The 111744-nt window shown below is 69.0% G+C and carries 102 protein-coding genes and 1 tRNA gene (2 of these 103 running past the window's edge); 49 read left to right on the top strand and 54 right to left on the bottom strand.

Annotated features, from left to right (window positions below):
- The 8 genes in view from LXT13_RS24775 to dut are tightly spaced (at most 8 nt apart) and all read left to right on the top strand, a layout consistent with a single transcriptional unit that may run on beyond the window.
- Positions 1 to 75 carry the final stretch of an ABC transporter permease gene (locus LXT13_RS24775; protein WP_233374993.1) on the top strand. It extends 891 nt beyond the left edge of the window, so the window shows 75 of its 966 coding nt (coding positions 892-966); the start codon falls outside the window, past its left edge; its stop codon occupies positions 73 to 75.
- A gap of 1 nt (position 76) precedes the next feature.
- Positions 77 to 493, top strand: coding sequence for a cytidine deaminase (gene cdd / locus LXT13_RS24780; protein ID WP_233374994.1), 417 nt, complete (start codon positions 77 to 79; stop codon positions 491 to 493).
- A gap of 8 nt (positions 494 to 501) precedes the next feature.
- Positions 502 to 1338: a purine-nucleoside phosphorylase gene (locus tag LXT13_RS24785; RefSeq protein WP_233374995.1), complete on the top strand. Its 837-nt coding sequence runs from the start codon at positions 502 to 504 to the stop codon at positions 1336 to 1338.
- On the top strand, positions 1335 to 2099 hold the full coding sequence (deoC, locus tag LXT13_RS24790; RefSeq protein ID WP_233374996.1) for a deoxyribose-phosphate aldolase: 765 nt from the start codon (positions 1335 to 1337) through the stop codon (positions 2097 to 2099). Before LXT13_RS24785 ends, deoC begins: the two co-directional genes overlap by 4 nt.
- A 3-nt stretch (positions 2100 to 2102) precedes the next feature.
- Positions 2103 to 3416 carry a thymidine phosphorylase gene (gene deoA / locus LXT13_RS24795; RefSeq protein WP_233374997.1) on the top strand — a complete coding sequence of 438 codons (1314 nt, stop codon included), beginning with the start codon at positions 2103 to 2105 and terminating at the stop codon, positions 3414 to 3416.
- Positions 3416 to 4117 (top strand): tRNA (guanosine(46)-N7)-methyltransferase TrmB, encoded by a 702-nt coding sequence (trmB, locus tag LXT13_RS24800; protein WP_233374998.1) that lies wholly within the window; start codon positions 3416 to 3418, stop codon positions 4115 to 4117. Before deoA ends, trmB begins: the two co-directional genes overlap by 1 nt.
- Positions 4114 to 5316 carry a bifunctional phosphopantothenoylcysteine decarboxylase/phosphopantothenate--cysteine ligase CoaBC gene (gene coaBC / locus LXT13_RS24805; protein WP_233374999.1) on the top strand — a complete coding sequence of 401 codons (1203 nt, stop codon included), beginning with the start codon at positions 4114 to 4116 and terminating at the stop codon, positions 5314 to 5316. Before trmB ends, coaBC begins: the two co-directional genes overlap by 4 nt.
- Positions 5316 to 5765 carry a dUTP diphosphatase gene (gene dut / locus LXT13_RS24810; protein ID WP_233375000.1) on the top strand — a complete coding sequence of 150 codons (450 nt, stop codon included), beginning with the start codon at positions 5316 to 5318 and terminating at the stop codon, positions 5763 to 5765. The genes coaBC and dut overlap by 1 nt, the downstream gene beginning before the upstream one ends.
- Positions 5766 to 5801: 36 nt before the next feature.
- Here dut and LXT13_RS24815 read toward each other — a convergent pair whose 3' ends face one another.
- On the bottom strand, positions 5802 to 6323 hold the full coding sequence (locus LXT13_RS24815; RefSeq protein WP_233375001.1) for an FKBP-type peptidyl-prolyl cis-trans isomerase: 522 nt from the start codon (positions 6321 to 6323) through the stop codon (positions 5802 to 5804).
- Between the two features lie 31 nt (positions 6324 to 6354).
- Between LXT13_RS24815 and LXT13_RS24820 the strand changes: the two genes are divergently transcribed.
- Positions 6355 to 7470 carry a JmjC domain-containing protein gene (locus tag LXT13_RS24820; protein WP_233375002.1) on the top strand — a complete coding sequence of 372 codons (1116 nt, stop codon included), beginning with the start codon at positions 6355 to 6357 and terminating at the stop codon, positions 7468 to 7470.
- 137 nt (positions 7471 to 7607) lie between these two features.
- The gene (locus tag LXT13_RS24825; protein ID WP_233375003.1) at positions 7608 to 7961 is read left to right on the top strand and encodes a hypothetical protein; all 354 of its coding nucleotides are present in this window, start codon (positions 7608 to 7610) and stop codon (positions 7959 to 7961) included.
- Between the two features lie 493 nt (positions 7962 to 8454).
- On the opposite strand, the gene LXT13_RS24835 is transcribed toward LXT13_RS24825, so the two are convergent.
- Genes LXT13_RS24835 through LXT13_RS24860 form a run of 7 tightly spaced genes read right to left on the bottom strand, consistent with a single transcriptional unit; the run spans position 8455 to position 14655 of the window.
- Positions 8455 to 9234: an MBL fold metallo-hydrolase gene (locus LXT13_RS24835; RefSeq protein ID WP_233375005.1), complete on the bottom strand. Its 780-nt coding sequence runs from the start codon at positions 9232 to 9234 to the stop codon at positions 8455 to 8457.
- Positions 9235 to 9242: 8 nt separating this feature from the next.
- A complete protein-coding gene (bamC, locus tag LXT13_RS24840; protein ID WP_233375006.1) occupies positions 9243 to 10427 on the bottom strand; it encodes an outer membrane protein assembly factor BamC in 1185 nt (394 codons plus the stop codon).
- 53 nt (positions 10428 to 10480) lie between these two features.
- Positions 10481 to 11362 (bottom strand): 4-hydroxy-tetrahydrodipicolinate synthase, encoded by an 882-nt coding sequence (dapA, locus tag LXT13_RS24845; protein WP_233375007.1) that lies wholly within the window; start codon positions 11360 to 11362, stop codon positions 10481 to 10483.
- 30 nt (positions 11363 to 11392) lie between these two features.
- Positions 11393 to 11893: a class I SAM-dependent methyltransferase gene (locus tag LXT13_RS24850; RefSeq protein ID WP_233375008.1), complete on the bottom strand. Its 501-nt coding sequence runs from the start codon at positions 11891 to 11893 to the stop codon at positions 11393 to 11395.
- A complete protein-coding gene (locus LXT13_RS28550; RefSeq protein ID WP_255719713.1) occupies positions 11890 to 12015 on the bottom strand; it encodes a hypothetical protein in 126 nt (41 codons plus the stop codon). Before LXT13_RS28550 ends, LXT13_RS24850 begins: the two co-directional genes overlap by 4 nt.
- Positions 12012 to 13229 carry an MFS transporter gene (locus LXT13_RS24855; RefSeq protein WP_233375009.1) on the bottom strand — a complete coding sequence of 406 codons (1218 nt, stop codon included), beginning with the start codon at positions 13227 to 13229 and terminating at the stop codon, positions 12012 to 12014. The genes LXT13_RS28550 and LXT13_RS24855 overlap by 4 nt, the downstream gene beginning before the upstream one ends.
- Before the next feature lie 13 nt (positions 13230 to 13242).
- Positions 13243 to 14655, bottom strand: coding sequence for an amidohydrolase family protein (locus LXT13_RS24860; protein WP_233375010.1), 1413 nt, complete (start codon positions 14653 to 14655; stop codon positions 13243 to 13245).
- 66 nt (positions 14656 to 14721) lie between these two features.
- Here LXT13_RS24860 and LXT13_RS24865 point away from each other — a divergent pair, with 66 nt between their 5' ends.
- The 5 genes from LXT13_RS24865 (at position 14722) to LXT13_RS24885 (ending at position 21020) form a co-directional block, all read left to right on the top strand.
- Positions 14722 to 16716: a DNA topoisomerase IV subunit B gene (locus LXT13_RS24865; RefSeq protein ID WP_233375011.1), complete on the top strand. Its 1995-nt coding sequence runs from the start codon at positions 14722 to 14724 to the stop codon at positions 16714 to 16716.
- Positions 16717 to 16797: 81 nt separating this feature from the next.
- Entirely contained in the window at positions 16798 to 17325 is a 528-nt protein-coding gene (locus LXT13_RS24870) for a GNAT family N-acetyltransferase (protein ID WP_233375012.1), read from the top strand.
- Positions 17322 to 17978, top strand: a complete 657-nt coding sequence (locus LXT13_RS24875; RefSeq protein ID WP_233375013.1) for a lytic transglycosylase domain-containing protein — start codon at positions 17322 to 17324, stop codon at positions 17976 to 17978. The genes LXT13_RS24870 and LXT13_RS24875 overlap by 4 nt, the downstream gene beginning before the upstream one ends.
- The gene (gene parC, locus LXT13_RS24880) at positions 17975 to 20320 is read left to right on the top strand and encodes a DNA topoisomerase IV subunit A (protein ID WP_233375014.1); all 2346 of its coding nucleotides are present in this window, start codon (positions 17975 to 17977) and stop codon (positions 20318 to 20320) included. The genes LXT13_RS24875 and parC overlap by 4 nt, the downstream gene beginning before the upstream one ends.
- A 217-nt stretch (positions 20321 to 20537) precedes the next feature.
- Positions 20538 to 21020: an FxDxF family PEP-CTERM protein gene (locus LXT13_RS24885; RefSeq protein ID WP_233375015.1), complete on the top strand. Its 483-nt coding sequence runs from the start codon at positions 20538 to 20540 to the stop codon at positions 21018 to 21020.
- Positions 21021 to 21070: 50 nt separating this feature from the next.
- Here LXT13_RS24885 and LXT13_RS24890 read toward each other — a convergent pair whose 3' ends face one another.
- Genes LXT13_RS24890 through LXT13_RS24900 form a run of 3 tightly spaced genes read right to left on the bottom strand, consistent with a single transcriptional unit; the run spans position 21071 to position 23592 of the window.
- Positions 21071 to 21571 (bottom strand): outer membrane protein assembly factor BamE, encoded by a 501-nt coding sequence (locus LXT13_RS24890; protein WP_233375016.1) that lies wholly within the window; start codon positions 21569 to 21571, stop codon positions 21071 to 21073.
- 9 nt (positions 21572 to 21580) lie between these two features.
- Positions 21581 to 22621, bottom strand: a complete 1041-nt coding sequence (locus tag LXT13_RS24895) for a quinone-dependent dihydroorotate dehydrogenase (RefSeq protein ID WP_233375017.1) — start codon at positions 22619 to 22621, stop codon at positions 21581 to 21583.
- 14 nt (positions 22622 to 22635) lie between these two features.
- Positions 22636 to 23592 carry a LysR family transcriptional regulator gene (locus LXT13_RS24900; RefSeq protein ID WP_233375018.1) on the bottom strand — a complete coding sequence of 319 codons (957 nt, stop codon included), beginning with the start codon at positions 23590 to 23592 and terminating at the stop codon, positions 22636 to 22638.
- 173 nt (positions 23593 to 23765) lie between these two features.
- Between LXT13_RS24900 and LXT13_RS24905 the strand changes: the two genes are divergently transcribed.
- The 3 genes from LXT13_RS24905 to rpiA are packed head-to-tail and all read left to right on the top strand — an operon-like array spanning position 23766 to position 26461.
- Positions 23766 to 24626: a DMT family transporter gene (locus LXT13_RS24905; protein WP_233375019.1), complete on the top strand. Its 861-nt coding sequence runs from the start codon at positions 23766 to 23768 to the stop codon at positions 24624 to 24626.
- Positions 24627 to 24654: 28 nt separating this feature from the next.
- Positions 24655 to 25776, top strand: a complete 1122-nt coding sequence (locus tag LXT13_RS24910; RefSeq protein WP_233375020.1) for a 3-deoxy-7-phosphoheptulonate synthase — start codon at positions 24655 to 24657, stop codon at positions 25774 to 25776.
- A gap of 25 nt (positions 25777 to 25801) precedes the next feature.
- A complete protein-coding gene (gene rpiA, locus LXT13_RS24915; protein ID WP_233375021.1) occupies positions 25802 to 26461 on the top strand; it encodes a ribose-5-phosphate isomerase RpiA in 660 nt (219 codons plus the stop codon).
- 36 nt (positions 26462 to 26497) lie between these two features.
- On the opposite strand, the gene LXT13_RS24920 is transcribed toward rpiA, so the two are convergent.
- From LXT13_RS24920 to LXT13_RS24945, 6 genes are all read right to left on the bottom strand, one after another.
- Positions 26498 to 28297: a methyl-accepting chemotaxis protein gene (locus LXT13_RS24920; RefSeq protein ID WP_233375022.1), complete on the bottom strand. Its 1800-nt coding sequence runs from the start codon at positions 28295 to 28297 to the stop codon at positions 26498 to 26500.
- A 202-nt stretch (positions 28298 to 28499) separates the two neighbouring features.
- Complete coding sequence (locus LXT13_RS24925; RefSeq protein ID WP_419964707.1) at positions 28500 to 29813, bottom strand: methyl-accepting chemotaxis protein; 1314 nt, start codon at positions 29811 to 29813, stop codon at positions 28500 to 28502.
- A gap of 123 nt (positions 29814 to 29936) precedes the next feature.
- A complete protein-coding gene (gene mnmC, locus LXT13_RS24930) occupies positions 29937 to 31802 on the bottom strand; it encodes a bifunctional tRNA (5-methylaminomethyl-2-thiouridine)(34)-methyltransferase MnmC2/FAD-dependent 5-carboxymethylaminomethyl-2-thiouridine(34) oxidoreductase MnmC1 (RefSeq protein WP_233375023.1) in 1866 nt (621 codons plus the stop codon).
- A 27-nt stretch (positions 31803 to 31829) separates the two neighbouring features.
- Positions 31830 to 33200, bottom strand: a complete 1371-nt coding sequence (locus LXT13_RS24935) for an MBL fold metallo-hydrolase RNA specificity domain-containing protein (protein ID WP_233375024.1) — start codon at positions 33198 to 33200, stop codon at positions 31830 to 31832.
- A gap of 115 nt (positions 33201 to 33315) precedes the next feature.
- Positions 33316 to 37542, bottom strand: coding sequence for a DEAD/DEAH box helicase (locus LXT13_RS24940; RefSeq protein WP_233375025.1), 4227 nt, complete (start codon positions 37540 to 37542; stop codon positions 33316 to 33318).
- A 77-nt stretch (positions 37543 to 37619) separates the two neighbouring features.
- Positions 37620 to 39116, bottom strand: coding sequence for a DEAD/DEAH box helicase (locus LXT13_RS24945; protein ID WP_233375026.1), 1497 nt, complete (start codon positions 39114 to 39116; stop codon positions 37620 to 37622).
- Between the two features lie 247 nt (positions 39117 to 39363).
- Between LXT13_RS24945 and ettA the strand changes: the two genes are divergently transcribed.
- From ettA to LXT13_RS24965, 4 genes are all read left to right on the top strand, one after another.
- The gene (ettA, locus tag LXT13_RS24950) at positions 39364 to 41028 is read left to right on the top strand and encodes an energy-dependent translational throttle protein EttA (protein WP_233375027.1); all 1665 of its coding nucleotides are present in this window, start codon (positions 39364 to 39366) and stop codon (positions 41026 to 41028) included.
- 114 nt (positions 41029 to 41142) lie between these two features.
- A complete protein-coding gene (locus LXT13_RS24955; protein WP_233375028.1) occupies positions 41143 to 41634 on the top strand; it encodes a Spy/CpxP family protein refolding chaperone in 492 nt (163 codons plus the stop codon).
- A gap of 91 nt (positions 41635 to 41725) precedes the next feature.
- The gene (locus LXT13_RS24960; RefSeq protein ID WP_233375029.1) at positions 41726 to 42436 is read left to right on the top strand and encodes a response regulator; all 711 of its coding nucleotides are present in this window, start codon (positions 41726 to 41728) and stop codon (positions 42434 to 42436) included.
- Between the two features lie 106 nt (positions 42437 to 42542).
- Positions 42543 to 43913, top strand: coding sequence for a sensor histidine kinase (locus tag LXT13_RS24965; RefSeq protein WP_233375030.1), 1371 nt, complete (start codon positions 42543 to 42545; stop codon positions 43911 to 43913).
- A gap of 11 nt (positions 43914 to 43924) precedes the next feature.
- On the opposite strand, the gene LXT13_RS24970 is transcribed toward LXT13_RS24965, so the two are convergent.
- The 14 genes from LXT13_RS24970 to trpS all read right to left on the bottom strand — a co-directional run bounded on the left by LXT13_RS24970 (position 43925) and on the right by trpS (position 56743).
- Complete coding sequence (locus LXT13_RS24970) at positions 43925 to 44836, bottom strand: ACP S-malonyltransferase (RefSeq protein ID WP_233375031.1); 912 nt, start codon at positions 44834 to 44836, stop codon at positions 43925 to 43927.
- Positions 44836 to 45684, bottom strand: coding sequence for a triphosphoribosyl-dephospho-CoA synthase MdcB (gene mdcB, locus LXT13_RS24975; RefSeq protein WP_233375032.1), 849 nt, complete (start codon positions 45682 to 45684; stop codon positions 44836 to 44838). The genes LXT13_RS24970 and mdcB overlap by 1 nt, the downstream gene beginning before the upstream one ends.
- Positions 45681 to 46331: a malonate decarboxylase holo-[acyl-carrier-protein] synthase gene (mdcG, locus tag LXT13_RS24980; RefSeq protein ID WP_233375033.1), complete on the bottom strand. Its 651-nt coding sequence runs from the start codon at positions 46329 to 46331 to the stop codon at positions 45681 to 45683. The genes mdcB and mdcG overlap by 4 nt, the downstream gene beginning before the upstream one ends.
- A gap of 25 nt (positions 46332 to 46356) precedes the next feature.
- Positions 46357 to 47058, bottom strand: a complete 702-nt coding sequence (locus LXT13_RS24985; protein ID WP_233375034.1) for a biotin-independent malonate decarboxylase subunit gamma — start codon at positions 47056 to 47058, stop codon at positions 46357 to 46359.
- Complete coding sequence (locus LXT13_RS24990) at positions 47058 to 47918, bottom strand: biotin-independent malonate decarboxylase subunit beta (protein WP_233375035.1); 861 nt, start codon at positions 47916 to 47918, stop codon at positions 47058 to 47060. Before LXT13_RS24990 ends, LXT13_RS24985 begins: the two co-directional genes overlap by 1 nt.
- On the bottom strand, positions 47915 to 48229 hold the full coding sequence (gene mdcC, locus LXT13_RS24995; protein WP_419964708.1) for a malonate decarboxylase acyl carrier protein: 315 nt from the start codon (positions 48227 to 48229) through the stop codon (positions 47915 to 47917). Before mdcC ends, LXT13_RS24990 begins: the two co-directional genes overlap by 4 nt.
- An 11-nt stretch (positions 48230 to 48240) precedes the next feature.
- Positions 48241 to 49911 (bottom strand): malonate decarboxylase subunit alpha, encoded by a 1671-nt coding sequence (gene mdcA / locus LXT13_RS25000; protein WP_233375037.1) that lies wholly within the window; start codon positions 49909 to 49911, stop codon positions 48241 to 48243.
- Between the two features lie 11 nt (positions 49912 to 49922).
- Positions 49923 to 51284, bottom strand: coding sequence for a TRAP transporter large permease (locus tag LXT13_RS25005; protein ID WP_233375038.1), 1362 nt, complete (start codon positions 51282 to 51284; stop codon positions 49923 to 49925).
- Positions 51284 to 51853 (bottom strand): TRAP transporter small permease, encoded by a 570-nt coding sequence (locus LXT13_RS25010; RefSeq protein ID WP_233375039.1) that lies wholly within the window; start codon positions 51851 to 51853, stop codon positions 51284 to 51286. The genes LXT13_RS25005 and LXT13_RS25010 overlap by 1 nt, the downstream gene beginning before the upstream one ends.
- Positions 51854 to 51860: 7 nt before the next feature.
- Positions 51861 to 52880 (bottom strand): TRAP transporter substrate-binding protein DctP, encoded by a 1020-nt coding sequence (gene dctP / locus LXT13_RS25015; protein ID WP_233375040.1) that lies wholly within the window; start codon positions 52878 to 52880, stop codon positions 51861 to 51863.
- Between the two features lie 118 nt (positions 52881 to 52998).
- Positions 52999 to 53916, bottom strand: a complete 918-nt coding sequence (locus LXT13_RS25020; protein WP_233375041.1) for a LysR family transcriptional regulator — start codon at positions 53914 to 53916, stop codon at positions 52999 to 53001.
- Positions 53917 to 53940: 24 nt separating this feature from the next.
- Complete coding sequence (locus LXT13_RS25025; protein ID WP_233375042.1) at positions 53941 to 55284, bottom strand: MATE family efflux transporter; 1344 nt, start codon at positions 55282 to 55284, stop codon at positions 53941 to 53943.
- Positions 55281 to 55733, bottom strand: coding sequence for a DUF3717 domain-containing protein (locus LXT13_RS25030; RefSeq protein WP_233375043.1), 453 nt, complete (start codon positions 55731 to 55733; stop codon positions 55281 to 55283). The genes LXT13_RS25025 and LXT13_RS25030 overlap by 4 nt, the downstream gene beginning before the upstream one ends.
- Positions 55730 to 56743: a tryptophan--tRNA ligase gene (gene trpS, locus LXT13_RS25035; RefSeq protein WP_233375044.1), complete on the bottom strand. Its 1014-nt coding sequence runs from the start codon at positions 56741 to 56743 to the stop codon at positions 55730 to 55732. The genes LXT13_RS25030 and trpS overlap by 4 nt, the downstream gene beginning before the upstream one ends.
- A 72-nt stretch (positions 56744 to 56815) precedes the next feature.
- Between trpS and purN the strand changes: the two genes are divergently transcribed.
- Positions 56816 to 57448, top strand: a complete 633-nt coding sequence (gene purN / locus LXT13_RS25040; protein WP_233375045.1) for a phosphoribosylglycinamide formyltransferase — start codon at positions 56816 to 56818, stop codon at positions 57446 to 57448.
- Positions 57449 to 57485: 37 nt separating this feature from the next.
- Here purN and LXT13_RS25045 read toward each other — a convergent pair whose 3' ends face one another.
- A complete protein-coding gene (locus tag LXT13_RS25045) occupies positions 57486 to 58133 on the bottom strand; it encodes a DUF1345 domain-containing protein (protein WP_233375046.1) in 648 nt (215 codons plus the stop codon).
- A 31-nt stretch (positions 58134 to 58164) separates the two neighbouring features.
- Between LXT13_RS25045 and LXT13_RS25050 the strand changes: the two genes are divergently transcribed.
- The 3 genes from LXT13_RS25050 (at position 58165) to LXT13_RS25060 (ending at position 61368) form a co-directional block, all read left to right on the top strand.
- Entirely contained in the window at positions 58165 to 59427 is a 1263-nt protein-coding gene (locus LXT13_RS25050; RefSeq protein WP_233375047.1) for an RsmB/NOP family class I SAM-dependent RNA methyltransferase, read from the top strand.
- A gap of 134 nt (positions 59428 to 59561) precedes the next feature.
- Positions 59562 to 60773, top strand: coding sequence for a DesA family fatty acid desaturase (locus LXT13_RS25055; RefSeq protein WP_233375048.1), 1212 nt, complete (start codon positions 59562 to 59564; stop codon positions 60771 to 60773).
- 100 nt (positions 60774 to 60873) lie between these two features.
- Complete coding sequence (locus LXT13_RS25060) at positions 60874 to 61368, top strand: DUF3016 domain-containing protein (RefSeq protein ID WP_233375049.1); 495 nt, start codon at positions 60874 to 60876, stop codon at positions 61366 to 61368.
- A gap of 88 nt (positions 61369 to 61456) precedes the next feature.
- Here LXT13_RS25060 and rpmG read toward each other — a convergent pair whose 3' ends face one another.
- The 3 genes from rpmG to trxB form a co-directional block, all read right to left on the bottom strand.
- Positions 61457 to 61627: a 50S ribosomal protein L33 gene (rpmG, locus tag LXT13_RS25065; RefSeq protein WP_025564431.1), complete on the bottom strand. Its 171-nt coding sequence runs from the start codon at positions 61625 to 61627 to the stop codon at positions 61457 to 61459.
- A gap of 35 nt (positions 61628 to 61662) precedes the next feature.
- Positions 61663 to 61896 carry a 50S ribosomal protein L28 gene (rpmB, locus tag LXT13_RS25070; RefSeq protein WP_233375050.1) on the bottom strand — a complete coding sequence of 78 codons (234 nt, stop codon included), beginning with the start codon at positions 61894 to 61896 and terminating at the stop codon, positions 61663 to 61665.
- A gap of 162 nt (positions 61897 to 62058) precedes the next feature.
- Positions 62059 to 63018, bottom strand: coding sequence for a thioredoxin-disulfide reductase (gene trxB, locus LXT13_RS25075; protein WP_233375051.1), 960 nt, complete (start codon positions 63016 to 63018; stop codon positions 62059 to 62061).
- A 162-nt stretch (positions 63019 to 63180) separates the two neighbouring features.
- On the opposite strand from trxB, the gene LXT13_RS25080 reads away from it, so the two are divergent.
- The 6 genes from LXT13_RS25080 to LXT13_RS29035 are packed head-to-tail and all read left to right on the top strand — an operon-like array spanning position 63181 to position 69602.
- Complete coding sequence (locus LXT13_RS25080) at positions 63181 to 63849, top strand: Crp/Fnr family transcriptional regulator (RefSeq protein WP_233375052.1); 669 nt, start codon at positions 63181 to 63183, stop codon at positions 63847 to 63849.
- Between the two features lie 52 nt (positions 63850 to 63901).
- On the top strand, positions 63902 to 66283 hold the full coding sequence (locus tag LXT13_RS25085) for a DNA translocase FtsK (RefSeq protein WP_233375053.1): 2382 nt from the start codon (positions 63902 to 63904) through the stop codon (positions 66281 to 66283).
- Positions 66284 to 66293: 10 nt separating this feature from the next.
- Positions 66294 to 66899, top strand: coding sequence for an outer membrane lipoprotein periplasmic chaperone LolA (gene lolA / locus LXT13_RS25090; RefSeq protein WP_233375054.1), 606 nt, complete (start codon positions 66294 to 66296; stop codon positions 66897 to 66899).
- Positions 66900 to 66937: 38 nt separating this feature from the next.
- Entirely contained in the window at positions 66938 to 68245 is a 1308-nt protein-coding gene (locus LXT13_RS25095; protein WP_233375097.1) for a replication-associated recombination protein A, read from the top strand.
- Positions 68223 to 69143 carry an amino acid ABC transporter substrate-binding protein gene (locus LXT13_RS25100; RefSeq protein ID WP_233375055.1) on the top strand — a complete coding sequence of 307 codons (921 nt, stop codon included), beginning with the start codon at positions 68223 to 68225 and terminating at the stop codon, positions 69141 to 69143. The genes LXT13_RS25095 and LXT13_RS25100 overlap by 23 nt, the downstream gene beginning before the upstream one ends.
- A 51-nt stretch (positions 69144 to 69194) precedes the next feature.
- Positions 69195 to 69602 carry a DUF6368 family protein gene (locus tag LXT13_RS29035; RefSeq protein WP_419964709.1) on the top strand — a complete coding sequence of 136 codons (408 nt, stop codon included), beginning with the start codon at positions 69195 to 69197 and terminating at the stop codon, positions 69600 to 69602.
- Between the two features lie 28 nt (positions 69603 to 69630).
- Here the strand turns inward: LXT13_RS29035 and LXT13_RS25105 are convergent, their stop codons facing one another.
- Together LXT13_RS25105 and LXT13_RS25110 are read right to left on the bottom strand one after the other, a co-directional pair.
- Positions 69631 to 70971, bottom strand: coding sequence for a sigma-54-dependent transcriptional regulator (locus LXT13_RS25105; protein ID WP_233375056.1), 1341 nt, complete (start codon positions 70969 to 70971; stop codon positions 69631 to 69633).
- Positions 70964 to 72781 (bottom strand): sensor histidine kinase, encoded by a 1818-nt coding sequence (locus LXT13_RS25110; protein WP_233375057.1) that lies wholly within the window; start codon positions 72779 to 72781, stop codon positions 70964 to 70966. Before LXT13_RS25110 ends, LXT13_RS25105 begins: the two co-directional genes overlap by 8 nt.
- A 348-nt stretch (positions 72782 to 73129) precedes the next feature.
- On the opposite strand from LXT13_RS25110, the gene LXT13_RS25115 reads away from it, so the two are divergent.
- The 5 genes from LXT13_RS25115 (at position 73130) to LXT13_RS25135 (ending at position 78656) form a co-directional block, all read left to right on the top strand.
- Entirely contained in the window at positions 73130 to 74053 is a 924-nt protein-coding gene (locus LXT13_RS25115; protein ID WP_233375098.1) for a branched-chain amino acid ABC transporter permease, read from the top strand.
- Positions 74054 to 74065: 12 nt separating this feature from the next.
- On the top strand, positions 74066 to 75148 hold the full coding sequence (locus LXT13_RS25120; RefSeq protein WP_233375058.1) for a branched-chain amino acid ABC transporter permease: 1083 nt from the start codon (positions 74066 to 74068) through the stop codon (positions 75146 to 75148).
- 16 nt (positions 75149 to 75164) lie between these two features.
- Positions 75165 to 75950, top strand: coding sequence for an ABC transporter ATP-binding protein (locus LXT13_RS25125; protein ID WP_233375059.1), 786 nt, complete (start codon positions 75165 to 75167; stop codon positions 75948 to 75950).
- A 115-nt stretch (positions 75951 to 76065) separates the two neighbouring features.
- Positions 76066 to 76785 (top strand): ABC transporter ATP-binding protein, encoded by a 720-nt coding sequence (locus LXT13_RS25130; RefSeq protein WP_233375060.1) that lies wholly within the window; start codon positions 76066 to 76068, stop codon positions 76783 to 76785.
- A gap of 110 nt (positions 76786 to 76895) precedes the next feature.
- The gene (locus tag LXT13_RS25135) at positions 76896 to 78656 is read left to right on the top strand and encodes a hypothetical protein (protein ID WP_233375061.1); all 1761 of its coding nucleotides are present in this window, start codon (positions 76896 to 76898) and stop codon (positions 78654 to 78656) included.
- A 185-nt stretch (positions 78657 to 78841) separates the two neighbouring features.
- Here LXT13_RS25135 and LXT13_RS25140 read toward each other — a convergent pair whose 3' ends face one another.
- The 6 genes from LXT13_RS25140 to LXT13_RS25165 form a co-directional block, all read right to left on the bottom strand.
- Positions 78842 to 81169, bottom strand: coding sequence for an alkaline phosphatase D family protein (locus tag LXT13_RS25140; RefSeq protein ID WP_233375062.1), 2328 nt, complete (start codon positions 81167 to 81169; stop codon positions 78842 to 78844).
- Between the two features lie 12 nt (positions 81170 to 81181).
- Positions 81182 to 82666 (bottom strand): OmpP1/FadL family transporter, encoded by a 1485-nt coding sequence (locus LXT13_RS25145; RefSeq protein ID WP_233375063.1) that lies wholly within the window; start codon positions 82664 to 82666, stop codon positions 81182 to 81184.
- A gap of 142 nt (positions 82667 to 82808) precedes the next feature.
- On the bottom strand, positions 82809 to 83864 hold the full coding sequence (locus tag LXT13_RS25150; RefSeq protein ID WP_233375064.1) for a Leu/Phe/Val dehydrogenase: 1056 nt from the start codon (positions 83862 to 83864) through the stop codon (positions 82809 to 82811).
- A 118-nt stretch (positions 83865 to 83982) separates the two neighbouring features.
- Complete coding sequence (locus tag LXT13_RS25155) at positions 83983 to 84585, bottom strand: DUF6151 family protein (protein WP_233375065.1); 603 nt, start codon at positions 84583 to 84585, stop codon at positions 83983 to 83985.
- 51 nt (positions 84586 to 84636) lie between these two features.
- Positions 84637 to 85365: a 2OG-Fe dioxygenase family protein gene (locus LXT13_RS25160; RefSeq protein WP_233375066.1), complete on the bottom strand. Its 729-nt coding sequence runs from the start codon at positions 85363 to 85365 to the stop codon at positions 84637 to 84639.
- A 58-nt stretch (positions 85366 to 85423) separates the two neighbouring features.
- Entirely contained in the window at positions 85424 to 86446 is a 1023-nt protein-coding gene (locus tag LXT13_RS25165) for a CDP-6-deoxy-delta-3,4-glucoseen reductase (RefSeq protein ID WP_233375067.1), read from the bottom strand.
- Between the two features lie 70 nt (positions 86447 to 86516).
- Between LXT13_RS25165 and LXT13_RS25170 the strand changes: the two genes are divergently transcribed.
- Positions 86517 to 87377 carry an NAD-dependent epimerase/dehydratase family protein gene (locus LXT13_RS25170; protein ID WP_233375068.1) on the top strand — a complete coding sequence of 287 codons (861 nt, stop codon included), beginning with the start codon at positions 86517 to 86519 and terminating at the stop codon, positions 87375 to 87377.
- On the opposite strand, the gene LXT13_RS25175 is transcribed toward LXT13_RS25170, so the two are convergent.
- On the bottom strand, positions 87378 to 87956 hold the full coding sequence (locus LXT13_RS25175; RefSeq protein WP_233375069.1) for a rhomboid family intramembrane serine protease: 579 nt from the start codon (positions 87954 to 87956) through the stop codon (positions 87378 to 87380).
- Positions 87957 to 88044: 88 nt separating this feature from the next.
- A tRNA-Leu gene (locus LXT13_RS25180) sits at positions 88045 to 88129 on the bottom strand.
- Between the two features lie 90 nt (positions 88130 to 88219).
- On the opposite strand from LXT13_RS25180, the gene cysM reads away from it, so the two are divergent.
- Together cysM and LXT13_RS25190 are read left to right on the top strand one after the other, a co-directional pair.
- Positions 88220 to 89116 carry a cysteine synthase CysM gene (gene cysM, locus LXT13_RS25185; protein WP_233375070.1) on the top strand — a complete coding sequence of 299 codons (897 nt, stop codon included), beginning with the start codon at positions 88220 to 88222 and terminating at the stop codon, positions 89114 to 89116.
- Positions 89117 to 89133: 17 nt separating this feature from the next.
- Positions 89134 to 89361 carry a sulfurtransferase TusA family protein gene (locus LXT13_RS25190; protein WP_233375071.1) on the top strand — a complete coding sequence of 76 codons (228 nt, stop codon included), beginning with the start codon at positions 89134 to 89136 and terminating at the stop codon, positions 89359 to 89361.
- A 63-nt stretch (positions 89362 to 89424) separates the two neighbouring features.
- Here the strand turns inward: LXT13_RS25190 and galU are convergent, their stop codons facing one another.
- Positions 89425 to 90318, bottom strand: coding sequence for a UTP--glucose-1-phosphate uridylyltransferase GalU (gene galU, locus LXT13_RS25195; RefSeq protein ID WP_233375072.1), 894 nt, complete (start codon positions 90316 to 90318; stop codon positions 89425 to 89427).
- An 84-nt stretch (positions 90319 to 90402) separates the two neighbouring features.
- Between galU and LXT13_RS25200 the strand changes: the two genes are divergently transcribed.
- Positions 90403 to 91347, top strand: coding sequence for an NAD(P)-dependent oxidoreductase (locus LXT13_RS25200; protein ID WP_233375073.1), 945 nt, complete (start codon positions 90403 to 90405; stop codon positions 91345 to 91347).
- Here LXT13_RS25200 and LXT13_RS25205 read toward each other — a convergent pair.
- Positions 91338 to 94154, bottom strand: a complete 2817-nt coding sequence (locus LXT13_RS25205; RefSeq protein ID WP_233375074.1) for a valine--tRNA ligase — start codon at positions 94152 to 94154, stop codon at positions 91338 to 91340. The genes LXT13_RS25200 and LXT13_RS25205 overlap by 10 nt on opposite strands.
- 189 nt (positions 94155 to 94343) lie before the next feature.
- Here LXT13_RS25205 and LXT13_RS25210 point away from each other — a divergent pair, with 189 nt between their 5' ends.
- The 4 genes from LXT13_RS25210 to LXT13_RS25225 are packed head-to-tail and all read left to right on the top strand — an operon-like array spanning position 94344 to position 96874.
- Positions 94344 to 94784 carry a Spy/CpxP family protein refolding chaperone gene (locus LXT13_RS25210; protein ID WP_233375075.1) on the top strand — a complete coding sequence of 147 codons (441 nt, stop codon included), beginning with the start codon at positions 94344 to 94346 and terminating at the stop codon, positions 94782 to 94784.
- Entirely contained in the window at positions 94784 to 95071 is a 288-nt protein-coding gene (locus LXT13_RS25215) for an ATP-binding protein (RefSeq protein WP_233375076.1), read from the top strand. Before LXT13_RS25210 ends, LXT13_RS25215 begins: the two co-directional genes overlap by 1 nt.
- A 7-nt stretch (positions 95072 to 95078) precedes the next feature.
- Positions 95079 to 95783, top strand: a complete 705-nt coding sequence (locus LXT13_RS25220) for a response regulator transcription factor (protein ID WP_233375077.1) — start codon at positions 95079 to 95081, stop codon at positions 95781 to 95783.
- Positions 95780 to 96874: a sensor histidine kinase gene (locus tag LXT13_RS25225; protein ID WP_233375078.1), complete on the top strand. Its 1095-nt coding sequence runs from the start codon at positions 95780 to 95782 to the stop codon at positions 96872 to 96874. The genes LXT13_RS25220 and LXT13_RS25225 overlap by 4 nt, the downstream gene beginning before the upstream one ends.
- Here LXT13_RS25225 and LXT13_RS25230 read toward each other — a convergent pair.
- Positions 96852 to 98345, bottom strand: a complete 1494-nt coding sequence (locus LXT13_RS25230) for an amidase (protein ID WP_233375079.1) — start codon at positions 98343 to 98345, stop codon at positions 96852 to 96854. The genes LXT13_RS25225 and LXT13_RS25230 overlap by 23 nt on opposite strands.
- Positions 98346 to 98434: 89 nt before the next feature.
- Positions 98435 to 99412 carry a GMP reductase gene (locus LXT13_RS25235; protein WP_233375080.1) on the bottom strand — a complete coding sequence of 326 codons (978 nt, stop codon included), beginning with the start codon at positions 99410 to 99412 and terminating at the stop codon, positions 98435 to 98437.
- 230 nt (positions 99413 to 99642) lie between these two features.
- Between LXT13_RS25235 and LXT13_RS25240 the strand changes: the two genes are divergently transcribed.
- Positions 99643 to 100776 (top strand): beta-ketoacyl-ACP synthase III, encoded by a 1134-nt coding sequence (locus tag LXT13_RS25240; RefSeq protein WP_233375081.1) that lies wholly within the window; start codon positions 99643 to 99645, stop codon positions 100774 to 100776.
- Here LXT13_RS25240 and LXT13_RS25245 read toward each other — a convergent pair whose 3' ends face one another.
- The 3 genes from LXT13_RS25245 to LXT13_RS25255 are packed head-to-tail and all read right to left on the bottom strand — an operon-like array spanning position 100777 to position 104152.
- On the bottom strand, positions 100777 to 102078 hold the full coding sequence (locus LXT13_RS25245) for a carbohydrate porin (RefSeq protein ID WP_233375082.1): 1302 nt from the start codon (positions 102076 to 102078) through the stop codon (positions 100777 to 100779).
- A complete protein-coding gene (locus tag LXT13_RS25250) occupies positions 102075 to 103490 on the bottom strand; it encodes a sensor histidine kinase (protein ID WP_233375083.1) in 1416 nt (471 codons plus the stop codon). The genes LXT13_RS25245 and LXT13_RS25250 overlap by 4 nt, the downstream gene beginning before the upstream one ends.
- The gene (locus LXT13_RS25255; protein WP_233375084.1) at positions 103487 to 104152 is read right to left on the bottom strand and encodes a response regulator transcription factor; all 666 of its coding nucleotides are present in this window, start codon (positions 104150 to 104152) and stop codon (positions 103487 to 103489) included. The genes LXT13_RS25250 and LXT13_RS25255 overlap by 4 nt, the downstream gene beginning before the upstream one ends.
- An 84-nt stretch (positions 104153 to 104236) precedes the next feature.
- Between LXT13_RS25255 and LXT13_RS25260 the strand changes: the two genes are divergently transcribed.
- From LXT13_RS25260 to LXT13_RS25270, 3 genes are read left to right on the top strand one after another with little or no spacing between them, the layout of a single operon-like run.
- Positions 104237 to 105496: a TolC family protein gene (locus LXT13_RS25260; protein WP_233375085.1), complete on the top strand. Its 1260-nt coding sequence runs from the start codon at positions 104237 to 104239 to the stop codon at positions 105494 to 105496.
- Positions 105493 to 106698 (top strand): efflux RND transporter periplasmic adaptor subunit, encoded by a 1206-nt coding sequence (locus LXT13_RS25265; protein ID WP_233375086.1) that lies wholly within the window; start codon positions 105493 to 105495, stop codon positions 106696 to 106698. Before LXT13_RS25260 ends, LXT13_RS25265 begins: the two co-directional genes overlap by 4 nt.
- Positions 106695 to 109769, top strand: a complete 3075-nt coding sequence (locus LXT13_RS25270; RefSeq protein ID WP_233375087.1) for an efflux RND transporter permease subunit — start codon at positions 106695 to 106697, stop codon at positions 109767 to 109769. The genes LXT13_RS25265 and LXT13_RS25270 overlap by 4 nt, the downstream gene beginning before the upstream one ends.
- A 66-nt stretch (positions 109770 to 109835) precedes the next feature.
- Here LXT13_RS25270 and LXT13_RS25275 read toward each other — a convergent pair whose 3' ends face one another.
- Positions 109836 to 111380, bottom strand: coding sequence for a methyl-accepting chemotaxis protein (locus LXT13_RS25275; protein WP_233375088.1), 1545 nt, complete (start codon positions 111378 to 111380; stop codon positions 109836 to 109838).
- Positions 111381 to 111393: 13 nt separating this feature from the next.
- Positions 111394 to 111744: the final stretch of a transporter gene (locus LXT13_RS25280; RefSeq protein ID WP_233375089.1), read on the bottom strand. Its footprint extends 444 nt past the window's final position; 351 of the gene's 795 nt are visible here — the last part of the coding sequence; the start codon falls outside the window, past its right edge; the stop codon is at positions 111394 to 111396.

The following is a 111744-nucleotide window of genomic DNA, read 5'->3' on the forward strand; positions in this document are numbered from 1 at the left end:
GTGCTGCTGGCGGGTTTCATTGGGTCGGCCGTCGCGCCCAAGGGCCTCGGCCGGCCCTACGTCAAGGAGCGCTGAAGTGGAACTGACCCAAGACCTGCTGGACCGTTTGCTCGCGGAGTCGCTGCGCGCCCGCGAGTTCTCGCATTCGCCGTACTCGAAGTACAAGGTCGGTGCCGCCATCCTCGACGAGCAGGGGCGCATCCACATCGGCGCCAACATCGAGAACGCGGCCTACCCGCAGGGCTGGTGCGCCGAGCCCTCGGCGCTGACGGCGATGATCATGGCCGGCGGCAAGCGGGCCGTCGCAGCGCTCGTCACCGGCCCGGGCCCGGACATCATCACGCCCTGCGGCGGTTGCCGCCAGAAGCTCCGGGAGTTCTCCGTCCCCGAGGAGCTTGTCATCATCGCGGGCGATCCTGGCGGCATCCGCCAACGCTGGACCCTGGCCGAGCTGCTGCCCCACAGCTTCGGGCCCAGCCATCTGAATTTCTGAGGTTTCCCATGATCGACAACAAGACCCTCGACGCCGCGATCACCGCCAGCGTCGACAAGCTGCAATCACTGTTCGGCGCCGCGCCGGAGGTCGCTGTCGTGCTCGGCTCCGGCTGGGCCGGCGCCGTCAGCCATGTGCAGGACGGCAAGAGCCTGGCGTACACCGAGCTGCCGGCCTTCCCGCAGCCCAAGGTCGAAGGCCATGTCAGCGAAATCGTCGTCGGCCGCATCGGCCCGCAGCGCGTCGTGTTCCTGCGTGGCCGCGCCCACACATACGAAAGCGGCGAGTGCACCGGCATGGCGGGCGCCATCCGCACGCTCAAGCGCTGGGGCGTGAAGCTGCTGCTGCAGACGAATGCGTCCGGCTCGCTGCGCGCCCACATGCCGCCCGGCAGCCTGATGCTGATCGCGGACCACATCAACGCGCCGCAGCGCAGCCCGCTCGTCGGCGAGCCGGGCAGCCAGCGCTTTGTCGACATGAGCACCGCATACGACGCCGAGCTGCGCCAGCATGCGCTGGCGCTGGCCAAGCGCGAGAACCTGATGCTGGGCGAGGGCGTCTACGTGTGGGCGCTGGGGCCGCAGTTCGAGACGCCGGCCGAGATCCGCATGTTCGCCGCCTGGGGCGCCGACGCGGTGGGCATGAGCACAGTGCCCGAGACCATCCTGGCCCGCCATGCCGGTCTTAAAGTCATGGGCATTGCGCTGATGACCAACATGGCCGCCGGCCTGTCAGCCGAGGCGCTGACGCACGACCTGACGCTGAAGCAGGCGCAGGCCTCGGGCGAGCGAGCCGCCGGCTTCCTGGCCGCGCTGGTGGCCAGCCTCCAGGACGTCGCGCTATGAGCGCTGCCACCCAGGCCGCCGCCCGCACGGCACTGGCCTGCCTGGACCTGACCAGCCTCAACGACGCCGACACGCCGGCTGACATCGACGCGCTGTGCCGCCGCGCGCGCACCGTGTTCGGCGACGTGGCCGCCGTCTGCGTGTGGCCCCGCTTCGTCGCGCAGGCGCGCGCCGCGCTGCCGGCGTCCGTGCGCGTCGCCGCCGTGGCGAACTTCCCCGACGGCGCGTTGGACCTGCCGCGCGCGCTGGCCGACATCGAAGCCATCGCGCATGCCGGCGGCGACGAGGTGGACGTGGTGCTGCCTTGGCGCGCGCTGCTGGCCGACCAGTCCACCGAGGTGGCCGAGTTCCTGTCGGAGGTGCGCTTTGCCAGCCGGCCCCTGACGCTGAAGGTCATCATCGAATCCGGCGAACTGCGCAGCGCCGACCGCATCGCGCAGGCCACGCGGCTGGCGCTGGCGGCCGGTGCTGACTTCGTCAAGACCAGCACCGGCAAGACCCCGACTGGCGCGACGCCCGCCGCTGCCGCCGTCATGCTCAAGGAAATCGCCGCCAGCGGCCTGTCGGCGGCCGGCTTCAAGGCCTCGGGCGGCGTGCGCACGGTGCTTGATGCCGCCGGCTACATCACCCAGACCCAGGCCGCGCTGGGCGCTGACGCGCTGAACCCGCAGCGCCTGCGCTTCGGCGCGAGCGGCCTGCTCGCCGACATCGAAGCCGTGCTCGGCGGCACAGCCGCCGCAGCAACCGACTCCGCTTACTGACCCATGCTTGCCCAAGAAATCATCCGCGCCAAGCGCGACGGCCACGCGCTCAACGAAGCGCAGATCCAGCATTTCGTCGACGGCCTGACGCACCACACCTGGAGCGAGGGGCAGGTCGCCGCCCTCGGTATGGCCGTCTTCCTGCGCGGCATGGGCCGCGACGAGGCCGTGCTGCTGACGCGGGCCATGATGAACTCCGGCCGCGTCATGCACTGGCCCGACATGCCCGGCCCCGTGCTCGACAAGCACAGCAGCGGCGGCGTGGGCGACAAGGTCAGCCTGATGCTGGCGCCCATGGTGGCGGCCTGCGGTGGCTACGTGCCGATGATTGCCGGCCGGGGCCTCGGTCACACCGGGGGCACCGTCGACAAGCTCGAAGCCATCCCCGGCTATACGACGACGCCCGACCCGGCGCGCTTCGACCAACTGGTGCGAACGCTGGGTTGCGCCATCATCGGCCAGACGGCCGACCTGGCGCCCGCCGACAAGCGCTTCTACGCGACGCGCGACGTGACGGCTACGGTGGAGAGCGTGCCGCTGATCACCGCCAGCATCCTGTCCAAGAAGCTCGCTGCCGGCCTGCAAGGCCTGGCGATGGACGTGAAGTGCGGCAACGGCGCCTTTGCGGCGACACCCGAGTTCGCGCGCGAGCTGGCCGAGAGCATCGTGTCGGTCGCCGGCGGCGCTGGGCTGAAGACGCGCGCCCTCATCACCGACATGAACCAGATCCTGGGCACCGATGTCGGTAACTCGCTGGAGATCTGGGAGACGGTGCGCTACCTGAAGGGCGACGGGCCGCGCGAGGCGCGGCTGCATGAGGTCACGCTGGCGCTGTGTGCCGAGATGCTGGTGCTGGGTGGCCTAGCGGTCGACGCCGCGCAGGCACGCGTGAAGCTGCAGGCGGCGCTGGACAGCGGCGCAGCGGCCGAGAAGTTCGCCCAGATGGTGGCGGCGCTGGGCGGCCCGGCCGACCTGCTGGAACGGCCGGGCAGCTACCTGCCGGCCGCGCCGGTCGTCACGCCCGTGCCCGCTCCGCGCGCCGGCGTGCTGACGGGCATGGCCACTCGCAACCTCGGCATCGTCATTGTCGAGCTGGGCGGCGGCCGCCGCCAGGCGGGCGATGCGATCGACATGCGCGTGGGCTTCTCGCAGGTGCAGCCGCTGGGCACGCGTTTCGCAGCCGGCGAGCCGCTGGCGCTGGTCCATGCGGCCGATGAAGCCGCCGCCGACCGCGCGGTCGCGTCGTACCTTGCTGCCTGCAGCTTCGGCGATGCGCCCGACGCGGCGACGCCGCTGGTCATGGCGGAGATCGGCTGATGAGCGACGAGGAGGTGAAGCCGGGCGAGCCGCCGCGCCGCGCGATCAAGAGCTTCGTCACCCGGGCCGGCCGCATGGGCACCGGCCAGATCAAGGCGCTGGCCGAGCTGGGCCCGCAATTCGTGCTGCCCTACAGGCCCGAGCGCATCGACCCGGCCCAGGTCTTCGGCCGCCAGGCAGCGCTGGTGCTGGAGATCGGCTTCGGCATGGGCGGCGCCACCGCCGAGATCGCTGCCACGCTACCCGACCACGACTTCATCGGCTGCGAGGTGCACGAACCCGGCGTCGGCGCGCTGCTCAAGCTCATCGGCGAACGCGGGCTGACGAACATCCGTATCGTCCAGCACGATGCCGTCGAGGTGCTGCGCGACATGCTGGGCGAGGGTGCGCTGGCCGGCGTGCACATCTTCTTTCCCGACCCCTGGCACAAGAAGCGCCACAACAAGCGGCGCCTCATCCAGCCGGACTTCGTCGCCCAGCTCGCCAAGCATCTCGCGCCCGGCGGCTACCTGCACTGCGCGACCGACTGGCAGCCGTATGCCGAGCAGATGCTGGAGGTGCTGTCCGCCGAGCCGGCACTGGCCAACACGGCCGAAGGCTATGCCGACAAGCCGGCCTACCGGCCGCTGACGAAGTTCGAGAATCGCGGCCTGAAACTGGGCCACGGTGTGTGGGACCTGGTGTTCAGGAAGCGCACATGACTTCTCCTCTGCATGGCAAGCACATCCTCCTCGCGATGACCGGTGGCATCGCCGGCTACAAGATTGCCGAGCTGACGCGGCTGTTCGCCAAGGGCGGTGCGACCGTGCAGGTCATGATGACCGAAGCAGCGGAAGCCTTCATCACCGCGGTGACGATGCAGGCGCTGTCCGGCCGTAGTGTCTACACCTCGCAGTGGGACGCCCGGCCGGCCAACAACATGGCCCACATCAACCTCAGCCGCGAGGCCGACCTGATGCTGGTCGCGCCGGCCAGCGCCGACACCATCGCCGCGTTGGCGCATGGCAGGGCAGACGACCTCGTCAGCCTCACCGCGCTCGCGCGCCGCGTCCATGAATGCCCGCTGCTGGTCGTGCCCGCGATGAACCGCGAGATGTGGGCGCACCCGGCCACGCAGCGCAATGTCGCCCAGATCCAGGCCGACGGTGCGACCGTCATCGGCCCCGCCAGCGGCGACCAGGCCTGTGGCGAGATCGGCGACGGCCGCATGCTGGAGCCGCAGCAGATCTTCGACGACGTCGAGGCCTTCCTCGCGCCCAAGCCCTTGCGCGGCAAGAAGCTGCTGATCACGGCCGGCCCGACCTTCGAACCCATCGACCCGGTGCGCGGCATCACCAACCACAGCAGCGGCAAGATGGGCTTTGCTATCGCCCGCGCGGCGCACGAGGCCGGCGCCGAGGTCACGCTGGTCGCCGGCCCGGTGCACCTGGCCACGCCGCGTGGCGTGCAGCGCATCGACGTGCAGAGCGCGCAGCAGATGTACGACGCCGTGCTGCCGCTGGCGGCCTACCAGCACGCCTTCATTGCCAGTGCCGCCGTCGCCGACTGGCGCCCCTCGCAGCCGCACGAGCACAAGCTGAAGAAGGCCGAAGGCGGCGCGACGGCGCCCACGCTCGCGATGACCGATAACCCCGACATCCTGGCTGCCGTCGCCAGGCTGCCGAAGCCGCCTTACTGCGTCGGTTTTGCCGCCGAGAGCGAGAAGCTTGCCGAGCACGCCGAGGCCAAGCGCCGCCGCAAGGGCATCCCGCTGATCGTCGCCAATCTCGGCCCGGCCACCTTCGGTCGCGACGACAACGCGCTGCTGCTCATCGACGAGCACGGTCAGCGTGAACTGCCACGTGCCGACAAGCTCACGCTGGCGCGCGAGCTGATTTCCGAACTTTCAAAACGTCTCTGATGCACGCCATCGATCTGCAAGTGCTCGACGCCCGCATGGCCGAGCAGATTCCCGCCTATGCGACACCCGGCAGCGCCGGCCTGGACCTGCGCGCCTGCCTGGACAAAGCGCTGACGCTGGCGCCCGGCCAGACGGCGCTGATCCCGACCGGCCTGGCCATCCACATCGCCGACCCGGGCCTGGCCGCGCTGATCCTGCCGCGCTCGGGCCTGGGCCACAAGCATGGCATCGTGCTGGGCAACCTCGTTGGTCTGATCGACAGCGACTACCAAGGCCAGCTGATGGTGAGTTGCTGGAATCGCGGCCAGACCGAATTCACGATCCAGCCCTTCGAGCGCATCGCGCAGCTGGTCATCGTGCCGGTCGTGCAGGCGGCGTTCCGGCGCGTAGACAGCTTCGACGCGTCGTCGCGCGGCGAAGGTGGTTTCGGGTCAACCGGCAAGGGCTGACGCAGCAACGGGCGCTTCGGGCGCCCGCGGTCCGGTTCAGTGCAGCGAGGCGTCTGGCGGCGCGCCAGTCTGCACCATGAAGATCGGTTCGCCGACCGAGCCGGCCTGCACCTCTTCTTCGGTCGCTGGCCGCACGTCCAGCAGCTTCAGGTGCATGCGCAGCCCGATGCCCGCGAGCGGATGGTTGCCGTCCAGCACGACGTGCTCCGGGTAGACCTCGGTCACCGTATAGACCGTATCCGCCGGCATTCCCTCGGTGACGGCGCCCTCGGGCAGACCCTCGAACTGCATGCCCGGCTCGACATCGGCAGGGAACAGCCCACGCGCCTCGAAGCAGACGAGGTTGGAGTCGTAGTCGCCAAAGGCTTCTTCCGGCTGCAGCGCCAGGTCGGTTTCGAAACCGACCTCCTGGCCTTCCAGCGCCGCCTCGACCTTGGCGAACAGGTCGTCCCCGCCGTGCAGGAATTCCATCGGCTCGGCCAGCTCATCGATGAGCTGGCCCTGGGCATCTTCGAGTCTCCAGCGCAGGGAGACGACACAGGGGCGGGTCACTTGCATCCGGACATTTTCGCATCGGCACAATGCCCGCATGCAGACCGATCTCCCGACCCCCATGCTCGGCGGCTTGAGCCCCGAGCAGTTCATGCGCCGCCACTGGCAGAAGAAACCCCTGCTAGTGCGCCAGGCCTTTCCCGAGGTGACGCCGCTGGCCCCGTTGAAGGAGCTGGCCGCGCTGGCCGCGCGCGACGATGTCGAAAGCCGCCTGATCACGGCGTTCGACGGCCGCTGGAAGCTGCGGCACGGCCCCGTCGCGCGCCTGCCCGCGATGAGCAAGCCGGGCTGGACGCTGCTGGTACAAGGGCTGGAGCAGCACGTCGGTGCGGCTCGCGAGCTGATGGACCGCTTCCGCTTCATACCGGACGCGCGGCTGGACGACCTGATGGTGTCCGTAGCCAGCGACGGCGGCGGCGTCGGGCCGCATTTCGACTCCTACGACGTCTTCCTGATCCAGCTCGCCGGCCGGCGCCGCTGGCGCATCGGCGCGCAGAAGGACGCAGTACTGCGCGACGACGTGCCGGTGAAGATCATCGCCAACTTCAAGCCCGAGCAGGAGTTCGTGCTGGAGCCGGGCGACATGCTCTACCTGCCGCCCGGCTGGGCACACGATGGCATCGCTGTTGGCGCGGGTTGCATGACGGGCTCTGTCGGCTTCCGCGTGCCACGCACGACCGGCCTGGCGGCCGAGTTGCTGTCGCGGCTGCTGGACGAGGACGACGACGCCGGCAAGCTCTACGCCGACCCGCGCCAGCCGGCGACTGCCGAGCCGGGCCGTGTCCCGGCAGGGCTGCTGGACTTTGCACGCCGCGCCGTCGAGGCGGCCTTGCAGCGCCCGCAGGCGCTGGAGCGCGCGCTAGGCGAGGCGCTCACGGAGCCGAAGCCGCAGGTCTGGTTCGAGGCCGGCGAGCCGTTGCCTGCCGGTCTGGGCGTGTCGCTCGACCGGCGCAGCCGCATGCTCTACGACGCGGCGCATGTGTTTCTCAATGGCGAGAGCTTCCGGGCCGGCGGGCGGGACGCGACGCTGATGCGGCGCCTTGCCGACCGGCGCGTGCTCGCGGCTGCGGACGTTTCGAGGCTGTCTGAAGGCGCGCGCGAGTTGCTGGACCAATGGGCCGAGGATGGCTGGCTGCAGCCGCTGATTCCGTGAACGCCCAGACGTTTGCCGGGCGCGCCGAATTCCAGCGGTTGGTTGCCGAGACGCTGGCTTGGTGTGCGGAGCAGGGCAGTCGCGAGTTGCACGCCTGGGACGCGAGCTTTGTCGATTGGCCGCTGTCCGATGCGAACGTGCTGTCCACGCTGACCGCCTGGGCGCGGCACGGTCGTCAACTGCACTTGCTGGCGCTGCAGTTCGACGACGTGGTGCGCCGTCATCCGCGTTTCGTGCGCTGGCGGCGCGACTTCGCGCATTGCGTGGCGGCACGTGCCGTCGAACCGGAGGTCAGGCTGGAGGCCGCGCCTGAAGCCTTGCTGCTGGCTGTCGGGGACGGCGCGACGTTGAGCCTGCGTTTGTTCGACCGCCATCTGTGGCGCGGCGAGCTGAGCCTTGACGCAGGTCAGCGCCTGCGTAACCTGGAATGGTTTGATGCCCTGACGCAACGTTCCAGCGAGTCATTTGCGCCCACGACTTTGGGACTCTGAGTACATGTGACAGAGCTGGCCCTATAATTAGTGGCTAGGCGAGGGAAGCGCTCGAGGTTTTCCGCGTCTTGTTGTTCGGGGTCGGCAGTCGGTGAAGCAAACATCGGTGCACGACCCCAAAGTTATGGTGTGCACCGTCGTTTAAACGTTTGAGGACAAGTATGAAAAAGTCGATCCTGTTGGCTTCCCTGCTGGCTGCCGTGGCTCTGAGCGCTTGCAGCAAGAAGGAAGAACCCAAGGTTGAGGCCCCCGTCGCTACGCCGGCCCCGGCTCCCGCCCCGGCCCCGGAAGCTTCGGCCGCCGCCAGCGCTGCTGACGTCGCCGCTTCGGCTGCCGCTGACGCCGCTGCCTCGGCCGCTTCGAAGTAATCACTTCGTCCCTGCGGAGAAAGCCGCCGCTGCGCAAGCAGCGACGGCTTTTTTCTTGTCTGTGCCGCCCATCGGGAGTTTGGGCGGTTGAATTACAAATCTTTGCCTTTGATTGGCCCGGTGAATCAACCCACCTGCAGCCAGTCGAAACCCAATCCCGGATCCGCCACGCGAATATCACCGGGCGAGCAGTCCAGGGCTTTTGACAGCGCTTCCCTTACAAGGGCCGGTGAGTTGTTCTTCTCGCTGAGGTGAGCGGCGACAACGATGCCCAGCGCGTCGTGCCGGCAGCGTGACAGCAGAGCGGCAGCGTCTTCGTTGCACAGATGGCCGTGCGTGCCGAGGATGCGTCGCTGCAGCATCGGCGGGTAAGGCCCGGCGCGCAGCATCGCAACGTCGTGGTTGCTCTCCAGCACCAGCGCATGGCAGCCCTGCAACGGCACGGCGACGCTGTCGGGCGCACAGCCCAGGTCGGTGACGATGCCCAGCTTCGCGCGGCCGTCGCTGACGGTCAGTTGAAGCGGTTCCTGAGCGTCGTGCGGCACGGCGAAAGGCTGCAGGGCGAGGTCGCCGAGTGCGATTTGCTCGCCGCTGCGAGCGGGCAGCAGCAGCGCGGTGTCGAAACCGTCCTTGGCGATCGCCCGCCAGGTCCCGCGGCTCGTGACGAGCCGGATGCGGTGACGCTGCGCGAACGACAGCGCACAGCCGACATGATCGCCGTGCTCGTGCGTGATGAAGAGGGCGTCGATGTCGGCCGGTGCGCAGCCGGCGCGGGCGAGCCGTCGGGTCAGTTCCCGTTCACTGAAGCCCGCGTCGACGAGGACGCGGGTCGTCGTGATGCCCTGGCTGGCCTCGACGAGCGTCGCATTGCCGCCGCTGCCGCTGCCAAGGCTGCAGAACCGCATCCGGCTCCTTACTTCAGGTCGTCCATCAGCAGGCTGAGGATGCGCTTGGCGTTGTCGTTCGTGACGGACTGACCGCGGTCATCCAGCACGCGCACCGTGGTCTTGTCGCCCTCGGCCTTGACCGAGACGCGGTAGCGCACAGGCGTGGAGCCCTTGGCGCCGAACAGGCGCTGGAAGAAGTTGGGTTCTTCCTCGCCGGCCTTCTCGGGGTCGGCATAGCGCAGGTAGAACAGGCCGGCCGCGCGGTCGCGGTCCTCGATCGTGAAGCCATGGCGGTCCAGCGACAGGCCCACGCGGCGCCAGGCGCGGTCGAAGCCGTCGTTGACGGTGAGGCTGTCTGGTACCTCGGTCAGCGCGCGGCGCGGGCGGGCCGCGTCGCCGGCGCTGGGCACCGGCACCGTCGTGGCGGCCGAGGCCGCAGGCGACTGTGCGACGACGGACTTGGCGGCCGTCTCCTGACCACCGAGCTTGAGCATCAGGCGCGACAGCATCTCGGCCTCCAGCGACGGATCGCTGGGGCGGGGCTGCCAGGCGGTCGAGTCACGGCTGGAGGTGGTGTAGACCTCCTGCATGCCGCGGTGGCTGATGAAGATGTCGGTGCCGCCGGCAGCGCCACGTTCGAGGCGCACGCGGTACATGTCGCGCTCGCCAGTGGAGTAGAGGCCGTCGAAGACCTTGCCGATCGTCGAGCGGATGAAGTCATGCGGCAGCTTGGCGCGGTTCTCGGCCCAGCTCGTCTCCATGATGCCGAGCTCCGGCTGATCCTTGACGACCTCCAGGCCGTTGTCGCGCCAGAAGTTGCGCAGTTGCGGCCAGAGTTGCTCGGCTGCCAGGCCCGTGTGCAGCCAGCGGTCGGTGCCGCTGCGCTCCAGGCGCACGTCGCCAGCGGCATTCGGGGCGACGCTGTTGGTGGCCAGCGTGGCGGTGGCGGGGCCGGTCGGGCGGGAGGCCGTCAGCGCGGAGGCGGTGATGGAACCGCCTTGCACTTGCGCGCGGCCATCCTTGGCGAGTTGGGTCAGGTCGGGCGGGACGTCGAGGCCGCCGGTTTGCTTGGCTTGGGTGCGGTAGTCGACCTTGTCGTTCGGAAAGACGCTGTCGAGGGCACTGCAGCCGGCGAGCGACAGGACAAAGGCCGTGCAGGCCAGGCGGGTCGCCGACTGGCGAAGCGGGCGAATCGTGGAAAGGGACGTCACGCTGGAAATCTCCGGGGAACAAAGGCGCCGGGCAGGGCCGGCGCAGCCGCGCATTAGAGCAGACCTGCCTCGACCATCGCCTGTCCGACGGCGGCCTGTCCGGCGGATGTCAGCGGCGTGATGGGCAGGCGCAGCGTGGCGCCGCAGCGACCCAGGCGCGACAGCGCCCACTTTGCCGGGCCGGGGCTCGGTTCGCAGAACAGCTGCTTGTGCAGGCCCAGCAGCTTCATGTGGATCTTGCGGGCCTCGAGGGCGTTGCCTTCGAGGGCCAGGCGGCACATCTGGGCCATCTCGCGAGGCGCGACGTTTGCCGTCACGCTGACGTTGCCATGGCCCCCCAGCAGCATCAGAGCGACGGCCGTGCCGTCGTCGCCGGAGTAGACGTGGAAGCCGGCCGGCGCATGCTTGATGAGATAGGCCGAGCGTTCGATGTTGCCGGTGGCCTCCTTGGTGCCGAACACGCCCGGCAGCGCAGCGCAGCGCAGCGTCGTCTCGGGCAGCATGTCCGCCACCGTCCGGCCGGGCACGTTGTAGAGCATCATCGGGATGTCCACGGCCTCGGCAATCGCCTTGAAGTGCTGGTAGATGCCTTCCTGCGACGGCTTGTTGTAGTAAGGCACGACGGACAGCGTGCAGTCGGCGCCGACTTCCTTGGCGTAGCGGCTCAGCTCGATGGCCTCGGCGGTCGAATTGGCGCCGGTACCGGCCAGGATGGGTATACGGCCTTTCGCATGCTCGACGGCGACGCGGATGATCTCGCGGTTCTCCTCCATGCTGACCGTGGGCGACTCGCCGGTGGTGCCGACGACGCCGACGCAGGCCGTGCCCGACTCGACATGCCAGTCGATCAGACGGCGCAGGGCTGGGTAGTCGATGCTGCCGTCCTCGTTCATGGGGGTGACGAGGGCGACGATGCTGCCGAGGATGGGCTTCATGGTGGAAAGGTCAGGAAGAATCGGTCGATTTTAGGCCGTGGGGGCCAGGCGAACGGCGGCAACGCGCTGGACGAAGCGCGGGTTGACTCCGTCTTCGAACAGGTCTTCGTAAGCCACGATGTGCCAGTCGCGGCACACGCGCAGCAGTTCGCCGCGTTGCAGCAGGAAGTCGGGCCGAGAGGGCCGGCCGATGGTCTGCTGGCCGTCGGCGAAGGTTTCCCAGACGAGCCAGCCGCCCGGCTTCACGGCGGCCAGGATGGTCTCGAACAGTGGGCGCCACAGATAATTGCAGACAACAACGAGGTCGAACCCGCGGCCGGTCAGTGGCCAGGGGCCTGCCTCGATGTCGGCGTCGATGATTTCGGCGCTGCCGCGCAGCGGCGCGGTGGCGGCCGTGTCGCGGTCGACGCCTGTGACCTGCCAGCCGGCCTGCGCCAGCCAGCGCAGGTTGCGGCCGCTGCCGCAGGCCACGTCCAGCGCCGTACCCGGCGTTGCCGGCGCGAAGCGTTGCAGCCAGGCGGACGCCGTCATCCGAAGCAGGCCCAGATCTGCTCGCCCAGTTGGATCATGACCGCCGGGTCGCGGTAGGCAAGGGCCGTGGCGGCCAGCGCGGCCGCGGCCAGCGTGGGCAGCCACCAGCGGCGCGGCTTCATGCGGCTCGGGCCCGCAGGATGGGCGTCTCGCGCACCGGCAGGTTGGCCAGCATGGCCATCACGCCGAGTGCGATGGCCAGCCACCAGACGACGTCGTAGCTGCCAGTCGTGTCATAGAGCTTGCCGCCCAGCCAGACGCCCAGAAAACTGCCGACCTGATGGCTCAGGAAGACGAAACCGCCCAGCATCGACAGGTGCTGGGCGCCGAAGATCTGCGCGACCACGGCATTGGTGGGCGGCACGGTCGACAGCCACAGGAAGCCGATGACGGTCGCGAACACGTAGACGCTGAGCGGCGTTAGAGGCAGCGAGATGAACGCCAGGATCGCCACCGCTCGCAGGCCGTAGATGGCCGACAGCAGGTAGCGCTTCGGCCAGCGCTGCCCCAGCAGCCCCGCGCTGTAGGTGCCGAAGATGTTGAACAGGCCGATGAGCATCAGCGCGCCGGTCGACACCTCGATGCCCAGACCATGGTCTTTCAGGTAGCTCGGCAGGTGCACCCCGATGAATACCACCTGGAAGCCGCAGACGAAGTAGCCCAGCATCAGAAGCTGGAAGCTGCGGTAGCCGAAGGCCTCGCGCAACGCCTGGCCGATGCTCTGCTGGTGCCCGATGCCCGCTCCGCCGGCCTGGCGCTCGCGCACGCCGAGCGCGAGCGGCACGATGAGCAGCGCGGCGCCGGCCAGCAGGAACAGCGCCTGCTGCCAGCCGATGTGGCTGATGAGCCAGGTCTCGATGGGGATCATCGCGAACTGCCCGAACGAGCCGGCTGCCGCCGCGACGCCGAACGCCCAGGAACGTTTCTCCGGCGACACGACCCGCCCCAGCACACCGTAGATGACGGCGTAGGTCGCGCCGGACTGGGCGATGCCGATCAGCACGCCAGCGCCCAGCGTGAACGTCCCGGGATGGCTCGCGACGGCCATGGCCACCAGTCCGAGCGCGTAGGCCGTGCCGCCGGCGATTAGCACCTTCCACGCACCGAAGCGGTCGGCCAGCATGCCGGCGAACGGCCCGGCGATGCCCCAGGCCAGGTTCTGCACGGCCAGCGCGAAGGCGAAGGTCTCGCGCGTCCAGCCGCGCTCGGTGACGATGGGCTGCAGCCAGAAGCCGAAGCCGTGGCGGATGCCCATCGAGAGCGTGACGATGAGTGCGCCGCATACCAGCACTTGCTGTACAGACAGCGCAGCCGGCGGAGGCGGGGCAGCGTTCATCGGGCGACTGTAATCAGCGCGGCTTGGCCTTGCCGGCCGCCTTGGATTGCGGCTTGGCCGCGGCTTTGGACGACGGCTTGCCGGTCGACTTGGCCTTCCCCGTCTTCTTCTTGCCGCCCTTTTGCGGCGGCGGATCGGCGGTGGACGTGCTGACCTGCGAGCTGGAGGCCGCTACGTCCGCCAGCCGCGTCAGCAGCCTGCCCTGCTTCACGCGCAGCAGCGGCATGTCGACCTGCGTAAGGTCGGCCAGAGGGTCGCCGGCCAGCAGCAGGAAGCTCGCCTCGCAGCCCGGCTCGAAGCAGCCGAGCTTGCGCCCCGGGAACAGCGCCCGTGGCGTGTCCTGCGTCGCGAGGCGCAACAGCGTCGCATGGTCCATGCCCAGCGCGTCCAGCGCATGAAGCTCGGCGCGGGCCGTGCCGATGAACACGTCCGACCCGATAAGCAGCGGCGCGCCAGCCGCCTGTAGCTTGGCGAGGTTGGCGCGCTGTACGTCGCGCAGCGCCGCCAGCGGCGCGGCTTCCAGCCGAAAGAGGTCGGTGGCCGCCGTCGTCGTGATGACGGCGGTGTGCTGGCGTGCGGCCTGGGCTACGGCGTCGTCGCTGATGGCGAAGCGCTCGGGCGGCTCGTCCAGCGTGTTGGCGTAACCGGGCAGGTGGGCGATGGCATCGACGCCGGCGGCCAGCGCGGCGTCGAAGTCTGCCGCCGTCTCGACGTGGGCCACGACGCGCCGGCCATCGGCATGGGCCAGCTTCGTCAGCGCCGCAGCGGTCTCGGGCGTCAGGCCCAGGCGGCCGAAATGTTCCAGCTGGCCGCGCAGGTCCGGCCGTTCGCTGTGCGCCAGCACGAGACGCAGCCACTGGCCGCCGCGTGCCTTGATGGCCGGCCACTGCTCGGCGGCCTGCGCGGGGCTGTCCACCAGCACGATCTGCTTCTGCGCCGCCGCGGCCTCGGGGCTGGGCTCGGGCAGCACGGCGGCCAGCGGGTAGCCGTCGCTGGACGTGATGCAGGCCGTGACGAAGCTGACGTCGGGCGCCGCAGGCGTGGCGGCCAGCGGCTTGACCTCGGCCACGGCGGCCGGGTCGCCGCACAGCATCGCGGCGTAGAACACGCCTTCGTCGAGGTAGGTCTGTGCGTATTGGCCCCAGCCCCAGGCGGTCTGCAGGTTGTGGTTGTGTGCCTCGGCCAGCGGTGCGATGACGACCTGCTGGTGGCGCAGGTCCATCTTGCGGTTGACCTTGGCGGGCTTCTTGGCGACGAACACGCCGTTTTCGACGTAGAGGTTGCCGCGCTGGATCTGCCGGCCGTCGAACCAGCGGGCATTCTTCAGTTCCCAGGACAGCGGCTCGCTGGCCTGATAGGGCGGCTGCGGGGCCTGGGCCTGCGCGAGTCCGCAGGCAAGGAGCAGGAAGACGGTGAGGATTCTCAAGCGCAACAACTTTGGCTTCGGAGGGCGCGAATCCTAGCCCGATCGGCTTCATAGAATCCTGCCCCTATGTCGAGCCGTCCGTCTTCTTCCCCCGCCGCCAAGCCTGCCGAGTATGGCGAAGCCTCCATCCGCGTCCTGAAGGGTCTGGAACCCGTCAAGCAGCGGCCGGGCATGTACACCCGCACCGACAACCCGCTGCACATCATCCAGGAGGTCATCGACAACGCCGCCGACGAGGCGCTGGCCGGCTATGGCAAGCGCATCGACCTGACGCTGCATGCCGATGGGTCGGTGTCTGTGGCCGACGACGGCCGCGGCATCCCGTTCGGCCTGCACCCCGAGGAAGGCGTGCCGGTCGTCGAGATTGTCTTCACGCGGTTGCATGCCGGTGGCAAGTTCGACAAGGGCTCGGGCGGCGCCTACAGCTTCTCCGGCGGCCTTCACGGCGTCGGCGTGTCGGTGACGAATGCGCTGGCCAAGCGGCTGGAGGTGGCCGTCTGGCGCGACAAGCAGGTGGCTGGCATCGCCTTCGAACACGGTGATGTGGTCCAGCAGGTCGTCACCCGCCCGGCCGCCAGCGGCGACCGCAAGCAGGGCACGACCGTCCGCGTCTGGCCCGAGGCCAAGTATTTCGAGAGTGCCGAGCTGCCGCGTCACGAGCTGGTGCACTTGCTGCGCTCCAAAGCCGTGCTGATGCCCGGCGTCACTGTCACGCTGAAGATCGAGAAGACCAACGACACCACGACTTGGCAGTACAAGGCCGGCCTGCGGGACTACCTGGCCCACGCGCTGACGGCCGACCCTCTGATCCCGCTGTTCGAGGGCGAGGGCTTCGCCACAGCCGGCGAGAGCGAGAACTTCGCCGAAGGCGAAGGTGCGTCCTGGTGCGTCGCGTTCACGGAGGAAGGTGCGCCGCTGCGCGAAAGCTATGTGAATCTGATCCCGACGGTGGCCGGCGGGACGCACGAGTCTGGCTTGAAGGACGGCCTGTTCGGTGCCGTCAAGGGCTTTATCGAGATGCACTCGCTGCTGCCCAAGGGCGTCAAGCTGATGCCGGATGACGTGTTCTCCCGCGCCAGCTTCGTGCTGAGCGCCAAGGTGCTGGACCCGCAGTTTCAGGGGCAGACCAAGGAGCGGCTGAACTCGCGCGATGCGCTGCGGCTGGTGTCGGCCTATGTGAAGCCGGCCTTCGAGCTGTGGCTGAACCAGCATGTGGAGCACGGAAAGAAGCTGGCGGAGCTGGTCATCAAGCAGGCGCAGACGCGCCAGCGCGCCAGCCAGAAGGTCGAGAAGCGCAAGGGTTCCGGCGTGGCCGTGCTGCCCGGCAAGCTGACCGACTGCGAGAGCCGCGACCTGCTGCACAACGAGGTCTTCCTGGTGGAGGGCGACTCGGCCGGCGGTAGCGCCAAGATGGGCCGCGACAAGGAGACCCAGGCCATCCTGCCGCTGCGCGGCAAGGTGCTGAACGCCTGGGAGGTCGAGCGGGACCTGCTGTTCAAGAACAACGAGATCCACGACATCTCGGTGGCCCTCGGCGTGGACCCGCACGGACCGACCGACACGGTGGATCTCTCTGGCCTGCGCTACGGCAAGGTCTGCATCCTGTCGGACGCGGACGTGGACGGCTCGCATATCCAGGTGCTGCTGCTGACGCTGTTCTTCCGCCACTTTCCTCGCCTGGTCGAGACCGGCCATGTCTACGTGGCCCGGCCGCCGCTGTACCGCGTGGATGCGCCGGCCCGCGGCAAGAAGCCCGCCGCCAAGCTCTACGCGCTGGACGATGGCGAGCTGACCGCGACGCTCGACAAGTTGCGCAAGGAAGGCGCCCGTGAAGGCAGCTGGAGCATCAGCCGCTTCAAGGGCCTGGGCGAGATGAGTGCCGAGCAGCTGTGGGACACGACGCTGAACCCGGAGACTCGCCGCCTGTCGCGCGTCGAGTACGGCCAGTTCGATTTCGCCGCTACCGTGGATGCATTCAACAAGCTGATGGGCAAGGGCGAGGCCGCCTCGCGTCGTGAGCTGATGGAGCTTCACGGGGACGCGGTCGAGATCGACATTTGAGCCGCCAGTCATACAAGATTTTGTGCGTCCGTCAATGGAGCTGTACGACGATGGCCTTCGGGTCGTGAACCCCTTCCTGGCATGAGCTCATTGCGCCTGCGCCCCACCATGCTGTCCGACCTCGACTGGGTCGTCTCGGTCGAGCGCGACGGTGCGAACCTGCCGTTCATCACGCCGTGGGAGCGGCCGCAGCACGAGGGCGCCGTCCGCTTCCCGGACTCACGCCATTTCATCCTTGAGGAGGGCGACCGGCTGGAGCGCATCGGCTTCGTCATCCTGCAGGGCTGCCGCAACCCGAACGGCTCGGTCGAGCTCAAACGCCTGGTGCTGCAGGCCAAGGGCCGGGGGCTGGGCCGCACGGCCGTGCGGCAGCTCAAGGCGCTGGCCTTCACGCAGCTGAAGGCGCATCGTTTCTGGCTGGACGTGAAGTCGCTCAACACGCGCGCGCTGAAGCTGTATGAGAGCGAAGGCTTCGTCGAGGAGGGCCGGCTGCGCGAAAGCGTGCGCCTGACGTCCGGCGGCGCCGAGGGCTACGACTCGCTGGTCGTCATGTCGCTGCTCGATCGCGAATACCAGGCGCGTGCGGCCCAGGGCCTGGAGGCGGCATGAGGCGCTGGCTGTCCGTGTTGCTGCTGATGCTGGCACTGCCCGCCCAGGCCGAGCTGTGGGGCTATGTCGATGGCAGCGGCATGGCTCACTTCGCTCAGCGCCAGCTCGACTCGCGCTACGCCCCGGTGCTGGGCGGCTTCGGCATGCAGCGCGTGCCGGGCAAGACCGATGCGGGCCTCGCGCTGCTGAACTGGCTGGACATCGCTCCCGAGGTCAAGGCCGTGCAGCCGTGGGTGCGCGAGGCCGCCACCGAGCACGGCGTGGACGCCGACCTGCTGAAGGCCATCATCGCCGTCGAGTCCGGCTACCAGCGTGGCGCCGTGTCGCCGCGCGGTGCGCTCGGGCTCATGCAGATCACGCCAGAGACGGCAAGCCGCTACGCGACGCCGGCCGAGGCCGCGAGGCTCATCGAGCCGCGCATCAACATCCACACCGGCGCCCGCATGCTGGCCGACCTGATGCGCCGCTTCGGCCGCATCGACGCCGCGCTGGCCGCCTGGAATGCGGGTGAGGGCGCCGTGCGCCGCGCTGGCAACCGCGTGCCCGATATCGACGAAACCCAGGCCCACGTGCACCTCGTCCTCGAGTTGTACTGGGCCCTGCTGCAGCAGAGCCAGCCGGCCCGTGCGCAGCGCCTGACCTTGCATCCATGACCGATTCCCAGACCACGATCGATTTCAACGGCCCCACCGATGGCGGCGGCAACGGTGGCGGCGACGCCAACGCGCTGACGCTGGCCGCCTACGCGCAACAGGCCTATCTCGAATACGCCCTCAGCGTCGTCAAGGGGCGTGCCTTGCCGTCCTACTCGGACGGCCAGAAGCCGGTGCAGCGCCGCATCCTCTACTCGATGCAGCGTCTGGGCCTAGGCTGGACGGGCAATTCCGGCGCCAAGCCGGTCAAGGGCGCCAAGGTCGTGGGCGACGTGCTGGGCAACTTCCACCCGCATGGCGACCAGTCCGTCTATGACGCGCTGGTGCGCATGGCGCAGGATTTCTCGCTGCGTTATCCGCTGATCGACGGTCAGGGCAACTTCGGTAGCCGGGACGGTGATGGGGCTGCGGCGATGCGCTACACGGAAGCGCGCCTCTCTCCCATTGCCCGCCTGCTGCTGGACGAGATCGACGAAGGCACTGTTGATTTCCGCGCCAACTACGACGGCACGCAGCAGGAGCCGGTGGACCTGCCGGCGCGGCTGCCTTTCGTGCTTCTCAATGGTGCTAGCGGCATCGCCGTGGGCTTGGCTACCGAAATTCCCAGCCACAACCTGCGCGAGGTCGCCGCGGCGGCCGTCGCGCTGCTGAAGGACGAGCAACTTAGCGACGACGCACTGTTCGAGCTGCTGCCCGGGCCGGACTTCCCGGGCGGCGGCCAGCTCATCAGCGCGCCGGAAGACATCCGCGCAGCCTATCTATCCGGCCGTGGCAGCCTGAAGGTGCGGGCGCGCTGGAAGATCGAGGAACTGGCCCGCGGGCAGTGGCAGCTGGTCGTGACTGAACTGCCCCACGGCACCAGCGCGCAGAAGGTGCTGGAAGAGATCGAGGAGCTGTCCAACCCCAAGGTCAAGGCCGGCAAGAAGACGCTGTCCGCCGAGCAGCTGCAGCTCAAGGCCAGTCTGCTGGCCGTGCTGGACGGCGTGCGCGACGAGTCCAGCAAGGACGCGGCCGTGCGCATCGTCTTCGAGCCCAAGAGCCGCACCGTCGAGCAGCAGGAACTGATCAACACGCTGCTGGCCCACACCAGCCTCGAAAGCAGCGCGCCGGTCAACCTGACGATGATCGGCGACGACGGCCGACCGACGCAGAAGAGCGTGCGCCAGGTGCTGACCGAGTGGGTCGGCTTCCGCCAGGCCACCGTGCGGCGCCGCACGGAGCACCGCCTGGCCCATGTCAACGACCGCATTCACGTGCTGGAAGGCCGGCAGCTGGTGCTGCTGAACATCGACGAGGTCATCCGGATCATCCGGGAGTCGGATGAGCCCAAGGCGGCGCTGATGGCGCGCTTCAACCTCAGCGATCGCCAGGCTGAAGACATCCTGGAAATCCGGCTGCGCCAGCTCGCCAGGCTGGAGGCGATCAAGATCGAGCAGGAGCTGTCCAAGCTGCGCGACGAGCGGTCCAAGCTGGAAGACATCCTCGGTTCCGCAGCGGCGCTGCGCCGCACCGTCATCAAGGAGATCGAGGCCGACGCCAAGCAGTACGGCGACGACCGCCGCACGCTGATCCAGGCCGAGAAGCGCGTCGTCGCCGAGGTCAAGATCGTCGATGAGCCCGTCACCGTCATAGTCAGCCAGAAGGGTTGGGTGCGGGCGCTGAAGGGCCATGAGGTCGACGTCGCCGCCCAGACCTTCAAGGCCGGGGACGCGCTGTGGGGCGCGTTCCGCTGCCGCAGCGTGGACCCGCTGATCGTTGTCGGCACCAACGGCCGCGTGTATTCGACGCCGGTTTCGACGCTGCCGGGCGGGCGAGGCGACGGCCAGCCGATCACGACGATGATCGAGCTGGAAAGCGGCACGCAGATCGCACACTACGTGGCCGGTGCCCCGGCGCAGCGGCTGGTGATGGCCGGCTCGACCGGCTACGGGTTGATCGCCCAGATTGGCGACCTGATCAGCCGCCAGAAGGCGGGCAAGACCTTCCTGTCGCTGGACGATGGCGAGACGCCGCTGCTGTCCGCCATCCCCGGTGATGCGGTCGCCGTGCAACTTGCGGTGTTGAGTGCCGAGGGGCGGCTGTTGACCTTCGCGCTCGATGAACTGAAGCACCAGCCCAAGGGGGGCAAGGGGCTGACGCTGATGGACCTGGAAGCCAAGGACGCGGTTCTGTCGCTGGCCTGCTTCACGACGCAGCTGCGCGTTCTGGGCAGCGGGCGGGGCGGCAAGCCGAGGGAAGAGCTGCTGAAGAACCAGTCGCTGGCCGGCTACGCTGGCAAACGCGCCCGCAAGGGAAAACCGGTGGACGGGCTGCAGAAAGTGCTCGGACTCAGCGCCTTGTGAGTCAGGCGCCAACCTGGTGATTTCTGCACCGAATCAGTCGTGAACTACGCCAGCTCGGTGCAAATAAAACAAGGGTTTCTGCTATTTACAAATTCACTACTCATTTGAGGGGGTTCATCCCTAGTGGTGGGGGCTAGGCGGTACTTCGCAAAGTTAAGTTGCAGTGCACAATGATTTCAGGCGGTTGTTCCCTGGCCGCTCGTTTAAGGAGCTACCTATGAAATTGAAAATGCTAGCCGCCGCCGCCCTGGTGGCAGTTTCTTCGCTGAGCGCGCACGCTACGACGTACAGCCTCGGCACTCTGACGGCGACCACGACCGGGCAAACGACGTTTTCGTTTGGTGGCGTCATCAATGACGACTACACGTTCACCCTGGCCACCGACTCTTGGCTGACCAGCAGCGCATTCGCTGCGGTCGGTGGCTCGGCCATCTCGCCGGCTTTCTACGGCGTCTACAACCTGAACGGTACCCCGGTATCGCCCACCGCCTACACGTTCACTACCGCCGCCACGTCGCACAAGGAATTGCTGGCAGCCGGCACCTACAAGTTCTCGTTCCTGGGCGTCGCGAGCGGTCCCACCGCCTACACCGTGACGGCCTCGGCTGTCACCGCCGTGCCGGAACCGGAAACGTATGCCATGCTGGCCGCCGGCCTGGGCATCATCGGTTTCCTGTCTTCGCGTCGTCGCAACCGCTGATCGGCGGCTGCCAACGACTGAAAGCGCCCAGCGGGGCGCTTTTTTTCTATTCAATCGTCGGCGCCCGGGAACACGCGGCTGGGAAACACCATGCTCAGCCCTGTCCGCACGACGTGGCCGTCCTTGAAGTAGACGTTGAACCGCATGCCGTAGCCGACCTGGTCGGGCTCAATGCTCCAGTCCCACACGTCCTCGCCGCTGAGACGGAAGAACACGCGGCTGCGCTCCGCACCGAGCAGGCGGCTGACCTGCTCGGGCGTCATGCCCGGCTCGACGCGCGCGCGCCCGGCCGGCGACAGGGCGTCCTCGATGCGGACCAAACGGTCCTGTGCGTCCAGGCGGACCATATAGGTGTGATGCCCCATGGGCTGGCTGGAATACTCCAGCGTTCTGCCGCCATCGGCTTCCGGCCAAACCCGTCGCGGCCGCCCGTAAATCTCGACGATCTCGGCACCCCGGCTGACACCGGGCCGTAGCCGCGTGTCGCGATCTGGCGTTGCGCAGCCTGCGACCAGCAGGGCGAACGCGAGGGCAGAGAGGGCGAAGCGCATGGTGCACTGTCAGCGCCGGGCGAGCGCCCGCGCGCAGTCGCCGACAAGCTGTGGTCCCTTGTAGATGAGCCCGGTATAGACCTGCACAAGGTCGGCGCCCGCCTCGATCTTGGCTTTCGCGGCGGCGCCGCTGAGCACCCCGCCGACGCCGATGATGGGGTAGCCCGCGGGCAACGCCGCGCGCAGCAGCCGGATCACGCGGTTGCTCGCCTCGAAAACCGGCCGGCCCGACAAGCCCCCGGTCTCGTCGGCATGCGGCAGGCCCTGGACCTTGTCGCGGGCGATCGTCGTGTTGGTCGCGATGACGCCGTCGATGCCGTTGACCTTCAGCGTCTGCGCGATGACGCCGACCTGCGCCTCCTCGAGATCCGGCGCGATCTTCACGAACATCGGCACGCTGCGGCCGGTCTGGCTTTCCAGTTGCAGCTTGCGCTGCTGCAGGCGCGACAGCAGGTCGTCCAGCGCCGCGTCGCTCTGCAACGCGCGCAGGTTCTTCGTGTTGGGGCTGGAGATGTTGACGGTGATGTAGTCGGCGTGCGGAAAAACGCCTTCCAGCCCCAGCAGGTAGTCGTCCGCCGCGTTCTCGATCGGCGTGGCGGCGTTCTTGCCGATGTTGAGGCCCAGGATGCCACCGGCCGCGCGGAAGCTGTAGGCCCGCTTCACGTTCGCGATGAAGCTCGCCAGGCCCTCGTTGTTGAAGCCCAGCCGGTTGATGAGCGCCTCGGCCTCGGGCAGGCGGAAGATGCGCGGCTTGTCGTTGCCGGGCTGGCCCTTGGGCGTCACGGTGCCGACCTCGATGAAGCCGAATCCCATGGCGCCCAGGCCGTCGATGCAGCGGCCGTTCTTGTCGAGCCCGGCGGCCAGGCCGATGCGGTTCGGGAAGCGCAGGCCGGCCAGCGTCACCGGGTCGCTGATCCGCTCACCGCGCCACAGCCATTGCGCCGGCGTGTTCTGCAGCCGGGCGATGCTGTCGAGCGTCAGTTCATGGGCACGTTCGGCGTCCAGGCCGAAGAGGAAGGGGCGGGTGAGGGCGTAGGGAATCAGTGGCATAGCCCTCCATTGTCTCAGCCGGTCCCGTCGTCCCGATCCCAGGGCGGCACGTCGCCCAGCTTCTCCAGCATGAAGTCGATCAGCGCCCGCACTTTGGGCGCGGGGTGCCGATTGGGCAGGTAGACGGCGTACAGCGTGTGCGCATCCGCCAGCCCGCCAAGGGGCTGCCAGGCCGGCAGCACCGGCCGAAGCCGGCCCGCCCGCAGGTCGGCGCCGACGGCGTAGGTAGGCAGCACGGCCAGGCCCATGCCGGCGAGCGCGGCCACGCGCAGCGACTCGCTACTGTTGGCTGTCAGGCCGCTCTCGAAGCGCAACGCGCCGCGGGTTTCCACCTCGGTCTCCTCGCCGGTTTCGCCGTGCCGGAAGCGCCAGCGATCGGGCGACTGCAGGTAGCCGAAGCGCAAGCAGCGGTGGCCGGCGATGTCGCCCACCGAGGCTGGCTCGCCGTGGGCTTCGAGATACGCCGGCGAGGCGCACAGTGCGAAGTGGATCGACGCCAGCCGGCGCGCGACGAGGCCGTCCGACGGCTTGTGCGTTAGCCGCAGCACGACATCGAAGCCTTCCTCGGCCAGGTCCACGTAGCGGTCGTTCAGGCCCAGCACGACGTCCAGCTGCGGGTGGCGCGCGCAGAACTCTGCCATCCATGCCGTGAACTGCAGGTTGCCGAAAGCCGTGGACACGGACAGCCGCAGCACGCCGCGCGGCTCGTCGTGGTGGCCGGCGAGCTCGGTCTCCAACGTCAGCGAGTCGTCCAGCAGCCGCAGTGCGCGCTCGTAGACCGCCTGGCCTTCGGCCGTCGGGCTGACGCTGCGCGTCGTGCGATGCAGCAGCCGCGCGCCCAGCTGGTCCTCCAGCCGCGAGACCTGCTTGCTGACGGCCGACTTAGTCGTGCCCAGGAGGCGCGCGGCGCCGGAGAAACCGCGCGCATCGACGACGCGCGCGAAGGCTTGCAGGTCTTCGAGACGGCCCATTGGCTGTTCTCCGTTTGGAAACTCTGAATCGACTTATACGCGGATTGTGTCCGAGTCGCGTCGTTTCTAGAGTTCGGCTCCCAGCAGCTTCCTAGGAGCCTCAGATGTCTGCGCTGTCTTCCTCGTCTCCCTGTCTCCCGCCAGCCGTACGTCCCAGCGCGGTGGACCGTGGGTTGGCCACCATCGCAGCGCTCAGCCTGCCGCTGTTGTTCATCCTGCTGTGGAGCAGCGGCTATGTCGCCGGCAAGCTGGCCTTACCGCATGTCGGACCGTTGACGCTGTTGGCGATGCGATTTGGCGTCGCCGGACTGGTGCTGCTGGGGGTGGCGGTCGCCACCGGCGCGCCGTGGCCCCGCGGCAGGCGGGCGTGGGTCCACCTGGCTGTCGCAGGCTTGCTGATGCAGGTGCTGCACTTCTCGTGCCTCTACTTCGCCCTGCGCGAGGGACTGAGCGCCGGCGTTGCCGGCCTGGTGGTGGGCCTGATGCCGCTGGCCACGGCCGTCGGGGCGCATGCCTGGCTGGGTGAACGGCTGAGCCCCCGCCAGGGCTGGGCGCTGTTGGCCGGTCTCGCGGGCGTCGGGCTGGTCGTGGCGGACAAGCCGCTGGGCGGCGCCTGGATCAGCTATGTCCTGGCAGGGGTGGGCCTGATGGGCCTGGTGGCCGGCACGCTGTACCAGAAGCGCTTTTGCGCGCACATGGACCTGCGCAGTGGCGCGGGTGTGCAGATGGCTGTCTCAGCAGTCGTTGTGGCGGTGGCGGCCGTGCCGGCGGAGCACTTCACCGTCAGTTGGACAACCGAGTTCGTCGGCGCCTGGCTGTGGCTGGGTCTCGTGAACTCCATCGGTGCGTTCAGCCTGATGTTCGTCATGATCCGACGCGGCCAGGCCGGCCAGGTCGCGCGGCTGTTCTTCCTGATTCCCGGCGTGTCGGCGTTGATGGGCTTCGTCGTGCTGGGAGAGAGGCTCGCGCCGCTGGCGCTGGCGGGTTTCGCGCTGTCGGCCGCGGCGGTATGTGTGGCGGCGGCCAAGCGGTGACAATCGCGGGCTTCTGTGGAGCCCTGTGATGAAACCCCTGGATGACCCCGCGCATGACCGCGAAGCGGGCTCGCGCGACGAGACGCGCGACACGACCCGCACCGACGACACCCGCATCCGCGCCGTGCGCGCGCTGATCAGCCCGGCGCTGCTGCTGGAAGAACTGCCCATCCCCGACGCGACGCTGGAACTGGTGGAGCAGGCGCGGCAGGAGATCGGCGCCATCCTGCACGGTCGCGACGACCGGCTGCTCGTCATCGTCGGTCCGTGCTCCATCCACGACCACGACCAGGCCATGGACTATGCGCGGCTGCTGAAGGCAGCGCGCGACGAGCTGAGCCGCGACCTCCTCATCGTCATGCGCGTCTACTTCGAGAAGCCGCGCACGACGGTGGGCTGGAAGGGCTACATCAACGACCCGCGCCTGGACGGCAGCTTCCACATGAACGAAGGCCTGCGCCTGGCCCGCCAACTGCTGCTGGACGTCAACGGCCTGGGCCTGCCCGCTGGCACAGAGTTCTTGGACCTGCTGTCCCCGCAGTACATCTCCGACCTCATCGCCTGGGGCGCCATCGGCGCACGCACGACCGAGAGCCAGAGCCACCGCCAGCTGGCCTCCGGGCTGAGCTGCCCGGTCGGCTTCAAGAATGGCACCGACGGCGGCATCAAGGTCGCCAGCGACGCCGTGCTGGCGGCCAGCTCGCCGCATGCCTTCATGGGCATGACCAAGATGGGCACGGCCGCCATCTTCGAGACGCGCGGCAACGAGGACTGCCATGTCATCCTGCGCGGCGGCAAGGCGCCGAACTACGACGCGGCTTCCGTGAACGCCGCCTGCGACGCGTTGAAGACCTCGGGCCTGCGCGAGCAGGTCATGATCGACTTTTCCCACGCCAACTCCAGCAAGAAGTACGAGCGTCAGGTCGACGTCGGCCGCGACGTGGCCGGACAGATCGCCGGCGGCGATGCGCGCATCACCGGCGTCATGATCGAAAGCCACCTGCTGCCCGGCCGCCAGGACCTGCTGCCCGGCCAGACGCCGGCCGACCTCAAGCCCGGCGTGTCGATCACCGACGCCTGCCTGGGCTGGAGCCAGACCGAGCCGCTGTTGCGCGAGCTGGCCGCGGCCGTGCAGAAACGCCGGGGCTGACCGGCTCATCCCGCAAAATCGCGGGATGAATCAAGACCAGCTCAAGCAACTCGTCGGCCGCGCGGCCCTGGACTACGTCCCCGCCGGCCAGGTCCTCGGCGTCGGCACCGGCTCCACGGTGGACTGCTTCATCGACGCGCTGGCCGCCAGCGGCCTGTCCGTCCCGGGTGCCGTCTCCAGCTCCGAGCGCTCCACACAACGGCTGCTGAAGCATGGCATCCGCGTGCTCGATGCCGCCGAGGTGACCGGCCTGGCCGTCTACATCGACGGGGCCGATGAAATCGACGGCCGTGGCTACATGGTCAAGGGCGGCGGCGCGGCGCTGACGCGCGAGAAGATCGTGGCCGACCTTGCCGACACCTTCGTCTGCATCGCGGACGCCTCCAAGCTCGTGCAGACACTGGGCGCCTTCCCGCTGCCGGTGGAGATCATCCCGATGGCCGCTGCGCAGCTGACGCGCCGTTTTTCCCGCCTGGGTGGCGAGGCGCGGTTGCGCGAGGGCGTCGTCACCGACAACGGTGGCCACATCCTCGATGTGCGCGGCCTGTCCATCACCGACCCGCTCGCCTTCGAGGCGGAAGTCAACCAGTGGCCCGGGGTCGTCACCGTCGGCGTGTTCGCCCGCCACAAGGCGCAGGTCTGCCTGCTGGGTGGCGCGGATGGCGTGAAGACGCTGACGTTCTGAACGACGGCCCGCCGCCTGGGGCGGCGTGTCGGCCGGTCAGAAGGTTTCCCAATCCCCGTCATCGGCCGGTTTGGCGGCCGGTTTGGCGGCGGGCTTGGGCATCGGCGCCGGCGTCGGCGCAGTGGCGCGCGGCGCGGCAGGCACTTCGATGGCAACCGGACCCTTTGGTCGCGGCGCCACGGGCTTGGGTGCCAGAGGCTTCGTGGCTGCTTTCTGCGGTGTCGTGCGGGGTGCTGTAGCCGGCTTGGTGACGGCGGGGGCGCGTGTCGACGTCTGAAGGGCGCCGCGGCTCAGCCTGAACACGTTGATGGCCTCGGCCATGCGGGCGGACTGCTCGCGCAGGCTCTCGGCGGCGGCGGCGGATTGCTCCACCAGCGCGGCGTTCTGCTGTGTCATCTGGTCGAGCTGCACGACGGAGCCGTTGACGACACCGATGCCCTCGCTCTGCTCGCGGGCGGCGGCGCTGATCTCGCCAATGATGTCGGTGACGCGCTGCACGCTGGCGACGATCTCCGTCATCGTGCTTCCGGCGGCCTGGACCTGCTGGGTGCCGGAGTCCACGCGCTCGACGCTGGCGCTGATGAGGCTCTTGATCTCCTTGGCGGCCTCGGCGCTGCGCTGGGCCAGCAGGCGCACCTCGCCGGCCACGACGGCAAAGCCGCGCCCCTGCTCGCCGGCGCGGGCAGCTTCCACGGCGGCGTTCAGCGCCAGGATGTTGGTCTGGAAAGCGATGCCGTCGATGGTGCCGATGATCTCGTTGATCTTGCGCGAGCTGTGGCTGATCTGATCCATCGTCGCGACGACCTGCGACACGGCCTCGCCGCCCTTCTGGGCAACGGAGGCGGCGGAGCTGGCGAGCTGGTTGGCGGTCATCGCGGCGTCGGCCGTCTGCTTGACGGTGCCGGTCAGCTCGGCCATCGAGGAGGCGGCGTTCTGCAGGTTGCTGGCGGTCTGCTCGGTGCGCTGGCTCAGGTCCAGGTTGCCGGTGGCGATCTCGGCGCTGGCCGTGCCGATGCTGTCGGCCGCGCCGCGCACCTCGCCGATAAGCTTGTGCAGCGAGGCCTGCATGTCGTGCAGCGCCTGCAGCAGGCGGCCGACCTCATCCTGCGTTTCCGGCCGGATGTCATGCGTCAGGTCGAAATGCGCGATGGCCTCGGCGACTTCCGCCGCCCGCTGCAGCGGCCGCGTGATGGAGCGCGTCAGCCACATCGCGAGCGCGGTGCCCAGCGCGAGCGCACCGAGGCCGAAGACGACCAGCGCCGCTCGGGCCGTGCCGTTGGCCTTGGCGCTGCGCTCCTCGGCGGCGTCCATCAGGTCGCGCTGCATCTGCACCAGCGAGCGCATGGCCTCCTGTAACTGCGTGGCGGCGGGCTGGAACTGCGATTCGAAGATCTTCTGCGCGCTCTCGGCATCGCCTGCCTTCTTCGCCGCGAAGACCGCATCACGCGTGCTGAGGTAGCCCTTGCGCGCCTCGCTCAACTTGGCGAAGAGGTTCTTTTCCGCGTCGGTGGTCATCATCGGCTCGAGCTGCTTCTGCAGCTCGCCCGACTTCTTGCTGCTCTCGGCCGTGATCTGTGCGAAGAACTGCGCCAGCGTCATGTCCTTGCTGGCGGCCACCGCCATCGTGCGGTTCACGCCGCCGACGAGGTTGCGGTCCCAGTCCGAAGCCAACCGTTCCTTCTTCAGGGACGACTCGTACATCTCCTGGCTTTCCGCGGCCACGCGGTTCAGTGCCCAGTAGCCGATGCCCGACCCGAGGAACGAGGTCAGCAACACGGCGGTCAGCACGAGGGCCATGCGGCGACCAATGGATTGATGGGACAGTGCGGTGAACATCAAAGCTTCTCCCTTCGCGACGCATACTGACGGCTTGACACGTCAACGATCAGATCTTCGGTGGGATGGCCGCCGGTGATCCGCGCAGCAGCGGTGGAAACCGCCAACTTTGAGACGCTTTGGCCGGTGCGTTGCGGCCTGCAATGACAAAGGGCGCCTCGGCGCCCTTCGCAGATGAGGCAGCCGCGTGGCCGCTGCGGTGTCAGAAGGTTTCCCAGTCGCCGTCGCCGGCCGTCGTTGCCGGTGCGGGCGCCCTGGCCGGGGCGGCGGGCTCTACCTTGGCGCGCGGGGCCGCAGCGGAGACCTTGCTACCGACCTTGGACGCTGCAGGCTTGGCCTTCGGTGCGGCGGCAGGGGCGGGAGACGCCACAGGCCGGGGGGAGGCCGCGCCGAAGGCTGCAGGGCGCGATGCCGCGCCGCCGAGCTTGAACACGTTGATGGCCTCGGCCATGCGGGCGGACTGCTCGCGCAGGCTCTCGGCGGCGGCGGCGGATTGCTCCACCAGCGCGGCGTTCTGCTGTGTCATCTGGTCGAGCTGCACGACGGAGCCGTTGACGACACCGATGCCCTCGCTCTGCTCGCGGGCGGCGGCGCTGATCTCGCCAATGATGTCGGTGACGCGCTGCACACTGGCGACGATCTCCGTCATCGTGCTTCCGGCGGCCTGGACCTGCTGGGTGCCGGAGTCCACGCGCTCGACGCTGGCGCTGATGAGGCTCTTGATCTCCTTGGCGGCCTCGGCGCTGCGCTGGGCCAGCAGGCGCACCTCGCCGGCCACGACGGCAAAGCCGCGGCCCTGCTCGCCGGCGCGGGCAGCTTCCACGGCGGCGTTCAGCGCCAGGATGTTGGTCTGGAAAGCGATGCCGTCGATGGTGCCGATGATCTCGTTGATCTTGCGCGAGCTGTGGCTGATCTGATCCATCGTCGCGACGACCTGCGACACGGCCTCGCCGCCCTTCTGGGCAACGGAGGCGGCGGAGCTGGCGAGCTGGTTGGCGGTCATCGCGGCGTCGGCCGTCTGCTTGACGGTGCCGGTCAGCTCGGCCATCGAGGAGGCGGCGTTCTGCAGGTTGCTGGCGGTCTGCTCGGTGCGCTGGCTCAGGTCCAGGTTGCCGGTGGCGATCTCGGCGCTGGCCGTGCCGATGCTGTCGGCCGCTGCGCGCATGTCGCCGATGATCTTCTGCAGCGAGTGCTGCGTATTGTTCAGTGCGGTCATCAGCCGGCCGAGGTCGTCCGAGCCGCCACCGGTGATGGGATAGGTCAGGTCGAAGCGGGCCAGCGCCTCGGCGGCCTCGGTGGCCGCATGCAGGCTGTTGCCCTTGCTGCCGCCGCTGGTGATGAGCGCGAACACACCAGCCGCCCACGAGATCACGAGGCTGGCGACGAGCCAGGTCTTGCCCGAACCGGCGTTGTCACCGAGGCTCGAAAGCGCCAGGCCGATGCCCACGGTCATCACGCCGAGCACCACCGCCAGGGCCATTTTCAGCCGCTGAGAACCGCTGCCAGAACCGAACATGCCGTTGTCTCCATCCATGACAAAAAAGCCGGTCCAGCCGGCAAGCGGCGCAGTGTGCCCCTGGGTTGCAGGGGGGGACGGCTCATCGGTGGCGCAAACCGGCAATAGTTCTGCTTGGTGCGATCAGGTGCCTGGTCGGCGCTGGCGGCGCAGCGCGAAGCGCAAAGGGTCCACGGCATCGAGCAGTTCGGCCTCCAGCGGGTGCGGGCTGCCCAGCGCCAACGCGGCGACCACGCGCCCGGCCAGCGCCGCCCACGTGATGCCGCGCGAGGCGAACGATGTGCAGAGGATGAGGCCGCCGCGACGCGGCTGCAGACGCAACTGCGCGGCCAGCGGTCCCGGCACGGCAATGCCGCCAATGAGGGGTAGCCGGTCCGCCGCCAGCAGCCGCCAGCCCACGCGGCCGGCCAGCGGTGCCGAAGGCCGCTCGCTCAGGCCGGCGAGCTGGGCGTAGCGCAGCAGGTTCTCTTCCTGATCGGCGCCGCGCAGGCTGGGGTCGAGATCGCCGTCCTGGGCCGTGGCACCGCACCACGCGCCGCCGTGGCCGTCCGCGATCGCGTAGCCGCTTCCGGCGACTGGCAGCGCCGGTTGCCACGGGGCTTGTGGCAGGTGGGTCAACTGGCCGCGCTGCACTGTCAGCGCGCCGGCCAGTTCACCCAGCAACGGCAACTGGCCATGGCCGCCGGCCAGCACGACGAGTGGCGCTTCGTCCAGGACCCGACCGTCACTGTCCAGCAACTGCCAGCCCGACGGACTTTCACGCAGCGCCTCAACTGCGGCGCTCAGCCGCAGTTCAGCGCCGCTGGCCGCCAGCATCGCGTCCACATACGCACCCGGGGATACGGCGCCGCCGCCGGTGTAGTGCCAGGCCGGATGGCGCAGCGGCGTGCCGGCCCGCCGGCCGGCGTCCTCGGCCGACAGCGACTGCACGTAGCCGGGCACCGTCGGCATGTCGCCCAGTTCCAGCCGCGTCTCCAGGCGCAGCAAGCCATGCTGGTGCGGCACGCCGAGCGCAGCCAGCTCTGCCTGCGTGGCCAGTGCCGCGGCGCGGTTGAAGCGGGCATGCAGGCCGTCGTCCGCATTGAAGGTGCCGTGGAACAGGCCGGCGGGGTTGCCCGAACTCGCCTGGGCCGGCGCGGGCAGTGCATCGACAACGGTGCAGGCCATGCCGGTGCGCGACAGCGCCAGCGCACAGCCCGCGCCAGCAAGGCCGGCGCCGAGGATGACCGCCCGGCGCGCGCCGGGCGCGATCGGTTCTCGGCCTGCCGGCCGCTGCGGCGTGTGGCGCGGCGCGAAGCGGGCCGTGCACATCTGGCCCTTGCTCGCGAAGCCGGGCGCGCGCGCCACATCGAAGCCGGCCGCCGCAAGGCCGTCTCGCACCGGCCGGGCGACGCTCCAGGTTGCCGCGGTGGCGCCGGGCGCGGCGAGCCGGGCCAGGCTCTTGAACAGGTAGGCGTCCCACAGCTCCGGATTGCGGGCGGGCGCGAAACCGTCGAGATAGAACGCGTCGGCCTGTAGCACGAGCTGGCGCAGCAGCTCGCGCGCATCGCCCAGGCCCAGCAGCAGCGTCACGCGGCCGCCGTCGAAGTGAAGCTCGTGCAGCCCCGGCGTCAGCGGCGGCCAGCGCTGCACGAGCTGGCGGGCGAGCTCGGGTAGCGCACTGGCCTCGTGCGCGCGGGCCAGGTCCGCCGGCCGCAGCGGGTGCTTCTCGACGCTGGCGAACACGAGGCGCTCGCAGCGTGCCGGGTCTTGCCGCCAGGCGTCCCAGGTGGCCAGGAAGTTGTTGCCGAGGCCGAAGCCCGTCTCCAGCACGACGAATTGCGCGCGCCCCTGCCAGCGCGCCGGCAGGCCGTTGCCGCCGAGGAAGACATGGACGGCCTGGGCCAGCGCGCCAGCGCGGGCGTGATAGACATCACCGAAGGCCGGCGCCGACGGCGTGCCGTCGGCATCGAAGGCGATGTCGGCCGGGACCAGGGGTGTGGAGGTCATCGGCCGTGGTTCAGCGCCGTGGCGACTTCAGCATGTCACCGTCTCGCCTTGCTGCGGCACACGCACCGACCAGCCCAGTTCGTCCTGGATGCGTCCGCGCAGCGCGTCGGCGGCGTCGGGCTCGCCGTGGACCACGTAGACCTGCTCCGGCGGCCGCGGCAGCGCGCGCAGCCATTGCAGCAGGCCGTCGGCATCGGCATGGCCGGACAGGCCGTCCAGGTGGCTGATCTCGGCGTTCACGGCGATCCAGCGGCCGCGCACCTTCACCTGCCGCTCACCGGCCACCATGCGCGCGCCGCGCGTGCCTCCGGCCTGAAAGCCGGGGAAGGCGATGTGGTGCCGCGGGTCGGGGGCAAGCGTCTCCAGGTAGTTCAGCACGCGGCCGCCGGTGGCCATGCCGCTGGCCGAGATGACGACGGCCGGCCTGGCGCGCGGCGCGGCGAGGCTGGAGGCGAGCTTCAGGCTCTGCGCCTGCTTCGTCACGTAGCGCACGCGGTCGGTGAGGCTGCGGGCCTCGCTGGCGGAGATGCGCAGCAGCCGCGCGTGCTTCACGGTCAGCTCGGTGGCCTGCTCGGCCATGGGGCTGTCCAGCCAGATGGGCACGTCCAGCGGCAGCTCGCCGGCATTGCGCAGCCGCTGCAGCAACAGCAGCAGCGCCTGCGCGCGTCCGACCGCGAAGCTGGGCAACAGCACGGAGCCGCCACGCTTGAAGGTCGCGCGCAGGATCTGCGCGAGACGGGCCTGGGCGTCCTCGGCGGGGTGCAGCCGGTTCCCGTAGGTGGACTCAATGAGCACGACGTCCGCCGCCGGCGGCACCTGCGGTGGCGGCATCAGCAGGTCGCCCACGCGCCCCACGTCGCCCGAAAACAGCAGCGAGCGGCCGCCCTGGCTGACATGGATGGACGTGGCGCCAAGCAGGTGGCCGCCGGGCGTGAAGCGCACGTCGGTCGTGCCCAGCCGCAACCGGCCGTCGCGCGGCAGCGCGGCGAACTGCTTCAGCGTTGCCTCGGCCTCGCGCACGCCGTACAGCGGCATGGCCTTGTCGTGGCGGCTCGTGCCGTCGCGGTTGGCGCGGCGGGCGTCTTCTTCCTGCAGGTGGGCGCTGTCGCGCAGCAGTACGTCGCACAGGTCCCGCGTAGCGGCGGTCGCGTAGATCGGCCCGTGGAAGCCCTGGCGGCGCAGCGCGGGCAGGTACCCGCAGTGGTCCAGGTGGGCGTGGGACAGCAGCACGGCGTCGAGCTGGCCGGCGTCCACGCCCAGCGGCATCCAGTTGCGTTCTCGCAGCGCCTTGTAGCCCTGGAACAGGCCGGCATCGAGCAGCAGGCGCTGATCGCCCAAGCTCAGCAAATGGCGCGAGCCGGTGACGGTGTCGGCGGCGCCGAGGAAGGTCAGCTTCATGGAGCTCCCAGCGTTGGCAATGTGGCGCATTCGAGCACCGGGAGACCCGGCACGTGATGATCCAGCGCAAGCCGCCGGGCCGGTGCTATGCGTTGCGGCGCCGGCGGCTGCGGCATCAGTCCTCCAGCAGCGCGGCGAGGGAAGCGGCGTCCAGCGTCGTGGCCTGCCCATCGCCTTCCAGCATGCCTTCGGCCAGGCCGCGCTTGTCGCGGTGCAGTTCGATGATGCGCTCTTCCACCGAACCGGCCGTCACGAGGCGGTAGACGGTCACCGGCCGCTGCTGGCCCATGCGGTGAGCGCGGCCGCTGGCCTGGTCCTCCGCGGCCGGGTTCCACCAGGGGTCGACGATCAGCACGTAGTCGGCCATCGTCAGGTTCAGGCCGAAGCCGCCGGCCTTCAGGCTGATGAGGAACACCTCGCCCTCGCCACGCTGGAAGGCCGCGACGCGCTTGGTGCGCTCGGTCTGCGGCGTGCTGCCGTCCAGCCGCTGGAAGGGCAGACCCATCTGCGTAACACGCTCGGCCAGCAGGTCCAGGTAGTCGGTGAACTGGCTGAACACCAGTGCCTTGTGGCCGCCGGCCACCAGCTCGCGGACGATGTGCTCGAACTCGGCCATCTTGCTGCCCACCAGGCCTAGCTCGGGCGACACGAGGCGCGGGTCGCACGCGGCGCGGCGCAGCCGCATCAGCTCGGCCAGCACCTGCATGGGCGCAGCGCGCGCGGGGTCGGCAGCGGCCTGAGCCACGGCGGCCTGCGCGTCGCGTCGCAGCGCTTCGAGAAAATGGCGCTCCTGCTCGCTCGGCTCCACGCGGTGGACGATCTCAGTGCGTGGCGGCAGGTCCTGCAGCACCTGGGCCTTGGTCCGCCGCAGTAGGAAGGGCGCGACGAGGCGGCGTAGGCGGGCGCGTGCCGCGGCATCCTGCTGGCGTTCGATCGGTCCGGCGAAGCGTTCGCTGAACTGGCTCTGCGAGCCCAGCAGGCCAGGGTTGACGAGGTTCATGATGGACCACAGGTCCGCCAGCCGGTTCTCGACCGGCGTGCCGGAGAGCGCGAGGCGGAAGTCGGCCTGGAACTCGGCCACGGACTTGGCCCGCTTCGTAGCCGCGTTCTTCAGCGCCTGCGCTTCGTCCAGCACCAGGCTGGCCCAGTGGCGCGCCGCGAAACCGTCTGCATCGATCTGCGCCAGCGCGTAGCTGGCCACGATGACGTCGCCCGGGCCGGCGGCCTGCAGCAGTTGCGTTCGGTCGGCAGCGTCGGCATAGACCTGCACGGTCAAGCCGGGCGCGAAGGCGGCACATTCGGCGGCCCAGTTGCCGCACACGGACGTCGGCGCCAGCACCAGCGCCGGCCCCAGCGCGCTGCGCTCGATGAGCAGCGCCAGCGTCTGCACGGTCTTGCCCAGGCCCATGTCGTCGGCCAGGCAGGCACCGAAGCCGGCGGCGGCCAGCCGGCTCATCCACGCGAAGCCGTCGGCCTGGTATCGGCGCAGCTCGGCGCGCAGCGACTTCGGCAGCTCCGGCTGCAGTGCCGCAGCGGCCTCGAGCTGCGCCACGCGGGTGCGCCACGCGGCGTCGCCAGCCAGCTGGACGCCGGCCAGGCCTCGCTCCAGCCACGCGGCGCCGGCGGCAGGCAGCTGCAGCTCGCCCTTTTTCGTCTGGCCCAGCGCGTCCAGGTCGCGCAGTTGCTGGCGCAGCTGCTCGGACAGCGCCAGGTAGTGACCCTCGGCCAGCCGCACGAAGCGGCTCTGGCTTGCGCGGCTGAGCGCCAGCAGCTCCTGCAGGCCCAGCACGCGGCCTTCGTCGACGTGAGCCTTGCCGGTCAGCGCCAGCCAGTCACGCCCGCTACTGACCTCGATCTGCACGGCCGCGCCGTCCACCGGCAGCACGCGCACCGGCTTGCCCTTTGGCCAGGCCAGCGCGGCGATGCCAGGCAACCCGGGCAGGCGCTCAACGGCAGCGAGCGCGTCCTCGGCATCGGCCAACAGCCAGGGCTGGTCGGGCGGTTGTTCGGGGTCCAGGAAGGGCAGGGCGGCGATGACGTCGACGCGGTGCTGGCGCTCCAGCGCCAGGTCGCGCTCGGTCGCCAGGCTCACGCCCTCGTGCAGGCACATCAGCCGCTCGCGGCCCTGGCCGGGCGTGACGGCGGGGCCGAAGTGGCCGAAGGGCTGGGCCACCAGCAGCAACTGCAGGCCGTCGCCCTGCGGCGTGAGGCGGGCGTGCAGGCGGCTGTCGCCGGCCACGCGTTGGCCGGCCTCCGCGTCGGAGTGCAGTTGGAAGTGGCCGGTCAGCACCTGCAGCGCAGCGCCCAGCTCGGCGGTGGCATGGGCCGGCACCTGCCACCCTTGCGCCACCAGCTCGGCGACGCGGCGCTGCGTCGGCGTGATGCGGATCAGCCGTGCGCGGCCCGCTCCCTCGATGACGACGCGCTGGGTGTTGCGGCGCTCGCGTTCGGCCTCGGCCTGGGCGCCGAACAGCGCGCCGGCGTGCGGCGGATCAGCAGTGATCAGCGGCGGGTGCAGGCGGAACTCGAAGGCGGCTGAGTCACCGTTGTCCACGCGACGCACCTCCAGCTCAGGCAGGCCTTCGGCCAGCTCCACCCACTGGCCCGGCGCTTCGGCCAGCATCAGATGCGGGTGGCCGATCAGCGCGACCAGCGCGGCGCTGACGTCCAGCCGCAGGTCGTGCACCCCGGCCCAGGCGTCCCGCTCGATGTGACGCAGCACGAGGTTGTCGCGGCTGCGCTGGGCTCCTTGCTTCTTCAGCCTGGCCAGCGTAACGGCCTTGAACTTCAGGCCGCCGCGCACGCCGGTGCTCATCTCCAACGGCGCCAGCGTGTGGACGCGGCCGGCGGCATCCAGTGTCAACTGCCAGGCCAGCTCGGCCTTGGCGGCGGTGCCGGCGGGCTTGCCGTCGTCGCTGAGTGCGGCGATGGCGGCCAGCGCATCGCGCCAGGCCGGGCGCGGCTGGCTCAGCATGCTGGTGACGCGTGTGGGCTCGGCGCCACCGAGCTGCAGACGGTGCAGCGCCGCGGCGACGTACTCGGCCAGCAGGGCCTGCTCGGGACGCAACCGGGCAAGCAGGTCCGCACCAAGCGCCGACGTCCAGCCGGGCGCCGGCTTGCCCAGCCAGGCGCACAGCAGCAGCCGGTCGGCCGGGGCGGCATCACCCGGGGCGTCTGGCGTGAAGGCGGTTTCGAGGAAGCTGTCCTCGCCCAGCCGCACGCCGATGCCGTGCGCCCACAGCCCCCAGTCGTCGTAGGCCGTGGGGCTGCGGCTGCCGGACTCGCTAATGGCGTACTTGCGCGCCTGCGCCCAGGCCTTGGGGTCGTCCTGGGCGATCAGGCCGAGCAGGTAGAGACGCGCGACATCCAGAGACAGCGCACCGCGCCGACTGCGTGTTGCGGTGTGCACTGTCTTGATGACCGCCTCGAAGCCCGCGCTGGCTTCGGCCCAGCGGCCGGCGGCGAGCGCGCGTGTGGCCGTCAGCAGCGAGATGCCGGGACCTTCCAGGCCTTGCAGCTGGCGTTCCGCCGCGTCAAGGTCCAGCGCCAGCAGGTCGGCTTCGGCCAGGCGCGTGCGCAGGGGAATGCCCAGCGGCCTGGCGGCGTCGGTCTTCAGCCACGCGCGCAGTTCCTTGCGCACCGTGTGGCCCGGGGGCAGGGCGTCCAGCAGCCGGCCCAGCAGGACGTTGCGCAGCTCAGGGTCGATCTGAGGCAGCAGGCCGGGGAGCCAGGGGTCGAGCAGGGCCTGCGCGGCCAGCAGCGGCTCGCTCAGCTCGATCAGCCGCGTGGCGAGCAGCTCGTGGAACTCGGCGGCCGGCATGCCGGAAAAGACCATCAGGCGCAGCACCGCGTGCATGTCGTCGAGGTGCCGGAAGTTGACCCAGCCGATGGGGTCGCGCCAGTCGCCTCGGCCCGGGCCCAGCAGCCACAGTCGTTGGCGCCAGTAGTGCTCGGCCTCGGGCGCCCGAAGCAGTGTCTGCAGGCGTTCGGCATGGTGTTCCAGCGGGACGCGGGTGCCTTTGCCCTGCAGGTACTCGGCGCGCCGCTGCACCGCCAGCACCTGGAGGCCGTCGCGCACCGAATGGTGGTCGAAGCCGCTGCCGTCGGCACGCTGGCGCCCGTTCATGGCCAGCCACTGCAGCACCGCGTTGATGCTCGCGGTGCCGCCAAGCAGCAGCACGGTGTCCAGCAGCGTCTGTAGGTCGGCCGCGGGGACCAGCTCGGCGGCGGGTGTTCGCGCGGCCGCGCCCTCGCGGGCCCGGCGCAGCATCTCTTCGCCGGTGACGACGCTGCCGTCGGGCAGCTGCAATTTGAGCGTGTTGTCGTGCGGGGAACGGGCCATGGCGCGCGATTAGATCAGCCAATAAAAACGGTCCGCCCCGTGAAGGGCGGACCGTCGTGTCGATGACGCCGGCGCGCTCAGCGCTTGGGTTGGGTCAGTCGCGGCCCGTTGTTATGACGCGGGGCGCCGCCGTCACGGCCGGGCTGGCCTTGCGGCCGCGGGGCCGTGCGGGCACCGCCGTGGCCGGTGTGCGCTGCAGCGGGCTTGGCGCCGCCATGGCCGGCATGCGCCTGGGGCTTGCCGCCGCCACTGGCCGGGCGGCCACCGTCGCGTTGGCCGCCACGGTTGTCGCCACCGCGGCCACCGCCGTTGCCGCCACGGCCGCCGCGACCTTGCGCACCAGCTGGCGGGTTGGGGTTGCGACCCCGGCTGCCGTTGGGGTTCAGCACGGTGCGGCCCAGCACGATGGGCTCGGCCTTCTCGTTCGGATCGGGCGCGAAGCCGGGCACGATTTCCTTCGGGATCTCGCGCTTGATGAGCTTTTCGATGTCACGCAGGAAGCCGTTTTCGTCCACGCAGACGAGGCTGACGGCCTCGCCCTGGGCTCCGGCACGGCCGGTGCGGCCGATGCGGTGGACATAGTCCTCCGGCACGTTAGGCAGCTCGAAGTTGACGACGTGGGGCAACTGGTCGATATCGATGCCGCGGGCCGCGATGTCGGTGGCCACGAGGCAGGTCAGGTCGCCCGACTTGAAGTCGGCCAGCGCCTTGGTGCGCGCGCCCTGGCTCTTGTTGCCATGGATGGCCATCGCGCTGATGCCCTGGTCGTTCAGGTAGTCGGTCAGCCGGTTGGCACCATGCTTCATGCGCGTGAAGACGAGGACCTGGTGCCAGTCACCGTTCTTGATGAGGTGGACGAGCAGTTCCTTCTTGCGCTCGCGGCCCACGGGGTGGACCTTCTGCGCGATCTGGTCGTTGGTCTGGTTGCGGCGGGCCACCTCGATGAGGGCCGGCTGGTTCAGCAGGCGGTCGGCGAGGTTCTTGATCTCGTCGCTGAAGGTGGCGCTGAACAGCAGCGTCTGCTTCTGCGCCGGCAGCAGGGCCAGCACCTTCTTGATGTCGTGGATGAAGCCCATGTCGAGCATGCGGTCGGCTTCGTCCAGCACGAGGATGTCTACCTTGGACAGGTCCAGGTTGCCCAGGCCCGCGTGGTCCAGCAGGCGGCCGGGCGTGGCGACGAGGATGTCGACGCCCTTCTTCAGCTTGTCGACCTGCGGCTGCATGCCGACGCCGCCGAACATGACCATGCTCTTCAGCTCGGGCAGGTACTTGCCGTAGGTCTGCACGCTTTCCTCAACCTGGGCGGCGAGTTCGCGCGTGGGCGTCAGAACGAGGGCCCGCACAGCCGGGCGGCCGAACTTGTTGGAGGCCTTCGGCAGGCCTTGCAGGCGCTGCAGCATGGGCAGCGTGAAACCGGCGGTCTTGCCGGTGCCGGTCTGGGCGCCGGCCATCAGGTCGCCACCCTTCAAGACGGCGGGGATGGCCTGGGCCTGGATGGGGGTGGGGGTGGTGTAGCCGGCGTCGGCGATGGCCTTGAGCAGCGGAGCTGCCAGGCCGAGGGTGTCGAAACTCATCGAATCCTAGAAAGGGGAGGGCACGCCGACAAAACACCGGGGCCTGCCGTGACGCCGGGGAGGCGACACCAGTCTTCGGGCAGGCCAGGCCGCGTGCGGGGCTGCTGAAAATGAAACGCCGCGCAAGACTGAGAAGCGCGGCGTGGACATCATTCTAGCGGGCCCGTCGGTCGGCGTCGGTGACAATACCGACATTGCAGGCCCTCTCCGGGGGCCTGCCGCCATTTCTGCCTCACAGGATTTGCCCATGGCCCAGTACGTCTTCAGCATGAACCGTGTCAACAAGACGGTTCCCCCCAAGCGCCACATCCTCAAGGACATCTCGCTGAGTTTCTTCCCGGGCGCCAAGATCGGCGTGCTGGGCCTGAACGGCTCGGGCAAGTCCACGCTGCTGAAAATCATGGCTGGCGTCGACAAGGAGATTGAGGGCGAAGCCGTCCCGATGCCCGGCATCAAGATCGGCTACCTGGAACAGGAGCCCAAGCTCAACCCCGAGCAGACCGTGCGCGAGGCGGTGGAAGAAGGCATCGGCGGCGTGCTGGCGGCCAAGAAGCGGCTGGACGAGGTCTATGCGGCCTACGCCGAGCCGGATGCCGACTTCGACAAGCTGGCCGCCGAGCAGGGCGAGCTGGAAGCCATCATCGCCGCCGCCGGCAGTGAGAACACCGACCTGCAGCTGGAGCTGGCCGCCGACGCGCTGAACCTGCCGCCGTGGGACTCCACCATCGAGCACCTCTCCGGCGGCGAGAAGCGCCGCGTCGCGCTGTGCCGCCTGCTGCTGAGCAAGCCCGACATGCTGCTGCTCGACGAACCCACCAACCACCTGGACGCCGAATCGGTCGAGTGGCTGGAGCAGTTCCTGCAGCGCTTTCCCGGCACCGTCGTGGCCATCACCCACGATCGCTACTTTCTCGACAACGCGGCTGAGTGGATTCTCGAACTCGACCGTGGCCACGGCATCCCGTGGAAGGGCAACTACTCCGACTGGCTGGACCAGAAGGAAAAGCGCCTGGAGCAGGAGCAGAAGTCCGAGGACGCCCGCGCCAAGGCGATGAAGGAAGAACTGAAGTGGGTGCGCTCCAACACCAAGGGCCGCCAGGCCAAGAGCAAGGCGCGTCTGGCCCGCTTCGAAGAGCTGAGCGATGTCGAGTACCAGAAGCGCAACGAGACCAACGAGATCTTCATCCCCGTGGCCGAGCGCCTGGGCAATGAGGTCATCGAGTTCGAGAACGTCTCCAAGAGCTTCGGCGACCGCGTGCTCATCGACAACCTGTCGTTTAAGGTGCCGGCTGGCGCCATCGTCGGCATCATCGGCCCCAACGGCGCCGGCAAGTCGACGCTGTTCCGCATGATCCAGGGCGTGGAGCAGCCGGACTCGGGCACGGTCAAGATCGGCAAGACCGCCAAGTTGGCCTTCGTGGACCAGAGCCGCGCCAGCCTGGACGGCAGCAAGACCGTGTGGGAAGACGTCTCCGGCGGCCTGGACAACATCGTCGTCGGCAAGTTCGTGATGCCCAGCCGTGCGTATCTCGGCCGCTTCAACTTCAAGGGCAACGACCAGCAGAAGATGGTCGGCCAGCTCTCGGGCGGTGAGCGCGGCCGCCTGCACTTGGCCAAGACGCTGGCCCAGGGCGGCAACGTGCTGATGCTGGACGAACCGTCCAACGACCTTGACGTCGAAACGCTGCGCGCGCTGGAAGAAGCGCTGCTGGAGTTCGCCGGCTCGGCCATGGTGATCAGCCACGACCGCTGGTTCCTGGACCGCATCTGCACGCACATCCTGGCTTGTGAAGGCGACTCGCAGTGGTTCTTCTTCGACGGCAACTTCCACGAGTACGAAGCCGACAAGAAGAAGCGTCTGGGCGAGGAAGGCGCACGCCCGAAGCGCATGCGCTTCAAGCCGATCAAATAAGGCCGCGCAGGCTGGCGGGGTGCACGAAGCGACACAGTTCTTTACTTCGTGCCCAACGATCGCTCACAGGGCCCCCAGAAGATGACCTCACCCGCACTCTTTCTGGAAACCCTGATGAACACGACCCGATTCCAGCACTTGTTCCGCGTGGCCGCCGTGTCGGCCGCGCTGGCCCTCGGCAGTGTTGCCGCGCAAGCCCAGCCCGGCCCGGGTCCCGGCCCCGGCCATCACGGCGGCCCGCCGGACGCCGGCTTCTTCGGCGGCGGTCATCTCCAGCACATGCTCGACGTTGTCAACGCGACCGATGCGCAGCGCAGCCAGATCGATACCATCTTCAAGGCCGCGCGGCAGGACCTCGCCGGTCAGCGCGAAGCGGGCATGAAGCTGCACGAGCAGATGGCTGCGCTCTACACGGCGACCAACATCGACGCTGCGGCCATCGAGTCGTTGCGCCAGCAGATGAGTGCCCAGCATGAAGCTGCCTCCAAGCGCATGAGCCAGGCCAGCATCGATGCGGCCCGTGTGCTGACGCCCGAGCAGCGCGCCAAGATCGCAGAGGTCATGAAGCGGCACACGGACCGCATGGCCGATCGTCGTCCGCGCTGATTACCGCTGCTTGAGGAGTTCTGCGATGCTTGAGCCCCGATCCACCGGCGCAGAAGCGCGCCGGCCTCCGTTCCAATCTCTTGCCCCCGTGATGAGTGCTCGACTGCTGCTGATCGACGATGACGCCCGCCTTACCGGCATGGTGGGCGACTACCTCCGCGCCGCGGGTTTCGAAGTCAGCACGGCGGGCAGCCTGGCGCAGGCGCGCGAGGCGCTGGCGCACAGCCGCTTCGAGTTGCTGGTGCTGGACCTGATGCTGCCGGACGGCGACGGCCTGGACTTTTGCCGTTCGCTGCGTGGTGATCCGCGCTGGCGCCATCAGCCGGTGCTGATGCTGTCGGCCCGCGGCGAGCCGATGGACCGCATCCTGGGCCTGGAGCTGGGCGCTGACGACTACCTCGCCAAGCCCTTCGAGCCGCGCGAACTGCAGGCGCGTATCAAGGCCTTGCTGCGCCGGTTGGAACCCAAGCTGGACGGCGACGAGGTGCTGCGCTTCGGCCGGCTTGAGATCGACCTGGCGGCCCGCGTGGCCCGCCTGGACAACAAGATCTGCGACCTGACCAGCCACCAGTTCGACCTGCTCGTCGTGCTGGCGCAGAGCCCCGGCCGCGTGCTGAGCCGCGACCAGATCATGGATGCGCTCAAGGGCCACCCGCTGGAGGCCTTCGACCGCTCCATCGACGTGCACATCTCGCGCATCCGCGCCGTCATCGAGGACGACCCGAAGAACCCCCGCCGCGTGCTGACCGTGCGCGGTGCGGGCTACGTGTTCGCCCGCAAGCAGGACGCCGACGCCGACTGATGGCGCCCCTCGCCCGGCCTCGCGTCGCTGAGCAAGCCCATCGGCAGCGCGGACCGTTCGGGGAGCGACCCGGCGGCCGGCCCGCCGTTCTCGACGAGAACCTCACTTGAAGTCCCTCTACGTCCGCATCTACCTGACGCTCGTCGCATTGCTGCTGGCTTTTGCGTTCGGCTCGGCGTGGCTGTTCCAGCGTCACATCGAGCAGGAGCGCGTCAATGTGGAGGCGACAGCGGGGGAGCGCCTCACCGCGCTGGCCGGGCTGCTGAAGCTGGCGCTGCCGCCCTCCGATGCGCCGCGTGCCGAGCAGGCGGCAGTGTTCGTGGACTGGGGCCAGCGGCTGCGCATGCCGGTCGCACTGGAAGACGCGCGGGGCCGGCGCATCGCTTCGACGCCCATGTTCGAGCGCCGCGCGGACGAGCCAGGGGCCATCGTCGTCAGCGCTGAGATGGGTGACGGCCGCAGCCTGGAGATGGTGCGCACCGTGCGGCCGCCGGGGCCACCCAGCGCCGCCTCCGGGCCGGCCAGTCCTGGCTCGGCGGCCCGGACCCCGCGCCCGGAGGAAGGCCCTTGGGCGGGGCCGTGGCTGCACCGCCCTGTCACGCCTGGGGCACCGGCCGTGTCGACGCTCGCGATCGTGCTCCTGCTGCTGTTCGTTGGCGTCGCGGTCGGCGCCTATCCTGTGGTGCGCCGGCTGACGCGCCGGCTGGAGGCGCTCAAGCGCGGCGTCGAGCGGTTCGGCGCTGGCCAGCTGCATCACCGTGTGGACGACAGCGGCCGCGACGAAGTGGCGGCCGTGGCGGCCAGCTTCAACCAGGCGGCCGAGCGCATCGAGACGCTGTTGCATTCCCACCAGAGCCTACTGGCCAACGCCAGCCACGAGCTGCGCTCCCCGCTGGCGCGGCTGAAGATGGCCTTCGCGATGCTGGAAGACGCGCCGTCCGCCCAACGCGAGCGGCTCCAGCGCGAGATCGATGTGAACATCGCGGAGTTGGACGCGCTCGTCGAGGAGGTGCTGCTGGCGAGTCGGCTGGAGGCGGGCAGCGCCGTTGGCGAACCGCACCCGGTCGAGCTGCTGGCACTGGGCGCCGAGGAGGCCGCCCGGGCGGAAGTGGTCTTCGATCCGGAAACTGACACGGCCCGCGTGCTGGGCCAGGAGCGGCTGCTGCGGCGGGCCCTGCGCAACCTGCTGGACAACGCGCGCCGCTACGGCGGGCCGGATGTGCAGCTGACGTTACGGCCGCTAGCGGGCGGCTATGAGTTCGTCGTGGCCGACCGGGGCCCCGGCGTGCCGGTCGAGCTGCGTGAGCGCATCTTCGAGCCGTTCTACCGGCTGCCCGGCCATGCCGAGATGGCAGGTGGCGTGGGCCTGGGACTGAGCCTGGTCAAGCAGATCGCCGAGCGCCATGGTGGCAGCGTGCGCTGCCTGCCGCGCGACGGCGGGGGCAGCCGCTTCGTGCTGTTCCTGCCGGCGGGTTGACCGCGGCTGCCTCAATCGGCCAGTGACTGCTGTACCCAGCGCCAGACGCCTTCGGGCTGCTGGAAATCATCCACCGAGCGCACTGGTATGCCGGGGTGCCGGACCTCCCACATGCCGGCCAGCGTGCGACCGGGGCCGACTTCCAGCACGCAGCGCGGCTGGCGTTCGGCCACGCTGTCCATGCAGTCGTCCCACAGCACCGGGCTGCCCACCTGGCCGGCTAGTGCCGCGGCGAGCGCGGCGGGCTGGCGCACGGCTGTGCCCGTGAAGTTGCACACCAAAGCCGTGACGGGTGGCTGTAGCGGCATCACGGCCAGACGCAGGGCCAGCTCGTCCGCGGCGCCCGCCAGCGCCGGTGTGTGCGAGGCCAGGCTGATAGGCAGCGGCGTGCAGCGCATGCCGGCCGCCGTCCATGCGGCTGCTTGCCGTTCCAGCGCCTGGCGCGGTCCGCCGACGATGACGCGGTCTGCGCCGATGCGGATGGCCAGGTGCAGGTCCTTGGCCTGCGCGGCCAGCTCGCCGGCCCGTGGGCCTTGCAGCGCCAGCAGGCCGGTGCCTGCGGCGGCAGGGCAGTCTGACATCGCCTCCGCGCGCTCGACGGCGAAGGCGAGGGCTGCCGCGTCGTCCATCACGCCGGCCGCCGCGAAAGCGGCCACCTCGCCGACGCTGTAGCCGGCGATAGCCACGGGGCGAGGCAGCCGCTCGGCCAGCACGCGCCACGCGGCCAGCGCCAGCGCGGTCAGCAGTGGCTGTGCGACAGTGTTGACCTGCAGCCAGTGCTCGTCGTCAAGGCGTGTGCGCCAGTCGGCGCCGAGGCTGGCGCCCAGCGTCTGCAGAGGCGGCGCCTCTGGCCGGGCAAGCAGCCAGGGCAGCATCTTCGGATGCTGGGCGCCCTGGCCGGGAAACAGAAGTGCGAGCGACATCAGCCCAGGCGCTGCAGCCAGCAGGCGGCCGCCAGCGTGTCGGCGGCGCCGCCCGGCGACAGCCTCCGCCGGACGAACTCGCCGGCCAGTGCCTCGGCAGCCGCTGGCCCGTCCGGGCGATCGATGCCGCCAGCGGCGAGGAAGGCTGCCGCCTCGCGCTGCGCGAAGCGCAGGCCTGCCAGCCCGCCACGGTGGGCGAGGTTGCTGTCGTCCAGCACGGCCATCACGGCGAACAGGCAGTCCAACCGCGCCGCGCCGGGCGGCAGGCCGCGTGCCAGCCCGCGGCGCAGCGCCGGCTCCGCGGTCTCGAACAGCGTCGGGAAGCCCAGCGCCGCCTCGGCGGATGCACTGCGTAGCCCCAGCCGGCGCGCGGCGATGCCGCCGGGGAGCGTCGACGGGCGGTGGGTGCGCGCCTGAAGCGTTTCGCCCCAGCGCTGCCTCAGCGTCGCGCGCAGCGCTTCAGGCGTGGCCGCCTGGCCGGCCGCGGCAAGCGCGCCAGCCGAGGCGCACAGCAGCCCAAGCATGAAGATGGCGCCGCGGTGCGTGTTGACGTCGCTGGTGGCCGCCAGCATGCGGGCCTCGGCGGCGATGCCGCAACGCTCCAGCGCGTCGAACGGCGCGCCCTCGGCGCCCAGCTCGGCGATGCGCACGAAATACCCCCGCAGCGCAAACAGGCTGCGCATGAAGGTGTGGGCGTCCATGTCGTCGTGGCTGCCGCGGTCGGTCAGCGTGACGAGTCCGGGCTTGGGCGACAGCGCCAGCTCATCGTGCAGCGCCAGGATGGCGGCGCGGCCGATCTGCTGCGTGGTCAATTGCGCCGGTCGCGGCGCCTGCCGGGCCCGGCTCATGCCAGCGCGTCCTCCAGCGAGCGCGGCAGGGACGCGCCGTACAGCCGCTTCACGAGCAGCGACGCCGCTCGACCGCCGCGCCAGGCCTGCCACTCGCGCCAGGCCACCGCCGCCTCGCCGTCGAAGACCAGCTCGCCGTCCAGCCGGCGCGACGGCGCGTTGAAGTCGGCCAGCGCGGCCGCCACCGCATCAGCCTGCGCGGTGCTGCCGACGCTGACCCAGACGTCGAGGTCGGAACCCTCACGCACATGCGACAGGCCCGTGAGGTGCTGCCAGCCGTGGCTGCCGTAGACCCGCGCACTGGCGCCGCAGGCCTGCAACGTGGCAACCAACTGGCGGGCCGGCGCGCGCGCGTCGGCCGGGAGCTGCGGGATGACGGCGGCCAGCGGCGGGAATTCGTCGAAATACAGCACCTCGCGCCAGTCCACGCGCAGCGCCAGGCGCCGGTAGCCCCAGGCCTTGGGGGCGCACAGGCCCATCGCGATGGCGTCGTCGCCCTCGCGCTGGCGGGTGATGACCAGCGGCAGCCCGTGCGCGGCCCAGTGCGCGAGGCAGCCGCGCGCGTCGGCATCCCACGCGCCGGCCCGCAGGCGGTTCCAGCCGGCGGCCGACAGCCAGGCGATCTGGTGGCGGTGCAGCGAGGCCATGGGTCGACGGCGGTCGTCTGCCCGCTCAGGCGGCGTCCAGCACCTGCTGGATGACATCGGCCGCCAGGCGCCGACCGCCACGTGCGGCGCCGTCCTCGGCGCGGCGGTCCTGCGTGGGCGTGTCGGCCAGCGCGTCGCGCAGCGCCTGCGCCAGGTCGCCCTGCCAGAGCCGGCGCACGCCTCCCATGGCGACATAGTTGCGCACGCCCGGCGCGAACACCGGGTTGGCCTCGGACAGCTCGGCCAGCAGCGACTCGGGCAGCTTGGTGACGCGGGCCATGGCCGGCAGCCGCATGACGCGGATCTCGGCCTCGGGCAGCGCGTCGCAGGCGTCGGCGATGAGGCCGGAGGTGATGAAGCCGCCCGAAAGTGCCTGGTCGTACACAAGCCCCAGCACGCGGTGGCCGCGGCGGCGGGCCAGGTCGATGCACATGCCGAGGTGGGCCATCGCGCGGTTGATGCCTAACAGCTCGTCGCGGCGACGCAGCTGCTGGCCTTGCGTGTCGATGAGCAGCAGGAGGGCGCGGCCGGGGTTGCGGGCCATCGTGTCCAGTACGACGCGGGCCTGCGCCAGCGCCAGCGCGACGCCGATGGGTGCGTGGTCGGTGGTGCCGAGCACGGTCAGCGGCTCGCCGTCAAACTCGACCTCCCCGTGCAGGAAGTCGCCGTCGCGCACGATGCCGTGGCCGGCGCCGAAGAGCCGGGTGGCGAGGGTCTGCCAGTCCATCAGTGCACTCCCAGGGCCAGCACGCCGGCCACGTCGAGGTCTGGGACGCGGGCGGCATCGGCCACGCCGACGCTGGCCCACAGGTCCAGCGCCTCGGAGCCATCGAAGGCCAGCCGCGTCTGCAGCCGGGCGTGCTCGGCCTCCAGCGCGTCCAGCGTGACGGGACGGGCGGCGCCGAGAGCGGCGATGGCGGCGGCACGGAAGGCCGCCACGTCGTCCTCCACCAGCGCGTCGCAGTCGCCGGTCAGCCAGCGGTGCTTGCCGCCGGTGATCCGCCACACCAGCGCGCGGTCGCGCGAATCGAACTCCTCGACGCCGTGTGAGGCTTCGATGACCTCGGGACCCGACATGGCCAGGCGACCGATGTCGCTCATGACGATGTGATCGGCGCAGCGCGCCACGATGCCCATGCCGCCGAAGCAGCCGCCCGCACCACCGATCAGCACGACGACAGGGATGCCGGCCGCACGCACCTCCAGCAGCGCACGCATTACCTCGGACACGGCGATGAGGCCCGCGTTGGCCTCGTGCAGCCGCACGCCGCCAGACTCGGCCAGCAGCAGCACGGCCTTCGGGCGATCACGCAGCGCGCGTCTGAACAGGCCGACGAGCTTGGCGCCGTGTACCTCACCGACGCCGCCACCCATGAACTGCCCCTCCTGCGCGGCGACGAAGACCGGCTGGCCGGTCAGCGTCGCGCGGCCGATGGCAACACCGTCGTCGAACGACGACGGCACCCCCAGTTGGGCGAGGTGGGGGCTGGTGAGCTTGCACGCGGGCGGCAGCCACTCGTGGAAGCTGCCGTCGTCCACGAGCAGCGCCAGCCGCTCGCGGGCCGAGCATTCGGCATAGGAGATCATGGCTGCAGCTCCTGCGCGGCCTGGTCCAGCCGCAGGCTGACGACGGCGGGCGTGGCGCCCATGTCGTGGATGGAGACCTGCACGCCGGCCAACTGGTGGCGGGTGTGGAAGTCCTGCGCAACGGCAGCCCAGATCGCGCCGAATCCGCGCGCCGAGGTCTCGATATGGAAGCGGCAGTCGGCGCCGGGCGCGGGCTCCAGCAGCACTTCGAGGTTGCCTGAGCCGACGACGCCGACCAGCACGGGCGTGAAAGCGCCGGCCGCCCGCGTTCCGGGGAAGCTGTAGTCCAGGGTTTCGAGTCCGGGTTGCATCATTGGGGCCCTCACCAGTTGCGGAAGCGCTTGGGCGGGGCATAAAGCCCGCCGGAAGCGCGCACGAGGTCTCGCATGCTGCGCGCCGCGAGCAGGTTGCGCGTCGCGTCGCGCGGGTCGATGCCGAGATCTGCCGGCCGCTTGATGACGCCACGGTCGCGCAGGTTCTCGACCATGCGCGTGTCCCGCGCCAGGCCCACGGCCGTGTAGCCGGCCACGCCGCGGATGGCCTGCTCGCGCTCTTCGTCGGTGCGGCACAGCAGCAGGTTGGCGATGCCTTCCTCGGTCAGCACGTGGCTGACGTCTTCGCCGTAGATCATGATCGGCGGCAGCGCCATGCCGGCCTGCTGCTGCAGCGTCCACGCATCGAGGCGTTCGACGAAAGCCGGCTGCATATGCTCGCGGAAGGTCTCGACCATCTGCACGACGAGCTTCTGCCCCCGTGGTGTGCCGGCGGCCCCGGGCCGGCCGGCGCGGGCTTCGCTGCCCGCCTTGAGCCAGGGCGGGCTGGCGTGGCGGCGGCCGCGGGCGTCGGCCCCCATGTTGGGCGCACCGCCAAAGCCGGTGATGCGGCCCAGCGTGGCGGTGGAGCTGTTGCCCTGCAGGTCCATCTGCAGCGTGGAGCCGATGAAGAGGTCGCAGGCGTAGTGGCCTGCGGCCTGGCAGAAGGCGCGGTTGCTGCGCAGGCTGCCATCGGCACCGGTGAAGAACACGTCCGACCGCGCGCGGATGTAGTCCTCCATGCCGAGCTCGGAGCCGAAGGAGTGGATGGACTCGACCCAGCCGGCCTCGATGGCGGGGATGAGCGCCGGGTGCGGGTTCAGCGCCCAGTGCTTGCAGATCTTGCCCTTGAGGCCCAGTCGCTCGCCGTAGGTGGGGAGCAGCAGCTCGATGGCCGCGGTGTCGAAGCCGATGCCGTGGTTCAGGCGCTGTACGCCGTACTCGGCGTAGATGCCCTTGATGGCCATCATGGCCATCAGCACCTGGATCTCGCTGATCTGCGCGGGGTCGCGCGTGAACAGCGGCTCGACGAGGTTGGGGCGGGGCGCCTTGATGACGAAGTCCACCCAGTCGGCCGGGATATCGATGCGCGGCAGCACGTCGACGATCTCGTTGACCTGCGCGATGACGAGGCCACCCGAAAAGGCCGTGGCCTCGACGATGGCCGGCGTGTCCTCGGTGTTGGGGCCGGTGTAGAGATTGCCTTGTCGGTCGGCCGCATGGGCTGCGACGAGGGCAACCTTGGGCGTCAGGTCGATGAAGTAGCGCGCGAACAGTTCCAGGTAGGTGTGGATGGCGCCGATCTCGATGCCGCCGCTGCTTACCAGCTTGGCCAGCCGGCCGCCCTGCGGGCCGGAGAAGGAGAAGTCCAGCCGCTTGGCGATGCCGGTCTCGAACACGTCGAGGTGCTCGGGCAGCGCCAGCACCGACTGCACCATGTGCAGGTCATGCACGCGCTGCGCGTCCACCTGTGTCAGCGCCTGGGCGAGGAAGTCGGCCTGCTTCTGGTTGTTGCCCTCCAGGCAGACACGGTCGCCGGGCTGCAGCACGGCCTCCAGCAGCGCGACGGCGGCGTCGGTAGCGACATGCCGGCCGTGCAGCTGCGGGCCCAGGGCAGTGGCCGCGCGGGTCAGTCGCTCGCGGCGCTGGCGGTCGCGCAGGTTCCAGGCGGGAGCGTTCATCGTCGCCTCCTTCAGCGTGCGGCGTTGACGACGCCCATGACGGCATCGGGCAGTGACGTCGCGATGCCGGGGAAGATGCAGATGAGCAGCACCGCCAGCAGCATCAGCAGCACGAACGGCAGCACGCCCCAGATGATGTCGCGCAGCTCGATGTCCGGCGCGATGTTCTTGATGACGAAGATGTTCAGCCCCACCGGCGGGTGGATGAGGCCGGTCTCCATGACGATGGTCATCAGGATGCCGAACCAGATCAGGTCGAATCCGGCCGCCTTCAGCGGCGGCAAGATGATGGGCGCCGTCATCAGAATGATGCTGACCGGCGGCAGGAAAAAGCCGAGCCCGATGACCATCAGCAATACCGCGAAGAGCAGCACCCACTTGGACAGCTGCATGCCGACGATCCACTCGGCTGCGGCCTGGCTGATGTGCAGGTAGCTCATCACGTAGGAGAACAGCAGCGACATGCCGATGATGAACATCAGCATGGTCGACTCCTTCAGCGTCGCCGTCAGGATGGGCGCCACGTCCTTCGGTCGCCAGACACCGTAGATTGTGGCGATCAGCAGCAGCGCCAACAGCGCGCCGAGGCCCGCCGTCTCGGACGGCGTCGCGAAGCCGCCGTAAAGGGCCACCATGACGCCCACCAGTAGCACGACGAAGGGCACCACGCGCGGCAGCATCTCGAACTTCTGCCGCGTCGTGAAGGTTTCCTTCGCCAGCAACGCAGACGCGGCGCCGCTGCGCTTGAATTCGGCCTCGGCCAGCGCGTGCTCCTTGCGGTAGCGCAGACCGGCGTAGACGGCGAACAGCACCACCAGCAAAACGCCAGGGAAGATGCCGGCGAGGAACAGCCGGCCCAGCGACTGCTCGGCCGCCACCGCGTACAGGATCATCGTGATGGACGGCGGCAGCAGGATGCCCAGCGTGCCGCCCGCGGCGATGATGCCCGCCGCGAAGCCGGGCGAGTAGCCACGCTTGCGCATCTCCGGGATGCCGGCGCTGCCGATGGCCGAGCAGGTGGCCGGGCTGGAGCCGGCCATGGCCGCGAAGAGTGCGCAGGCGAACACGTTGGCGATGCCCAGGCCGCCGGGGATGCGGCCCATCCACACATGCATGGCAGCGTAGAGGTCCTGCCCGGCGCGGGATTTGCCGATGGCGGCGCCCTTCAGGATGAACAGCGGGATGGAGAGCAGCGTGATGCTGGCCATCTCCTCGTAGACGTTCTGCGTGATGGTGTCGAGCGCCGAGGCCGGCATGAAGAAGGCCATGAACAGCAACGCGACGCTGCCGAGCGCGAACGAAATCGGCGCGCCCGAGAACATGAACAGCAGCGTGACGACGCCGAACAGCGAGCCAAGGACGAGCATGCTCATCAGCGGGCTCCTTGAGAGGGGTTGAAGAGCCCGTTGAGGCGGGCGGTCAGCTGCACGAGCAGCTGCAGGCTCAGCAGCGTCATGCCGGCGGCCATCAGGCTGTAGGGAATCCACAGCGGCGGCGCCCAGGACGAGGAGGTCGTCTGCCCCTCGGCCCAGGCCTCGTGGAACAGCGTCCACGACTTCCAGGCGAAGAACGCGCAGAAGGCGGTGCACATCAGGTCCACCAGCGCCAGTCGCAGGCGGTTGACGGCGCGGGGCAGCAGGCCGGCCAGCGCCTCGATACCCACATGGCCGCGCAGTTGCTGCACGAAGGCGCCGCACATGAAGGTGGCGCCGACGAGGCAGAACACGGCGGCCTCGTCCTGCCAGTCCGTCGACGCCTTCATCACGTAACGTGAGATGACGCTGTACGTCAGCACGCAGGACGCGACGAGCAGTGCCAGCATGCCCAGCGCCACCATCGTGCGGTTGATGACATCCAGCAGCCTCGCCAGCGGCATCAGCAGCGCTGGCGTGTCCGGGTCGATGCCGGCTCGCGCCGGCTTGAGCTCGAAGCCGTGGCTCATGCCGCGCTCACAGCAGCTTCTGGGCAGCCTTGAGGATGGCGGCGCAGGACTCGTTCTTCTCGCCGAAGTCCTTCCACGCGGTCTCGCGGGCGATGGCCTGCCACTTCTTCAGCGTGGGCTCGTCCATGTCGTAGACCTTGGCACCGGCCTTCGCGTAGATCGCAGCAGCCGCCTGGTCGTCGGCCTTGGCGGCATCGCGGGCGAAGACTTCCATCTCCGCGCCGATGGCCATGATGACGTCCTGCTGCGGCTTGGGCAGCCGGTTGAAGACCTCCTTAGAGATCATCAGCGGTTCCAGCATGAACCAGTAGGTGCGCTGGCGACCCGAGGTCAGGTGTTTGGCGATCTCCTCCAGCTTGAAGGAGATGAAGCTGGTGGACGAGGTCATCGCTGCATCCATCGCGCCGGTCTGCATCGCGGCGTAGATCTCGTTGGACGGCAGCGTGATGACCGAGGCGCCTGCCTGCTTCAGCATCATGTCCATCTCGCGGCTGCCGCCGCGCACCTTCAGGCCCTTGGCGTCGTCCGGCGTCACCATCGCGCGGGTGCGGCTGGCCACGCCACCGGCCTGCCAGACCCAGCTGACGATGATGACGCCCTTGTCGTCCAGCACCTTGGAGAGCAGCTTGCCGGCCTCTGCCGTCTTCCAGGCCGCGCCTTGCTCATAACTGGGCACCAGAGCGGGCATCAGGCCGGCGTTTGTCTCGGCCACCTCGCCGCCCGCGTAGGACAGCGGCACCAGGCTCATGTCCAGCGCACCCTTGCGCATCGCCGAGAACTGAGCGTTGGTCTTCATTAGCGACGAGCCCGGATAGACCGACGCCTTCAGCGCGCCGCCGGTGCGCTTCTCGACCTCGGCCGCGAACTTGCGGCACAGGCGGTCACGGAAGTCACCCTCGTTCAGCGTGCCGCTCGGGAACTGGTGCGAGATCTTCAGGCCGCCCGCCTGGGCGAAGGTGTCGGTCCAGCCGGCGGTGGCGGCGGCGCTGGCAGCGGCGGCCACCCATTGGCGTCGTGTCAGGTTCATGGCTTGTCTCCAAAGTTCCGCCTGTACTGGCGGTATGCAGTTGCAGTTTCGAAGTGACCTTGACGACGGTCAATGAGCCGCACCGGGCGACCATTACGCCAGCCGAAAAGATCGTGGGTTAACCCTTGAGTTCCTCGGCATGGCTGCGGCAGGCGGCCAGCAAGGACAGCAGGTTGGGGTCGCGCTCGCGCGTGCGCAGGAACACGACGCAGATCTTCTGACGCATCTGGTAACGCGGCTGCAACGGCACCAGGCAGACATTGCGCGGCAGCACGTTTCGGATGCGCCCCGGCAGCAAAGTGCAGCCGATACCTCCGCCCACCAGGTTCATCAGCGAGAAGATGTCGTTCGTTGTCATGACGACGTTGGGCTCGAAGCCCGCCACGCGGAAGGCATCAACGAAGCGGTCGCGCGTCACATAACCTTCATTGAGCGACACGAAACGCTCGTCGCCCAGCGCGCCCAGGTCGATCTCGTCTTGCTGCGCGTAGGGTGAGCCCGCGGGCGCAGCGAAGAACATGCCGTCCTCGAACAGCAACTGCGACTCCACGTCCGGCGCGTCCTCGGGAAACCCCATCACCGTGGCGTCCAGCGTGCCCTCGCGCAGCCGGCGCAGCAGCTCCTGGTTTGAGCCCATGACCAGCTCAGTCTGGATGTCGGGCTTGCGCAGCCGCAGGCCCATGATGATGGCTGGCACGGTGACGCTGGTCAGCGAATAGAGCGAGCCGATGCGGATGCGGTCCGCTGCATAACCGGCGATCTCGCGCGTCGCGCGGATGCCGTTGGACATCGCCTGCAGCACCTCGCGTGCTACGTCCGCCAGCGCATGGGCCGCGTCGTTGGGCTGCAGGTTGCGCCCCTCGAGCCGGAACAGGCTGCAGCGCGTGCCCGTCTCCAGCGAATGCAGAGCCCGATGCACGCTGACCGCGCTGATGCCCAGCCGCTCGGCCGCACGCGCGAGGCTGCCGCTCTCCATGAACGCGAGCAGGATCTCCAGCTTGCGGAACGTGATCTCTTCGTCGATGCGGTTCAGCATGGCGCCGCATGCTAGAGCACGGCTTCAGCGGTTGGCGTGAAACACTTGGTACAGCAGCAGGCCCAGCAACAGCGCTGCCGTCAGCAGCCCCGCGGTGGCGGCTTGCCAGAAGCCCAGCGCACCATTGCCCGGCACATGGAAGGCCAGCGCGTAGCCGCCGCCAATGCCCACGCCCCACAGGGCCACGACGTAGATGATCATGGGCAGCGTGGCCACCTGGTAGGCCCGCAGCACATAGGCCGCCACGGTCTGCAGCGCGTCGCCGAAATGGAAGAACCACACCCAGACGAGCAGCGGCAGCGCCGCCGCGGCCGTCTTCGCGTCGGCGGTGTAGAGCGCGACGATTGGCTCGCGCGCCAGGCCGACGATGGCACCGACGCTCGCGGCCACCAGCGCGGCGAGCGTCATCGCGTGCCGGCCGACGATCCGCGCCTGCGCCTTCTCGCCCGCGCCGAGGTGTTGCGCGACCAGCGTGCCGGCCGCGGTGGCCAGCGCCAGCGCGACCATGAACATCATCGCGACGAGGTTGACGGCGATCTGGTGGCCCGCCACCGGAGTGGCGCCCAGCCGCGCGACGAAGAAGGCCATGAAGGTGAAGCCCGTCACCTCGACGAGGATGGAGCCGCCCATCGGCAGGCCCAGGCGCACTAGCGCCCACAGCTCGGCGACCACTGGCCGCGTTCGCCACAGCGATGCGATGCGGAACGGCGTGTAGAAGCCGTCGCGCCGCAGCAGCATCAGCGCGGCGAGGCTCTGTGCAGTCATCGCCAGCGCCGTGGCCCAGCCGCAGCCGGCCACGCCCAGCGCCGGAATGGGGCCCCAGCCGAACACCAGCACTGCATTCAGCGGCACCTTGGCCGCCAGGCCCATCAGCTGCACTGCCATGACGGCCTTGGGCCGGCTGACGGCGGTGGAGAAGCCGCGGAAGGCGGCGAACAGCAGCGCCGCCGGCAGCGCGATGGCCTCGGGTCGCGTGTAGGCACGCACCTTGTTGGCCTGAGCGGCGTCCAGCTGCGCGAGCCAGATGAAGGGCTCGGGGAAGGCCAGCGCCAGGCAGCCCGGCACACACAGCAGCAGCGCCAGCCATTGGGCCTGCACGAAGCTGCGGCCCGAGCCGGGCAGGTCGCCCGCGCCGAACTGCCGGCCGGCGATGGGGCCGACCGCCATCACGATGCCCATCAGCCCGACGAAGATGCTGAAGTAGGCCGCCGATCCGACGGCCAGCCCGGCCAGGTCCTCCGGGCCGACGCGTCCCAGCATCAGCGTGTCGACCGTGCTGAACATCAGCACGGCGAGCTGGCCGACGAGCACCGGCCAGGCCTGCGGCGCGAGCCGTCGCACGCTGTCGGCGAAGCGGAGGCGCGTCACGACCGCGAGCGTTCCGCGTAGCGGTTGAAGCGCCAGGCCGTGCCTTCGAGCAGGATGCGATGCCAGACGCCACGCTTCTCGAAAGGGCTCAGCGCGGGCCAGTGCTGGACCTCATCAAAGGTGCGGCCGCAGCCCTTGCAGACCGGGTCGCCCTGCGCGGTCGAGCAGATGGCGATGCAGGGCGAATCGGGCGTCGTGGAATACCAGGCCAGCCAGGCGTCCAGCGCCAGCGGCGGCAGGGCGGCAGGAGCGATGCAGGTGGTGCGGCTCAGCGAGAGCAGGGCGTAGGCCTCGGCGAGCGCCCGCACCTCGGGCACGGCGCGGATGCCGTCCGGCGACGGCGAATGCTCGCGCCACCAGTTGATGGCGGCTTCGAGGTCCGTGACGTGGATGACAGTCGTGGCCCCGGCGAGAGTGGCGCACGGCTCGTGATTGCCTCCGGCGTTCAAGCGGCCAGCCCCATTGCGCCGCGCACCTCGCGCAACGTCTTGCGTGCGACGGCGCGCGCGCGCTCCGTGCCCAGCTCCAGCGTCCAGCGCAGCTGCTGCGGGTCGATCGCGGCGGCGCGCTCGCGCCACGGCGCCTGCTCGCGCTGGATGGCCTCAATCAGCGGCTGCTTGCAGTCCAGGCAGCCGATGCCCGCGCTGCGGCAGCCCGTCTCGCAGGCAGCGCGCGTCGCGTCGTCGCTGTAGATCTGGTGCAGCGGCCACACGGGGCAGCGCGCCGGGTCGCCAGGGTCGCCCAGGCGCACGCGCTGCGGGTCGGTCGGCATCGTGCGGATCTTGGCCGCCGTGACCTCGGGCTCGTCGCGCATCGCGATGGCGTTGCCCAGGCTCTTGCTCATCTTCTGGCCGTCGAGGCCGGGCACGCGCGCGGTCTCGGTCAGCAGCGCCTGCGGCTCGGCGAAGACGGGCGCCTCGGGCGCATAGAGTCGGTTGAAGCGGCGCGCGACTTCGCGGGTTACTTCCACATGCGCGGCCTGGTCCTCGCCCACCGGCACGCCCGCAGGCTTGTAGAGCAGGATGTCGGCCGCCTGCAGCAGCGGATAGCCGAGGAAGCCGTAGGTGGCCAGCTCCGGGTCGGCGGCGACCTGGTCTTTGTAGCTGGGCATGCGCGCCAGCCAGCTGGACGGCGTGCACATCGACAGCAGCATGAACAGCTCGGCATGCTCTGGCATGCGGCTTTGCAGGAACAGCGTGCAGCGCTCGGGGTCGATGCCGGCGGCCAGCCAGTCGGTGACCATGTCGTAGGTGTGGCGCGCCAGCGTCTCGCCGCTGGGCCGCTGGGTCGTCAGTGCATGCCAGTCGGCGACGAAGAAGAAGGCGTCGTGGCTGTCCTGCAGTCGCACCCAGTTCTTGAGTGCGCCATGGTAGTGGCCGAGGTGCAGGGCGCCGGTGGGGCGCATGCCCGACAGCAGGCGCGGGCGGCTCGGTTTGACGGTCGGGAGAGGTGTCGACATGGGGCGCGGATTGTCGTCGAACGACCATGCCCCTGCCGTTCGGCAGGGGTGCGCCGCCTACACTGCCGCCATATGAAGAAGTTGGTGATTCTGATTTCGGGGCGGGGCTCCAACATGGAGGCCATCGTCAAGGCCTGCTCGGCCGAGGGCTGGCCGGCCGAAGTGGCCGCCGTCATCAGCAACCGGCCCGATGCGGGCGGCCTGCAGTTCGCTGCCGAGCGCGGCATCGCCACGGCCATCGTCGACCACAAGGCCTACGCGAGCCGCGACGCCTTCGATGCCGAGCTGGCCCGCGTCATCGACGGCTTCGCGCCAGACCTGGTCGTGCTGGCCGGCTTCATGCGCATCCTGACGCCCGCCTTCACGGCCCGCTATGCGCGCCGCATGCTGAACATCCACCCGTCGCTGCTGCCGGCCTTCACCGGCCTGCACACCCACGAGCGGGCGATCGAGATGGGTTGCAAGGTGGCCGGCGTGACGGTGCACTTCGTGACGGCCGAGCTGGACCATGGCGCCATCGTCGTGCAGGCCGCGGTGCCGGTGCTGCCGGGCGACGACGCGAAGGCGCTCGCCGCGCGTGTGCTGACGGCCGAGCACCGCATCTACCCGCAGTCGGTGCGCTGGTTCGTCGAGGGAGCGCTAGTGTGGGACGGCGAGGTGGTGCGCCACCGGGACGGCGGGCCGCAGCACCTCTTCCTCAGTTGATCGCGGGCGGAGCGCTACGCTAGGCGCTCCATTCCTTTCAACTGATCAGACCCGCAAGGATGTTGATGGACAGCGCCAGCACGCCGGTGTTGAACACGAAGGCCAGCAAGGCCTGAACCAGCACCAGCCGGCGCATGCCGCGCGAGCTGACGCAGACGTCCGAGGTCTGCGACGTGGCGGCCACGGTCATCGAGAAGTAGAGGAAATCGCCATAGTCTGGCGGGTCTTCCTCGTTGCCCGGGAACTCCAGTCCGTGGGCGGCTTTGCCCTCTCCGTGGTACAGGCTCGCGTAGGCGATACCGAACTCCACCGGCAGCAGCAGCCACGAGCCCGCCACGGTGGACAGCGCCAGCAGCGCGTAGCGCGAGTCATGCTGCTGGCGCGCGGCCTGCAGCTCCAGCGTGATGGCGGCCAGGCTTGCCAGCGCGCCGAGGACGGCCAGCATCAGCATGACCGGCACGCCCTCGTTGAGGCGCTTGGCGCGCTGGCGCACGTCCGTGGCTCCGGCGCGGCCCAGCATCATCCACAGCGCCAGCGGCAGGTAGATCCAGACGACGAGGTTCCAGCCGATGAGCAGGCGCGTCTGCAGGTTCAGTATGCCTGGCCACGCCGCGGCCAGTGCGCTGCCTACGAGAAGTGCTGTCAACAGGCGGGGGCGCAGGCGCAGCTGGGTCCAAAGCTTCATGAAGCGGGGAGGGGCTTGGGATAATGGCGCGATGCATCCTAATGCCCTGCTGGCGCTCAGCGCCGAGTTGATCGCAGCCGTCAACAAGCTCGACGCGCCCGCCGACGGCACCGTCTCCGCCTTCTTTCGTCAACACAAGGCCCTCGGCCAGCGCGAGCGCGCGAGCATTGCTGAGACCGTCTACGCGATGCTGCGCGAGCGGCCGAAGTTCCAGCATCTCGCCCAGAGCGGTAGCGGCCCGGTGCCGCGGCGACTGGCCATCCTGGCCTGGCGCGGCAGCGAGAGCTTCCTGCGCGGCGCGCTGACGCCGGTCGAGCAGCAGTGGCTGGAGCAGGTCAACGCCATCGCGCCTGAGACGCTGGCGCCCAAGCTGCGCCACAACCTGCCGGAGTGGCTGGCCGAGCCGCTGCTGGCCAGGCTTGGCGAGGCCGGGTTCTGGCCGCTGGCCGCAGCGCTGAACGAGCCGGCGCCGCTGGACCTGCGCGTCAATACGCTCAAGTTGAAGCGCGAGGAGGCGCAAGCACAGTTGAAGGTCGTCGGCATCGATGCCGTGCCGACGCCGTTCTCTCCGCTGGGCCTGCGCGTCGATGGCAAGCCGGCACTGCACAAACTGGAGCTGTTCACGAGCGGTTCGGTCGAGGTGCAGGACGAGGGCAGCCAGTTGCTCGCGCTCCTGCTGGCTCCCAAGCGCGGCGAGATGGTCGTGGACTTCTGCGCCGGCGCTGGCGGCAAGACGCTGGCGCTGGGCGCGCTGATGCGAAGCACGGGCCGGCTCTACGCCTTCGACGTGTCCGGACACCGGCTGGATGCGCTGAAGCCGCGGTTGGCGCGCAGTGGTCTGTCCAACGTCTACCCGGCGCAGATCGCCCACGAGCGCGACGACCGCATCAAGCGCCTGGCCGGCAAGATCGACCGCGTGCTGGTGGATGCGCCGTGCTCGGGCCTGGGCACGCTGCGCCGCAACCCGGATCTGAAATGGCGCCAGTCGCCGCAGGCTGTAGCCGAGCTGCAGGACAAGCAGCGCGCCATCCTCGCCAGTGCGGCGCGGCTCGTGAAGCCCGGCGGTCGGCTCGTCTATGCCACCTGCAGCCTGTTGGACGCCGAAAACGAGGTCATTGCCGGCGAGTTCGAGGCCGCGCATGCCGACTTCAAGCGGCTGCCTGCCGACGATGTGCTGGGCAAGGCGCAGGTCGAGCGAGCTGGGGAACTGGTGGAGAACGGCGCGCTTCGCCTGTGGCCGCATCGTCATGCGACGGACGGCTTCTTCGCGGTGGCCTGGGAGCGGGCGGCTTGACCGGCGTCAAGAAAATGACGCTGCATTGCACGCGGTTGCACGATTGAGGTGCTAGCGGCCCCTTGTTTTTGGGGGGCTCCCTCTACAATCGAAGTTCCCTTGCATGCCCCGGATGGGGTGAGGTCCCGCACGCAATGAACGAATTCCTGAACGCGCTGTTGAACTGGCTGGAAAACGGCCTGGCGAACTTCAGTGCCTGGCAGCTCGTGGTGTTCACGCTGGTTGTGACGCACATCACGATCGCTGCAGTCACCATCTTCCTGCACCGTTCGCAAGCCCACCGCGCGCTCGACCTCGGGCCCATTCCGTCGCACTTCTTCCGCTTCTGGCTGTGGCTGACCACCGGCATGGTCACGAAGGAATGGGTGGCCATCCACCGCAAGCACCACGCCAAGTGCGAGACCGAGGAAGACCCGCACAGCCCGCAGACTCGTGGCCTGAAGAAGGTTATGGCCGAGGGTGCCGAGCTCTACCGCGCCGAAGCCAAGAATGCCGAGACCATCGCCAAGTACAGCCGCGGAACGCCGGACGACTGGATCGAGCGCAACCTCTACACCAAGTACAGCTGGCAGGGTGTCGCGCTGATGCTGATCATCAACGTGACGCTGTTCGGTGCCATCGGCGCCACCATCTGGGCGATCCAGATGGCGTGGATCCCGTTCTGGGCCGCTGGCATCGTCAACGGCGTCGGCCACTACTGGGGCTATCGGAACTTCGAGGCACCTGATGCGTCGACCAACCTGATTCCCTGGACGCTGATCATCGGCGGCGAGGAACTGCACAACAACCATCACACTTACCCGACGTCGGCCAAGTTCTCGGTCAAGCCGTACGAGTTCGACATCGGCTGGGTGTACATCCGCGGCATGGAAATGCTGGGCTGGGCCAAGGTTCGCAAGACCGCGCCGAAGCTGAGCCTGGGTGAGATCAAGCCGGCCGATGCGCGCACGCTGGAAGCGTTGATTGCCAACCGCTATGAGGTCATGGCGACCTATGCCCGTGGCCTGAAGTCGGCCTGTGAGGCCGAACTGGCCCGCATCAAGGCCGAGGGTGGCAAGCACAGCGAGCGCATCGCCCAGCTGAAGCTGGCCAAGCGCTGGATGCACCGCGATGAAGAGCGCATCCCGGCCGATCTGCACGGCCCGCTGGCCCATGCCCGTGCCGCGAGTCCCGTCATCGACAAGCTCGTGACGATGCGCGAGGAGCTGCGCCAGTTGTGGACGCGCACCAACGTGTCGGCCGAGCAGCTGGTGGCCGACCTGCAGGCCTGGTGCCGTCGTGCCGAAGAAAGCGGCATCGCCGAGTTGCAGGCCTTCTCGATGCGCCTGCGTGCGGTGCACGCCTAAGTCTGCGTTTCACCGCGTAAAGGGCGCCCATTCGAGGCGCCCTTTTTTCTTGCGTGGCCTAGACTTGTTGCTGCCTTCATCCACAACTTGGAGCCATGCCATGAAGTATCGCCACGCCATTGCATGGGGCCTGCTGGCCCTGGCCGCCGCCGCGCGCGCCGACGTGAAGGTGAACTTCGTCAACCCGGACAAGTTCATCGACATCAAGGACAACACCGGGTTCGCCGACAAGGACGTGCTCACGCAGATCGAGGCACATCTGGTGGCGCAGGCGCAGAAGTTCCTGCCCGGCCAGGACGTGACGATCAATGTGACCGACATCGACCTTGCGGGCAACGTGGAGCCGTTCGGCCACAGTGTCCAGTGGGTGCGTGTCATGCGCCGGGTGACGCTGCCGGCCATCACGCTGAACTACGAGGTCAGCCAGGCCGGGCAGGTGGTACGCAAGGGTGACGCCCGGCTGCGCGACATGAACTACCAGGACGGCGTGAACAGCTACTTCAGCGGTGAGCCGCTCAGGTACGAGAAGCACATGATCGATCGGTGGTTCCAGGACGAGTTCGGCACCAAAGTCGCTGCCGCATCACCCCGTTGAGGCGCCCCAAAAGCAAAACCCGCCGGCGTTGCCGCTCGGCGGGTTTTGCTTGGCTTGAAGCGCGATTGGCGGCAGGCGCCGCCTGCAGTCACTTCAGCTTGATTTCCTTGTACAGGACGTGCTTGCGCGCCTTCGGGTCGAATTTCATGAATTCGAGCTTTTCGGGCGTGGTCTTCTTGTTCTTGTTCGTCGTGTAGAAGTGGCCGGTGCCCGCGGTGGACTCCAGCTTGATCTTTTCGCGGCCGCCTTTGGATGCCATGGTCGTATTCCTTCGGTTGTGTCAGTGAACGACGATCAGAGCTCGCCCTTGGCGCGCAGATCGGCGACGACCTGGTCGATGCCGACCTTGTCGATCAAACGCAGAGCGGCGTTGCTGATGCGCAGGCGCACCCAGCGGTTCTCGGACTCCACCCAGAAACGGCGGTATTGCAAGTTCGGCAGGAACCGACGCTTGGTTTTGTTGTTGGCGTGGGAAACGTTGTTCCCGACCATGGGCTTCTTGCCCGTGACTTGACAGACGCGTGCCATTGACGCTCTCCGGTTTGACTTCTCTGACCAGCCGCCGCGACACCCGTCGCGAGCAGCCCTTTGACCGCAATGCCTGCTAGCCCCGGGCTCCGAGAGTCCGGGTGCGGTCCATCCGGCAGGCAAGCCCGCGAGTATAGCGGCAATCCCCCCGTCTGGCGAGTTTTAGCCGTTTTCCTGTTCCAGGAAGCGCTGTGCGTCGAGCGCCGCCATGCAACCCGTGCCGGCACTGGTGATCGCCTGACGGTAGACGTGGTCCTGCACGTCGCCAGCAGCGAAGATGCCCGGCACGCTGGTCATCGTCGCGAAGCCGTTCAGGCCGCTGCGCGTGACGATGTAGCCGTCCTTCATCTCCAACTGACCCTTGAAGATGTCGGTGTTGGGCTGGTGCCCGATGGCGATGAAGCAACCGTGCAGCGCGATGTCGGACTTGCTGCCGTCCAGCACGCTGCGCAGCCTCACGCCGGTCACGCCGGAGGCATCGCCGAGCACCTCGTCAAGTTCCTGGAAGAAATGCAGGACGATCTTGCCGGCATCCGACTTTTCCTTGAGCTTGTCGACCAGGATGGGTTCGGCGCGGAACTTGTCGCGGCGGTGGATCAGGTGAACGGTCTCGGCGATGTTCGACAGGTACAGCGCCTCCTCGACGGCCGTGTTGCCGCCGCCGATGACGCAGACCTGCTGGCCCCGGTAGAAGAAGCCATCGCAGGTCGCGCAAGCACTGACCCCTCGGCCCATGAACGCCTGCTCCGACTCCAGGCCGAGGTACTTGGCGGACGCGCCCGTGGCGATGATGAGGGCATCGCAGGTGTAGGTGGCGCTGTCGCCGACCAGTGTGAACGGGCGCTTGGAGAAGTCGACCTGGTTAATGTGATCGAAGACCATCTGCGTCTGAAAGCGCTCGGCGTGTTGCTGGAAGCGCTGCATCAGCTCAGGGCCTTGCACGCCCATCACGTCGGCCGGCCAGTTATCGACCTCGGTCGTTGTCATGAGTTGACCCCCCTGCGCCATGCCAGTGATAAGCGTGGGCTTCAGGTTGGCGCGCGCGGCGTAGATGGCGGCGGTGTAGCCCGCGGGGCCGGAGCCGAGGATGAGCAGGCCGTGGTGTTGGGTATTGGCGATCATGACGGGAAGGTGAGGGCGGCTCGGCGTCTCGCAAGGAAGTTCTAGGGATGTAACCCCGGCCTAACCCGGAGCTTCGGAGCGCGCCACGGTGTGCACAATGCACGCCATTCTAGGCAGGCGTGCAATTTGCCACCTGCGGGGGCGCAAAACAGGAGGATGTATATGGCGATGATTTCCAACCTGGACCTGATCCGCCGGGTTCCGCTGTTCTCGATGCTGACGACGGATCAGGCGCAGTCCATCGCGGACAGTGTCGTGAAGCGGCGTTTCAAGCGCGGCGAACTGATCGTGGAGCAGGGTACCAAGTCGAATGCTCTGTTCATTCTGCTCAACGGCCGGGCACGCGTGCTGACCGCCGACCATCGCGGCCGCGAGGTCATCCTGGCCGTGCTGCAGTCTGGCGACTACGTCGGCGAGATGAGTCTGATCGACAACGAGCCTCATTCCGCCACCGTGCGCGCCGAGGTGCAGACCGACATGCTGGTGCTGGGGCGTCTCGAGTTCGCGCGTTGCCTGCCGGAGAGCAGCAGCCTGGCCTACGGCATCCTTCGCGGGCTCGTCGCCCGGCTGCGCAATGCCGACCGGCAGATCGAATCCCTCGCGCTGCTGGACGTATACGGCCGCGTGGCGCGCACGCTGCTCGATATGGCCGAGGACGAGAAGGGCATCAAGCTCATCCGCGGCAAGGTGTCGCGCCAGGACATGGCCAAGGTCGTTGGCGCGTCACGTGAGATGGTCAGCCGGGTCATGAAGGACCTGGAGGAGCGCGGCGTCATCGAGACGCTGGAGAACGGCTCGGTCGTCATCAAGGAACGGCTGACCCACGATTGATCCGGATACAGCTTCGCCGGCCCGCGATGGGCTGGCGCGGCACAATGCCCGGATGAGTTTTCCCCTTGGTTCCCTGCTGGGCGGCGATGGCGCCGCCAGCGAACCCGCCGCCCCGGCCAAGTCCCCCCGCCGCCAGGCGCCCAAGACACGAGATGCCGCACCGGCATCGGCGGCCTCGCGCCTGCTGCGCACGCCGCTGTGGCTGGCGCTGAGCGCGCTGCTGCTGGCGCTGCTGGTGCTGGCGATGGCCACGCACGACCTGCGCGACGCGGCCTTCACGACCAGCGGCCAGCGCGACCTCGTCGGCAACCGCGTCGGCAGCTTCGGCGCGTGGCTGTCGGACGGGCTGCTCTTCGTCTTCGGCTTTTCGGCCTGGTGGCTGCCGCTACTCGCGCTGCGGGCATGGTTGCGCGGCCTGGCCGGCCTGCTGCGGCATGACGTGGCTGTCGTGCCTCGCTGGAGTCAGCGGGCGCGCTGGTGGGCGGGTGTGCTGCTGTTGCTGGGCGCCAGTTGCGCGCTGGAGTGGAGTCGGCTCTACGCCGTCGAGCCACGGCTGCCCGGTCATGCCGGCGGCATCGTCGGCTACCTGCTGGGCCCGCTGGGCATGAAGGGGCTGGGCTTTGCCGGCTCCGGTGTCGTTTGGATCGTGCTGTTGCTGACCGGCATGTCGTGGGCGCTGCGCTTCTCATGGGGTCAACTGGCCGAACGCATCGGCGAGCGCATCGAGCAGTTGCGCGAGAAGCGCATCGAACAGCGCGAGATGAAAGCGGATCAGAAGGCCGGCGAGCGCGCCGTTAAGGAGCGCGAGCAGGAGGTCGAGGTTGAGCGCCAGATCGAGCGGCAGGTGGAGGCCGAGCACGCGCCGCTGGTCATCGAGGCGCCGGTTGTCGAGGTGCCGCAGTCCACGCGCGTCGCCAAGGAGCGCCAGCAGACGCTGTTCGCCGACGTGGGCGACGCTAAGCTGCCGCAGGTCGACCTGCTGGACGCCGCACCGGGCCGCCAGGAGACCGTCACGCCCGAGTCGCTGGAGATGACAAGCCGGCTCATCGAGAAGAAGCTGCGCGACTTTGGCGTGGAGGTTCACGTCGTCGCCGCGTCGCCCGGCCCGGTCATCACGCGTTACGAGATCGAGCCGGCCACCGGCGTGAAGGGCTCGCAGGTCGTCAACCTGGCCAAGGACCTGGCGCGCAGCTTGAGCCTCGTGTCCATCCGCGTGGTCGAGACGATCCCGGGCAAGAACTACATGGCGCTGGAGCTGCCCAATGCACGCCGGCAGACCATCCGCTTGTCCGAGATCCTCGGCTCGCAGGTCTACGCCGACGCCGCGTCCCAGCTGACGATGGGCCTGGGCAAGGACATCGTTGGCCTGCCGGTCGTGGCCGACCTCGCCAAGATGCCGCACTGCCTAGTGGCCGGCACGACCGGGTCGGGCAAGTCGGTGGGCATCAACGCGATGATCCTCAGCCTGCTCTACAAGGCCGAGGCGCGCGACGTGCGCCTCATCCTCATCGACCCCAAGATGCTGGAGATGAGCGTCTACGAGGGTATCCCGCACCTGCTGGCGCCGGTCGTGACGGACATGAAGCAGGCCGGCAACGCGTTGAACTGGTGTGTCGGCGAGATGGAGCGGCGCTACAAGCTCATGTCCAAGATGGGCGTGCGCAACCTGGCCGGCTACAACAAGAAGCTCGACGAGGCCAAGGCCAATGGCGTCAGCATCCCCAACCCGTTTAGCCTGACGCCCGAGGAGCCCGAGCCGCTGGAGCGCCTGCCGTTCATCGTCGTCGTCATCGACGAGCTGGCCGACCTGATGATGGTCGTCGGCAAGAAGATCGAAGAGCTGATCGCCCGCCTCGCGCAGAAGGCGCGTGCGGCCGGCATCCACCTGATCCTGGCCACGCAGCGGCCGTCGGTGGACGTCATCACCGGTCTCATCAAGGCCAACATCCCGACGCGGCTATCCTTCCAGGTCAGCAGCAAGATCGACAGTCGCACCATCCTCGACCAGATGGGCGCCGAGGCGCTGCTGGGCATGGGCGACATGCTCTACATGCCCTCCGGCACCGGCCTGCCGATCCGCGTTCACGGCGCCTTTGTCAGTGACGACGAGGTGCACCGTGTCGTCGAGTACATCAAATCGCAGGGCGAGCCGAACTACATCGAAGGCATCCTGGAAGGTGGTGTGCTGGACGACCTCGGCAGCGAGGCGCCGGCACCGGGCGAATCCAATGGCGAGGCCGACCCGATGTACGACCAGGCAGTCGCTATCGTCCTACAGCACCGCAAGGCCTCGATCTCACTCGTGCAGCGCCACCTGCGCATAGGCTACAACCGCGCCGCGCGACTACTGGAGCAGATGGAGAAGTCCGGCCTCGTCGGTGCGCTGGCGTCCAATGGCAGCCGTGAACTGATCATCCCCAAACGTGACGAATAGCCCGAGACGAATGAAGAAGCTCCTGATCGCCCTGACGCTGCTATCGAGCGGCCTGGCGCATGCCGACGCGGTTGATGCGCTGCGCGATTTCGCGCGCGACGTGAAGAGCGGCAAGGCCAACTTCACGCAGACCGTCACGGCGCCCGACGGCAAGCGCAAGAAAACATCGTCCGGCAGCTTCGAGTTCGAGCGCCCCAACCGTTTCCGCTTCGTCTACGCCAAGCCTTTCGAGCAAACCATCGTCGCAGACGGCAGCAAGGTTTGGATCTACGACGCGGACCTGAATCAGGCCAGCTCCCGCAAGCTGGCCGATGCGCTGGGCGCCACGCCCGCCGCGTTGCTGGCCGGCGCCAACCTGGAGCGCGACTTCACGCTGAAGGCCTTGCCGGTCGATGGTGGCATCGATTGGGTGCAGGCCGTGCCGCGGCAGGCCGAGTCGACTATCCAGTTGCTGAAGCTCGGCTTCAAGGGCAAGGAGCTCGCGGCGATGGAGATCGTCGACGGCTTCGGTCAACGTTCGCGACTGGACTTCAGCGCCGTGCAGGCCAATGTGCCGGTCACGGCGGATCGTTTCCAGTTCAAGCTGCCGGCGGGCGCGGACCTGATCGAGCAGTGAGCGCTTCGTCCCACGGATCGCTGTTCGACGACGAACCGCTGCCCGGCGCGACGCCAGCTCCCGCGGCGCCGCAGGCCGGCATTCCGCTGGCAGAACGCTTGCGGCCCAAGACGCTCGACGAGGTCATCGGCCAGCGTCACCTGCTAGGCCCTGGCATGCCGCTGCGCGTCGCGTTCGACGCCGGCCGGCTGCACAGCATGATCCTGTGGGGCCCTCCGGGCGTCGGCAAGACGACGTTGGCGCGGCTGATGGCCGGTGCCTTCGATGCGCAGTTCATCGCAATCTCGGCCGTGCTGGGCGGCGTCAAGGAGATCCGCGAGGCGGTGGAGCGCGCCCAGGTTGCCGCGGCGCAGGGGCGGCGCACCGTCGTCTTCGTCGACGAGGTGCACCGCTTCAACAAATCACAGCAGGATGCCTTCCTGCCGCATGTCGAAGCAGGACTCTTCACCTTCATCGGCGCGACGACGGAGAACCCCAGCTTCGAGGTCAACTCGGCGCTGTTGTCGCGCGCCACCGTGCAGGTGCTGAAGAGCTTGGATGCCGACGAGCTGGGCCAGCTCATCGCCCGCGGCGCGACCGAGCTGGGCGTGCCGGAGCCGACGCCCGAGGCCGCGCAGCGCCTCATCGGCTATGCGGACGGCGACGCGCGCCGGCTGCTGAACGCCTTCGACACGGCGGCGTCGCTGGCGCAGGGCTCTGCCATAGACGAGGCCTTGCTGGAGCGGGCGCTCGGCGAGCAGCTGCGACGGTATGACAAGGGCGGCGACCAGTTCTACGACGTCATCAGCGCGCTGCACAAGTCCGTACGCGGCAGCCATCCGGACGGCGCGCTGTACTGGTTCGCGCGAATGCTGGACGGTGGCGTGGACGCCCGCTACATCTGCCGCCGCCTGATCCGCATGGCCAGCGAGGACATCGGCTTGGCTGACCCGCGCGCGCTGCGCATAACGCTGGACGCCGCCGAGGCTTACGAGCGTCTGGGCACGCCCGAGGGCGAGCTGGCGCTGGCCGAGGCCGTCGTCTATCTCGCGGTGGCGCCGAAGTCCAACGCCGTCTACAAAGCCTTCAACGAGGTGCGCGCCTTCGTCAAACAGGACCAGAGCCGGCCGGTGCCGGTGCACCTGCGCAATGCGCCGACCAAGCTGATGAAGGAGCTCGGCTACGGCAAGGCCTATCGCTACGCGCATGACGAGCCCAACGCGTATGCCGCCGGCGAGCAGTACCTGCCCGATGGGCTGGAGGCCGTGCGCTGGTACGCTCCCGTGCCACGCGGGCTGGAGCTGCGCATTGCCGACAAGCTCGCTGAGCTGCGCCGGCTGGACGATGAAGCGTCTGGCGCGGCTTAGTGTGGTGCTCAGTGCGGCACTAGCCGCACTGCTGGCGTCAGCAGCCGTGTACGCCGCGGACGGCCCGACGCTGACCCGCGTGCGCGACACCGGCGTCATCGTCATCGGCTACCGGCCGGCATCGCTGCCGTTCTCTTTCCTGGACGCCCAGCTGCGACCCACGGGCTACACCATTGAGCTGTGCGACCGCGTGGTGGACGCGGTGCGCCAGAAGCTGCAGCTGTCCGACCTGGAGGTGCGCCGCGTCGAGGTGGCGTCCGCCACGCGCATGCCGCTGGTCATCAACGGCACGCTCGACCTGGAATGTGGCATCACGACGCACACCGCCGAGCGCGCCCGCCAGCAAGCGTTCTCGCTGACAATCTTCGTCGCCGAGACGCGACTGATGACGCGCGCCGGTGACCGCGTGGAGAGCCTGGCCGAGCTCCGTGGCCGCACCGTGGCCACCACGGTCGGCACGACCAGCATTCAGCACTTGGCCAAGGTCAACGAGCAACAGGGGCTGGACATCCGCATCCTCGGCGGGCTGGACGACCCGGAGGGATTCCAGTTGCTGAAGAGTGGCCGCGCCGCGGCCTTCCTGATGGACGACGTGCTACTGCGCAGCATCATGGCCCAGCAGGGCGCGGCGGCGGACGACTACCGCATCTCCGACACGGCGCTCACCGTCGAGCCCTATGCCATCGGGCTGCGCAAGGGCGACGTGCAGTTCAAGGCACTCGTGGACGGCGTGCTGGCGGGGCTCTACCGCAGCGGCGAGATCCACGCGATCTACCGGCGCTGGTTTGAGCAGCCGGTGGCGGCTTCGGGCACCAACCTCAAGCTGCCGATGAGCGCGGCGTTCCGGCGCGCGGTCGCCAACCCGACGGATTCGCCGGACCCGGAGCGCTATCGTTAGGCCAGGGAGGCTTATGTCAGACTCTTCCACCCAAGTGCGTTGCGCGCACGCTTGAGCTCTGAAGATCTCGCTCAGCTTGGTGCCCTCACGCAGGCGATAGCCGGCACATGGAACGGAGAGTCGTTTTGGCTGCTAGGCCAACCCTCCACGATCATCCCTTTGGAGCCTGATCAAGACGTGCTGGCCTTCAGTCTGGCTGGCTGGATTCCGGAGCAGGCGATTGTTGTGGCGTGCAACTTTCGTGGAGCGGCGGCAGATGTGCTGTTGGCTTTTTTCGCCGGGAGGCTGGCAGATTTGTTTTGTGGGTTGGTCGCGCTTGGCTTTAAGCTGGAGTCGTATACCAGGAGCCCGTCAATGCTGACCTTGGACGGTCGGTATTGTTCTGACGGTCTTGGCGACGTTGTTACCCCAGCTTGCTTGAACTATTGGGCAAGGGATCCCGAGTTCAGGATGTGTTGAGGCGGGAGAGGTCCGGCAGGCCGGTGCCCTATCGAAAGTCGTCCAGCACGATCCCGTGGCGGTTTAGCTTGTCGTACAGCGTCTTGCGCGGCGTGCCCAGCAGCTCCATCGCCGCTGGCACTTTGCCCTGGGTCTTGCGCAGCGCCTGCTCGATGAGGGCCTTCTCCACCAGATCCATCTGCTTGGCCAGCGGCAGGTGAGGCAGCGCGTTCAGCGCGGCCTGAGGGTCCAGGTCGTCCAGCGCGAGTACGAATCGATCGGCTGCGTTGCGGATCTCGCGCACGTTGCCGGGCCAGTCTTGGGCCATTAGCTCGCGCAGCTTGTCGGGCGTCAGCTCCGGCGCGTCGCGCTCGTAGCGGGCGCAGGCCTGGGCAACGAAGTGCTCGAACAGCAGCGGGATGTCCTCCCGGCGCTCCCGCAGCGGCGGGATGTGCAGTGTCGCGATGTTCAGTCGGTAGTAGAGGTCCATGCGGAACTCGCCCTTGCTCGACTGTTCCTTCAGGTCCGACTTGCTGGCGGCGATGAAGCGCACGTTGACCGGCACCTCGTCGTTGGAGCCCAGCCGCTCGATGCGCCGCTCCTGCAGCACGCGCAGCAGCTTGATCTGCAGCGCGATGGGCATGGTCTCGATCTCGTCGAGCAGCAGCGTGCCGCCGTTGGCATGTTCGATCTTGCCGATGCGCCGCTTGGCTGCGCTCGTGAACGAACCGGGCTCGTGGCCGAACAGCTCGCTCTCGAACAAGGCCTCGGGCAGGCCGCCGCAGTTGATGGCGACGAAATGGCGGTCTCGGCGCGGGCTCTGGTCGTGCAGGCATCGGGCCACGAGCTCCTTGCCGGTGCCGGTCTCTCCGACGATGAGCACGTCGGCCGAGGTGCCGGCCAGCGTCAGCACTTGGCGGCGCAACTGCTGCATGGCCGGCGATTGGCCCAGCAGCGCGGCCTCGATGCCGCTGGCGCGCTGCAGCTGCGCGCGCAGCGCGTCGGCCGAGTGCCGCAGCGTGCGCAGGTCCAGCGCCCGCCGGGCCACGTCCACCAGGCGCTCGGGCGCGAAGGGCTTCTCGATGAAGTCGTAGGCCCCAGCGCGCATGGCCTGCACGGCCATCGCCACGTCACCGTGCGCGGTGATGAGGATGACGGGAATCGCTGGGTCCGTCGCCTGCGCATGTGCCAGCAACGCTCGGCCGTCCATGCCGGGCAGGCGCACATCGGTGATGAGCACGACCTGCGCGCCGGGCTGCAGTTGGGGCAGGGCCTCTTCGGCGCTGCGGCAAGGGAGCACGGCAAAGCCTTCCAGCTCCAGCGTCTGCGTGAGGCTCACGCGCACAGGCAGGTCGTCCTCGACGAACACGATCTTGTAGCCTTCAAACATCGGGGCTCTCCCAGGGGGCGACGGCGAGGTCGAACTCGAAGCTCATGCCGCGCGGCAGCGGTCGCGCACGCAGCGTGCCGCCGAATTCATGGACGATCTTGGCGGAGATGACCAGGCCCAGGCCCAGGCCTTCGCCGGCCGGCTTGGTCGTGAAGAAGGGCTCGAACAGGTGGTGCAGGTCCGCCTCGCCGACGCCGGCGCCGCTGTCCTGCACCTGCACGAGCGCACGCCCGTCCTGCACGGTGACATGCACGCTCAAGCGGCGCTCGGTCTCGTCCGCCATCGCGTCCATCGCGTTGCCGAACAGGTTGACCAGCACCTGCTCCAGCCGGTTGGCCTCGGCCCGCACGCGCAGGTCCGCCGGCACGTCCACGTCGGTCTGCACACCCAGCGGCCGGCTGCGGTGTTCCAGCAGCAGCAGCGCGTTGCGCACGCTGTCCAGCAGCGGCACCGAGCCGGTGACCTGCTCGTCGGCCTTGCGGGCGAAGTTCTTCAGCTGGCGCGTGATCTGGCTCATGCGCTCGACCATGTCGTCCATGATCTGGAGGTTGGCCGCCACGGCATCGGCGCGGCCCGTTTCCAGCAGCCGGATGGAGTTGCGGGCTAGCGCCCGTAGCGCCGTAAGCGGCTGGTTGACCTCGTGCGACAGCCCGGCCGACATCTGCCCCAATACTGCCAGCTTGCTGGCCTGCAGCAGCTCGCCCTCGGTCTGCAGACGCTGGGCGATCTGCGTCTTCAGCGCATCGTTTGTGTGACGCAGCTCGGCCGTGCGGCTATCCACCAGTTGCTCCAGTTGCGCATGGGCCTGGCGCAGGGCCGTCTGAGCCTGTGTCAGCTGGCGCAACGCGCGTCGCCGGGACGACAGATACAGCACCAGCAGCCCGACGCTGGCGCCGAAGGCCGCGCCGCCCCAAGCGGCGAGCTGCGCGCGCTGGCGCACTTCGGTCAGGTCCGACAGCGCCACCAGGCGCAGCCCCAGCGGCACGAGCTGGCGCTGCTGCGCGAGCATCGGCCGGCCCTCGGCGACGTCGCCGGGCAGCGGCAGCCGCACGAGGCGGCCGCGGTGCGCCTCCAGCGCAGCCGGCAACGCGAGGTCTGCGCCGATGGCCTGCGGGTAGCGCGCGCTGGCCTGCAGCGCCGCGCGGCGAGACGGGTCGGCATGGCCCAGCACGGCGTACTTCCAGGGCTGGACCGAACTCATGATGACGACATCCTGATCGTCAGCGACAAGGATGCGTTCGTTCTGCGAGCGCAGGCCCAGATCCACCCAGGTCGCCTCCAGCGGGGCGAGGTTGAAGCGCACGACGATGACGCCGCCCGCCGGGCCGCTGCCGCGCAGCGGGTGCAGCAGGTAGAAGTCGGTGCTGCCGGTGACCGGGTCGGCCGCAAAGAAGTGGCTGCGGCCCTGGGCCAGCACCTCCGGCAGGCGGGCCGGCGGCGTCAGCGGTTCGCTGGCGGTCAAGACCTGACCCTGGAGGTCGGCCACAAAGATCTGGCTCGTGCCGGCGCGCACGTTCACGCGCGCCAGCGTCTGGCTGGCGCTGCGCTGGCGGCCGGCGTCACCGGGGGCCAGCATCAGCGCCTGCAGCGTCGGGTCGATGGCCAGCAGGCTGGGCAACGACGCCTGCCGCCCCAGCTCGGCGGCGAGGTTGCTGGCGTACAACTCCAGCCGCTCGGTGCTGAGGGCCGAGAGCTGGTCGCGGCCGCTGCGTTCACTGAGGCGGTGCGCCAGCACGAAGCCGAGCACCATCAGGGCGCCGGTCAGGAACAGATGAAAGCCCGGCCGGCTCAGCAGACGCAGCAGGCGCATGACGCGGGGGCGAACGGAAGAGGGCGCGGACATGATGAACGGGCGGCTAGTTTGCCCAGCCACAGCGTGCGCCGAGGGCCTGTGCGACTCTTTTTTGCGCCCGGGCGGAGAACCGCCAGTGCGGCGTGCGGTTTGTGCGGATTTCCGCCCAGTTCTGGGAGGGTGACACTCGTGATTTCTGCCCAGTGCCGCCCTTTGTGGGAGGGATCAAACGGTCCAGGGTGGCGGACCGTCGGTGAATACCCTTGAAACACAGGCTCGCGCCGAGGTTTGGCACGAGGGTTGCGATTTCTCCCGGGTCGCTTGGCGCATGCTGCGCCCATTCCGTTTCAGGAGCCCCCCATGGACATGGAGACTCTCGTCCAGCAGATCATCAACGGCCTCGTGCTCGGGAGCATGTATGCCCTCGTCGCGCTGGGCTACACGATGGTCTACGGCATCATCAACCTCATCAACTTCGCGCACGGCGAGATCCTCATGGTCGGCGCGATGGTCAGCTGGACCGTCGTCAGCTTCCTCGCCGACTCGGGCCTGCCCGGCTGGGCGCTGATGCTGGTCGGCCTCGCATGCGCCATCGTCGTCTGCACGTTGCTGAACTACTCGGTCGAGAAGATCGCCTACCGGCCGCTGCGCAATGCACCGCGCCTGGCGCCGCTGATCACGGCCATGGGCATGTCGCTGCTGCTGCAGGTGCTGGCAATGATCATCTGGAAGCCCAACCCCAAGCCCTTCCCGTTGCTGCTGCCTACCGACCCGTTCGACCTGGGCGGGCCGGTCATCACCGTCACGCAGTGCCTGATCCTGGGTCTGACGGTCGCCATCCTGGCCGCGCTGATGTACCTCGTGAATTTCACGAAGCTGGGCCGCGCGATGCGCGCGACGGCCGAGAACCCACGCGTTGCCGGGCTGATGGGCGTGAAGCCCGACTTCATCATCTCGATGACCTTCGTCATCGGTGCGGCGCTGGCCGCCGTGGCCGGTCTGATGTGGGCGGCCAACTACGGCACGGTGCAGCACACGATGGGCTTCATGCCCGGCTTGAAGGCCTTCACGGCCGCGGTGCTGGGCGGCATCGGCAACCTGGCTGGCGCCGTCGTCGGCGGTGTGCTGCTAGGCCTCATCGAGGCCATCGGTGCCGGCTACCTTGGTGACCTGACGGGCGGCGTGCTGGGCAGCCACTACGCCGATATCTTCGCCTTCGTGGCCCTGATCCTGGTGCTGACGCTGCGGCCGTCCGGCCTGCTGGGCGAGCGGGTGGCCGATCGCGCCTGACGGAGACAAGACATGCAAGCCAAGAAACTCATCACCTTCCTTGTCGTCGCTGCGCTGCTGCTGGTTGTGCCGCTGTTCGCCCAGCAGTTCGGCAACGGGCCCGTGCGCATCATCGACCTGGCGCTGCTTTACGTGCTGCTGGCCCTGGGCCTGAACATCGTCGTCGGCTATGCGGGCCTGCTGGATCTCGGCTATGTGGCCTTCTACGCGGTCGGTTCGTACATGTTCGCGCTGATGGCGAGTCCCCACCTGAGCGAGAACTTCGAGAGCATCCGGGCCGCCTTCCCGGATGGCCTGCACTCGCCGATCTGGCTCGTCATCCCGCTCGGCGCGGGATTGGCAGCGCTGTTCGGCGTGCTGCTGGGCGCGCCGACGCTGAAGCTGCGTGGCGACTACCTCGCCATCGTGACGCTTGGTTTCGGCGAGATCATCCGTGTGTTCCTGAACAACCTTGAGTATCCGGTCAACATCACGAACGGGCCGCGCGGCATTGGGCAGATCGACGCCTTCCACATCTTCGGTGTGGACCTGGCCAAGCCGCTGCAGATCGGCGGCTTCACGTTGCCGTCGGTGACGCTGTACTACTACCTGTTCCTGGTGCTGGTGATGGCCAGCGTGCTGATCTGCTACCGGCTGGAGAACTCCCGCATCGGCCGCGCGTGGATGGCCATCCGCGAGGACGAAATCGCCGCCAAGGCCATGGGCATCAACACCCGCAACCTGAAGCTGCTGGCGTTCGGCATGGGCGCGACGTTCGGCGGGGTGTCCGGCGCGATGTTCGCAAGCTTCCAGGGCTTCGTGTCGCCCGAATCGTTCAGCCTGCAGGAGTCGGTCATGATCGTCGCGATGGTGGTGCTGGGCGGCATCGGCCACATCCCGGGCGTCATCCTCGGTGCATTGATGCTGGCGGCGCTACCCGAGGTGCTGCGCTATGTGGCGGGCGACATCCAGAACATGACCGGCGGTCGCATCGATGCGTCCATCCTGCGCCAGCTGCTCGTGGCGCTGGCCATGATCAGCATCATGCTGATCCGCCCGCGCGGCCTGTGGCCGGCGCCGGAACATGGCAAGGCTGCACCGCAGCCCGCCAAGTGAGGAGGACGACATCATCATGACCACACACGACAACATCGTCCTCAACGTCAGCGGCGCGTCCAAGCGCTTCGGTGGCGTGCAGGCCCTGTCCGACGTCGGCATCCAGATCCAGCGCGGCCAGGTCTACGGCCTCATCGGCCCCAACGGCGCCGGCAAGACGACCTTCTTCAACGTCATCACGGGCCTCTATACGCCCGACGGGGGCAGCTTCTCGCTGGGCGGCACGCCGTACACGCCGCAGGCCGTGCACCAGGTCGCCAAGGCCGGCATCGCGCGCACCTTCCAGAACATCCGCCTGTTCGCCGACATGACGGCTGCCGAGAACGTGATGGTGGGCCGGCACATCCGCACGAAGTCGGGCTTGTTCGGTGCGGTGTTCCGCACGCCGTCCTTCAAGGCCGAGGAGGCCGCCATCCGAAACCGCGCACTGGAGCTGCTCGACTATGTCGGCATCGGCAAGTACGCCGACTTCAAGGCCCGCACGCTGAGCTATGGCGACCAGCGCCGGCTCGAGATTGCCCGTGCGCTCGCTACCGACCCGCAGCTCATCGCTCTCGACGAGCCGGCGGCCGGCATGAATGCCACCGAGAAGGTCGTGCTGCGCGAGCTGATCGACCGCATCCGCAACGACGGTCGCACCATCCTGCTCATCGAGCACGACGTGAAGCTGGTCATGGGGCTGTGCGACCGCGTGACGGTGCTGGACTACGGCAAGCAGATTGCCGAAGGCACGCCTGCCGAGGTGCAGCGCAACGAGAAGGTGATCGAGGCCTACCTGGGCGCCGGTCACAAGGCCCACTGATGGCCCACCCCCGCAGCGCTTTGCGCTCCCCGTCGAGGGGGCGTACCCAGTGGCCTGGCAAAGCCAGTTCCACAGGTGCCGCTGGGGAATCCACGACGCGAGTTGAAAGAGCGATATGACTACAAAGCAAACCCTGCTCAAGGTCAGCGGCCTGAAGGTGGCCTACGGGGGCATCCAGGCCGTCAAGGGCGTGAACTTCGAGGTGCGCGAGGGCGAGCTCGTCTCGCTGATCGGCGCCAATGGGGCGGGCAAGACGACGACGCTGAAGGCTGTGACCGGCCTGCAGCCGGTGGCCTCTGGTGATGTGAGCTACCTCGGCGAGTCCATCAAGGGCAAGGGCGCCTGGGACCTAGCCAAGAAAGGCTTGGTCATGGTGCCGGAGGGCCGCGGCACGTTCACGCGCATGACCATCACCGAGAACCTGCAGATGGGCGCCTACAACCGCAACGATGGCGAGATCCAGTCCGACATGGACAAGGTCTTCGCGCTGTTCCCGCGGCTCAAGGAGCGTGCCAAGCAGCTGGCGGGCACGATGTCCGGCGGCGAGCAGCAGATGCTGGCAATGGGCCGCGCGCTGATGGCCCGGCCCAAGGTGCTGCTGCTGGACGAGCCGTCCATGGGCCTGTCGCCCATCATGGTGGACAAAATCTTCGAGGTCGTGAACGATATCCACCAGCAGGGCGTGACGGTGCTGCTCGTCGAGCAGAACGCCAGCCGCGCGCTGCAACTGGCCAACCGCGGCTACGTCATGGAGTCCGGCGAGGTCACGATGGAAGGCGAGGGCCAGGCGCTGCTGAACGACCCTAAGGTGCGGGCCGCCTATCTCGGCGAATAGACCCTGCGCTACCGGCTTCGCCGGCCCCTGGATGGACAAACGCCTGGCATGTGCCCTAGCCGTTCTCTAAAGGAGTTGATAGACTACTGTACAAATATACAGTTTTCAGATTGCTCCACACCTACGAAACGCGCCTTACTGTTGATGCAGACCTGGACGCCCTTCTGGCGGCCCAGGCAGCGCATTGGTCAGGGGGACTGCGCAAGGCGTGGACACTGCTTTACAGGCAGCGCTTGACCAAACCGCAGGCCTACGCGGTGCTTATGAAGCACAACTTCACCAGTGCACAGGTTGGTTCGCTGCTCATTTCCGCCGAGATGAAGCACGCAGGACTGGTGGAGCTGAAGAAGTACGAACTGAAGCAGCTGGAACTCGCCATAGTCAAACGTGAACACGCTGTTTTCGATAAAAACAAGAAGGTGCTTGCGCTAAAAAAGCGTCAGGCCAAGCTCCGAAGTCAGCGAGACAAGTTCGCACCCAAGGCTGGCAAAGAGCGAACGAAGCGGTTTCTGAAGACGCTGCGAGTGCTTCGCGACGTCGACCAAGAGCTTGCGTTCTGTCGCAATTGGATTAAGCAGAAAGAGCGTGTCCTGAGGGACAAGCGCGGCAAGCTCAAGCGCCTGCAAGATGACATCGCCGCCGGCCGCTACAGCTTGTGTTTCGGTTCAAAGAATCTGCTCGCGCAGCGACCCACGGGTGCCAACGCGGCTACAACGCCCTTCACTTCCGTAGAGGCCTGGCAGATTGCTTGGGCCAATGCTCGAGACGGCCAGTGGTGGTCGGTCGGTCACACCGACGAAGAGAGCGGCAACAAGGAAGTGCGATGGTTCCCCGGAACCAATCAGCTACGCATCCGCCTGACTGACCAACTTGCGCACGAGCGAATGGATGCGCGCGACATTCCGCGAGCGGGTACCGAAAAGAAGTTCATGCCACTGCGCATGCAGTGCCGGTTCATCACGCTCGACAACGTCGACTTCACCTCGCACAAGGGCGCGGCCCGGGCGGCGCTGGCCGAGGCCTTCGGCAAGCGGCCTGTGACGATGCGCGTTCTTAGTCGATTGCAGCCGGATGGGTCTCGAGCGTGGTACGTTCAGGCCAGTCTGGATGTGCCTTCCGGCTTCGCTGAAACTCGACCCGTGACACGAGAGAGCGGTATGCTGGGCCTGGACTTCAATGCTCGAGGCGTGGCCTGGTGCGCTGTCAAGCCCGACGGTAATCGACTGCGTGACCAACATGGCTTCATGCCGTGGCACCTCAAGGGTCTGACCGAGGCCGAGCGCAAGCAGGTCCTCGACACAACAGTCGCGCAGCTCGCACGGCACGCCAAGCGCTTGTCGATGGCCGTGGCCATCGAAAGCCTGGACTTCTCGACGAAGCGATTGATGGCGCGTGCCGGCGCCGTCAACAAGCGCTACAACGACATGCTGGGCAGCCTGCCGAGCACGCAGTTCGAGCAAATGATGCTGCGTGCCTGCGAAAAACTGCACCTGACGCTGTATTCGGTGAACCCTCTGTACTCCTCGGTCGGAGGCTTCACCAAATATGGCCGACCCAACCGCATGAACGCCGACACGTCGGCAGCGCTGTGGATTGGGCGCCAAGCCCTGCTGGCCGACGTCCGCAAGGACGAAGGCCCACAGGTCTACATGAAACACTTTGACGAGCGACTCGTCTTTTCGCACCTGCCAGCCACCCCGATGCGGAGCATGACGGCCCTGGCAGGAGCTCAATGGAGAGATGTCGCTTGGGGCTTGGGCTCGAACCGAAGGCTGTGGGGCGTGAAGCTCCGCCGATGGTTTGAGCTCCAGGTCGGGACCGCTTCCCGTCCGAAAGGGCAGCCTGTGCCGGCGTTGGCGCCCGCAGGATAGAAGAGAGGGTTCTCAGCCCGAGGCCACTAGCCTCTCGGGCCGCTTGGAGTTGCCGGCGGAGATTTCTCCTCCAGACATGAAAAGACCGCACCAGGTGTGCTGGCGCGGTCTTTGAATGGCTTATCAACTCCTAGCGAGAACGGCTAGGGCATGTGCCAGGCGTTTGTGTTTGAGCGCGACGAGGTTCAGACCACCGTGACGTCGGTGACGCCGGCCGCCACGCGCAGGCGCTTGACGCTGGCCACCGGCGCCGCCGGGGCGACGCCGCCGACCTGGCGGGCCAGCTTCTTGAAGTCGCACAGCAGTTCGGTCTTGCTCAGCGACACGACCGCGTAGCCCTGCGCATCGCTGTCCACGTGCTTGATCCACGGGTTGTTGACGGGAGGTGCCACGGCCGTGGTCGAGTCGGCGAAGGGGTTCAGGCGCTTGACGATCTCGGCCGCCGGCACGGCCGAGGTCGGGATGCCCAGCGCCGTCGCCAGCTTCTGCTGGATGAGGCCGTACAGCGTCATTGCAGCCACCGACTTGCTTGCCGCCGCCAGCCCGGCGATGGTGCCGGCCACCAGCGTGCCCATCGTGCCGGCCATCGTCTCGTTGAACGTGTTGACGACGGCCGTGGACAGGCCCGCGGTTGGCGCGACGGCGGCGGCCGGCAGCTGGCCGGCACCGATGGCCGCCGCCACGGCCGCCTTGATGGCGTTGGTGTCGGTCAGGTCGGTCACGCCGGCGGCTATCGCGACGGCGGCGCTGAGCATCTGGATCGCGATGCCTTCGGCCTCGGCCTCGCTGGTGGCCACCAGCGGCTTGATGGCCGCGAACGTGGGTTGCGAAGCCGCACCGTAGAAGTAGCTGAAGCTGGAATTGCTGGACACGCCGGCCGTCACGAGGTCGACCATTGCGGGCGTCAGAGTGGCCGCGCCGTAGTCGGCCATGACCACGCCGGCATAGAAGGCGTGGATGTCGCCGGTGACGGCCACGACGTTCTTGACGCCCTTGGCCAGCAGCTGGCCCATCAGGTATTTGCGCTCGGCGTTGAAGCCGTCCCACTGGTCGGCGTTGATGACGAACTTGGTCTTGAACGCGGCCGGCGCCGTGGGGATCTTGGCGCCGTCGATGCCCATGCGCAGCAGCGACACCTCGTTGCCCCAGACCTTCCACAGCGCGGTGGACGAGGTCATCGTCTGCACCCACCACTGGCGCTGTGCGCCGCCGAGGACGCTGACCAGAGCCAGCGGGTCGGGCAGGTTGGCGCCGGCGGTGACCTTGGCCGCCTCTACCGTGGCCAGGGTGGCGGCCGGCACCAGGTAGCGCGAGCCGATGGAGCCCAGGGGCTGGCCGGTGGCCGGGTTGGGGGCGGCCTCGGGGATCAGGTGGTCGGCGCGGTACAGGCGCTCGTCGGTCATGACGAGATGCAGCAGCTTGCCGAACTTCAGGTCGCGGTAGATGCGGATGCCAGTGATGCCCTGGCCCGGGTCCAGCGTGAAGCTGACGTCGGCGGGCATGGCCTCGAACCAGGCCTGGTTGGCGGCCACGCGGCGCGAGGTCTGGGCGGTGTTGTCGCCCACCTGCGTCGTCGTGTTGAACGTGCCGTTATCGTAGGTCTCGCGGTCCTGCCAGCAGTCGTCGCTGAACTCGTGGTCGTCCCAGATCGCGATGAAGGCGAAGCGCTCGTGCAGGTTCTGCAGCCGGCGGTCGGTGCGGTAGCGCTTGTAGAGGTAGCGGTAGTCCGACAGCGTCGTGGCGACCTTGCCTTCGCTGGGCACCGTCGTGCCGCTGGGCAGCGCCAGCGCCGCATGGGCGGCCTCGACGCCGCCGGCCTGGTAGTCGGCGCCCACGGCCTCGTAGATGTAGTCACCCAGGTGGACGATGAAGTCAATGTCCTCCTGCGCCAGCGCGTCCATGCCGGCCCAGTGGTTGACGCTCCAGTCCTGGCAGGAGATGAAGGCGAAGTTCAGTGCCGCGTTGTCGGTCTCGGCGGCCGGCGCCGTCTTGAAGCGGCCCACGCGCGAGCGGCTGTCGCCGGCGGTGAACTGGTAGTAGTAGACGGTTTCGGGCTTCAGGCCGCTGATGCGGTGGCGCAGCGTGTGGTCATAGAACTCGTAGACCGGCACGTCGGCGCTGGCGTCGACCCCGCCGGTCAGCGCGGTGGTCGTGCCGAGGTTGGCGGCGTTGCCAGCCGTACTGCTGATGGCCAGCTTGACGGTGAAGCTGCCGGCGCCGGTGGCGCTGGTCACTTCATCGGCGCTGTTGGGCACGACGCGCGTCCACAGCACGGCGCCGTCCGGCTTGGGGTCGCCAGAGGCGACGGACTGCGGGAACTTGAACGCGCCGCTGGCGGCCGGCGTGTCGGGCAGCGGCGTCGTGGTGCCGGGGAAGCTGGCGGGCAGCGGCCCGACGGGCGCGCCGGCGTCACCACCGCCGCCGCAGCCGACGAGGCTGGACAGCGCGGTGGACGCGGTGATGAGGGCGCCGGCTTGTGCGGCGCTGCGGCGGAGGAAACTGCGACGGTCCATGGCGTGGTCTCCTCAGAACTTGACGTTGAACTGGACACCGACGATGGTGGCCTTGGTGTTGAGATTGCCGCGTGCGGTGCCGAAAGAGCAGTTGCAGGGCGTCTCGCCCTCGGCGTCGTCCGTGATGTTCATGGAGGCGTCCTTCAGCTTCACGTGGCCGAAGGAGAAGTCCACACTGGTCGCATCCGTCACGGCCCAGTTGGCGCCGAGCGCCAGCCACGTGCGGTGCGCGTCCGGCAGCGCCGGGCTGCGCGTGATGGACGGCACGGGCGACAGGTCGCGGCTGTAGCCGGCGCGCAGCAGCACGGAGGGCAGCGCCTTCCATTGCGCTCCGATGGACACCTTGGAGCTGTTCTTCCAGTGCTCGGGCGTGATGGAGTCGGGCGTCGTGCTGGCGAAATCGATGCGCAGCTGCTTCAGCCGCGAGTCGCGCGTCCAGGTGTAGTCGGCCATAACGGCAACCGTCGGCGTGAGCTGGTGGAAGCCATGCAGCGACACGGATTCTGGCGTGCGCACCGAGACGCTGGCATCGGAGTCGTTGTGGTCCAGCGCGCTCGTGCCGTTATAGGGCGCGCCAGTGATAGCCGCAAGTACGTTGGCCGGCAACGTGCTCGGCTGTGTCCAGTCGGCGCTGCCCTTGAGCTTCTGGTTGACGCTGCTGCGGTAGGTCAGGCCCACGCGCGTGCCGGCGGTGGGCTCCCACAGCAGCGCCAAGTTGAAGCCTAGCGACCAGTCCTTGCCTTCGACGGCGATGGAGCCGTCATAGCTCGGGTTTCCGAACACCTGCGCAGCCTGTTGCTGCAGCTGTAGCGCCAGGCCCGGCGCGCCGGCGCCAGACGCCTGTTGCGCCGCGGCGAGCAGACCCTTGGCATAGGCCGACGCGTACGGCACGGCGCGGCGCAGCTTGCCCTCCATGTACTGCAGGTTCACGCCACCGGCCAGGGACAGCTCGGGCGTGGCCTTCCAGGCGACGTTAGGGTTGAAGGAGAACGACTTCAGCTCGACCTTCTGCAGGTTGTAGCGGCCACCCCAGTCCGGCCGGTATTCGATCTTCGTGCCCCAGGGCACGAAGATGCCGAGGCCGTAGGCCAACGTGTCGGACGCACGATAGCTGGCGTACATGTGCGGCACGACGGCGGGCTTGGCGAACTTGAAGCTGTCGCCCACGGTCGCGGTCGAGCGCGGCTGCAGGCCGCTGCCGGGCAGGGAGATCGTGGAGCCCTGGTCGGTGAAGCGGGCGTTGGCATCCACGTAGTCCAGCACGGCGGACACGTTCCAGCCGTTCAGCCGCGTGATGCCCGCCGGGTTGGCGAAGAGCGTGCTCGCATCTGCCGCTTCGGCGCCGTTGGCATTGGCCGTGCCTTCGGCCGCGGCGCTCTGCGTACCGAAGCGGTAACCGGCCGCCTGCACGTGGGAGGCGGCCATCGCCAGTGGCAGCAACGCCAGCGCGACGGCCAGGGGATGCCGGCGACCGGCAGGGAGTCGGTGTGGGGTCATGCTTGTCTCCGTTATTCGATGTAACTCCGGTGGGATTCTCTGCAGCCACCGGCGCCATTCCAGCCAAGGCAAACCCTGGGGTGGAGAGGTCTCTCTAGAGCGTAGAGGGCGCGGGATCGTCCCGCGCCCGGGCTGCGCAGCGTCAGCTCGTCTGGACCAGCTTGGCGCGTGCCCAGTCGTCCGCCACGCGGGCAGGCGTCGTGCCCGCCACGCGCACGCGATCCAGCAGCTCTTCGACGCGCTCGGCGATGCGGCCGACTTCGGCCATGACGGCCGCCTCGTCGCCTTCGCCGCGGTATTCGCGGGCGACGCTGATGATGCCGCCGGCATTCACCAGGTAATCGGGCAGGTAGCAGATACCGCGTTGCTGCAATGCGTCACCGTCGGCGGGCGTGGCAAGCTGGTTGTTGGCGGCACCGGCGACGATCCGCGCGCGGATGACCGGGACAGTCTGCGCATTCAGCGCGGCGCCCAGCGCACAGGGCGCCAGCACGTCGACGTCGGCCGCGAGGATCTCGTTGACAGGCGCCGCCTGCGCGCCGAACTGGACGACCGCCCGCTCGACCTTGGCGGCATCGACATCCGTGACGACGAGCCGGGCGCCCGCCTGGTGCAGGAATTCGGCCAGGTGCCAGCCCACTGCGCCCAGGCCCTGCAATGCGACGCGCACGCCGTCGAGCGACGGCCGGCCCAGCACATGGCGGGCCCCGGCCTGGATGGCGACGAATACGCCCCAGGCCGTCTTGGGGCTTGGGTCGCCGCCAAAGGCGCCGTCGCGCGGGATGCCGCTCACATAGGGCGTGATGGCCCGCACGCCGCGCATGTCGGTCGTCGTCGTGCCGACGTCCTCGGCGGTGATGTAACTGCCGCGCAGCGACTGCACGGCGCGGCCGAAGGCGGCGAAGAGTGCGTCGCGATCGAAGTCGCCGCGCGGCTTCAGGATGACGGCCTTGCCGCCGCCGAACGGCAGGTCGGCCAGCGCGTTCTTCAGGCTCATGCCCTGAGACAGGCGCAGCGCGTCGTGGAGGGCGGCGAGGTCGGAGTCGTAGTGCCAGAAGCGGCAGCCGCCGAACGCGGGGCCGCGGGCCGTGCTGTGGACGGCCAGGATGGCCTGCAGGCCAGTGGCCGGGTCCGTGGTGAGCAACACGCGTTCGTGGGCAGGCTGCTCGGGCAGGCCGAAGAGAGAGGTAAAGGTCATGACGGTCGGCGCCGGGTGGGCGCGGTCGGTGGATGAGGAAAGCCACGCTTTTGGCGCAACTTCCTGCAGTTTAGGGCGGGGCGCCGGTCCGTTTGTCCGCGCACGCCACCCGCGCAAATCACGCGCCGGGGCGCGCCTGCCTGTCGGCCTCACCCACGACGTGAGGCGTGACGATGGGCGTCACGCCATCGTCGGCAAAGAACGGCGAGGGGCTGGCCTTGCCGAGCAGCTTGCCCTTCAGCAGGAAGGGCATGACCGAAAGCATGGCCCTCAGGTTGAACCTGTCCGGCGTACCTGCAGGCGGGGTCCCCTGGGCGTGGCGTCCCATGATGCGACTGCGCACGGGGCCTAGTCGTTCATCCACTTCCAGCGCATGGCCGCCGGCCGTGTAGACGCAGCGCATGAAGCCGGCCCACGGCGCGCCAGGACGTGTGTTGACGATGGGCGTGTTGCAACACGACGTGGAGAAGCGGAAGGTGCCGCGGGGCGACAGCTGGGTGCAGGTCAGGTGCTCGCGTCCGCGCGTGATCTCGACGTCGGCCGGATAGGCCGGAATCACCTCCGTGCCCCCGTTCGGGTCCAGCAGGTCGGCACGTTGGAGGTGATGCAGGTAGCGCTGGCAGTCGTCGCAATAGCAAACGAGGCGGCCGGGCGTGTTGTTGGGAAAGGCCTTGAGCCGGGCCTGGAACTGCCCGCACTGACACTGGATGTCCAAGCTCAACGTCATGCTCCTTGACGAAAAACTGCGGAAGGACCGGCCCGCGCCGGTGGATCAGGGGCCCTGGAAGCTGCCGCTTCGCAGTGTCAGCACGAGGGTGTCGCGCCAGCCGCGTTCGCCGGGGACGGCAGGCTGGATGGGCGTGGTTTCGTGGATTACGCGCGCGTCGTCCAGCAGCAAAGCCGTCCAGGGCTGGGTCAGCGTGAAGCGCTGGCCGGCCGGGCCGTGGGCCTGGAAGACGCGCGACTCGCCGCCCTTGATGGCGTGGCGGTCCACCAGCAGCACGGCCACCAGGTCCACGCCGTCGCGGTGGGCGCCTTCGGGCGTCGGACGGCCGATGCCGTCGCTGGTGTCGATGCGGAAGGGATGCGCCTCGATGAACCAAGGCTGCTCGCCCTTGAAGGCCGACGTGATGCGGGCCAGCCCCAGCAGCAGGGCGGCCCAGGCCGGCGAACCGACCATCTCCTGAGCCAGCGGTACGTACCAACGCTGGATGCCGCCATGCAGCGCGTTGTAGTCCAGCGGCTGCCAATGGGCACGGTGCGGCGCCAACGTCAGCGTGTCGCCGTCGGCGACGAAGCAGCCGTGGCGGCGGAAGCGGTAGCGCCCGCCGTCGCGCAGGTAGCCGTCGGGGGGGAGGTCATGCCAGCAAGGCTTCAGTGCGTCCAGCTCGGCGGCGGTGACGCCTAGCGTGTCCAGCGAGGCCGGCGCCAGCACCGCCTGACCATCGCGCTTGAGCGAGCCGATGACATCGGCGGGAGCGGTCCAGGGCGGTTCGAACATGATCAAGTCAGGTGCTTGTAGATGCGGCGCGCATTCGCCAGGAGGCGAATACGAGCCTTCACTGGTGCTTGTCGGCCTCGGACGTGAAGGCGTCCGCGTAGAACTCCTCGTCGGGCAGCTTGCACTGGGCGACGAAATCCCGCTGGGCCGACTCCACCATGACGGGCGCCCCGCAGGCATAGACCTGGTGGCCCGAGAGATCCGGCAGGTCCTCCATCACCGCACGGTGGACGAAGCCGGTGCGGCCGCTCCAGCCCGCGTCCGGCTCGGACAGCACGGGCACATAGGTCAACTGCGGCCATTCGGCGGCGATCTGCGCCACCCAGTCGCCGAGGTAGAGGTCGGCCTGCTTGCGCGCGCCCCAGTACAGCACCATCGGGCGGGTCGATTCGATGTGGCGGGCGCGTTCGATGATGGCTTTGATCGGCGCGAAGCCCGTGCCGCTGGCCAGCAGCACGATGGGCCTGTTGCTGTCCTCGCGAAGGAAGAAGCTGCCGAAAGGTCCTTCCATGCGCAGGATGTCCTTCTCCTTCAGCGCGCCGAAGACGTGATCGGTGAACTTGCCGCCGGGCATGTGGCGGATGTGCAGCTCGATCTGGCCCGGCAGCGAGTGCGGCGCGTTGGCCATCGAGTAGCTGCGCCGCGCGCCATCACGCAGGATGAATTCGACATACTGGCCGGCGCGGAACTGGAAGTTCTGGTTGGCGGCGAGCTGCATCGTCAGCACGGCCACGTCGGGCGCGGGCTTCAGTATGGCGGCCACGCGGGTGGGCAGCTTCAGCACCGGGAATTCGCCGGCGCCGGGCACCGTGCGCGCCTCCACGACGCAGTCGGTCTGCGGCCTGGCGCAGCAGGTCAGCACGAAGCCGGCGGCTTCCTCTTCGGCGGACAGCGCCTTGGGCTGGTGGTTGCCGTGGATGACGGCGCCTTCGAGCAGCTTGCTCTTGCAGGAGCCGCAGGCGCCGTCCTTGCAGCCGTAGGGCAAGCCGACGCCGTTGCGGATGGCGGCGCCGAGCAGGGTGTCGTCGCCTTCGGCCTGGTAGACGCGGCCGGCGGGCTGGATGGTGATCTGATAGGGCATGGGCACGAAAAGCAAGCGGCCCCGAACGAGATCCCGGGGCCGTAGACTGCGCCGCATTTTGCCCGAGGCCATGACGACCCGACTTCTGATCATTGGCTGCGGCGACGTGGGTTTGCGCGTCGTCAAGTTGCTGGCCGGCCGCTGGCGCGTGCTGGCGCTGACGTCCAGCGTCGCGCGCGCGCCCGCGCTGCGCGCCGCCGGCGCCGAGCCGCTGTGGGGCAACCTCGACCAGCCGGGCACTCTGGCGCGGTTGGCCGGCCTGGCCGACCGCGTGCTGCACCTGGCGCCGCCGGCCCGCGATGGCGCCACGGACGAGCGCACGCGCCACCTGTTGCAGGCGCTCTCACGCAAGCCGCCGGCGGCGCTGGTCTATGCCAGCACGACCGGTGTCTACGGCGACTGCGCTGGCGCGTTCATGGACGAGACCCGCGCCTTGAACCCCGCCACCGACCGCGCCGCCCGCCGTGTCGACGCCGAAGCGCAGCTGCGCGCCTTCGGCCGCCGCCATGGCACGCGCGTGAGCCTGCTGCGCATACCGGGCATCTACGCCCGAGACCGAGAAGGCGGTCATCCACGTGAGCGGCTGGCGCGCGGCACGCCGGTGCTGCGGCGTCAGGACGATGTCTACACGAACCACATCCATGCCGACGACCTGGCCCGTGCCTGCCTGCTGGCGCTGCTGCGCGGTCGGCCGCAGCGGGCCGTCAACGTCTGCGACGACAGCGATCTGCTGATGGGTGACTACTTCGATCTGGCCGCCGACCTGGCCGGCCTGCCGCGGCCCGAGCGCATCACGCGCGCGGAAGCGGCCGAGCGCATGGGCGCGATGCAGCTGAGCTTCTGGAGCGAGTCTCGGCGCATCGCGAACGCCAGGCTCAAGGCCGAGTTGCGGCTGAAGCTGCGCTATCCGACGCCGCGCGACGGCTTGTAGTCATCGGCGGCGCGACGAGCGCCAGTGGCGGATCAGCAGCCACGCGCCCAGCATGCCGCCCAGGTGGGCGAAATGGGCGACGCCGCTGGCGCTGTTGAAGCCGAGGATCAGCTCCAGCCCTCCGAAGATCGCGACAAAGACCTTGGCCTTCATCGGAATCGGCGGGATCAGCGGCACGATGATGCGGTTGGGGAACAGCATGCCGAAGGACAGCAGCAGCCCGAAGATGGCGCCCGACGCGCCCACCGTCGGCGAGCGTGCGCCGATGGCCCACGTGAAGATCAGCTGCACGAGCGCCGCGCTGAGCGTGCTGGCCACGAGGATCTGCGCGTAGCGGCGCGGGCCCCAGACGCGTTCCAGCTCGCCGCCGAACATCCACAGGCCCAGCATGTTGAACAGCAGGTGCGTGAAGCTTGCGTGCAGGAAGGCGTAGCTGATCAGCTGCCACGGCCGGAAGAAGCCCGACGTCACCGGCCATAGCTCAAACCAGGGGCCGAGTTCAGGGAACAGCTCGAAGAAGCAGAAGAAGCCGACGCAAGCCAGCAGGAAGGCTTTGGTGACCGGAGGCAGCGGGGGCATGAGTCGCGGCTCTGGCGCCCGGGGAGGGCGCTTGCGTCGGGAAAGCCGACGCTTGCCAGTTGAGTGTATGACAGGGGTGCGAGTCCTTTGGTGCCCGGGGCCGGACTCGAACCGGCACACCTTGCGGCGGGGGATTTTGAGTCCCCTGCGTCTACCGATTTCGCCACCCGGGCCATCGGACTTCGCGTTCGCCATGGTGGCGAGGGGCTGGATTATGCACTCGCCAAGGCTGATGGCTTGGCCTCGCTGCCACAATCGTCGGCATGAACTATCCGACCCTCGAAGATGTCATTGGCGCGACACCGCTCGTGCGCCTGCAGCGGCTGCCGGGTGCCGACACGCGCGGCAACGTGGTGCTGGCCAAGCTGGAGGGCAACAACCCGGCGGGTTCCGTGAAGGACAGGCCGGCCATCAGCATGATCAGGCGCGCCGAGGAGCGCGGCGAGATCAAGCCTGGCGACACGCTCATCGAGGCGACTTCGGGCAACACCGGCATCGCGCTAGCGATGGCGGCGGCCATTCGCGGCTACCGGATGGTGCTGATCATGCCGGAGGACTTGTCCATCGAGCGGGCGCAGACGATGAAGGCCTTCGGCGCGGAGCTGATCCTGACGCCCAAGACGGGCGGCATGGAGTACGCCCGCGACCTCGCTGAGCAGATGGCGGGAGAGGGCAAGGGCCGCGTGCTGGACCAGTTCGCCAACGCCGACAACCCGCGGGTGCACTACGAGACGACCGGCCCCGAGCTGTGGAAGGACACGGGCGGCCGCATCACGCACTTCGTCAGCGCGATGGGCACGACCGGCACGATCACCGGCACGTCACGCTTCCTTAAGGAGCAGAACCCGGCCGTGCGCATCGTCGGCGCGCAGCCGTCCGAGGGCTCGCGCATTCCGGGCATCCGCAAATGGCCCGAGGCTTATCTGCCGAAGATCTACGACCCGAGAGGTGTCGACGAACTGGTGCTGGTGAGCCAGGCCGATGCCGAGGACATGGCCCGCCGGCTGGCCCGCGAGGAGGGCCTGTTCGCCGGCATCTCTGCGGCCGGCGCCTGCTGGGTGGCGCTGCAGATCGCGAAGCAGGTCGAGAACGCGACCATCGCCTTCATCGTCTGTGACCGCGGCGACCGCTACCTGTCGACCGGCGTGTTCCCGGCCTGAGCAGCGAGAATGCAACGATGGACGTCCAACGCGAGATCGACACCCGGGGCCTGAACTGCCCGCTGCCCATCCTGAAGGCGAAGAAGGCGCTTGCCGAGATGCAGAGCGGCGAGCTGTTGCGCGTCGTAGCGACCGATCCCGGCTCGATGCGCGACTTCCAGGCCTTCGCCCGCCAGACAGGCAATGAACTGGTGCGGCAGGACACCGCCGGCACCGAGTTCATCCACGTGCTGCGCCGCAGGTAAGCCACCCCGGTACCGGCTGTCCTCAACGGGGCGACGCAGGCGGCGGGGCGGGCACGAGGCTGCTTACAGCGCCAGTTCCTGCAGGAACTGCTTGAAGCCCGCACCCAGCTGCGGGTGCGCCAGCGCCAGCTCCACGTTGGCCTGCAGGAAGCCTTCCTTGCTGCCGCAGTCGTAGCGCTTGCCTTCGTACCGGTAGGCGAACACCTTCTCGCGGCGCAGCAGGCCGGCGATGCCATCGGTCAGCTGGATCTCGCCGCCTACGCCGCGCGGCTGGTTGGCGATCTCATGGAAGATCCCCGGCGTCAGGATGTAGCGGCCGGCCACGCCCAGGCGAGAGGGTGCGTCCTCGGGGGCGGGCTTCTCGATGATGCGGTTGACGTCCATCAGGTTGTCGTTGACCTGCGTGCCGGCCACGATCCCGTAGCGGCGCGTGTGCTCGGGCGGCACTTCTTGAACCGCAAGGATGGAGGCGCGCCATTCGGCGAACTGCTCGACCATCTGCTTCAGCACGCCGTGGCCGGCCCGGGGGCCCACCATCAGGTCGTCGGCCAGCAGTACGGCAAAGGCGTCGTTGCCCACGAGCCGGCGGCCGCACAGCACCGCGTGGCCCAGGCCCAGCGCCTGCGCCTGGCGCACGTAGATGCATTCCATGTCGTCGGGCTTGACGCTGCGGACGACGTCCAGCAGCTCCTGCTTATTCGAGTTCTCCAGCGCTACTTCCAGTTCGAAGGTCATGTCGAAGTGGTCTTCGATGGGCCGCTTGTGGCGACCGGTGACGAAGATCATCTCGCGCACGCCGGCCTCGTAGGCCTCCTCGACCGCGTACTGGATCAGCGGCTTGTCGACGACCGGCAGCATCTCCTTGGGCTGGGCCTTCGTGGCGGGCAGGAAGCGCGTGCCGAGGCCGGCTACGGGGAAGATGGCTTTGGTGATCGGCGATGTGGACGAAGAGGCCATGAGTACACTGGTTGAAGCAAAAGCGCCGGGATTGTGTCACCCGAGTGGTGACGTTGGTCGCCCGGCGTCGGACAGAAGAAGAGCATGAGTGTCCTGATCCTGGAACCGTTGGAAGCCGATGTGGTGCAGTGGCTGGCGGAGCGGCATGACGCCCGTTTCGCGCCGGAATTGGTCGGCGACACGGAGGGCCTGCAGGCCGCGTTGCGGGATTCGCGCGCGCTGGTGGCACCACCTGAAGTGCGCATCGATGCTGATCTGCTTCGCGGGGCGCCGGACCTGCGCGCCATCGGCCGCGCCAGCGGCGGCGCCGAAAACATCGACATCGACGCCTGCCGAAAGGCCCGCGTGGAAGTCGTGCGCTCGCAGGCGTCGACGGCCAGTGCGGAGGCCGAGTTCGCCATCGGCGCGCTGCTGAGCCTGCTGCGGCGCGTGCCCGTCGAGGGCAGCGATGGCCTCAAGGTCGGCCGCGAGCTCGGTTGCTCCACGATTGGCCTGCTGGGGCTGACGCCCACATCCCAGGTGCTGACGCAGTTGCTGCAGGCCTTCGGTGCCCGGGTGGTCGGCTACGACCCATCACTGCACCCCAATGACTCGACGTGGTTGCGCTGGGGCATCGAGCCGCTCAGCCTGGCGCAATTGATGGAACAGAGCGACGGGCTGGTGCTGCTGCTGCCGTACTACGAGCGCTATCGCGGGCTGGTGGGCGATCGTCAGCTTGAAGCGGCCCGGCCCGGCCAGGTGCTCGTGGGCCTGAGCCAGTCGGGGCTGGTGCAGGAGGTCGCGCTGGCGCGCGCATTGCGCGGCGGCAGGCTGCTGGCCGCGTGGTTCGACTGCCTGGAGCCAGGCTGGCTGGAGTCCGGCCGGCCGCTGCACGGCCTTGCATCGCTGCAGGTGACGCCGCGGCTGGCTGGCACGACGCGCGAGTCCCGCGTGCGGGCGGCCTGGGCCGTGGCGCGTGGTATCGACGAGTTGCTGGGCCCGGCGCCGCGCGGCGCCAAGCCGCACGCGCCGGCCGCGGTTTACGACTGAGCGAGCCGGCCGAGCTGTTCGCGCAGGCGGACGACGGTTTCCTTGAAGCCAGCCACGCGGGCTCGCTCCTGCTCGACGACGGCGGCCGGCGCGCGAGCGACGAAGCTCTCGTTGCCGAGCTTGGCCTCGGCCTTCGTGATCTCGCCGTCCAGCCGCGTGATCTCCTTGGTCAGCCGGGCGCGCTCGGCCTCAATGTCGATCTCCACCTTCAGCGCGAGCTTGGCCGCGCCATGCACGAGCACGGGCGACGTGGCGCTCTGCTTCGCGAACTCGGTGTCGTCGGCAATCAGCTCGACGGCGCTGAGCTTGGCCAGCACCTTCAGCACGGCCGCGGCTTCGCTGAGGAAGGACAGGTCGCCGCCCACCAGCAGCGGCACGCGCTCGGCGGGGCTGAGGCTCATCTCGCTGCGCAGGCTGCGCGTTGTGCCGACGACGGCCTTGAGCTGGGCCATCCACGCGTCCGCCACCGCGTCGATGCGCTCGGGCTGGGCGACGGGGTAAGGCGCCTGCCCGATGTAGTCGACCGTCTTGCGGCCAGCGATGGGCGCGACGGCCTGCCACAGCTCCTCGGTGATGAACGGCGCGATCGGGTGCAGCAGGCGCAACGTCGTCTCCAGCGTGCGGATCAGCGTGCGGCGCGTGGCGCGTTGCTGACTCTCGTCGCCGGTCTGGATCTGTACCTTGGCGATCTCGAGGTACCAGTCGCAGTACTCGTCCCAGACGAAGCTGTAGATCGCGTTGGCGACGTTGTCCAGACGGTACTCGGCAAAGCCCTGGGCCACGGCGGCTTCCACGCGCTGCAGCTCGCTTGTGATCCAGCGGTCGGCCTGCGAGAAGGTGTTGTAGCCGGGCGGGCAGGCGCCCTGGTCGTGCGCGAGGCCACAGTCCAGGCCTTCTGTGTTCATCAGCACGAAGCGCGTCGCGTTCCACAGCTTGTTGCAGAAGTTGCGGTAGCCCTCGCAGCGCTTGGTGTCGAAGTTGATGTTGCGGCCAAGGCTCGCGTAGCTGGCCATCGTGAAGCGCAGCGCGTCGGCACCGTAGGCCGGCATGCCGTCTGGGAACTCCTTCTTCACGCGTGCGGCCACCTTGGGCGCGGTCTCCGGCTTGCGCAGGCCCTGGGTGGACTTCTTCGTGAGCGTCTCCAGGTCGCAGCCCTGGATGAGGTCCACCGGGTCCAGCACGTTGCCTTCGGACTTGCTCATCTTCTGGCCCTGCGAGTCGCGCACCAGGCCGTGGATGTAGACGTCCTTGAACGGCACCTTACCGGTGAAGTGCGTCGTCATCATGATCATCCGGGCCACCCAGAAGAAGATGATGTCGTAGCCGGTCACGAGCACGGAGGACGGCAGGAACAGCGCTTGTTCCAGCGTCTTCTCCGGCCAGCCCAGCGTCGAGAACGGCACCAGCGCCGACGAGTACCAGGTGTCCAGCACGTCGGGGTCGCGCGTCAGCTCGCCGAGGTAGCCGGCGGCCTTGGCCTTGGCGCGGGCCTCGTCCTCGCTGCGCGCGACGAACAGCTCGCCGTCCGTGCCGTACCAGGCCGGAATCTGGTGGCCCCACCACAGCTGGCGTGAGATGCACCAGTCCTGCAGGTTGCCCATCCAGTGGTTGTAGGTATTGACCCACTGCTCGGGGTGAAACTTGACGGCGCCCGTGTCGACGGCGTCGATGGCCTTCTGCGCAATGCTCTTGCCGTCGGCGCTGGGCTTGGTCACGGCGACGAACCACTGGTCCGTCAGCATCGGCTCGATGACCTGGCCGGTGCGCTCGCAGCGCGGCACCTGCAGTTTGTGCTTCTTGATCTCGACCATCAGGCCCAGGGCCTCCAGGTCGGCCACGATGCGCTTGCGGGCGACAAAGCGGTCCAGGCCGCGATACGTTTCAGGCGCGTTGTCGTTGATCTTGGCCTGCAGGTCGAGCACCGAGATCATCGGCAGACCGTGGCGCTGACCGACGGCGTAGTCGTTGGTGTCGTGCGCGGGCGTGACCTTGACGACGCCGGTGCCGAACTCGCGGTCCACGTAGTCGTCGGCGATGACGGGAATCTCGCGGTCCGTCAGCGGCAGCTTCACCAGCCTACCGATCAGCGCGGCGTAGCGCTCATCCTCGGGGTGGACCATGACGGCCACGTCGCCCAGCATCGTCTCGGGCCGCGTCGTGGCCACGACGACGGAGCCGCTGCCGTCCGCCAGCGGATAGCGGATATGCCACAGCGAGCCGTCCTCCTCTTCGGAGGCCACTTCCAGGTCCGACACGGCGGACTGCAAGATGGGGTCCCAGCTCACGAGGCGCTTGCCGCGGTAGATCAGGCCTTCCTCGTAGAGCCGCACGAAGGTCTCGACGACGACGGTCGAGAGCTTCTCGTCCATCGTGAAGTACTCATGGCTCCAGCTGACCGAGTCGCCCAGGCGGCGCATCTGGCTCGTGATGGTGTTGCCGCTTTCCTGCTTCCATTCCCACACTCGGGCGACGAAGTTCTTGCGGCCCAGGTCATGGCGGCTCTGGCCGGCGGCCTGCAGCTGGCGCTCGACGACGATCTGCGTCGCGATTCCGGCGTGGTCGGTGCCCGGCACCCACAGCGTGTTGTCGCCCTTCATTCGGTGGTAGCGCGTCAGCGAATCCATCACCGTCTGGTTGAAGGCGTGGCCCATATGCAACGTGCCCGTCACGTTGGGCGGCGGCAGCTGGATGCTGAAGGAGGGCTTGGCCGGGTCCAGCGTCGGCGCGTACAGGCCGGCGGCCTCCCACTTCGGGCCCCATTGGGCTTCAAGGGCGGCGGGTTCGAAGGACTTGGCGAGTTCGGTCACGGGCAAGGTCTCGGCTGGCGCTCCGCGGGCGGAGCAAGTCGTGAGGAGGACTGGCGATTTTAGGGCGCCCCTCCCATGGCGATACAAAACGAAACCCGGCGATACCCGGCGGAGATGCGCAGCCAAGCGTCGCGCGGAATCATGAGCGCCATCCCAACCACCGGGCCAGAGCGCCCACGGAGCACCGCCATGAACATCTTTCGTCACTGGCACGCGCATCACGACTTCCACCACCGCCACGGCGGCCACGGCCGCCGTGGCCATCCTTTCGGCGATCACGCTGGCGGTTCCGCCGGGCACCTCGTGGCGCGAGCCGCTGCCCGCCTGGACCTCGACGACGATCAGCAGCGCCGGCTGGCCACCTGGCTCGGCCAGCTCCAGCAGCAGCGCGACACGATGAAGAGCCTGGCCAGCGGGCCCGAGCTGGCCGCGCTCGTCGCGGGCGAGCAATTCGCCCGCGAGTCGGCCCAGCAACTGCTGGATGCCCGGCTCGACACGCTGCGCGCGGCCGGTCCGGGCCTCATCGCGGCGTTTGCCGACTTCTTCGATGCGCTGGACGCGGAACAGCGCCAGGCCCTGCGCTTCATGTTGCGGCGCTTCAGCCATGGCCGCCGGCGGGGTGTGGCTTGATGGACGCGCGCTGCGGCACGCAGCCACGCGGTCGCTTCCAGCCGCGCATCGACCGCAACCGCTGCGAGGGCAAGGGCGACTGCCTGGCGGTCTGTCCGTTCAATGTCTTCCACCTCGGGAAGCTGTCGCCCGAGGACCGGCAGGGCCTGAGCCTCTTCGGCAAGCTGCGCGGCATGGCCCATGGCTGGGAACAGGCGTTCACGCCCAATGCGGCCGCCTGCGAGGCCTGCGGGCACTGCGTCAAGGCCTGCCCCGAGCGCGCCATCACGCTGGTGCGCGCCGAATAATCCCCCCATGCACCGACTGCTGCTGATCGATGACGACGAGGCCCTGGCCGGCCCACTGACGCAATACCTGGCCCGCTTCGACCTTCAGCTGGAGGCCGTCACGCGGCCCAGCTTCGCGCTGCAGCGGCTGGCGGCCGAGCGTTTCGATGCGCTCATCCTCGACGGCATGCTGCCCGAGATGGACGGCTTCGAGTTCTGCCGCCGACTGCGCTCCGGCCAGGACGCATGGCGTGACATCCCCGTGCTGATGTTGACCGCGCGCGGCGACCTGACCGATCGCGTCGTGGGCCTGGAGCTGGGTGCCGACGACTACCTGCCCAAGCCCTTCGAGCCACGCGAGCTGGCCGCGCGGCTGCAGACCATCCTGCGCCGCACGCGGTTGACGCCCGTCGCCGCCGCACCGGCGACGGACAGGCTCGGCTTCGACGGCCTGGAGATCGACACCGTGCGCCGCGAGGTGCGCAGGGCGGGCGGGCTCGTCGAGCTGACCGGCATGGAGTACGAGCTGCTGCTGATGCTGGCCCGCGAGCCGGGCAAGGTGTTCTCGCGCGACGACATCCTGAACCGGCTGCGCGGCCAGGAGGCCGAGCTCTACACGCGCGCGGTGGACATCCTCGTCAGTCGCGTGCGCCGCAAGCTGGAGCCGCTGCAGGTGTTCAAGACGCTGCGCAACGCGGGCTACTGCTTTGCGTTGCCGGAGCGGACGTCGTGAGGCGCTTCCACCCCTACGACCACCACGGGCTGGCGCGCAAGCGGCGCAAGCAGCGCAAGATGGAACTTGCCATCCGGCGCGACATGCAGTGGCACTGGCGGGCGCGGCACCGCTGGCACCAGCGCTGGCACCGCCAGCGCGCGCATTTCAAGCGCTCGCTCGGTGCCCGGTTGATCGCCGTCTTCATCGTGCTGGCCTGCGCCGGCAGCGGCATCCTGTGGGCGTCAATGGGCAGCGCCTACGGCCTGCTGTGGGCCGTGCCGGCGCTGCTGCTGGTCACCGGCCTGGCCTTCGCGATGATCCGCCACATGGTCGAGCCGCTGCATGCGCTGGCCGATGGTGCCGAGGCCTTTGGTCGGGGTGAGCTGGACCACCGCGTGCCCGTCATCCACCGCGACGAGATCGGCGACCTGGCGCTGCGCTTCAACCAGATGGCCGACGACATCCAGGCCATGCTGGACGGCAAGCGCGCGCTGCTGCTGGCCCTCAGCCACGAGCTGCGCAGCCCACTCACACGGGCGCGGCTGCATGCCGAAATGGTGGGCGAGGGGCCTTCGCGCGACGCACTTTTGGACGAGCTGGCGCAGATGCGCGACCTCATCAGCGCGCTGCTGGAGAGCGAGCGCCTGGGCGGTGGCCACCGTGCGCTGCAGCTGGCCGACTGCGACCTGGCCGGGCTGGTGCGTGAGCAGGCGCAGCCGGGCGTCGAGTTGCAGATCGAACCCGGGCTGCCTGCGCTGCACCTGGACCGGCTCCGCGTGCAGTTGCTGCTGCGCAATCTCGTGCAGAACGCGTTGCGGCACAACTATGGCGAGCGCGGCGCCGTGCAGGTCACGCTGGCTCGCGCCGGGCAGGGCGTGCGCCTGGCGGTGCGCGACCATGGCCCGGGCGTGCCACCCGAGGCGCTGGCGCAACTGGGTCAGCCCTTCTACCGGCCTGATACGGCTCGCACCAGGCAGGAGGGCGGCGTGGGGCTGGGCCTTTGCCTGTGCCGGCTGGTGGCCGAGGCACATGGCAGCCCGCTGGTGCTGCGCAATGCCGAGCCGGGCTTCGAAGCGGCGGTGACGTTCACGCTGGCGGCAGCCGGTTGAACCACGGCTGCGCCGTTTCCAGCTCGGCCGCCAGCTGCAGGAGCAGACCGTCCTCGCCGGGTGCTGCGACGAACTGCACACCCAGGGGCAGGCCGTCGTTCGTCCAGTGCAGCGGCACGGAGATCGCGGGCGTGCCGGTCAGGTTGGCCAGCTGCGTAAACGGCACATGGCGAAGGCTGTCGGCCGCCATCTGGCGGATGACGCCCTCCACGAGCCCGGCGCGCTTCAGCAGCGCCAGCAGGCCCGACGCCCGCAGCGCGCCGAGCACGGCGAGCTGCGCCGGGGGCGGGTCGCCGGTGCCGTGCCTGACGGGCGGCGAGGCCAGCGTGGGCGTCAGGTATAGGTCGTAGCGCGCGTGCAGCGCGGCGAGGCCGCGGGCGTAGTTGTTCCAGCGCAGCAGTTCCTGGGTCAGCGTCTGCGCGCTGGTGGCCCGGCCCAGTGTGGCGATGAGCCGCGTCATGGGTTCGAAGTCCTCCTCGCGGCCGCCTTGAGCCACCGCATTTGCGATGGCCGCCGGCACCTGGCCAAAGTAGAGGTGCAGGTAACTGTTGGCCAGTGCTCGGCCGTCGATGTCGGGCTGCGCGGCCTCGACGCTGTGGCCGAGCCCGCGCAGCAGCGCGACCGCGCGCTCCACGGCCAGGCGGGCCTCGTCGTGGACCGGCTCGCCGATGGGCGAGTCGGCGCACCAGGCGATGCGCAACCGCCGCAGCGGCGACCGCAGCTGCTGAACGAAGGGCAGGGTCGGCGCGGGCAGGGTGACCGGGTCGCCGGGCTCGGGGCCGCTGAGGATGTCCAGCGCCAGCGCGGTGTCGCGGACGCTGCGTGAGATGACGCCCTCGCTGCAGGCACCGAACCACACTTCGCCCTGCGCAGGGCCGGCCGAGACCCGCCCGCGGGACGGCTTGAGACCCACGAGGCCGCAGCAGGCGGCCGGTATGCGCAACGAGCCGCCGCCATCGTTGCCCGCGGCCATCGGCACGACCCCCGACGCCACGGCGACCGCCGCGCCGCCACTGCTGCCGCCGGGCGTGCGGCCCGGGTCCCACGGGTTGCGGCTGGGCCCGTAAGCCTGCGGGTCGGTCACGCCTTTCAGGCCCAGCTCGGGCGCATTGGTCTTGCCGAAGACGACGAGGCCGGCCTCCAGCAGTCGGCGCACCGCATGGGCGTGCTGGCGCGGCGGCGGCAGCGTGGCGTAGGCGCGGCTGCCCCAGCCGGTGGGCTGGCCGGCATAGTCCTGCGCCACGTCCTTGATGAGTGTGGGGACGCCTGCCAGCGGCCCGCTGCCCACGCCGCGTGCTAGCTGGGCGCGGGCGTCGGCGTCCATGAGCCGGCAGACGGGGTTGAGCGCGGGCTGGACCTCGGCCAGCCGCGCCAGCGCCAGATCGAGCAGCGCTTTGGGGCTAACGCGCCCGGCGGCCACCTCAGCGGCGAGCGAGGTGGCGTCGTGGCAACGGTAGGTGGCGAAGTCCATGGGTAGCCTTGGTGAACCGGATGGGCCGGCATTCTGGCTGCGCCCAGACGTGGACATCGCGCTACGCACTCGGCGCTCGCCTGCGGCGATTACATGAACAAGTGTTCACCCGCGTTTTCGCCACCCAGCACCACGTAGTTGACCTTCTTCAGGTCAGCGAGCTGCGTGCCGCCCGCATAGGAGATCGAGCTCTGCAGGTCTTCCTGCATCTCGCGCAACGTGTCGGCCAGGCGGCCCTTGATGGGCTCGAGGATGCGCTTGCCTTCCACGTGCCGATACTCGCCCTTGTTGAAGTCGCTGGCCGAGCCGTAGTACTCCTTGAAGCGCTTGCCGTCGACCTCGACCGTCGTGCCGGGCGACTCCTCGTGGCCGGCGAACAGCGAGCCGACCATCACCATCGCGGCGCCGAAGCGCACGCTCTTGGCGATGTCGCCGTGGTGGCGGATGCCGCCGTCGGCGACGATGGGCTTGGTGGCCACGCGGGCACACCACTTCAGCGCCGACAGCTGCCAGCCGCCCGTGCCGAAGCCGGTCTTGAGCCGCGTGATGCAGACCTTGCCCGGGCCCACGCCGACCTTGGTTGCGTCGGCGCCCCAGTTCTCCAGGTCGATGACGCCCTCGGGTGTGCCGACGTTGCCGGCGATGACGAAGGCGCCCGGCAGCTTCTGCTTGATGTGGCCGATCATGCGCTGCACGCTCTCGGCATGGCCGTGGGCGATGTCGATGGTCAGGTAGTCGGCGCCCACGCTCTCCGCCGCCAGCTGGTCGACGAGCGCGTAGTCCGCCGGCTTCACGCCCACGCTCAACGACACGAGCAGGCCCTTGGCGCGCATCGACCGGGCATAGGCCAGGCTGTCGAGGTCGAAGCGGTGCATCACGTAGAAGTGTCCGTTGCGGGCCAGCATCTCGGTGATGGACTCGTCCACCACGGTCTTCATGTTGGCCGGCACGACGGGAAGCTTGAACCGGTGGGGGCCGAACTGCACGGAGGTGTCACAGGCGGAGCGGCTTTCCACGCGGCACTTGCGCGGCAGCAGCAGGATGTTGTCGTAGTCGAAGATTTCCATGGTCCAGGTCGCATCAATCGGCGCGCGTTGGAGCAGTGCGCGCCTGTCTGCGAGCGCTTGACTTGGCCGTCCCGGCCTGCCCGCCCGCTTCGCAGCGGGCAGAAAAAACCGGACGCCAAAATTTGGGCCCGGTGATTGATTCTACGCAAGCTGCTTCGCCGCTGCGCGGCCGATCGGGTCGATAGACTCCCCAACCCCACGACTCCCTGGCGACGGCCGCCGAATCCATCATGCAAGCTCAGTATCCGCCCGTGGTCATCAGCGGCACGGGCCTGTACCGGCCGCCGTACGTCATTACCAACGCCGAGCTGGTGGACGCGTTCAACGCCTATGCCGACCAGCAGAACGCCCAGCATGCCGAGGCTATCGCGAGCGGCGAGCGCGCGGCGGTGCCGCACTCCAGCGTCGAGTTCATCGAGAAGGCCTCGGGCATCAAGCAGCGCTACGTCATCGAGAAGGCCGGCGTGCTGGACCCGGCGCGCATGTATCCGCGCTTCACGCCGCGCGGCGACGGGGAGCTGTCGCTGATGGCGGAAATCGCCGTCGACGCTGCCCGGCAGGCGCTGGCGCAAGCGGGGCGCACCGGCGCCGACGTGGACGCCGTGCTGTGCGCCAGCGCCAACATGCAGCGCGCCTACCCGGCCATGGCCGTCGAGATCCAGCAGGCGCTGGGCGCCGGCGGCTACGGCTTCGACATGAACGTGGCCTGTTCATCGGCCACCTTCGCGCTGGAGCAGGCCTTCAACGCGGTGCGCACCGGCTCGGCTCGCTGCGTGCTGGTCGTGAACCCGGAGATCACGTCGGCTCACCTGGAGTGGCGCGACCGTGATTGCCACTTCATCTTCGGCGACGTCTGCACGGCGCTGCTCGTCGAGCGCGCGGACACGGCGGTCAGCGCCGACGCGTGGGAGATCCTTGGCACGCAGCTGGCCACGCAGTTCAGCAGCAACATCCGCAACAACTTCGGCTTCATGAACCGCGCAGAGGACCGCGACCCGGACGCTCGCGACCTGACCTTCTACCAGGAGGGCCGCAAGGTATTCAAGGAAGTGGTGCCGATGGCCGCGGCGCACATCGAGGCGCATCTGGCCCGGCTGGGCCTGGAGCCGACGCAGGTGCGGCGCTACTGGCTGCACCAGGCCAACCAGGGCATGAACCAGCTGGTAATCAAGAAGCTCGTCGGCGCCGATGCCGGCAGCGACGTGGCGCCGCTGATCCTGGACGAGTACGCCAACACCGCGTCGGCCGGCTCCATCATTGCCTTCCAGCATCACCGTGCCGACCTGCAGGCCGGCGACACGGGCGTCATCTGCTCGTTCGGCGCTGGTTACTCCATCGGCAGCGTCGTCGTCCGCAAGCGCTGATCAGAGCTCCGCATGCAGCCGGGCGCCGATGACGGCGACCGGCCCGCGCTCGGCGTTGTAGGCTGGATGTTGCAGGCGCTGCAGGTCCAGCGTGGCGCTCAGGCCCGATACCAGCGGCAGGGTGTAGGAGGCCTCGGCGATCTGCTCGCGGGCGTAGCGCGCCAGCCGGCCGTCGCCAACGAGGATGCCCAGCCCGCCCGCCGCAAAGTACCGCTGCGCCGGCGCTGACAGCCCGTTCACCGCGATCGCCAGGCCCAGCGTGTGGCCGGGCCGAGACCAGGCCGCGCCCTTGACGGTCACGCCGGTGCTGAGCGACTGGTTGATGTCCGTGAAGTCGAAGGACTCGGTGCGGCCGTCGTTGTGGCTGTAGCGGGCGAAGGCACTCACGCCCCCGGTCAGCGCCTGCTCGGCATTGATGGCGAAGCCGTGCTTGTTTGCGGGCCGGCGCACCACCGACGTGTCTGCCGGGCGACCCAGCCACACGGCGTCGTCGTAAGCGCCCATGCGGGCCCGTGACGAAAACGCCAGTAGCTTCACCGTGCCGGTTCGGCCGGCGATGTCGTGGCGATGCTCCAGCTCCGCGACCCCCTGGTGCTGCGCGAAGCTGGCGTCCAGCCGCGTGCCATTGGGCTCCCGGGACAGGGCGAAGACGCCGGCGCGAGCCGTCCAGTCGCCCTGGCGCCACTCGGCCGCGGCGCCCAGGCTGTAGCCCCAGGAGTCTGCCGCATAGTCAAAGGCGCCGGCGTCGATGACCGACCAGTTCAGAAAGTCGCTTCGCGGATCGTGAGCGGTGCCGTTGGTGTCGAACACGTCGACCACCGAGAACTTGCCGACGGTCAGCGTCAGCCCGTCCACGAGGCGGCTGCCGCCGAGCAGATTGGCGGCCGGGGCCACGTCCTCTCGGGCGCTGTCCCCGAGGGCGACGGTCTCGCGTAGGAAGGCGCGCTGCAAGCGGCCATAGGCCGAGTGGTGGCCCACCTTGTAGGCCTCGCCGCTCGGGAAGCCGGCCGCGCCCAGCGTGTCGCTGAGGCCGAAGCCGCGGTCGAGCTCGGGGTTCACGTAGAACTCGCCCCCCTGCCACAGCCGCAGGCCGAGGAAGGCAGTGGCGTCCATCGTCGTCTTCGTGCCCTCGTCGGCACGCAGGCTGTTGTCGCCCTCGTACGGTGATGTGAACCGGCCGTGGCGCTGCGCCACGACGGTGAACTGCGCATGGACGCTCCAGCGTTCGCCGTCGTCGGCATGGCTGGACGTGGCGAGCGCCGCGAGTGCGGCGGTAATGGCAAGCGGCGTGAGGCGGATCATGGGGTGGGGAGTGTCATGCCCTGGCATGACGGGAAGGCGACGACGGCCCCGAGGCCGCGGCCGGCAGGGCCGGCGTCCAGCCGGAAGTGCGCCTGCATCAGCGCTGCATAGCGTTGAACGATAGCCAGGCCCAGACCGGCGCCCTGGCCGAGGCGCCGGCCTTCGGGGCCCTGGCGCCAGCGCGAGGTCAGCGAGGCGCATGCGGCCGGGTCCAGTCCCGGGCCGTCGTCGCTGACGGTTAGCAGCGTCCTCGCGCCGGCCCGGCTCAAGTCCACGCGCAGGCAGCCGCCGCCTTCGGCCGGCCGGCCGTAACGCAGCGCGTTGTCGAGAAGGTTTCCGAGCAGGCCCTCGATGAGGGCGGCGTCGCCTCGCACCCAGGCCGGCGCGTCCAGGCCGCTGGCTTCGAGCTCCAGGCCGGCCGCGTCGGCGCGCGGCAGCACGCGCAGCAGCTGGCTGCGCACGAGGTCGGCTAGGTCCAGCGGCTTCAGTGGCAGCGCCGCGTCGGTCTCGTCGGCCAGCGCCAGCGCGAGCAACTGGTCGACGAGGCGGCTCGCGCGTTGCTGGCTCTGGGCCACCGCCTCGAGCTGCTCGCGCCAGCAGCGCGGGTCGTCGTGCGCCAATCCGTAGTCGGCCAGCGCGCGGATGCCAGCCAGCGGCGTGCGCAGCTCGTGGGCCACCGTGCCGGCGAACTCGCGCTGCGCCGCTACGCTCTGGGCCACGCGGCCGAGCAGGTCGTCGATGGCGCTGGCCAGACCGTGCACGTCGCGTGAGGCGGCGCCTTGCAGCAGTGCGCGCGGCAGCGGCGAGAGGTCGCTGCTGTCGCGCGCCTGCACCAGCTCCTGCAATTGCGACAGCGGGCGCAGGTCGTGGCTGACGCGCCGGCGCAGCCAGGCGACGAGGGCGATCAGCAGCAGCGCCTGCGGAACAAGGGAGTAGGTCACCAGCCGCCGCAGCAGCACGCGCCGGCTATTCGTCGTCAGCGCGACGACGATGCGCACCGGCGGGCCGCCGTGATCGAGGATGACCGCGCGCAGGTCCCGCCCCTGGAAGTGCAGGTCGGCATAGCGCCAGTCGGCTCCCTCGTCAGCAGGTGGCATCTGCAGCCCGGCATGGCCGGCGATGAGGTTGCCGTCATGCCCCTGCACGGCGAAGAAGACGGTCTCGGTGCGGTCGTAGAGGACGGTGCGCAGGTCATCGGTGCTCATGTTCAGCGCCCAGCGGCCGTCCGGCCCTGGCGCGAGGTGGGCAGCGAGCAGATAGGCGTCGTCCAGCATGGAGCGGTCGAAGGCCTGCTGCGTGAAGTAGGCTGCGATGCCAAGCGCCAGCGCCGAGCCTAGGCCCCAGGTCAACAGCAGCGGCAGCGTGACGTGGCGGACGAGCCGGCTGCGCAGCGACGGCCTCGTCGTCGTCAAGCCGCGGCCTCGATCAGATAGCCCAGGCCGCGCAGCGTGCGGATCTCTGCGCCGCTGCCTTGAAGCTTCTTGCGCAGCCGCGAGATGAAGGCCTCCAGCGCGTTGGGGGCCAGCAGCTCGTCGAAGCCGGACAGTTTGTCGGCCAGCGCGGCCTTGCTGACGACGCGGCCGGGCGGTGTCAGCAGCTCGCGCAGCACGGCGAACTCGCGCGCCGGCAGCTGCAGCGGTTCGCCGCCGAGGAACAGGCGCTGTGTGCGGCGGTCGAGGTGCAGCCTGCCCAGATGCACTTCGTCTTCGAGGTCCAGCCGGCGCCGGACCAGTGCGCGCAGCCGGGCCTCGACCTCCGCAAGGTCGAAGGGCTTGCCAAGGTAGTCGTCGGCGCCGGCGTCCAGCCCGGCGATGCGCTCCTCGGTGCGGTTGCGGGCGGTGAGCACGAGCACGGGCGTGCGGTCGCCGCGGCCGCGGGCCTCGCGCAGCAGCTGCAGGCCGTTGCCGTCAGGCAGCGACAGGTCCAGCAGCACGGCGTCCAGCGGCAGCACGCGCCACAGCCAGCGGGCCTCGTCGGCGGTGGCGGCGGGGTCGACCTCGTGGCCCTGGTCGGCCAGGCTGCGGCTGACGACTCGGGTGAGCGTCGCGTCGTCCTCGACAAGAAGAATTCGCATGACATCAAGTTACCCGACGGGCCTGTCTGCACGGTGTCGGCGAGGTCAGCTTCTGGTCAGGTGGCTGCGGCGACAACGCCGGCCATGAAGTTCTCTGCTTTCCTGCTGGCCGCCGCGCTGGCGGCGCCGGCCGCCCGGGCGGATGCACCGCTCGCCCTGGCGGAGGTGTTGCGTGCCGCCGCCGCCAACATGGACGTGGCGGTAGCCCGCTCGGGGCTGGCCGCCGCGCGCGCCGACATCCTGGCCGCCGACCATGCGCCGCTGCCGCAGCTGACGCTCAAGTCCAGCCAGATGGACCTGCAGCACGGCCTTGGGCCGGGCAACCTGTTGACGGACAAGCGCATCGACAAGTCCGTCGGCGTGGACTGGACGTGGGAGCGCGGCGGCAAGCGCGCGCTGCGCACCGCCGCTGCGCTGGCTGCCGCCCACGCCGCGGACGGCGACCTACAGGACGTGCGCCGGCAGCAGCTGGCGCTGGCGCTGGCCGCCAGCGTGGACCTGGCCGCCGCGCAGCAGCGTGTGGCGGAGGTGGCTGAGCTCAAGCGCAGCGCCGATGAGCTGCTCGCCGCAATGCGCGCCCGCCACCGCGCCGGCGACATCTCGGCGCAGGACCTGGCACGCGCCGACATCGAGACGGGTCGTGCCGGCATCGACCTGGCCAATGCCGAGGCCGACCGCCGCCGCGCCAGCCTGGCGCTGGGCCGGCTGATCGGCCGCAGCGACGCCGAGCTGCGCGTGGACGACAGCGTCTGGCCCGTCGTCGGTGCGCCGCCTGCCGTGCTGGCCGATGCGCAGCGCGAAGCCCTCGTCGAGAGCCGCGCCGACGTACAGGCCGCCCAGGCGCGTGTGGACGCGGCGCGCGCGGCGCTGGAGGGGGCTCGGGCCGGCCGGCAGTCGGACGTGACGTGGGGCGTGTCGGTGGACCATTTTCCCGGCACATCGACGCGGCTCGTCGAGCTGCGCTTGCAGATGCCGCTGCAGATCGGCTACGCGCAGCAGGGCGAGATCGGTCATGCCGTTGCCCAGCTGCAACAGGCCGAGGACCTGGCGGCGAGGGCGCGGCTGCAGGCCGAGGCGGACCTGGATCAGGCCTGGCAGGACCTGGCGGCCAGCACACACACGCTGGACGTGCACGCCCACGAGCTTCTGCCCCAGGCCGGCCGGGTACTGGCCCAGGCCGAGCTGGCCTACCGGAAGGGAGCGCTGCCGCTGACCGACCTCATCGACGCCCGGCGCAGCCTGCGCGCCGCCGTTCTGGACGCGCTGGCCGCGCGCGCCGACCACGCCCGTGCCGAAGGCGCCTGGCGCCTGCTGACCGACTCCGCCTCCCTGGACCATCCATGATTGCCTTCGTTTCCTCTCCGTACCGTGGCCTGCGGGTCGCGCTGATGGCTGCTGCCTCGCTGGCGCTGCATGCCTGCCTCACCGCCTGCCATGGCGACACCCATGCCGAGCCGGTTTCCGGCGAGGCTGTGTTGCAGGGCGCGCAGCTGATCTTTCCTGCCGGCCATCCGCAGCTGCGGCTGCTGAAGCTGGAACCGGCGCGGCCCAGCAGCGCGGTGGACGTGGCGCTTAGCGCCAAGCTCGTCTGGAACGAGGACCGCACTCAGCGGCTGTACCCCGCCTTCGCCGGCCGTGTCGAGCGCATCGCGGCGGATGTCGGCAGCGTCGTCAAGCCCGGCAGTTTGCTGGCCGCGCTGGCCTCGCCGGATTTCGGCGCCGCCCAGGCGGACGCCGCCCGCGCCGAGGCCGACCACGCGCTGACCGCCAGGCAACTGCAGCGGCAACGCGAGCTGCTCGCGGCCGGCATCGTGGCCCGGCGCGACGTCGAGCAGGCCGAGGCCGATGCGGCGCGCGCCGAGGCCGAGCAGGCCCGCGCCCATGCCCGCGTTCGGCTGTACGGTGGCGGCAGTGGCGTGGACCAGCAACTGGCGCTGCGCTCCAGCATCGGCGGCGTCGTCGTCGAGCGCAACCTGAACCCGGGGCAGGAGCTCCGGCCTGACCAAAGCGGCCCCGGCGTGCCGGCGCTGTTCGTGGTCAGCGACCCATCGACCCTGTGGGTGCAGATCGATGCACGCGAGTCCGAGGTCGGCACGCTGAAGCCGGGCAGCGCCTTCGAGCTGGAGGTGCCGGCCTATCCGGGCCGGCGCTTCACCGGCCAGGTTACGGCGCTTGCCGACGCCATCGACCCGCAGACGCGCACCGTCAAGGTCCGCGGCCGCGTGGACAACGCCGAGCGGCTGCTCAAGGCCGAGATGCTGGCCACGGCCCATGTACAGCGGCATCCGGGCGAGGGTGTCGTCGTGCCGGCGAGCGCCGTGCTGTTGCGCGGCGAGAAGCACTGGGTATTCGTGTCGCCCAAGCAGGGCGTGTTCGAGGCGCGAGAGGTGGAGCAGGGCGCGGCCAGCGGCCAGCAGGTCGTGCTGCGGCGTGGGCTGGAGGCGGGCGAGCAGGTTGTGACGGACAACGCGCTGCTGCTGGACCGCCAGATGAGCGTCGCGCAGGCCAGCGCGCAGCCGGCTTCCGCGAAGGCGTCGCAGCAATGAAGCGCCTCGTGCTGCTGGCCCTGGGCCAGCCCGTGCTCCTCGTGCTTGCAGTGCTGCTGTTCGTCGGCGCCGGCATCGTCGCCTTCGTGAACCTGCCGGTGGAGGCCTTCCCCGACGTGACCGACACGCAGGTCACCGTCATTGCGCTGCACCCCGGCCATGCGGCCGAGGAGGTCGAGAAGCAGGTGACGCTGCCCATCGAGGTCGCGCTGTCGGGCCTGCCGAACGCGATCCGCGTGTTCTCGCACACGCAGTTCGGGCTGTCGTACACCGTCATCACGTACGACGACGACGCCAAAGTTCAGGCGGTGCGCCAGGAGGTGGCCGAGCGGTTGCGCGGCGTGGACCTGCCGCCCGGCGTGACGGCCGACATCGCACCCAACTCCACGCCGGTCGGCGAGGTGATGCGCTACCGGCTGCGCGGCGACGGCAAGAGCACGACTGAGCTGCGCTCCCTCGAGGACTGGGTCGTCGAGCGCGGCCTGCGCCAGGTGCCCGGCGTGGCCGACGTGGTGGCCATGGGCGGCTTTATCAAGCAGTACGAGGTGCAGCCCGATCTGGACAGGCTGCGCGCCCACGGCCTGACCTTCCAGAACCTGCTGGACGCGCTGGGCCGCGGCAACGGCAATGCCGGCGGCAGCTACGTGGGGCAGGGCGCGCAGCAGTACGCGATCCGCGGCATCGGCCTGCTGCGCTCGGCCGAGGACATCGGCGACATCGTCGTCGCCGCGCGCAACGGCACACCCATCCTGATCCGGGACGTCGCCCACGTCGAGGTCGGCGGCGTGCCGCGGCTCGGTGTCGTGGGCCAGGACGAGGACGACGATGTCGTCACGGGCATCGTCGTCATGCGCAAGGGCGAGAACGCCAGCGCCGTGCTCAAGGGCGTGAAGGCCCGGATCGCCGAGCTGAACGAGCGCGGCCTGCCGCCCGGCGTGCAGATCGTGCCGTTCTACGACCGCACTTGGCTGATGGGCAAGACGCTGTCCACCGTGTTCCGCAACCTCGTCGAAGGCGCGTTGCTGGTGTCGCTGGTGCTGTACCTGTTCCTGTCCAACCTGCGCGCCAGCCTGGCGGTGGTGGCGGTCATCCCGCTTGCGCTGCTGGGCACCTTCCTCGGCCTCAAGGTGCTGGGCGTGCCGGCCAACCTGCTGAGCCTGGGGGCGATGGACTTCGGCATCATCGTCGACGGTGCGGTCATCGTTGTCGAGAACATCATGCACCGCCTCGCCGAGCGCGGCGAAGGGCTGGACCGAAGGAAGCGCCTGACGCTGATCGCGACGGCCACCGACGAGGTCGGCCGGCCGACGCTGTTCTCGATGCTCATCATCATCGCAGCGCACATCCCGATCTTTGCACTGCAGCGCCACGAGGGCCGCATCTTCCAGCCGATGGCTCTGTCGGTCAGTATGGCGTTGCTGGGCTCGCTGGTGTTCTCGCTGACGCTGGTGCCGCTGCTGGCCTTCTGGCTGCTGCGCCGGAAGCTGCCGCATGCGGACAACCGCCTCGTGCAGAACGCCAAGCGCCTCTATGCGCCGGTGCTGGACTGGGCGCTGGCCCGGCCGCGGCTCGTCATCGGGCTGGCGGCGCTGGCGTTCGCGCTGGCACTGGGCGTGGCGTCGCGGCTGGGTTCGGAGTTCCTGCCGGAACTCGACGAGGGCACGATCTGGGTCAACCTGCGGCTGCCGTCCAGCGTGTCGACGCCGGAGGCCACGCGCATGCTGCGCCAGGTGCGGCGGGCGCTGCACATGGTGCCGGAGGTCAATACCGTCGTTTCCAAGACCGGCCAGCCCGAGGACGGCACAGACCCCAAGACGATCAGCATGGCCGAGATCTTCGTGGACCTGAAGCCCGCGGAGACGTGGCGTGCCGGCATGACCAAGGCCGACCTGATCCACGAGATGGACAAGGCGGTGTCCGCCGTGCCGGGCATGGAGCCGTCGTTCTCGCAGCCCATCCGCGACAACGTGCTGGAGTCCATCTCTCAGATCGACGGCCAAATCGTCATCAAGGCCTCGGGTGATGACCTGCGCGCGCTGGGCCGCGTGATGCACGACATCCAGCGCGAGGTGAAGCAGGTGGAGGGTGTCTATCAGGCCGAGATCGACCGCGAGGGCGAGCTGCCTCAGCTCGTCATCGACATCGACCGTGCACGCGCGGCGCGCCTCGGGCTCAACGTCGGCGACGTGGAGGACGTCATCGAGGCGGCGCTGGCCGGCAAGGCCGCCACCTACCTTTGGGAGGGCGAGCGCAAGTACGCCGTGACGGTGCGGCTGCCGGAGGACAAGCGCGCCATCACCGAGCTGCCGCGCACGCTGGTGTCGACGCCGGGGGGCGGCACGGTGCCGTTGTCCGAGGTGGCCAGCATCCGCGAGACGACGGGCGCGATGAACATCGCCCGCGAGGGCGGCCGGCGCACGATGGCCATCGGCATCTTCATCAAGGACCGCGACATGGGCTCGGTCGTCGCCGACATGAAGGCCCGCATCGCGAAGTCGGTCAGCGTGCCGGAGGGTTATGCGCTGAGCTGGTCGGGCGAGTTCGAGAACCAGGAACGCGCGATGAAGCGCCTGGCCATCGTCGTGCCGATCTCGCTGCTGCTGATCTTCGTGCTGCTGTTCAACGCCTTCAATGACTTCCGCATGGCCGCGCTGATCCTGCTGAACGTGCCGCTGGCGCTGATCGGCGGCTTCGTCGCACTGTGGGCGCTGGACATTCCGCTGTCGGTGTCGGCGGCAATCGGCTTCATCGCGTTGTCTGGCCAGGCGGTGCTCAACGGGGTCGTCATGCTCAGCGTGTTCCAGCAGCTGCGCCAGGCAGGGCAAGACGTGCGATCGGCCGTGCGCGAAGGCTCGATGCAGCGGCTGCGCACGGTGCTGATGACGGCGATGCTGGCGGCGCTGGGCCTGCTGCCGATGGCGCTGTCGCACGAGATCGGCGCGGAGACGCAGCGGCCGCTGGCCGTCGTCGTCATCGGCGGGCTGGTCACGGCGACGCTGCTGACGCTGCTCGTGCTGCCGACGCTCTACGTGGCGTGGTTCGAAAAAGGGGCATCCGCGCAGGCTGACTGACGGCGGTCGACATCGGGGACGGCGAGTGCTGCCCGGGAGGCAGGCGGGGCAACCCGCATGCCCGGCTCAGGTCCGCAACTTGAACCGGGACACAAGGCCGGTCAACCGGTTGGCCTGCACCTTCAGGCTCTCGGCCGCCGCCGCGGTCTGCTCGACCAGCGCTGCGTTCTGCTGCGTCATCTGGTCCAGCGAGGTCATCGCGGCGCCCACCTGGCCGATGCCTCGGCTCTGCTCGTGGCTGGACGCGTCGATCTCGCTGATCAGCTGGCTGACGCCGTCGACCTGCCTGACGACGCCCTGCACGGTATGCCCGGCCTGGTCCACTTCGGTCGTTCCCTGCTCGACCTTGGTCACGCTATCGGCGATCAGCGCCTTGATCTCCCGGGCGGCGTCGGCACTGCGGTGCGCCAGCAGCCGCACCTCGCCGGCCACCACGGCAAAGCCCCGGCCCTGCTCGCCGGCGCGGGCGGCCTCGACGGCGGCATTCAGCGCGAGGATGTTGGTCTGGAAGGCGATGCCATCGATGACGCCGATGATGTCGGCGATGCGGCGCGAGCTGCCGGAGATCTCGGCCATGGTGCTCACCACGCGGCCTACGGCTTCCCCGCCTGCTGTCGCGGCCTGCGCGGCCTGTCGTGCCAGTTCCGAGGCCCGCCGTGCGGTCTCGGCGTTGTTGTTCACCGCGGCTGTCATCTGCTCCAGCGCGGCAGCGGTCTGCTCCAGGCTGCTCGCCTGTTCTTCGGTCCGCTGGCTCAGGTTCAGGCTGCCGGCGGCGATCTCGGTGGAGCCCTGGGCCACCGACTCGGCGCTCGCACGGACCTCGCCGACGATGGCGCCTAGCTCGCCACTCATGGACTGCAACGCCGCCAGCAGCTGGGCGGTCTCGTCGGTGCCGTCGCTGCGCAGTTGCAGCGTCAGGTCGCCACCGGCCACCTGATGCGTGGCCTGCAGCGCGGTAGCCAGCGGGCCGGCGATGCCCCGGCCGATCCAGGCGTTGATGGCCAGCAGCAGCAACGTGGCGGTCAGCGCCGTCGCCATCATCGTGTTCCCCGCCGTCGAGGCCGTCGCGACACCCTGCTCGCGCGTCTGCCTCTCGTGGTCTTCGATCAGGTCGCTGACATGGGCCATGTCGGCTTCCAGCGCCTTGAACGCGCTCACGAACTGCGGCAGCCGGCGCTCGGCCGACGGCAGATCCTTTCCTGCCAGCGTCACCAGCTCGTTGGCGCTCTTGATGTAGGCGTTCAGCTGGGTCTGGGTCTTCTGCACCGAAGCCGTGATCTCGTCGTTGACCGCCATGCCCTTGAGCTTGGCCATGTCGCTGATGAACTCTTCGGTGTGCTCCCGGATGTCCTTGGCGGCCGCCGCCAGCTCGTTGTCCTGCTGCTTGCTGGCCGCCAGCAGCGCGGCCAGCACGTCGCTGCGCAACGTGTCATGCATCATGTCCGCTTCCATCTGGGATCGCAGCGCCTCGCTCGCCAGGGACTGTCGGGCGGCCATGCCGGCCATCTGCTGCAGCGACAGGTAACCCACAGTGCCGGTGCCGAGCACGAAAGCCAGGCCCAGCAGACTCAGTGCGAGCAGCCGGTGCCGCACATGCCATGTCATCGTCATGTCGACCTCGCGTTCAGAATCTGGAGGAGATGCCCACCGTCCAGCTCCAGTCGGGGCTGTTGCGGTTCAGGCCACGGGATACCGCGCCGTCGACTTGCAGGTCGCGGGTCAGCAGCCAGGCCAGGCCGACGTCGGCGGTGATGGTGTTGCCGCCGTTGCGCGTCGACGCCAGCTGCTGGCCCGACAGCTCGACGAAGCCGCGCAGGCGCTCCGTCAGCTGCTTGCCGACGACGCCGGACAGCAGAGTGCCGATGTAGCGGCTGCCCGCATCGTTGCGCTCCTGGTAGATCCCGGGCATCACGCCGATGGACAGGCCACCCGGCAGCTCCCACTCCGCCACCAGCCGCACCGAGGGGCGAACGCC

It is taken from the genome of Pelomonas cellulosilytica (genome assembly GCF_021353265.1).
Lineage (GTDB): Bacteria > Pseudomonadota > Gammaproteobacteria > Burkholderiales > Burkholderiaceae_C > Pelomonas > Pelomonas cellulosilytica.

Excerpts from the sequence above, each read along its gene's own strand:
- LXT13_RS24785 (WP_233374995.1), top strand. The coding sequence starts at position 502 with ATGATCGACAACAAGACCCTCGACGCCGCGATCACCGCCAGCGTCGAC.
- deoC (WP_233374996.1), top strand. The coding sequence starts at position 1,335 with ATGAGCGCTGCCACCCAGGCCGCCGCCCGCACGGCACTGGCCTGCCTG.
- deoA (WP_233374997.1), top strand. The coding sequence starts at position 2,103 with ATGCTTGCCCAAGAAATCATCCGCGCCAAGCGCGACGGCCACGCGCTC.
- trmB (WP_233374998.1), top strand. The coding sequence starts at position 3,416 with ATGAGCGACGAGGAGGTGAAGCCGGGCGAGCCGCCGCGCCGCGCGATC.
- coaBC (WP_233374999.1), top strand. The coding sequence starts at position 4,114 with ATGACTTCTCCTCTGCATGGCAAGCACATCCTCCTCGCGATGACCGGT.
- dut (WP_233375000.1), top strand. The coding sequence starts at position 5,316 with ATGCACGCCATCGATCTGCAAGTGCTCGACGCCCGCATGGCCGAGCAG.
- LXT13_RS24815 (WP_233375001.1), bottom strand. The coding sequence starts at position 6,323 with ATGCAAGTGACCCGCCCCTGTGTCGTCTCCCTGCGCTGGAGACTCGAA.
- LXT13_RS24820 (WP_233375002.1), top strand. The coding sequence starts at position 6,355 with ATGCAGACCGATCTCCCGACCCCCATGCTCGGCGGCTTGAGCCCCGAG.
- LXT13_RS24835 (WP_233375005.1), bottom strand. The coding sequence starts at position 9,234 with ATGCGGTTCTGCAGCCTTGGCAGCGGCAGCGGCGGCAATGCGACGCTC.
- dapA (WP_233375007.1), bottom strand. The coding sequence starts at position 11,362 with ATGAAGCCCATCCTCGGCAGCATCGTCGCCCTCGTCACCCCCATGAAC.
- LXT13_RS24850 (WP_233375008.1), bottom strand. The coding sequence starts at position 11,893 with ATGACGGCGTCCGCCTGGCTGCAACGCTTCGCGCCGGCAACGCCGGGT.
- LXT13_RS28550 (WP_255719713.1), bottom strand. The coding sequence starts at position 12,015 with ATGAAGCCGCGCCGCTGGTGGCTGCCCACGCTGGCCGCGGCCGCGCTG.
- LXT13_RS24855 (WP_233375009.1), bottom strand. The coding sequence starts at position 13,229 with ATGAACGCTGCCCCGCCTCCGCCGGCTGCGCTGTCTGTACAGCAAGTG.
- LXT13_RS24865 (WP_233375011.1), top strand. The coding sequence starts at position 14,722 with ATGTCGAGCCGTCCGTCTTCTTCCCCCGCCGCCAAGCCTGCCGAGTAT.
- LXT13_RS24870 (WP_233375012.1), top strand. The coding sequence starts at position 16,798 with ATGAGCTCATTGCGCCTGCGCCCCACCATGCTGTCCGACCTCGACTGG.
- LXT13_RS24875 (WP_233375013.1), top strand. The coding sequence starts at position 17,322 with ATGAGGCGCTGGCTGTCCGTGTTGCTGCTGATGCTGGCACTGCCCGCC.
- parC (WP_233375014.1), top strand. The coding sequence starts at position 17,975 with ATGACCGATTCCCAGACCACGATCGATTTCAACGGCCCCACCGATGGC.
- LXT13_RS24885 (WP_233375015.1), top strand. The coding sequence starts at position 20,538 with ATGAAATTGAAAATGCTAGCCGCCGCCGCCCTGGTGGCAGTTTCTTCG.
- LXT13_RS24890 (WP_233375016.1), bottom strand. The coding sequence starts at position 21,571 with ATGCGCTTCGCCCTCTCTGCCCTCGCGTTCGCCCTGCTGGTCGCAGGC.
- LXT13_RS24895 (WP_233375017.1), bottom strand. The coding sequence starts at position 22,621 with ATGCCACTGATTCCCTACGCCCTCACCCGCCCCTTCCTCTTCGGCCTG.
- LXT13_RS24900 (WP_233375018.1), bottom strand. The coding sequence starts at position 23,592 with ATGGGCCGTCTCGAAGACCTGCAAGCCTTCGCGCGCGTCGTCGATGCG.
- LXT13_RS24910 (WP_233375020.1), top strand. The coding sequence starts at position 24,655 with ATGAAACCCCTGGATGACCCCGCGCATGACCGCGAAGCGGGCTCGCGC.
- rpiA (WP_233375021.1), top strand. The coding sequence starts at position 25,802 with ATGAATCAAGACCAGCTCAAGCAACTCGTCGGCCGCGCGGCCCTGGAC.
- LXT13_RS24920 (WP_233375022.1), bottom strand. The coding sequence starts at position 28,297 with ATGTTCACCGCACTGTCCCATCAATCCATTGGTCGCCGCATGGCCCTC.
- LXT13_RS24925 (WP_419964707.1), bottom strand. The coding sequence starts at position 29,813 with ATGTTCGGTTCTGGCAGCGGTTCTCAGCGGCTGAAAATGGCCCTGGCG.
- mnmC (WP_233375023.1), bottom strand. The coding sequence starts at position 31,802 with ATGACCTCCACACCCCTGGTCCCGGCCGACATCGCCTTCGATGCCGAC.
- LXT13_RS24935 (WP_233375024.1), bottom strand. The coding sequence starts at position 33,200 with ATGAAGCTGACCTTCCTCGGCGCCGCCGACACCGTCACCGGCTCGCGC.
- LXT13_RS24940 (WP_233375025.1), bottom strand. The coding sequence starts at position 37,542 with ATGGCCCGTTCCCCGCACGACAACACGCTCAAATTGCAGCTGCCCGAC.
- LXT13_RS24945 (WP_233375026.1), bottom strand. The coding sequence starts at position 39,116 with ATGAGTTTCGACACCCTCGGCCTGGCAGCTCCGCTGCTCAAGGCCATC.
- ettA (WP_233375027.1), top strand. The coding sequence starts at position 39,364 with ATGGCCCAGTACGTCTTCAGCATGAACCGTGTCAACAAGACGGTTCCC.
- LXT13_RS24955 (WP_233375028.1), top strand. The coding sequence starts at position 41,143 with ATGAACACGACCCGATTCCAGCACTTGTTCCGCGTGGCCGCCGTGTCG.
- LXT13_RS24960 (WP_233375029.1), top strand. The coding sequence starts at position 41,726 with ATGAGTGCTCGACTGCTGCTGATCGACGATGACGCCCGCCTTACCGGC.
- LXT13_RS24970 (WP_233375031.1), bottom strand. The coding sequence starts at position 44,836 with ATGTCGCTCGCACTTCTGTTTCCCGGCCAGGGCGCCCAGCATCCGAAG.
- mdcB (WP_233375032.1), bottom strand. The coding sequence starts at position 45,684 with ATGAGCCGGGCCCGGCAGGCGCCGCGACCGGCGCAATTGACCACGCAG.
- mdcG (WP_233375033.1), bottom strand. The coding sequence starts at position 46,331 with ATGGCCTCGCTGCACCGCCACCAGATCGCCTGGCTGTCGGCCGCCGGC.
- LXT13_RS24985 (WP_233375034.1), bottom strand. The coding sequence starts at position 47,058 with ATGGACTGGCAGACCCTCGCCACCCGGCTCTTCGGCGCCGGCCACGGC.
- LXT13_RS24990 (WP_233375035.1), bottom strand. The coding sequence starts at position 47,918 with ATGATCTCCTATGCCGAATGCTCGGCCCGCGAGCGGCTGGCGCTGCTC.
- mdcC (WP_419964708.1), bottom strand. The coding sequence starts at position 48,229 with ATGCAACCCGGACTCGAAACCCTGGACTACAGCTTCCCCGGAACGCGG.
- mdcA (WP_233375037.1), bottom strand. The coding sequence starts at position 49,911 with ATGAACGCTCCCGCCTGGAACCTGCGCGACCGCCAGCGCCGCGAGCGA.
- LXT13_RS25005 (WP_233375038.1), bottom strand. The coding sequence starts at position 51,284 with ATGAGCATGCTCGTCCTTGGCTCGCTGTTCGGCGTCGTCACGCTGCTG.
- LXT13_RS25010 (WP_233375039.1), bottom strand. The coding sequence starts at position 51,853 with ATGAGCCACGGCTTCGAGCTCAAGCCGGCGCGAGCCGGCATCGACCCG.
- dctP (WP_233375040.1), bottom strand. The coding sequence starts at position 52,880 with ATGAACCTGACACGACGCCAATGGGTGGCCGCCGCTGCCAGCGCCGCC.
- LXT13_RS25020 (WP_233375041.1), bottom strand. The coding sequence starts at position 53,916 with ATGCTGAACCGCATCGACGAAGAGATCACGTTCCGCAAGCTGGAGATC.
- trpS (WP_233375044.1), bottom strand. The coding sequence starts at position 56,743 with ATGTCGACACCTCTCCCGACCGTCAAACCGAGCCGCCCGCGCCTGCTG.
- purN (WP_233375045.1), top strand. The coding sequence starts at position 56,816 with ATGAAGAAGTTGGTGATTCTGATTTCGGGGCGGGGCTCCAACATGGAG.
- LXT13_RS25045 (WP_233375046.1), bottom strand. The coding sequence starts at position 58,133 with ATGAAGCTTTGGACCCAGCTGCGCCTGCGCCCCCGCCTGTTGACAGCA.
- LXT13_RS25050 (WP_233375047.1), top strand. The coding sequence starts at position 58,165 with ATGCATCCTAATGCCCTGCTGGCGCTCAGCGCCGAGTTGATCGCAGCC.
- LXT13_RS25055 (WP_233375048.1), top strand. The coding sequence starts at position 59,562 with ATGAACGAATTCCTGAACGCGCTGTTGAACTGGCTGGAAAACGGCCTG.
- LXT13_RS25060 (WP_233375049.1), top strand. The coding sequence starts at position 60,874 with ATGAAGTATCGCCACGCCATTGCATGGGGCCTGCTGGCCCTGGCCGCC.
- rpmG (WP_025564431.1), bottom strand. The coding sequence starts at position 61,627 with ATGGCATCCAAAGGCGGCCGCGAAAAGATCAAGCTGGAGTCCACCGCG.
- rpmB (WP_233375050.1), bottom strand. The coding sequence starts at position 61,896 with ATGGCACGCGTCTGTCAAGTCACGGGCAAGAAGCCCATGGTCGGGAAC.
- trxB (WP_233375051.1), bottom strand. The coding sequence starts at position 63,018 with ATGATCGCCAATACCCAACACCACGGCCTGCTCATCCTCGGCTCCGGC.
- LXT13_RS25080 (WP_233375052.1), top strand. The coding sequence starts at position 63,181 with ATGGCGATGATTTCCAACCTGGACCTGATCCGCCGGGTTCCGCTGTTC.
- LXT13_RS25085 (WP_233375053.1), top strand. The coding sequence starts at position 63,902 with ATGAGTTTTCCCCTTGGTTCCCTGCTGGGCGGCGATGGCGCCGCCAGC.
- lolA (WP_233375054.1), top strand. The coding sequence starts at position 66,294 with ATGAAGAAGCTCCTGATCGCCCTGACGCTGCTATCGAGCGGCCTGGCG.
- LXT13_RS25100 (WP_233375055.1), top strand. The coding sequence starts at position 68,223 with ATGAAGCGTCTGGCGCGGCTTAGTGTGGTGCTCAGTGCGGCACTAGCC.
- LXT13_RS25105 (WP_233375056.1), bottom strand. The coding sequence starts at position 70,971 with ATGTTTGAAGGCTACAAGATCGTGTTCGTCGAGGACGACCTGCCTGTG.
- LXT13_RS25110 (WP_233375057.1), bottom strand. The coding sequence starts at position 72,781 with ATGCGCCTGCTGCGTCTGCTGAGCCGGCCGGGCTTTCATCTGTTCCTG.
- LXT13_RS25115 (WP_233375098.1), top strand. The coding sequence starts at position 73,130 with ATGGAGACTCTCGTCCAGCAGATCATCAACGGCCTCGTGCTCGGGAGC.
- LXT13_RS25120 (WP_233375058.1), top strand. The coding sequence starts at position 74,066 with ATGCAAGCCAAGAAACTCATCACCTTCCTTGTCGTCGCTGCGCTGCTG.
- LXT13_RS25125 (WP_233375059.1), top strand. The coding sequence starts at position 75,165 with ATGACCACACACGACAACATCGTCCTCAACGTCAGCGGCGCGTCCAAG.
- LXT13_RS25130 (WP_233375060.1), top strand. The coding sequence starts at position 76,066 with ATGACTACAAAGCAAACCCTGCTCAAGGTCAGCGGCCTGAAGGTGGCC.
- LXT13_RS25140 (WP_233375062.1), bottom strand. The coding sequence starts at position 81,169 with ATGGACCGTCGCAGTTTCCTCCGCCGCAGCGCCGCACAAGCCGGCGCC.
- LXT13_RS25145 (WP_233375063.1), bottom strand. The coding sequence starts at position 82,666 with ATGACCCCACACCGACTCCCTGCCGGTCGCCGGCATCCCCTGGCCGTC.
- LXT13_RS25150 (WP_233375064.1), bottom strand. The coding sequence starts at position 83,864 with ATGACCTTTACCTCTCTCTTCGGCCTGCCCGAGCAGCCTGCCCACGAA.
- LXT13_RS25160 (WP_233375066.1), bottom strand. The coding sequence starts at position 85,365 with ATGTTCGAACCGCCCTGGACCGCTCCCGCCGATGTCATCGGCTCGCTC.
- LXT13_RS25165 (WP_233375067.1), bottom strand. The coding sequence starts at position 86,446 with ATGCCCTATCAGATCACCATCCAGCCCGCCGGCCGCGTCTACCAGGCC.
- LXT13_RS25170 (WP_233375068.1), top strand. The coding sequence starts at position 86,517 with ATGACGACCCGACTTCTGATCATTGGCTGCGGCGACGTGGGTTTGCGC.
- LXT13_RS25175 (WP_233375069.1), bottom strand. The coding sequence starts at position 87,956 with ATGCCCCCGCTGCCTCCGGTCACCAAAGCCTTCCTGCTGGCTTGCGTC.
- cysM (WP_233375070.1), top strand. The coding sequence starts at position 88,220 with ATGAACTATCCGACCCTCGAAGATGTCATTGGCGCGACACCGCTCGTG.
- LXT13_RS25190 (WP_233375071.1), top strand. The coding sequence starts at position 89,134 with ATGGACGTCCAACGCGAGATCGACACCCGGGGCCTGAACTGCCCGCTG.
- galU (WP_233375072.1), bottom strand. The coding sequence starts at position 90,318 with ATGGCCTCTTCGTCCACATCGCCGATCACCAAAGCCATCTTCCCCGTA.
- LXT13_RS25200 (WP_233375073.1), top strand. The coding sequence starts at position 90,403 with ATGAGTGTCCTGATCCTGGAACCGTTGGAAGCCGATGTGGTGCAGTGG.
- LXT13_RS25210 (WP_233375075.1), top strand. The coding sequence starts at position 94,344 with ATGAACATCTTTCGTCACTGGCACGCGCATCACGACTTCCACCACCGC.
- LXT13_RS25215 (WP_233375076.1), top strand. The coding sequence starts at position 94,784 with ATGGACGCGCGCTGCGGCACGCAGCCACGCGGTCGCTTCCAGCCGCGC.
- LXT13_RS25220 (WP_233375077.1), top strand. The coding sequence starts at position 95,079 with ATGCACCGACTGCTGCTGATCGATGACGACGAGGCCCTGGCCGGCCCA.
- LXT13_RS25230 (WP_233375079.1), bottom strand. The coding sequence starts at position 98,345 with ATGGACTTCGCCACCTACCGTTGCCACGACGCCACCTCGCTCGCCGCT.
- LXT13_RS25235 (WP_233375080.1), bottom strand. The coding sequence starts at position 99,412 with ATGGAAATCTTCGACTACGACAACATCCTGCTGCTGCCGCGCAAGTGC.
- LXT13_RS25240 (WP_233375081.1), top strand. The coding sequence starts at position 99,643 with ATGCAAGCTCAGTATCCGCCCGTGGTCATCAGCGGCACGGGCCTGTAC.
- LXT13_RS25245 (WP_233375082.1), bottom strand. The coding sequence starts at position 102,078 with ATGATCCGCCTCACGCCGCTTGCCATTACCGCCGCACTCGCGGCGCTC.
- LXT13_RS25255 (WP_233375084.1), bottom strand. The coding sequence starts at position 104,152 with ATGCGAATTCTTCTTGTCGAGGACGACGCGACGCTCACCCGAGTCGTC.
- LXT13_RS25260 (WP_233375085.1), top strand. The coding sequence starts at position 104,237 with ATGAAGTTCTCTGCTTTCCTGCTGGCCGCCGCGCTGGCGGCGCCGGCC.
- LXT13_RS25265 (WP_233375086.1), top strand. The coding sequence starts at position 105,493 with ATGATTGCCTTCGTTTCCTCTCCGTACCGTGGCCTGCGGGTCGCGCTG.
- LXT13_RS25270 (WP_233375087.1), top strand. The coding sequence starts at position 106,695 with ATGAAGCGCCTCGTGCTGCTGGCCCTGGGCCAGCCCGTGCTCCTCGTG.
- LXT13_RS25275 (WP_233375088.1), bottom strand. The coding sequence starts at position 111,380 with ATGACGATGACATGGCATGTGCGGCACCGGCTGCTCGCACTGAGTCTG.